The sequence below is a fragment of the Aquitalea sp. ASV15 genome (genome assembly GCF_016429115.1).
Classification (GTDB): Bacteria; Pseudomonadota; Gammaproteobacteria; order Burkholderiales; family Chromobacteriaceae; genus Aquitalea; species Aquitalea magnusonii.
Window position 1 is genome coordinate 1 of sequence record NZ_JAELTZ010000006.1, and the last position, 115,343, is coordinate 115,343.

At 61.2% G+C, this 115,343-nt stretch carries 105 protein-coding genes (1 of these 105 running past the window's edge); 41 read left to right on the forward strand and 64 right to left on the reverse strand.

Annotated features, from left to right (window positions below; translation table 11 throughout):
* Positions 1-75: 75 nt before the first annotated feature.
* Both nrdD and JHD64_RS03740 read right to left on the reverse strand, forming a co-directional pair.
* Positions 76-261, reverse strand: coding sequence for an anaerobic ribonucleoside-triphosphate reductase (nrdD, locus tag JHD64_RS22185; protein ID WP_059285362.1), 186 nt, complete (start codon positions 259-261; stop codon positions 76-78).
* A gap of 40 nt (positions 262-301) precedes the next feature.
* The gene (locus tag JHD64_RS03740; protein ID WP_199052302.1) at positions 302-2,017 is read right to left on the reverse strand and encodes a ribonucleoside triphosphate reductase; all 1,716 of its coding nucleotides are present in this window, start codon (positions 2,015-2,017) and stop codon (positions 302-304) included.
* 270 nt (positions 2,018-2,287) lie between these two features.
* On the opposite strand from JHD64_RS03740, the gene JHD64_RS03745 reads away from it, so the two are divergent.
* The 6 genes from JHD64_RS03745 to JHD64_RS03770 all read left to right on the forward strand — a co-directional run bounded on the left by JHD64_RS03745 (position 2,288) and on the right by JHD64_RS03770 (position 10,104).
* On the forward strand, positions 2,288-3,394 hold the full coding sequence (locus JHD64_RS03745; protein WP_110312915.1) for an ABC transporter ATP-binding protein: 1,107 nt from the start codon (positions 2,288-2,290) through the stop codon (positions 3,392-3,394).
* Positions 3,395-3,463: 69 nt separating this feature from the next.
* Complete coding sequence (locus JHD64_RS03750) at positions 3,464-4,489, forward strand: ABC transporter substrate-binding protein (RefSeq protein ID WP_233170317.1); 1,026 nt, start codon at positions 3,464-3,466, stop codon at positions 4,487-4,489.
* 114 nt (positions 4,490-4,603) lie between these two features.
* Positions 4,604-5,872 (forward strand): ABC transporter permease, encoded by a 1,269-nt coding sequence (locus tag JHD64_RS03755; RefSeq protein WP_059285359.1) that lies wholly within the window; start codon positions 4,604-4,606, stop codon positions 5,870-5,872.
* A 26-nt stretch (positions 5,873-5,898) separates the two neighbouring features.
* A complete protein-coding gene (locus JHD64_RS03760) occupies positions 5,899-6,717 on the forward strand; it encodes an ABC transporter permease (RefSeq protein WP_103524522.1) in 819 nt (272 codons plus the stop codon).
* A 192-nt stretch (positions 6,718-6,909) separates the two neighbouring features.
* Positions 6,910-8,460: a FecR domain-containing protein gene (locus JHD64_RS03765; protein WP_199052304.1), complete on the forward strand. Its 1,551-nt coding sequence runs from the start codon at positions 6,910-6,912 to the stop codon at positions 8,458-8,460.
* Positions 8,461-8,481: 21 nt separating this feature from the next.
* A complete protein-coding gene (locus JHD64_RS03770) occupies positions 8,482-10,104 on the forward strand; it encodes a CHASE2 domain-containing protein (RefSeq protein ID WP_110312917.1) in 1,623 nt (540 codons plus the stop codon).
* Positions 10,105-10,174: 70 nt separating this feature from the next.
* On the opposite strand, the gene JHD64_RS03775 is transcribed toward JHD64_RS03770, so the two are convergent.
* The 26 genes from JHD64_RS03775 to JHD64_RS03900 all read right to left on the reverse strand — a co-directional run bounded on the left by JHD64_RS03775 (position 10,175) and on the right by JHD64_RS03900 (position 32,940).
* A protein-coding gene (locus tag JHD64_RS03775) for an IS3 family transposase (protein WP_370540927.1) occupies positions 10,175-11,412 on the reverse strand; the annotation gives its coding sequence in 2 pieces (ribosomal slippage) (positions 10,175-11,061 and positions 11,061-11,412; 1,239 coding nt in all).
* 98 nt (positions 11,413-11,510) lie between these two features.
* On the reverse strand, positions 11,511-11,855 hold the full coding sequence (locus JHD64_RS03780) for a 2Fe-2S iron-sulfur cluster-binding protein (protein ID WP_199052306.1): 345 nt from the start codon (positions 11,853-11,855) through the stop codon (positions 11,511-11,513).
* A 2-nt stretch (positions 11,856-11,857) separates the two neighbouring features.
* Positions 11,858-13,060 carry a gephyrin-like molybdotransferase Glp gene (gene glp / locus JHD64_RS03785; RefSeq protein WP_059285460.1) on the reverse strand — a complete coding sequence of 401 codons (1,203 nt, stop codon included), beginning with the start codon at positions 13,058-13,060 and terminating at the stop codon, positions 11,858-11,860.
* Complete coding sequence (mobB, locus tag JHD64_RS03790; protein ID WP_199052307.1) at positions 13,047-13,556, reverse strand: molybdopterin-guanine dinucleotide biosynthesis protein B; 510 nt, start codon at positions 13,554-13,556, stop codon at positions 13,047-13,049. Before mobB ends, glp begins: the two co-directional genes overlap by 14 nt.
* Positions 13,557-13,646: 90 nt before the next feature.
* A complete protein-coding gene (locus JHD64_RS03795; RefSeq protein WP_059285461.1) occupies positions 13,647-13,865 on the reverse strand; it encodes a hypothetical protein in 219 nt (72 codons plus the stop codon).
* Positions 13,866-14,043: 178 nt separating this feature from the next.
* Entirely contained in the window at positions 14,044-15,168 is a 1,125-nt protein-coding gene (locus JHD64_RS03800; protein WP_199052308.1) for a succinylglutamate desuccinylase/aspartoacylase family protein, read from the reverse strand.
* A 34-nt stretch (positions 15,169-15,202) separates the two neighbouring features.
* The gene (locus JHD64_RS03805) at positions 15,203-15,970 is read right to left on the reverse strand and encodes an ABC transporter ATP-binding protein (RefSeq protein ID WP_059285462.1); all 768 of its coding nucleotides are present in this window, start codon (positions 15,968-15,970) and stop codon (positions 15,203-15,205) included.
* Positions 15,971-15,991: 21 nt separating this feature from the next.
* A complete protein-coding gene (locus JHD64_RS03810; protein WP_059285463.1) occupies positions 15,992-16,705 on the reverse strand; it encodes an ABC transporter permease in 714 nt (237 codons plus the stop codon).
* Positions 16,702-17,577: an ABC transporter permease gene (locus JHD64_RS03815; RefSeq protein WP_304506281.1), complete on the reverse strand. Its 876-nt coding sequence runs from the start codon at positions 17,575-17,577 to the stop codon at positions 16,702-16,704. The genes JHD64_RS03810 and JHD64_RS03815 overlap by 4 nt, the downstream gene beginning before the upstream one ends.
* A 283-nt stretch (positions 17,578-17,860) precedes the next feature.
* Positions 17,861-18,361: a DNA-deoxyinosine glycosylase gene (locus JHD64_RS03820; RefSeq protein ID WP_199052309.1), complete on the reverse strand. Its 501-nt coding sequence runs from the start codon at positions 18,359-18,361 to the stop codon at positions 17,861-17,863.
* A gap of 12 nt (positions 18,362-18,373) precedes the next feature.
* The gene (rnhB, locus tag JHD64_RS03825; protein WP_199052310.1) at positions 18,374-18,991 is read right to left on the reverse strand and encodes a ribonuclease HII; all 618 of its coding nucleotides are present in this window, start codon (positions 18,989-18,991) and stop codon (positions 18,374-18,376) included.
* Positions 18,976-20,154, reverse strand: coding sequence for a lipid-A-disaccharide synthase (gene lpxB / locus JHD64_RS03830; protein ID WP_199052311.1), 1,179 nt, complete (start codon positions 20,152-20,154; stop codon positions 18,976-18,978). Before lpxB ends, rnhB begins: the two co-directional genes overlap by 16 nt.
* Before the next feature lie 2 nt (positions 20,155-20,156).
* Positions 20,157-20,933, reverse strand: coding sequence for an acyl-ACP--UDP-N-acetylglucosamine O-acyltransferase (gene lpxA, locus JHD64_RS03835; RefSeq protein WP_199052312.1), 777 nt, complete (start codon positions 20,931-20,933; stop codon positions 20,157-20,159).
* 2 nt (positions 20,934-20,935) lie between these two features.
* The gene (fabZ, locus tag JHD64_RS03840; RefSeq protein WP_059285467.1) at positions 20,936-21,388 is read right to left on the reverse strand and encodes a 3-hydroxyacyl-ACP dehydratase FabZ; all 453 of its coding nucleotides are present in this window, start codon (positions 21,386-21,388) and stop codon (positions 20,936-20,938) included.
* Positions 21,381-22,430 (reverse strand): UDP-3-O-(3-hydroxymyristoyl)glucosamine N-acyltransferase, encoded by a 1,050-nt coding sequence (gene lpxD, locus JHD64_RS03845; protein ID WP_199052313.1) that lies wholly within the window; start codon positions 22,428-22,430, stop codon positions 21,381-21,383. Before lpxD ends, fabZ begins: the two co-directional genes overlap by 8 nt.
* Positions 22,431-22,482: 52 nt before the next feature.
* Positions 22,483-22,971, reverse strand: a complete 489-nt coding sequence (locus JHD64_RS03850; RefSeq protein ID WP_059285468.1) for an OmpH family outer membrane protein — start codon at positions 22,969-22,971, stop codon at positions 22,483-22,485.
* Positions 22,972-22,989: 18 nt separating this feature from the next.
* A complete protein-coding gene (gene bamA, locus JHD64_RS03855; RefSeq protein WP_199052314.1) occupies positions 22,990-25,278 on the reverse strand; it encodes an outer membrane protein assembly factor BamA in 2,289 nt (762 codons plus the stop codon).
* Between the two features lie 9 nt (positions 25,279-25,287).
* Positions 25,288-26,634: an RIP metalloprotease RseP gene (rseP, locus tag JHD64_RS03860; protein WP_199052315.1), complete on the reverse strand. Its 1,347-nt coding sequence runs from the start codon at positions 26,632-26,634 to the stop codon at positions 25,288-25,290.
* A complete protein-coding gene (ispC, locus tag JHD64_RS03865) occupies positions 26,628-27,809 on the reverse strand; it encodes a 1-deoxy-D-xylulose-5-phosphate reductoisomerase (protein WP_199052316.1) in 1,182 nt (393 codons plus the stop codon). The genes rseP and ispC overlap by 7 nt, the downstream gene beginning before the upstream one ends.
* Before the next feature lie 9 nt (positions 27,810-27,818).
* Entirely contained in the window at positions 27,819-28,625 is an 807-nt protein-coding gene (locus tag JHD64_RS03870) for a phosphatidate cytidylyltransferase (protein ID WP_199052317.1), read from the reverse strand.
* Between the two features lie 6 nt (positions 28,626-28,631).
* A complete protein-coding gene (locus JHD64_RS03875; protein ID WP_199052318.1) occupies positions 28,632-29,381 on the reverse strand; it encodes an isoprenyl transferase in 750 nt (249 codons plus the stop codon).
* Positions 29,382-29,392: 11 nt separating this feature from the next.
* Complete coding sequence (gene frr, locus JHD64_RS03880; protein ID WP_059285473.1) at positions 29,393-29,950, reverse strand: ribosome recycling factor; 558 nt, start codon at positions 29,948-29,950, stop codon at positions 29,393-29,395.
* 81 nt (positions 29,951-30,031) lie between these two features.
* Positions 30,032-30,751, reverse strand: a complete 720-nt coding sequence (gene pyrH / locus JHD64_RS03885; RefSeq protein WP_045844999.1) for a UMP kinase — start codon at positions 30,749-30,751, stop codon at positions 30,032-30,034.
* Positions 30,752-30,843: 92 nt separating this feature from the next.
* A complete protein-coding gene (gene tsf, locus JHD64_RS03890; protein WP_059285474.1) occupies positions 30,844-31,710 on the reverse strand; it encodes a translation elongation factor Ts in 867 nt (288 codons plus the stop codon).
* 73 nt (positions 31,711-31,783) lie between these two features.
* On the reverse strand, positions 31,784-32,512 hold the full coding sequence (gene rpsB, locus JHD64_RS03895) for a 30S ribosomal protein S2 (protein ID WP_059285475.1): 729 nt from the start codon (positions 32,510-32,512) through the stop codon (positions 31,784-31,786).
* 146 nt (positions 32,513-32,658) lie between these two features.
* The gene (locus tag JHD64_RS03900; RefSeq protein WP_233170318.1) at positions 32,659-32,940 is read right to left on the reverse strand and encodes a hypothetical protein; all 282 of its coding nucleotides are present in this window, start codon (positions 32,938-32,940) and stop codon (positions 32,659-32,661) included.
* Here JHD64_RS03900 and JHD64_RS03905 point away from each other — a divergent pair.
* The 5 genes from JHD64_RS03905 (at position 32,939) to nudC (ending at position 38,975) form a co-directional block, all read left to right on the forward strand.
* Positions 32,939-33,976: a nitronate monooxygenase family protein gene (locus tag JHD64_RS03905; protein WP_199052319.1), complete on the forward strand. Its 1,038-nt coding sequence runs from the start codon at positions 32,939-32,941 to the stop codon at positions 33,974-33,976. The two genes, JHD64_RS03900 and JHD64_RS03905, sit on opposite strands and share 2 nt — an antisense overlap.
* A 233-nt stretch (positions 33,977-34,209) precedes the next feature.
* Positions 34,210-35,535 (forward strand): MFS transporter, encoded by a 1,326-nt coding sequence (locus JHD64_RS03910; RefSeq protein ID WP_199052320.1) that lies wholly within the window; start codon positions 34,210-34,212, stop codon positions 35,533-35,535.
* Between the two features lie 236 nt (positions 35,536-35,771).
* Positions 35,772-36,971 (forward strand): cation:proton antiporter, encoded by a 1,200-nt coding sequence (locus JHD64_RS03915; protein WP_199052321.1) that lies wholly within the window; start codon positions 35,772-35,774, stop codon positions 36,969-36,971.
* 1 nt (position 36,972) lies between these two features.
* On the forward strand, positions 36,973-38,094 hold the full coding sequence (locus tag JHD64_RS03920) for a YbdK family carboxylate-amine ligase (RefSeq protein ID WP_199052322.1): 1,122 nt from the start codon (positions 36,973-36,975) through the stop codon (positions 38,092-38,094).
* A gap of 86 nt (positions 38,095-38,180) precedes the next feature.
* Positions 38,181-38,975: an NAD(+) diphosphatase gene (gene nudC, locus JHD64_RS03925; RefSeq protein WP_199052323.1), complete on the forward strand. Its 795-nt coding sequence runs from the start codon at positions 38,181-38,183 to the stop codon at positions 38,973-38,975.
* Between the two features lie 62 nt (positions 38,976-39,037).
* Here the strand turns inward: nudC and JHD64_RS03930 are convergent, their stop codons facing one another.
* The 3 genes from JHD64_RS03930 to orn all read right to left on the reverse strand — a co-directional run bounded on the left by JHD64_RS03930 (position 39,038) and on the right by orn (position 41,872).
* On the reverse strand, positions 39,038-39,541 hold the full coding sequence (locus tag JHD64_RS03930) for a CinA family protein (RefSeq protein WP_199052324.1): 504 nt from the start codon (positions 39,539-39,541) through the stop codon (positions 39,038-39,040).
* Positions 39,534-41,186, reverse strand: a complete 1,653-nt coding sequence (pgi, locus tag JHD64_RS03935; protein ID WP_199052325.1) for a glucose-6-phosphate isomerase — start codon at positions 41,184-41,186, stop codon at positions 39,534-39,536. Before pgi ends, JHD64_RS03930 begins: the two co-directional genes overlap by 8 nt.
* A 140-nt stretch (positions 41,187-41,326) precedes the next feature.
* Positions 41,327-41,872, reverse strand: coding sequence for an oligoribonuclease (gene orn / locus JHD64_RS03940; RefSeq protein ID WP_059286753.1), 546 nt, complete (start codon positions 41,870-41,872; stop codon positions 41,327-41,329).
* A gap of 73 nt (positions 41,873-41,945) precedes the next feature.
* Between orn and JHD64_RS03945 the strand changes: the two genes are divergently transcribed.
* The 5 genes from JHD64_RS03945 (at position 41,946) to JHD64_RS03965 (ending at position 45,860) form a co-directional block, all read left to right on the forward strand.
* Positions 41,946-43,193, forward strand: a complete 1,248-nt coding sequence (locus JHD64_RS03945) for a M48 family metallopeptidase (protein WP_199052326.1) — start codon at positions 41,946-41,948, stop codon at positions 43,191-43,193.
* A complete protein-coding gene (locus JHD64_RS03950; RefSeq protein ID WP_199052327.1) occupies positions 43,190-43,516 on the forward strand; it encodes a 4a-hydroxytetrahydrobiopterin dehydratase in 327 nt (108 codons plus the stop codon). Before JHD64_RS03945 ends, JHD64_RS03950 begins: the two co-directional genes overlap by 4 nt.
* The gene (gene rsgA / locus JHD64_RS03955) at positions 43,513-44,397 is read left to right on the forward strand and encodes a ribosome small subunit-dependent GTPase A (RefSeq protein ID WP_059286756.1); all 885 of its coding nucleotides are present in this window, start codon (positions 43,513-43,515) and stop codon (positions 44,395-44,397) included. The genes JHD64_RS03950 and rsgA overlap by 4 nt, the downstream gene beginning before the upstream one ends.
* Before the next feature lie 122 nt (positions 44,398-44,519).
* Positions 44,520-45,260 carry an acetoacetyl-CoA reductase gene (phbB, locus tag JHD64_RS03960; protein WP_059286757.1) on the forward strand — a complete coding sequence of 247 codons (741 nt, stop codon included), beginning with the start codon at positions 44,520-44,522 and terminating at the stop codon, positions 45,258-45,260.
* A gap of 117 nt (positions 45,261-45,377) precedes the next feature.
* Entirely contained in the window at positions 45,378-45,860 is a 483-nt protein-coding gene (locus JHD64_RS03965) for a GAF domain-containing protein (RefSeq protein ID WP_199052328.1), read from the forward strand.
* A 49-nt stretch (positions 45,861-45,909) separates the two neighbouring features.
* Here the strand turns inward: JHD64_RS03965 and JHD64_RS03970 are convergent, their stop codons facing one another.
* A complete protein-coding gene (locus JHD64_RS03970; RefSeq protein WP_199052329.1) occupies positions 45,910-46,974 on the reverse strand; it encodes a DNA-binding protein in 1,065 nt (354 codons plus the stop codon).
* Positions 46,975-47,252: 278 nt separating this feature from the next.
* Positions 47,253-48,392 (reverse strand): PleD family two-component system response regulator, encoded by a 1,140-nt coding sequence (locus JHD64_RS03975; RefSeq protein WP_199052330.1) that lies wholly within the window; start codon positions 48,390-48,392, stop codon positions 47,253-47,255.
* Between the two features lie 1,209 nt (positions 48,393-49,601).
* On the opposite strand from JHD64_RS03975, the gene JHD64_RS21935 reads away from it, so the two are divergent.
* On the forward strand, positions 49,602-51,077 hold the full coding sequence (locus tag JHD64_RS21935; protein ID WP_199052331.1) for a phosphoethanolamine transferase: 1,476 nt from the start codon (positions 49,602-49,604) through the stop codon (positions 51,075-51,077).
* Positions 51,078-51,243: 166 nt separating this feature from the next.
* Here JHD64_RS21935 and JHD64_RS03985 read toward each other — a convergent pair whose 3' ends face one another.
* The 5 genes from JHD64_RS03985 to JHD64_RS04005 all read right to left on the reverse strand — a co-directional run bounded on the left by JHD64_RS03985 (position 51,244) and on the right by JHD64_RS04005 (position 58,590).
* Positions 51,244-51,426 (reverse strand): hypothetical protein, encoded by a 183-nt coding sequence (locus JHD64_RS03985; RefSeq protein WP_199052332.1) that lies wholly within the window; start codon positions 51,424-51,426, stop codon positions 51,244-51,246.
* 17 nt (positions 51,427-51,443) lie between these two features.
* Positions 51,444-52,922, reverse strand: coding sequence for an efflux transporter outer membrane subunit (locus JHD64_RS03990; RefSeq protein WP_199052333.1), 1,479 nt, complete (start codon positions 52,920-52,922; stop codon positions 51,444-51,446).
* 12 nt (positions 52,923-52,934) lie between these two features.
* Positions 52,935-56,177: an efflux RND transporter permease subunit gene (locus JHD64_RS03995; protein WP_199052334.1), complete on the reverse strand. Its 3,243-nt coding sequence runs from the start codon at positions 56,175-56,177 to the stop codon at positions 52,935-52,937.
* Between the two features lie 20 nt (positions 56,178-56,197).
* The gene (locus JHD64_RS04000) at positions 56,198-57,400 is read right to left on the reverse strand and encodes an efflux RND transporter periplasmic adaptor subunit (protein ID WP_199052335.1); all 1,203 of its coding nucleotides are present in this window, start codon (positions 57,398-57,400) and stop codon (positions 56,198-56,200) included.
* Positions 57,401-57,693: 293 nt separating this feature from the next.
* Complete coding sequence (locus JHD64_RS04005; protein WP_199052336.1) at positions 57,694-58,590, reverse strand: LysR family transcriptional regulator; 897 nt, start codon at positions 58,588-58,590, stop codon at positions 57,694-57,696.
* 226 nt (positions 58,591-58,816) lie between these two features.
* On the opposite strand from JHD64_RS04005, the gene JHD64_RS04010 reads away from it, so the two are divergent.
* From JHD64_RS04010 to JHD64_RS04020, 3 genes are read left to right on the forward strand one after another with little or no spacing between them, the layout of a single operon-like run.
* Positions 58,817-59,386, forward strand: coding sequence for a TetR/AcrR family transcriptional regulator (locus tag JHD64_RS04010; protein WP_199052337.1), 570 nt, complete (start codon positions 58,817-58,819; stop codon positions 59,384-59,386).
* Between the two features lie 39 nt (positions 59,387-59,425).
* A complete protein-coding gene (locus JHD64_RS04015; protein WP_199052338.1) occupies positions 59,426-60,433 on the forward strand; it encodes an aldo/keto reductase in 1,008 nt (335 codons plus the stop codon).
* Positions 60,434-60,475: 42 nt separating this feature from the next.
* The gene (locus JHD64_RS04020) at positions 60,476-61,552 is read left to right on the forward strand and encodes an MBL fold metallo-hydrolase (RefSeq protein ID WP_199052339.1); all 1,077 of its coding nucleotides are present in this window, start codon (positions 60,476-60,478) and stop codon (positions 61,550-61,552) included.
* Between the two features lie 158 nt (positions 61,553-61,710).
* Here the strand turns inward: JHD64_RS04020 and JHD64_RS04025 are convergent, their stop codons facing one another.
* The gene (locus tag JHD64_RS04025; RefSeq protein WP_370540928.1) at positions 61,711-63,171 is read right to left on the reverse strand and encodes an efflux transporter outer membrane subunit; all 1,461 of its coding nucleotides are present in this window, start codon (positions 63,169-63,171) and stop codon (positions 61,711-61,713) included.
* 91 nt (positions 63,172-63,262) lie between these two features.
* Here JHD64_RS04025 and JHD64_RS04030 point away from each other — a divergent pair, with 91 nt between their 5' ends.
* From JHD64_RS04030 to JHD64_RS04050, 5 genes are all read left to right on the forward strand, one after another.
* Complete coding sequence (locus JHD64_RS04030; protein WP_199052341.1) at positions 63,263-63,880, forward strand: TetR/AcrR family transcriptional regulator; 618 nt, start codon at positions 63,263-63,265, stop codon at positions 63,878-63,880.
* A gap of 84 nt (positions 63,881-63,964) precedes the next feature.
* Positions 63,965-65,080: an efflux RND transporter periplasmic adaptor subunit gene (locus JHD64_RS04035; protein ID WP_199052342.1), complete on the forward strand. Its 1,116-nt coding sequence runs from the start codon at positions 63,965-63,967 to the stop codon at positions 65,078-65,080.
* The gene (locus JHD64_RS04040; RefSeq protein WP_199052343.1) at positions 65,077-68,154 is read left to right on the forward strand and encodes an efflux RND transporter permease subunit; all 3,078 of its coding nucleotides are present in this window, start codon (positions 65,077-65,079) and stop codon (positions 68,152-68,154) included. The genes JHD64_RS04035 and JHD64_RS04040 overlap by 4 nt, the downstream gene beginning before the upstream one ends.
* A gap of 82 nt (positions 68,155-68,236) precedes the next feature.
* Positions 68,237-69,043, forward strand: coding sequence for an oxidoreductase (locus tag JHD64_RS04045; RefSeq protein WP_199052344.1), 807 nt, complete (start codon positions 68,237-68,239; stop codon positions 69,041-69,043).
* A gap of 491 nt (positions 69,044-69,534) precedes the next feature.
* Positions 69,535-70,800, forward strand: a complete 1,266-nt coding sequence (locus JHD64_RS04050; protein ID WP_059286857.1) for an Hsp70 family protein — start codon at positions 69,535-69,537, stop codon at positions 70,798-70,800.
* A 58-nt stretch (positions 70,801-70,858) separates the two neighbouring features.
* Here the strand turns inward: JHD64_RS04050 and JHD64_RS04055 are convergent, their stop codons facing one another.
* The 8 genes from JHD64_RS04055 to JHD64_RS04090 all read right to left on the reverse strand — a co-directional run bounded on the left by JHD64_RS04055 (position 70,859) and on the right by JHD64_RS04090 (position 76,990).
* Positions 70,859-71,209, reverse strand: coding sequence for a hypothetical protein (locus JHD64_RS04055; protein WP_103524561.1), 351 nt, complete (start codon positions 71,207-71,209; stop codon positions 70,859-70,861).
* A 177-nt stretch (positions 71,210-71,386) separates the two neighbouring features.
* Positions 71,387-72,268 carry a neutral zinc metallopeptidase gene (locus JHD64_RS04060; RefSeq protein ID WP_059287650.1) on the reverse strand — a complete coding sequence of 294 codons (882 nt, stop codon included), beginning with the start codon at positions 72,266-72,268 and terminating at the stop codon, positions 71,387-71,389.
* Between the two features lie 21 nt (positions 72,269-72,289).
* Positions 72,290-72,805: a phosphatidylglycerophosphatase A gene (locus JHD64_RS04065; RefSeq protein ID WP_059287649.1), complete on the reverse strand. Its 516-nt coding sequence runs from the start codon at positions 72,803-72,805 to the stop codon at positions 72,290-72,292.
* Entirely contained in the window at positions 72,789-73,745 is a 957-nt protein-coding gene (thiL, locus tag JHD64_RS04070; RefSeq protein WP_199052345.1) for a thiamine-phosphate kinase, read from the reverse strand. The genes JHD64_RS04065 and thiL overlap by 17 nt, the downstream gene beginning before the upstream one ends.
* 260 nt (positions 73,746-74,005) lie before the next feature.
* Complete coding sequence (nusB, locus tag JHD64_RS04075; RefSeq protein WP_059287032.1) at positions 74,006-74,452, reverse strand: transcription antitermination factor NusB; 447 nt, start codon at positions 74,450-74,452, stop codon at positions 74,006-74,008.
* A gap of 49 nt (positions 74,453-74,501) precedes the next feature.
* The gene (gene ribH, locus JHD64_RS04080) at positions 74,502-74,969 is read right to left on the reverse strand and encodes a 6,7-dimethyl-8-ribityllumazine synthase (RefSeq protein WP_059287031.1); all 468 of its coding nucleotides are present in this window, start codon (positions 74,967-74,969) and stop codon (positions 74,502-74,504) included.
* 95 nt (positions 74,970-75,064) lie between these two features.
* A complete protein-coding gene (ribBA, locus tag JHD64_RS04085; protein ID WP_059287030.1) occupies positions 75,065-76,171 on the reverse strand; it encodes a bifunctional 3,4-dihydroxy-2-butanone-4-phosphate synthase/GTP cyclohydrolase II in 1,107 nt (368 codons plus the stop codon).
* Positions 76,172-76,375: 204 nt separating this feature from the next.
* The gene (locus tag JHD64_RS04090) at positions 76,376-76,990 is read right to left on the reverse strand and encodes a riboflavin synthase (protein WP_059287029.1); all 615 of its coding nucleotides are present in this window, start codon (positions 76,988-76,990) and stop codon (positions 76,376-76,378) included.
* Between JHD64_RS04090 and JHD64_RS04095 the strand changes: the two genes are divergently transcribed.
* The 4 genes from JHD64_RS04095 (at position 76,989) to JHD64_RS04110 (ending at position 80,427) form a co-directional block, all read left to right on the forward strand.
* Positions 76,989-77,207: a hypothetical protein gene (locus tag JHD64_RS04095; protein WP_199052346.1), complete on the forward strand. Its 219-nt coding sequence runs from the start codon at positions 76,989-76,991 to the stop codon at positions 77,205-77,207. The two genes, JHD64_RS04090 and JHD64_RS04095, sit on opposite strands and share 2 nt — an antisense overlap.
* A gap of 35 nt (positions 77,208-77,242) precedes the next feature.
* Positions 77,243-78,853: a peptide chain release factor 3 gene (locus tag JHD64_RS04100; RefSeq protein WP_059287027.1), complete on the forward strand. Its 1,611-nt coding sequence runs from the start codon at positions 77,243-77,245 to the stop codon at positions 78,851-78,853.
* A 16-nt stretch (positions 78,854-78,869) separates the two neighbouring features.
* Positions 78,870-79,718 carry a mechanosensitive ion channel domain-containing protein gene (locus JHD64_RS04105; protein ID WP_110312930.1) on the forward strand — a complete coding sequence of 283 codons (849 nt, stop codon included), beginning with the start codon at positions 78,870-78,872 and terminating at the stop codon, positions 79,716-79,718.
* A gap of 61 nt (positions 79,719-79,779) precedes the next feature.
* Entirely contained in the window at positions 79,780-80,427 is a 648-nt protein-coding gene (locus tag JHD64_RS04110; RefSeq protein WP_059287026.1) for a TetR/AcrR family transcriptional regulator, read from the forward strand.
* Positions 80,428-80,511: 84 nt separating this feature from the next.
* Here the strand turns inward: JHD64_RS04110 and JHD64_RS04115 are convergent, their stop codons facing one another.
* The 4 genes from JHD64_RS04115 to JHD64_RS04130 form a co-directional block, all read right to left on the reverse strand.
* On the reverse strand, positions 80,512-81,609 hold the full coding sequence (locus tag JHD64_RS04115; protein WP_199052347.1) for an NAD(P)-dependent alcohol dehydrogenase: 1,098 nt from the start codon (positions 81,607-81,609) through the stop codon (positions 80,512-80,514).
* A 292-nt stretch (positions 81,610-81,901) separates the two neighbouring features.
* Positions 81,902-83,509, reverse strand: a complete 1,608-nt coding sequence (locus JHD64_RS04120; RefSeq protein WP_110312931.1) for a GMC family oxidoreductase — start codon at positions 83,507-83,509, stop codon at positions 81,902-81,904.
* A complete protein-coding gene (locus tag JHD64_RS04125) occupies positions 83,506-84,021 on the reverse strand; it encodes a hypothetical protein (RefSeq protein ID WP_199052348.1) in 516 nt (171 codons plus the stop codon). The genes JHD64_RS04120 and JHD64_RS04125 overlap by 4 nt, the downstream gene beginning before the upstream one ends.
* 1 nt (position 84,022) lies before the next feature.
* Positions 84,023-85,453, reverse strand: a complete 1,431-nt coding sequence (locus JHD64_RS04130) for a coniferyl aldehyde dehydrogenase (RefSeq protein ID WP_199052349.1) — start codon at positions 85,451-85,453, stop codon at positions 84,023-84,025.
* A gap of 106 nt (positions 85,454-85,559) precedes the next feature.
* On the opposite strand from JHD64_RS04130, the gene JHD64_RS04135 reads away from it, so the two are divergent.
* The gene (locus tag JHD64_RS04135; protein ID WP_199052350.1) at positions 85,560-86,765 is read left to right on the forward strand and encodes a VWA domain-containing protein; all 1,206 of its coding nucleotides are present in this window, start codon (positions 85,560-85,562) and stop codon (positions 86,763-86,765) included.
* Here the strand turns inward: JHD64_RS04135 and JHD64_RS04140 are convergent.
* The gene (locus JHD64_RS04140) at positions 86,762-89,632 is read right to left on the reverse strand and encodes a PAS domain S-box protein (RefSeq protein WP_199052351.1); all 2,871 of its coding nucleotides are present in this window, start codon (positions 89,630-89,632) and stop codon (positions 86,762-86,764) included. The two genes, JHD64_RS04135 and JHD64_RS04140, sit on opposite strands and share 4 nt — an antisense overlap.
* 221 nt (positions 89,633-89,853) lie before the next feature.
* Between JHD64_RS04140 and JHD64_RS22190 the strand changes: the two genes are divergently transcribed.
* Positions 89,854-89,985 (forward strand): hypothetical protein, encoded by a 132-nt coding sequence (locus tag JHD64_RS22190; protein WP_255524301.1) that lies wholly within the window; start codon positions 89,854-89,856, stop codon positions 89,983-89,985.
* Positions 89,986-90,046: 61 nt separating this feature from the next.
* On the opposite strand, the gene JHD64_RS04145 is transcribed toward JHD64_RS22190, so the two are convergent.
* Together JHD64_RS04145 and acnB are read right to left on the reverse strand one after the other, a co-directional pair.
* Complete coding sequence (locus tag JHD64_RS04145) at positions 90,047-93,094, reverse strand: DNA translocase FtsK (RefSeq protein ID WP_199052352.1); 3,048 nt, start codon at positions 93,092-93,094, stop codon at positions 90,047-90,049.
* A gap of 255 nt (positions 93,095-93,349) precedes the next feature.
* On the reverse strand, positions 93,350-95,944 hold the full coding sequence (gene acnB / locus JHD64_RS04150) for a bifunctional aconitate hydratase 2/2-methylisocitrate dehydratase (RefSeq protein WP_059285491.1): 2,595 nt from the start codon (positions 95,942-95,944) through the stop codon (positions 93,350-93,352).
* A gap of 180 nt (positions 95,945-96,124) precedes the next feature.
* On the opposite strand from acnB, the gene gcvA reads away from it, so the two are divergent.
* Complete coding sequence (gene gcvA / locus JHD64_RS04155) at positions 96,125-97,069, forward strand: transcriptional regulator GcvA (protein ID WP_082693355.1); 945 nt, start codon at positions 96,125-96,127, stop codon at positions 97,067-97,069.
* Here the strand turns inward: gcvA and JHD64_RS04160 are convergent.
* Positions 97,066-97,833 carry an ABC transporter substrate-binding protein gene (locus tag JHD64_RS04160; protein WP_158527676.1) on the reverse strand — a complete coding sequence of 256 codons (768 nt, stop codon included), beginning with the start codon at positions 97,831-97,833 and terminating at the stop codon, positions 97,066-97,068. The two genes, gcvA and JHD64_RS04160, sit on opposite strands and share 4 nt — an antisense overlap.
* Before the next feature lie 144 nt (positions 97,834-97,977).
* On the opposite strand from JHD64_RS04160, the gene JHD64_RS04165 reads away from it, so the two are divergent.
* On the forward strand, positions 97,978-98,979 hold the full coding sequence (locus JHD64_RS04165; protein WP_059285489.1) for a class 1 fructose-bisphosphatase: 1,002 nt from the start codon (positions 97,978-97,980) through the stop codon (positions 98,977-98,979).
* A 105-nt stretch (positions 98,980-99,084) separates the two neighbouring features.
* Positions 99,085-99,882, forward strand: a complete 798-nt coding sequence (locus JHD64_RS04170; RefSeq protein WP_059285492.1) for a response regulator — start codon at positions 99,085-99,087, stop codon at positions 99,880-99,882.
* Here JHD64_RS04170 and JHD64_RS04175 read toward each other — a convergent pair whose 3' ends face one another.
* The 3 genes from JHD64_RS04175 to JHD64_RS04185 form a co-directional block, all read right to left on the reverse strand.
* On the reverse strand, positions 99,883-100,722 hold the full coding sequence (locus JHD64_RS04175) for a hypothetical protein (protein ID WP_199052353.1): 840 nt from the start codon (positions 100,720-100,722) through the stop codon (positions 99,883-99,885).
* A 152-nt stretch (positions 100,723-100,874) separates the two neighbouring features.
* Positions 100,875-102,464 (reverse strand): EAL domain-containing protein, encoded by a 1,590-nt coding sequence (locus tag JHD64_RS21940; protein WP_233170319.1) that lies wholly within the window; start codon positions 102,462-102,464, stop codon positions 100,875-100,877.
* Positions 102,465-102,884: 420 nt separating this feature from the next.
* Complete coding sequence (locus JHD64_RS04185) at positions 102,885-103,196, reverse strand: pyrimidine/purine nucleoside phosphorylase (protein ID WP_059285487.1); 312 nt, start codon at positions 103,194-103,196, stop codon at positions 102,885-102,887.
* Between the two features lie 168 nt (positions 103,197-103,364).
* On the opposite strand from JHD64_RS04185, the gene JHD64_RS04190 reads away from it, so the two are divergent.
* On the forward strand, positions 103,365-103,958 hold the full coding sequence (locus JHD64_RS04190) for a hypothetical protein (RefSeq protein WP_059285486.1): 594 nt from the start codon (positions 103,365-103,367) through the stop codon (positions 103,956-103,958).
* A gap of 9 nt (positions 103,959-103,967) precedes the next feature.
* Here the strand turns inward: JHD64_RS04190 and JHD64_RS04195 are convergent, their stop codons facing one another.
* Positions 103,968-105,116 (reverse strand): HD-GYP domain-containing protein, encoded by a 1,149-nt coding sequence (locus JHD64_RS04195; RefSeq protein WP_110312935.1) that lies wholly within the window; start codon positions 105,114-105,116, stop codon positions 103,968-103,970.
* Between the two features lie 165 nt (positions 105,117-105,281).
* Here JHD64_RS04195 and JHD64_RS04200 point away from each other — a divergent pair, with 165 nt between their 5' ends.
* Positions 105,282-106,142, forward strand: coding sequence for a dienelactone hydrolase family protein (locus JHD64_RS04200; RefSeq protein WP_199052354.1), 861 nt, complete (start codon positions 105,282-105,284; stop codon positions 106,140-106,142).
* Here the strand turns inward: JHD64_RS04200 and JHD64_RS04205 are convergent.
* Positions 106,139-107,239, reverse strand: a complete 1,101-nt coding sequence (locus tag JHD64_RS04205) for an HD domain-containing phosphohydrolase (RefSeq protein WP_199052355.1) — start codon at positions 107,237-107,239, stop codon at positions 106,139-106,141. The two genes, JHD64_RS04200 and JHD64_RS04205, sit on opposite strands and share 4 nt — an antisense overlap.
* 139 nt (positions 107,240-107,378) lie before the next feature.
* Here JHD64_RS04205 and JHD64_RS04210 point away from each other — a divergent pair, with 139 nt between their 5' ends.
* The 4 genes from JHD64_RS04210 (at position 107,379) to JHD64_RS04225 (ending at position 109,954) form a co-directional block, all read left to right on the forward strand.
* Positions 107,379-108,005 carry an HD family hydrolase gene (locus JHD64_RS04210; RefSeq protein ID WP_370540929.1) on the forward strand — a complete coding sequence of 209 codons (627 nt, stop codon included), beginning with the start codon at positions 107,379-107,381 and terminating at the stop codon, positions 108,003-108,005.
* Between the two features lie 217 nt (positions 108,006-108,222).
* On the forward strand, positions 108,223-108,426 hold the full coding sequence (locus tag JHD64_RS04215) for a cold-shock protein (RefSeq protein WP_045845074.1): 204 nt from the start codon (positions 108,223-108,225) through the stop codon (positions 108,424-108,426).
* 137 nt (positions 108,427-108,563) lie between these two features.
* Complete coding sequence (locus JHD64_RS04220) at positions 108,564-109,118, forward strand: DUF1415 domain-containing protein (protein ID WP_059284524.1); 555 nt, start codon at positions 108,564-108,566, stop codon at positions 109,116-109,118.
* A gap of 80 nt (positions 109,119-109,198) precedes the next feature.
* A complete protein-coding gene (locus JHD64_RS04225; RefSeq protein WP_199052356.1) occupies positions 109,199-109,954 on the forward strand; it encodes a hypothetical protein in 756 nt (251 codons plus the stop codon).
* Between the two features lie 70 nt (positions 109,955-110,024).
* On the opposite strand, the gene JHD64_RS04230 is transcribed toward JHD64_RS04225, so the two are convergent.
* The 4 genes from JHD64_RS04230 to pflB form a co-directional block, all read right to left on the reverse strand.
* Positions 110,025-110,612, reverse strand: a complete 588-nt coding sequence (locus tag JHD64_RS04230) for a lysophospholipid acyltransferase family protein (protein ID WP_233170320.1) — start codon at positions 110,610-110,612, stop codon at positions 110,025-110,027.
* A gap of 149 nt (positions 110,613-110,761) precedes the next feature.
* A complete protein-coding gene (locus JHD64_RS04235) occupies positions 110,762-111,031 on the reverse strand; it encodes a hypothetical protein (protein ID WP_059284525.1) in 270 nt (89 codons plus the stop codon).
* A 139-nt stretch (positions 111,032-111,170) separates the two neighbouring features.
* The gene (pflA, locus tag JHD64_RS04240; protein WP_199052357.1) at positions 111,171-111,941 is read right to left on the reverse strand and encodes a pyruvate formate-lyase-activating protein; all 771 of its coding nucleotides are present in this window, start codon (positions 111,939-111,941) and stop codon (positions 111,171-111,173) included.
* 80 nt (positions 111,942-112,021) lie between these two features.
* A complete protein-coding gene (gene pflB / locus JHD64_RS04245; RefSeq protein WP_199052358.1) occupies positions 112,022-114,280 on the reverse strand; it encodes a formate C-acetyltransferase in 2,259 nt (752 codons plus the stop codon).
* A 510-nt stretch (positions 114,281-114,790) separates the two neighbouring features.
* Here pflB and JHD64_RS04250 point away from each other — a divergent pair.
* Positions 114,791-115,343: the 5' portion of a hypothetical protein gene (locus JHD64_RS04250; protein ID WP_199052359.1), read on the forward strand. 86 nt of this gene lie beyond the right edge of the window; 553 of the gene's 639 nt are visible here — the first part of the coding sequence; its start codon is at positions 114,791-114,793; its stop codon lies beyond the right edge, outside the window.

The following is a 115,343-nucleotide window of genomic DNA, read 5'->3' on the forward strand; positions in this document are numbered from 1 at the left end:
AACACGGTGGCCACCAGCCGTCCCGGCCAGTCGCAGCTGGAAAACGGCTCGATGCCGGCCAATGGCAAGCCGGGCTCAGTGATGCAGATGCTGTTCATCAAAATGCAGGCGTTCGGCAAACTCGCCCTGCTTGCCCACATTGAAGGCCGAGACTGGACGGAAATAGCCCATCACGCGGGTCCACACTTCGCAGCGGGTACGCAGGGCCGGGTCGAGTTGTGCGGTGCTGATGACCTGGGGGTGTCGGGTTGGGGTTGTCATGGTGTTCTCCTGTTAAGGGACGGGTGAAAGCGTGTCAGCCTCAGCTGGCGGCAGTGGCTGCCATGGTGCGGACCAGCAGTTCGGCATCGCACTTGGGGCAGTATTCGTGGTGGCCGCTCAGATAGCCATGCTGCGGACACACCGAGAAGGTGGGGGTGACCGTGACATAGGGCAGCCGGAAGCGTTGCAGCGAGCGGCGCACCAGCTGCTTGCAGGCTGCGCTGCTGCTGATCGCCTCACGCATATACAGGTGCAGCACGGTGCCGCCGGTATAGCGGCGCTGCAGCGGCTCCTGGTGGCTGAGCGCGGCGAAGGGGTCGTCGGTATGGCCGGCGGGCAGCTGGCTGGAATTGGTGTAGTAAGGCTGGGCGTCCGTGCCGGCCTGCAGGATGCCGGGGTAGCGCTTGCGGTCTTCGCGGGCAAAGCGGTAGGTGGTGCCCTCGGCCGGGGTGGCTTCCAGGTTGTACAGATGGCCGGTGCTTTCCTGCATTTGCACCATGCGCGCACGGATGTGGTCGAGCAGCTCCAGCGCCAGCTGCTGGCCATGGGCGGTGGTGATGTCGTCGGCATCGCGGCTGTAATTGCGGATCAGCTCATTGATGCCGTTTACGCCGATGGTGGAGAAGTGATTGCGCAAAGTGCCGAGATAGCGCCTGGTGTAAGGATAGAGGCCATCGTCCATCCAGCCCTGTACCCGCCGGCGCTTGATTTCCAGGCTGTCGCAGGCCAGGGCCAGCAGGCGGTCGGTTTCGGCCAGCAGGCCGGCCCAGTCGCCGCGAAAGCGGTAGCCCAGCCGCGCGCAATTAAGGGTGACCACGCCTAGCGAGCCGGTCTGTTCGGCACTGCCAAACAGACCGTTGCCGCGCTTGAGCAGTTCGCGCAGGTCCAGCTGCAGCCGGCAGCACATGGAGCGCACCATTTGCGGCTCCAGATCGGAATTGAGGAAGTTCTGGAAATACGGCAGGCCGTAGCGGGCCGTCAGCTCGAACAGCAAATCGGCATTGGCGCTGTCCCAGTCGAAATCCGGGGTGATGTTGTAGGTGGGAATGGGAAAGGTAAAAGCCCGGCCATGCGCGTCGCCACTGGCCATCACCCGCAGAAAGGCGCGGTTGATGCGGTCCATTTCCGGCTGGCAGTCGCCATAGCAGAACGGCATTTCCTCGCCGGCAATCAGCGGGATCTGTTCCGCCAGGTCGGCCGGGCAGCGCCAATCGAAGGTGAGGTTGGTAAATGGTGTCTGCGTGCCCCAGCGCGAGGGCACGTTGAGGTTGTACACAAACTCCTGCATGGCTTGCTCCAGCTGGGCGTCACTCAGGCCATCGCGCTTGATGAAGGGGGCCAGGTAGGTGTCCACGCTGGAAAAAGCCTGTGCGCCGGCCCATTCGTTTTGCAGGGTGCCCAGAAAATTCACCATCTGCCCCAGCGCCGCGCTCAGGTGGCGCGGCGGGGCCGATTCCACCCGGCCCGGCACGCCATTGAAGCCTTCGTGCAGCAACTGGCGCAGCGACCAGCCGGCGCAGTAGCCGGCCAGCACATCCAGATCATGCAGGTGGAAATCGGCCTCGCGGTGGGCCTGGGCCACTGCCGCCGGGTAGATGCCATCCAGCCAGTAGTTGGCGGTGAGCTTGCCGGCGGCATTCAGAATCATCCCGCCCAGGCTGTAGCCCTGGTTGGCATTGGCAGAGACGCGCCAGTCGGCGCGGCTGAGGTATTCGTCCAGCGTGGCAAGCGGACTGACCATGACAGGTTTTTTCATAACAATATGTAGTGCCTTGAAATTTTCAGACACTATATATTGATTTTTAGCGCAGCAAAGTCACAGCTGGAAAAGGCTTGATGCGGATCAAGTGCCGCCCGCGCCGGCCGCTTGCACCAGGGTGGCGCCGGTTTTTCATGCTGCTGTCTTGTAGGGATTGCCCTACAGGACTACAGCATTTTTCCTGACAGTAAAATCCGCAGCCCCCCGATACCCCTGCTGTCATCCACTTTTTACAATTCAGTCATCACCATTTAAACAGGAGTGGTCATGGCTGAAACGAACGCAAGCGACATCCTGGTCCGCTTCAAGAACGTACAAAAGAGCTACGACGGCGAGACCCTGATCGTGAAGGATCTCAATCTGGATATCCGCAAGGGCGAATTCCTGACCCTGCTGGGTCCGTCCGGCTCCGGCAAGACCACCAGCCTGATGATGCTGGCCGGCTTTGAAACCCCGACCGCCGGCGAGATCATGCTGGGCGAGCGTTCGCTCAACCGCGTACCGCCGCACAAGCGCGATATCGGCATGGTGTTCCAGAACTACGCGCTGTTTCCGCACATGACCGTGGCCGAGAACCTGGCTTTCCCGCTGAAAGTGCGCGGCATGGACAAGACCGACGTCACCGAGCGCGTCAAGCGTGCCCTGTCCATGGTGCAGCTGGACAAGTTTGCCAACCGCTACCCCGGCCAGATGTCCGGTGGCCAGCAGCAGCGCGTGGCCCTGGCCCGTGCCCTGGTTTTCGAACCGCAACTGGTGCTGATGGACGAGCCGCTGGGTGCGCTGGACAAGCAGCTGCGCGAACACATGCAGATGGAAATCAAGCATCTGCACGAACGGCTGGGCGTGACCGTGGTGTATGTGACCCACGACCAGAGCGAAGCGCTGACCATGTCCGACCGCGTGGCCGTGTTCCATCAGGGTGAAATCCAGCAGATCGACAGCCCGCAAGGCCTGTACGAGCATCCGCGCAATACCTTTGTCGCCAACTTCATCGGTGAAAACAACCGCCTGCACGGCAAGCTGCTCAGCCGCGATGGCGAGCGCTGCACCGTGGGCCTGGAAAACGGCGAGCGCGTGGAAGCCATGGCCATTCACGATGCCGCCCCCGGCGCACCGGTATCGCTGTCCATCCGCCCGGAACGCATCAAGCTGAACGTGGCGCAGGAGCAAAACCGCTTCTCCGGCCGCGTGCGCGAATTCATCTATCTGGGCGACCACGTGCGCATCCGCATGGAAGCCTGTGGCAACTCCAGTTTCATCGTCAAACAGCCTATCGCCACGCTCGACCCCAAGCTGGCCGTGGGCGATGTGATTTCGCTGGGCTGGAATGTAGAACACGTAAGAGCGCTCGATCCCGTCGAACTGGCCGAGTGAGTGCGTGCGAGTGAGTAAGGTGTAGCTGTAGTCCTAAAACAATAGGAGATCTATCAAATGAAGAAATGCATGAAAGCTCTTTCGCTGGCCGTGGTTGCTGCTTGCTGTGCTCAGAGTGCCCTGGCCGGTGACCTGACCGTGATTTCCTTCGGCGGCGCCAACAAGGCTGCCCAGGAAAAGGCCTACTACGCCCCCTTCACCAAGGCTACCGGCATCAAGGTAGTGGGCGGCGAGTACAACGGCGAAATGGCCAAGGTGAAAGCCATGGTCGACACCAAGAGCGTGTCCTGGGACGTGCTGGAAGTGGAATCCCCGGAACTGGCCCGCGGTTGCGATGAAGGCATGTTCGAAAAGCTGGACTACAGCAAGATCGGCAACAAGGCTGATTTCGTACCGGGCGCTGCCCAGTCCTGCGGTGTGGGCATCTTCGTATGGTCGACCGTACTGGCCTACAACGCCGACAAGCTGAAGGTTGGCCCGACCAGCTGGAAGGATTTCTGGGATGTGAAGAAATTCCCGGGCAAGCGCGGCATGCGCAAGGGTGCCAAGTACACCCTGGAAGTAGCGCTGATGGCTGACGGCGTGGCACCGAAGGACGTGTACAAGGTACTGGCGACCCCGGCCGGCGTGGACCGCGCCTTCAAGAAGCTGGACCAGCTGAAGCCGAATATCCAGTGGTGGGAAGCCGGCGCACAACCGCCGCAGTACCTGGTATCCGGCGACGTGGTGATGAGCTCGGCCTACAACGGCCGTATCGCCAACACCCAGAAGGAAGGCAAGAACCTGAAGATCGTCTGGAACGGCGGCATGTATGACTTTGATTCGTGGGCCATCCCGAAGGGCTCGCCGAACAAGGACGCTGCGCTGAAGTTCATCGCTTTCGCCAGCAAGCCGGAAAACCAGAAGGTGTACTCGCAGAATATCGCCTACGGCCCGACCAACAAGAAAGCCGTGCCGCTGCTGGACTCGAAGCTGGTGGCTGACCTGCCGACCGCTCCGCAAAACATCAAGAGCGGTGTCGCCGTGGATGTGGCTTTCTGGGCTGACTTCGGCGAATCGCTGGAACAACGCTTCAACGCCTGGGCTGCCAAGTAAGCAGCTGCAACACGCATGACTGCTGCCGGCTCTTTTATATCCGGCAGCAGGTCCGCCCCCTCGGGGGTTCATCCCCAGGGGGTTTCACCCCTTACCTGATCCGGAGCCGGAAGAATGACCGCTTCCTCTGCACCCACCACCGCTGTCGCAGCCACCCTGCCGGAGGCCGGCCGTTCGCTGAAACAGAAGCTGGCCCGCGCCGAGCGCATGAACAAACTCAAGTCCCAGCTGCTGATCCTGCCGCTGGTGCTGTTTATCCTGCTGGTATTCGTGCTGCCCATTACCAGCCTGTTATTCAAGAGCGTCAACAACCCGGAAGTGGTGGACGCCATGCCGCACACGGTCAAGGCCATCTCCAGCTGGAGCGGCCGCGCCCTGCCGCCGGAAACCGTGTATGCCGCGGCAGCACAGGACATCCAGCAAGCACACGATGACCAGAAGCTGGGTGACCTGGGCAAACGCCTGAACATGGAAGTGGCCGGCTACCGCAGCCTGCTCAACAAGACCGCCCGTGCCCTGCCGATGGACCCGGCCCCGAAATCCTACAAGGACGCGCTGACCAATCTGGACGAGCGCTGGGGTGACCCGGCCTACTGGCAGGCCATCCGCCGCAACACCAGCAGCCAGACCCCGTTCTACCTGCTGGCCGCCATGGATCACCGCATCGATGATCTGGGCGAAATCAGCCGCTCCGCCCCGGACCAGGCCATTTACCTGGACATCTTTACCCGTACCTTCTGGATGAGCCTGGTGGTGACCGCCATTGCCCTGGCCCTGGCCTACCCGCTGGCCTACCTGCTGGTCAACCTGCCCACCCGCACCAGCAACCTGCTGATGATCCTGGTGCTGCTGCCGTTCTGGACTTCCGTGCTGGTACGGGTTGCCGCCTGGATCGTGCTGCTGCAATCCGGAGGCCTGATCAACTCCACCATGCAATGGCTGGGCCTGATCGATCATCCGCTGCAACTGGTATTCAACCGCACCGGCGTGTACATCTCCATGGTGCACATCCTGCTGCCCTTCATGATCCTGCCCATCTACAGCGTGATGAAAGGCATCTCCCCCAGCTATATGAAGGCTGCCATCTCGCTGGGCTGCCACCCGTTTGCCAGCTTCTGGCGCGTGTACTTCCCGCAGACCGTGGCCGGTATCAGTGCCGGTGCGCTGCTGGTGTTCATCCTGTCCATCGGCTACTACATCACCCCGGCCCTGCTGGGTAGCCCGAACGACCAGATGGTGAGCTACTTCGTCGCCTTCTATACCAATACCTCGATCAACTGGGGCATGGCTACCGCACTGGGCGGCCTGCTGCTGGCCGCCACCATGATCCTGTACATCGTTTACAACTGGCTGGTAGGCGCCAAGAGCCTGCGCCTGGGCTAACCCTCACCCTTCACGGAGACATAACCATGCTGAACCCGACCATGTCGCCCATCGAAAAGGTGTGGCACTACGTTCTGCGCATTACCAGCGGCCTGACCCTGCTGTTCCTGATCATGCCGGTGCTGGTGATCATTCCGCTGTCCTTTAACGAAGGCTCTTTCCTGGTGTACCCGCTGACCGGCTTCTCCTTCCGCTGGTATCAGGACCTGTTCAGCGCACCGGAGTGGATCCGCTCATTGCAGAACAGCATGATCGTGGCCCCGGCCGCCACCGTGCTGGCCATGGTATTGGGCACGCTGGCCTCCATCGGCCTCACCCGTGGCGAATTCCGTGGCAAGGGCATCATCATGTTCCTGCTGATTTCGCCGATGGTGGTGCCGGTGGTGATTGTCGGCGTGGCCAGCTATCTGTTCTTTGCCCCGCTGGGCATGGACAACAGCTATACCACGCTGATCCTGGAACATGCCGCGCTGGGCGTGCCGTTTGTCATCATCACCGTGACCGCCACCCTGCAGGGCTATAACCACAACCTGACCCGTGCCGCGGCCAACCTGGGGGCCTCGCCCATCACCACCTTCTTCCGCATCACCCTGCCGCTGATTGCGCCGGGGGTGATTTCCGGTGCGCTGTTTGCCTTTGCCACCTCGTTTGATGAAGTGGTGGTGACGCTGTTCCTGGCCGGCCCGGAACAAGCCACCCTGCCGCGTCAGATGTTCAGCGGCATTCGCGAAAACCTCAGTCCCACCATTGCGGCAGCGGCCACCTTGCTGATCGGCTTCTCCATCCTGCTGCTGCTGACACTGGAATGGCTGCGCGGCCGCAGCGAGCGTCTGCGTACCAGCTGATTGCAAACATTCCCTCATCTGCTCCATCCATTGCAGAGCATTGCAGGCCGGCCGTAACAGGTCGGCCTGATTTTTGTCAAGAAATCATTATTCAGTTTGCCGGCGGAACCGCTGTTGCTTGTAATCCGCGGCCAGCAGCTTAGTATTCAGGAAGTCTGCGCCCCGTGCGCCCATTCCTGTGCAAGTTTGTTTATGCGACTTATCCCGGCATTAAGCCTGTTCCTTGTTAGCTCCTCCCTGTTTGCCGCCCCGGGCAGCGACTCGGCCACCTGGGAATACCAGGTCAAGCCGGGGGATTCGCTGTGGTCGTTTGCCGACCAGCACCTGTCCTCTCCCGCCTATGTGCCGCGCCTGCAAAGCCTCAACCACATTGCCGATCCCTACCGCCTGACGCCGGGCAGCCGGATCAAGGTGCCCTATCCCTGGGTCAGGCAGCATCCCTCCAGCGCACAGATCGAAGAGTTTTCCGGCGAGGTCAGCGCACACGATGCCAAGGGCAAGCCGCTACCCATCAACAAGGACATGCGCTATCCCAAGGGCGTGCAGTTCCAGACCGGCAACGACGCCATGCTCAAGCTGCGCTTTGAAGACGGCTCCACCCTGCTGCTGAACGCCAATTCCAGCGCCCAGCTGCAAAACGAAATCTACTATCCCAGTACCGGCTCGGCCAAAACCGAAATCAAGCTGGACAAGGGCAATGCCGGCAGCTCGGTGATTCCCAACATCCTGATGCCCAACCGCTACCAGATACGCACGCCATCGGCGGTCACCACCGTGCGCGGCACCGAATTCCGCGTCAATACCGAGTCGGTCAGCGCCACCATGACCGAGGTGCTGCGTGGCAAGGTCAGCGTCAGCGGCAAGAGCAAGGCCCAGGTCGATGTCCCGGCCGGCTTTGGCACCCTGGCTTCAGGCTCCGGCAAACCCAGCGCCCCGGAGGCCCTGCCTGCCGCCCCGGATCTGGGCCCGCTGCCGGCAAGCAGCAGTTTCAACCCGCCCCTGCTGAAATGGGCGGCCGACCAGCAGGCCGTGGCCTACCGCATCAAGCTGCGCGGGCCGGGCGAACATGGCCACCTGCTGGCTGAACGCACGGTGGCCGCTCCGCAGCTGTTCCCGGCACTGCCCGCCAATGGCGAATACCTGCTGTCGGCACGCGCACGCAACCAGCACGGACTGGAAGGCTACGACAGCAGCAAGACCTTTACCCTGGCCGCCTTCCCGCCACCGCCGCTGCTGTTTGGCACCGCCGGCGTGCAGGAAATCCGCACACAGTCGCTGCCGCTCAAGCTGCTGGCCAGCCCGCAGCAGCCCGTGCAACTGCAGTTGTCGCGCAGCAGCGACTTTGCCAGCATCAGCCAGAGCCTGACGCTGCAGGACGGCGACATCACCCTGCAGCTGCCGGACAAGGGCCAGTGGTTCTGGCGCGTGGCGCGGCTGGATGAGCAGGGCCAGCCCGGCCCGTACAGCGATGCCCAGCAAGTCCTGGTCAAGGGCCTGTTCTCCAGCATCGGCAACAACACACCGGCCCTGCTGGGGCGGCGTTACCCGGTGAGCGGTGCCCGCTACACGCTCAAGCTGGCGGATAATCCGGCCATGCAAAACATCAGTTACCACGACACCCGGCCGCAGCCGGCCTGGCTGCTGGACACACTGCCGCGCGGCCAGTACTTTGCCCAACTCGAAATCAATGGCGATGATGGATATCACGCGGTGGAAGCGATTGAAAAAATCAACATCCAATGAGCAATCGCATAAAATACGCGCATGCCATCACCGATAAAACACCGGTCATATCAACTGCTGCCGCTGCTGGCGGGGCTGCTCGGCCTGCTGCTGGCGCTGACCGGTGCCGTGCAGCGGCTGGATTACTGGTTTTACGATGCGGCGCTCAGCCGGCACACCCTGCACAAGAGCGCCGATGATCCCATCCTGATCGAAGTGGACAACCGCAGCCTGGCCGAGATGGGCAGCTGGCCCTGGCCACGCGAGTTGCACGCCCGCCTGATCGATCAGCTGCAATACGCCAAGGCCGTCGGCCTCGACATCGCCCTGGCGGAAAGCACGCTCGCCAGCAACCAACCCGACCAGTCGCTGGCTGCGGCCATCCGCCGCAATGGCAAGGTGGTCAGCCCGGTATTTCCGGAAAGCGCCGGCGACACCCTCACCGAAACCCGGCCGATACCCTTACTGGCGGCGGCCTCCAACCGGTTGGGACACACCGACTTCGAGCGCGACAACGACGGCGTGATCCGCCGTACCTATCTGATGGCCGGTCTTGGCTCTGCTGACTTTCCCGGCTTTGCCAAGGCGGTGTACGAGGTGGCACAGGGCCTGCCCGCCCCGGCCCTGAAACTGCCCTTCCATGGCAGCGACGAATCCTGGGTGCGCGACGACGAAGTGCTGGTGCCGTTTGGCAATGGTGCCGAACCCTTCGAACGCATGTCGTATATCGATGCCCTGTCCAATGCCGAGCGCGAGACTTTTCGCAACCGCATCGTGCTGATCGGGGTGACCGCCGCCGGGCTGGGGGATATGCACACCACCCCGATTTCCGCCAATTCGGCCGGCATGCCCGGCGTGGTGATCAATGCCTATCTGCTGCGCGGCCTGCAGGATAACAGCCTGATCCGGCCACTGAACCTGCTGCGCCAGGGGCTGCTGACCCTGCTGCTGATCGTGGCACTGGACTACCTGCTGACCCCATGGAGCCGGCAACGAACGGTGCTGCTGGCTTATCCCGCCGCCACCCTGCTGGTGGCCGGCGCATCCATGCTGCTGCTAAACCTTGGCCATATCTGGTTTGCTCCGGCCAGCAGCATGCTGGTACTGGTGCTGGCCGGCCTGACCCGCTTCATCATCCGCCAGGCCAGCCTGCAGACGCTGGCCACCACCGACGGGCTGACCCAGCTGGCCAACCGCCGCCATTTTGACGAAGTGTTCATTCCGGCCATCGAACGCCAGCGCAATGCCCAGCAGCCGCTGGCCTTTGTCCTGCTGGATATTGACCACTTCAAGCTATACAACGACCAGTACGGTCACTATGCCGGCGACATGGTACTCAAGCGCGTGGCCCATGTGCTGCGCGAATCATTCCAGCGCAAGGGCGAATTGCCGGCACGCCTGGGCGGCGAAGAATTCGGCGTGCTGATGCCCGGCGCCACCATGCAGGATGCGGTCGATGCCGCCGAAACCTTCCGCCAGCGGCTGGAAGACCTCGACCTGCCGCATGATGGCAGCCCGCTGCACAAGGTGACTTGCAGCATCGGCGTGGCTGCCCGCATCCCCCAGCAAGACGACACGGCCCAACGCATCTACGAAGAAGCCGATGGCGCCCTGTATATCGCCAAGCGCTCCGGCCGCAATGTGGTCAGCCCGGCATCCAGCTAGCCGGCAATGTCCGAGAGATGTGTCCAGTCCTAACATAGGTTGACACCCACCAGCGCACCGCATGGGCTGGTCAAATGCTCGTTATCGACGCCCGATGCACCTCATCGGGCGTCTTGTATTTCAGGCTTTGGTGAGGCCGCTCGTGGTTGTAGATCCTCACCGACTGCGCCACCATCTTCCTTGCCTCCTGCAAGTCAGCGGGCCGATGCAACAGCAATTCGCCTTTCAGTATCCCGTTCACCCGCTCTGCCAGCGCATTCTGGTAGCAGTCGTAGCCATCCGTCATTGAGCACCTCAGCCCGTACCGGGCGTGAATCTGCTGATAGTAGGCCGAACAATACTGAATGCCGCGGTCTGAGTGGTGTATCAATCGCTGTCGTGAACGCCGCATCCGCAAGGCCATTTTGAGCGCACCACTGACCTCCTCCGTCTGCAAGCTGGCATGCACGTGATAGCCAACGATTTTCCTGGAGTAGGCATCGGTCACCAGACTCAGATAAGCAAACCGCTCTGCTGTCGGCAAGTAGGTAATATCCGCCACCCACACCTGCTCCGGCCCCGTCGGAATGACCTGCTGTGGTCCGGCCTTGAGCAAATTAGGGTGACGGTAAAACCGGTGATGGCTGTGGGTGGTCTTGTGGTACGCCCGCGGCGGGACCACCAGTAGACGGGCACTACGCAACAGATCGAACAAACCATCCCGCCCCAGCTTGATGCCCGCCTCAGCCATTCGCGACTGCAGCATATGGTGCAGCTTCCGCGTTCCCAGTCGGGGCTGGCGCAAACGCATATCCCGCACCCACGTCATCACTTTGCCATTCCGTTCGACACGATGGCTTTCGCTGCGGCAGCGCTTGTAATAAGCCTGGCGGCTCACTTGAACATAACGGCAGGCCCGGCTCACGCTCAACCCGTGGACTTTCCTTTGGGAAAGGACATGCCCGAAGGCTTTTTTACCACGCGTACTCCGTAGTCTTTCTTCAAGACCTCGAGCATCGCTTCGAATAGCTGCGCCTTCTCATTGGCCTCTTTGAGCTGGGTTCCCAGTTCCTTGATCCGCTGTTCCGGCGTCAGCGGTTTGTTACCTTGATTCTCCATCCGAATTCCCAAAGTGCGACGGGAGGACTTGGCACTCCAGTCCTGCAAGCCGTGCTTGCGTAACCATACCAGCACCGTCGAACGACCTTGAATGCCATAGCGGCTTTGTGCCTCTTTGTAAGTCAGTTCGCCTTTTTCTACCTGGTCTACGACCGACAGTTTAAAAGCGAGGCTGTAGTCTTGCTGGGTACGCTTGATCCTTGATTCCATATGACTCTCTTTCGTTACGGCGAAAAAGTGTCAACTTATTCCAGGACGGGACAATGTCCATAAAAAAGGCAGCCATCAGGCTGCCTTTTGCATGAGTGCTAATCTTGCGGACAGAGCACCAGCCAGTCCTCTTCCCCCACCGTCAGATGGCAGGCCAGCCGCCAGCCGGATGACACATCCGGCCAGCACTCGGCGCCAGCGGCGGCCTGGTCGATCAAGCCGGCCCGCAGCAGGACATTGCGCTCCTTGCGCCCCAAGCTCACCGGCAGCAGCGGGCCGCCATGACTGATACGCACCTTGCAGGTGCCACATGTCCCCTGCCCGCAGCGCCAGTGCAGCGGCACATCGGCCAGCCTCGCCACATCCAGCAACAGCTCACCGGGCTGGGCCTCCAGTTCGGCCAGCAGCCGCTGCTGCTGATCGACAAATCGCAGCTGCGGCATGGCTAGCAGCCGAAGCGCCCGATCGGCAACAGCTCAAGCAAATCGCCCGGCTGCACCTGCTGGCCGGCCGCCAGCCGCACCAGACCGTCGGCCCAGGCGCAGGAGGTCAGCACACCGGAGCCCTGGTTGGGGTAAGGCTGCAGCTGCCACTGGCCATCCTGCTGCACCAGCTTCACCCGCAGGAATTCCTCGCGCCGGCTGTCGGGGCGGTCCCAGACAAATCCGGCCGGATACTGCCGGGGTGCCTGGCCGATATCGGCCAACAGGCCGGCACAGCGCTGCAGATAGGGTTTGACCAGCACCTGATAAGTGACAAAGCCGGACACCGGATTGCCCGGCAGGCCGACAAAGCCCGCCTGGCCAACCCGGCCGCTGGCCAGCGGCTTGCCCGGCTTGATGGCGATTTTCCACAAGTCGAGCGCCCCTTCGGCCTCGACTGCCGCCTTGACGTGGTCTTCCTCGCCTACCGACACCCCGCCGCAAGTCATGATGACATCCGCCAGCGCGGCAGCGTCCTGCAGGATTTCGCGGGTGCGGCTGAGCGAATCGGGCACGATGCCCAGATCGGTCACCTCGCAGCCCAGCTGCATCAGCTCCGGCACCAGCCAGTAGCGGTTGGAGTTGTAGATCTGTCCGGCGGCCAGCGGCTGCCCCGGCTCCACCAGTTCGTCACCGGTAAAGAACACCGCCACCCGCAGCGGCCGGAACACGGTCAGCTCGGCCACACCGATGGAGGCTGCCAGGCCCAGATGCGCGGCAGTCAGTTGCTGCCCGGCGCTCAGTACTTGGCTGCCGCGGCGGATATCCTCGCCCGCACGGCGGATATTCTGTCCGGGACGGGGGCTCTGGCTGAACGCCACCCGGCCATCGGCTTGCAGCTCGGCCATTTCCTGCATCACCACGGCATCGGCACCGGCGGGAATGGGCGCACCGGTAAAGATACGCGCCGCGGTGGCCGCTTGCAGCGGCTGCGGCTGGCAACCGGCAGCAATGCGTTGCGACAGCGGCAGCGGCTGGCCGGCATCCGCGGTATTGAGGGCATAGCCGTCCATGGCGCTGTTGTCGTGCGGCGGCACATCCAGGCTGGCCAGCAGCGGCGTCGCCAGAATGCGGCCCAGCGCCTGCAGCAGCGGAACGGTTTCGGTAGCGGTAAGCGGCCTGGCGCGCTGTAGCAGCCAGTCGCGGGCTTGATCAACGGTGAGCATCTTGATGTTGTTCCAGCAAGGCAAGAATGAAACGGACAAGGCCGGCGGCATCGTTCCGGGTAAAAGCGGGTAGCGCAGTCGCCAGTGGCGCATCGGAAACCACCGCCAGCACCTGAGCATCGTCGAGGTAAAGCGGCGCATGGCCCAGCGCCGGATCATACACTTCCAGCTTGGGAATGGCTTCGTGCTTGAAGCCTTCGGCCAGCACCAGATCACAGGGACGCAGGGCTGCGACATGGGCGGCCAGCGGCGCATCATTGCCCTGTGGCAGGATTTCCACCAGCAGGCGGCGCTGCGCCCCTGCCAGCAAGACCTGCCGCGCGCCGGCCTGGCGATGCCGCCAGCTGTCCTTGCCCGGCTGGTCCCAGTCCACATCGTGGTGCGTGTGCTTGATCACGGCCACATCCACGCCAGCGGCCAGCAGTAGCGGAATGATTTTTTCCAGCAAGGTGGTCTTGCCGCTGCCGGAATAGCCGGCGACTCCCAGAACATACATGGCGGCGCTACTCGATAAAATGGGGCAGGAGCGCATCATAACATGTGCCCCTGCCCCATCATTCAGCCGGATGACCTAGTTATTCGGTACTCAGGCCACCGCCCGGGCAAAATGAGTCGTCTGCTCCTCGGGCTGTTCGAAACGCTTCCAGTCCACGATCATCACCTGGCTCAGCCCGCAATCCAGCGCCAGTTGCGCCTCGATTTCTTCCAGCACCTGATGACAATGGATACTGCCATTGATGGCGACTTCGGCACGCCGCATGACCGTGTCGTCGGGCGTGACAAACCAGATGCAATAGCGACTCATGCTGCCCCTCCTTCCTGTAGATGCACTTACCTTACCAATATCGGTGCAAGCGGCAGCAAACTGCAAGTTTTCGACCGCGGCAAAGCCATGGCAACCGTGACTAGGGATGGAAAACACCACAAACCACCCGCCCTGCACTTGCCCTTGCGCACCCGGCAGGCTAGTGCCGGGCCGCACGCTAGGCTCCCAGCAGATTGCCCTTGCCTAGCGGGCTGGCCCCGGCGATCTTGGCCACCGTGCCACCACGGGTGACATAGGGATGGCGGGCAAACACATAGAACACCCCGGCCGTGCCCGCGCGCAGGATGGTGCTGCTGCCGCTGACGGGGTCGATCACCTCGGCGATGGCATCGCCCGCCTGCACCACGCTGCCCAGCTCGGCCAGGCTGACAATCACCCCGGCATGCGGCGCGATCAGGGTTTCCGAGCCATCCAGCGGCGTGGCCGGATGCGGCAGTGCCGGGACCGGCTGCGCTGCGCCACGGATCACGCCGCAGCCGGTCAGGTAATGCAGAATGGCCTGACTGTCCTGATCGGCCAGCGCATGGCTGACATCACCCTCGCCGCGCAGCTCCACCGTCACCGCCACGCTGTCGAATGGCACGGGGAATTGCGGCAAGGCGGCGCGAATCTTGGCCCAGGGCAGGAAGATCGCTTCGTCGAAGGGCATCACGCCATAGGCATCGGCCAGCAGGGACGCCCCGCATTGCAGGTGGGCAGCCAGCGCCTCCACCAGCGGCCAGTGCTCGCTATGCGCGTAAATATGTACCGGGCCGGCAAAGTCGCAGTGCAGGTCCAGCACCAGATCGGCATCGATGGCCAGCAGATGCAGGGTCTGGCGCAGGCTTTGCAGCTCGGTGTTGACCGGCTCGGCCGCAATGGCGGTACGCAGCGCCTGGCGGATGATGTCGCGGTTGGCATGGGCATCCTGCGTCAGGCTATCGGCCAGCTGCGGCAGCACGCGGGCCGAAGGTTCGCTGTACAGGCGGTTGAAGTTTTCCCCGCTTTCCAGATCGAAACGGCCCTGTGGCTGGTAATGCAGCTGCTGGGCCAGGCCGATGGGATTGGCCACCGGCACCAGCACGATCTCGGCCTGCAACAGGCCCTGCTGCTCCAGCGCAGCAAACTGCTGGCGCAGCTTGTGCGCCACCAGCATGCCGGGAATCTCCCCCGCATGCAGGCTGGCCTGGATATACACCTTGCGCGGCCAGCCACCCGTTCCGGCTGCGCCGAAATGAAAGCTGGTGATGCTGCGCTGGGTGCCCAGGCTGGGCGACAGCAGCGGGTGAATTTCCGTTCGCATGAATGACTCCTGATAATGTGAGATGCCGGCAATATTACTTGAGGCTGCCGGACAAAAACTGCTGCAAGCGTTCGCTTTTGGGCTGGCTGAGCACCTGGGCCGGGTGGCCTTCTTCCTCGATCCGCCCCTGGTGCAGGAAGATGACATGATTGGACACATTGCGGGCAAAGCCCATCTCGTGCGTCACCACCACCATGGTGCGGCCCTCCTCGGCCAGTGCCTGCATCACCCGCAGCACTTCGCCCACCAGCTCCGGATCGAGCGCCGAGGTGGGTTCGTCAAACAGCATCACCTCCGGCTCCATCGCCAGGGCACGGGCAATGGCCACCCGCTGCTGCTGGCCACCGGACAGATGGGCCGGGTATTTGTTTTCCTGCTGCTCGGTCAGCCCCACCTTGGCCAGGTATTTGCGTGCGCGCTGCAGCGCTTCGGCACGGCTCAGGCCCAGCACATGCATGGGCGCTTCCATGATGTTTTCCAGCACGGTCATGTGTGACCACAGATTGAAATGCTGGAACACCATGGACAGCTCGGTGCGCATTTTCTGCAATTGTTTCGGATCACGCGGACGCTGGCTACCCTTTTTGTCCAGCACGGTCTGCAGCAGCTCGCCATTCAGGCTGATTTCGCCGGCGCAAGGCTGCTCCAGAAAGTTGATGCAGCGCAGAAAGGTGCTCTTGCCCGAGCCGGACGAGCCGATGATGCTGATCACATCGCCGGCCCTGGCCTTGAGCGAAACCCCCTTGAGCACTTCATGCTGGCCGTATTTCTTGTGCAGGCCGTTCACAGTCAATTTGTACATGGCAATCTTTCCGAATCCGTATCAATGGCCCATGGGGCGCAAAAAGGCCAGCCAGCGTTTTTCACACAGGCGGAACAGCCCGACCAGGGCAAAGGCGATGCAGGCATACAGCACGGCGGCGATGCCGAAGGCCTCGAAGGAGGCGTAAGTCGCGGCATTGACATCGCGCGCCACCTTGAGGATGTCCGGCACGGTGGCGGTAAAGGCCACGGTGGTGGCGTGCAGCATCAGGATGACTTCATTGCTGTAGTAAGGCAGTGCCCGGCGCAGCATGGCGGGAATGATGATGCGGGTGTACTTGACCCAGGGCGACATGCCCAGCGCGCGTGCCGCTTCGATTTCGCCATAGGGAATGGCGCGGATGGCGCCGGCAAAGATCTCGGTGGTATAGGCGCAGGTATTGAGGGCAAAGGCCAGGATGGTGCAGTTGAGACCCTCGCGGAAAAAGTGCTCCAGCAGGTCGACCGAGCGCACCACATGCAGGCTGTACACCCCCGAGTAAAAGATCAGCAGCTGGATATACAAGGGCGTGCCGCGAAACACATATGTATAGAACCATACCGGGCCGCTGATCCAGCGCCGCGACGACACCCGCGCCACCGCCAGCGGGATGGACAGGCAAAAGCCGCAGGCAACCGAGGCAATCAGCAGCCACAGGGTCATGGCCACGCCGGACAGGTGATAGCCGTCGTTCCACAGCCAGGCCTGCCAGTAATTCTGGATGATCTCGCTCATAGCACCGCCTTGCGCACACCGGCCGAGTAATGGTTTTCCAGCCAGATCAGCAGCAGATTGGACACGGTGGTGATCAGCAGGTACATCAGCGCGCCCACCACGGCAAACAGGAACATCTGCATGGTGGCCTTGCCGGCGTCCTGGGTGGCCTTGACGATGTCGGCCAGCCCGATGATGGACACCAGCGCGGTGGCCTTGATCAGCACCTGCCAGTTATTGGCAATGCCCGGCAGGGCAAAGCGCATCATCTGCGGAAACAACACCCGGCGAAAGCTCTGCCACGGCGTCATGCCATAGGCGATGGCCGCTTCGATCTGCCCTGCCGGCACCGACAGGAAGGCGCCGCGAAAGGTCTCGGTGAAATAGGCGCCATAGATGAAGGCCAGGGTCACCACGCCGGCCAGAAAGGGGTCGATGTCGATCTGCGCCATGCCCAGTGCCTCGGTGCACTGGTTCAGCCCCAGTTGCAGGCTGTAGAACAGCAGCAGCATCAGCACCAGGTCAGGCACGCTGCGAATCAGCGTGGTATAGGCGGTGGCCCAGCCACGCAGCAGACGGCCCTTGGCCAGCCGGGAACTGGCACCGGCCAGACCGATCAGCATGGCCAGGATCAGCGACAACAGCGACAGCTTCAGTGTCACCCAAGTACCCGCCAGAATGAGCGGGCCGAATCCGGACAGGAACATGGCTATCTCCTGACGGAAGGACACGGTGAATGATGGGAATGGCGTGCGGCAGCAGCTGACGCTGCCGGCCGGATCTGGCGGGCAGAAGGGTGTTTCATGACATTTCTCCTGGTAGAGGGTAAAGCGACCGGTCGGCCGTCCTTGCTGGACGATTCTCAGCCGGTCGCGCCCGGTGATGGCAGCCATTGCGGCAACACATCTGTCACGATCCTAATCAAGCCTTATTGTATATACAATGATTTTTTATTGTGCATGCGCAGCATGCCAGCAGCGGAGACACAGCCGCCTACCAGATAGACATGCGTATGAAACAAAGGGGGAAATAGCGGCAAATAACTGTTTTTATTGTGATATAAATCAGGCCACTCATGCAGACCGGTAGCAACGGAGCGGCCGGATCTGGCAGCAAGCGGCCATGATTTGTATATGCAATTATCGCAAAAGTGTTGCAGCCAGCACCAAAACCGGCTCAGGCCAGCACGGCGCGCAAGGCCAACCAGCGGCTCAGTTTGGCTGGATAGGACAGGGTATAGGCAGGACTGGAAGAAGGCAGATCAAACAGCAATGGCTGGCTGTCCATGCCCGCCAGCTGCTTGCGGCCGATGCTTGCCGCGGTGCCGCCATTGAAGGCAATGGCGCGCAAGGCCGGCAGGCTGGCACACAGCGCCGGCAGGTCATTGGGGCTGAGGTCGCGGATGGCTGCATCCAGGCTGCCCGGCCGCCGTGCTTGCGCCACCACATCCCACAGCCCGATACCGTGTTGTTGCAGTGCCGCCAGCCGGCTTGAGTAGTCCAGCCCCGGCAGATCACCATCCAGCAACTCGCCCAGCAAGCGCCAGAACTGGTTGCGCGGGTGGGCATAGTATTGCGCCGCCTGCAGCGAAGCATCGCCGGGCAAGGACCCCAGGATCAGCAAACGGGTTTGCGCATTCACCACCGGCGGGAAACAGGATTTGGCGCTATCACTCATGGGCAGCAGCAGCTAGAACAGCTGCCCCTGCTGCCGGGCCAGCCAGGCCTTGACCGGGCCAAAGGATTTGCGATGCGCCGCCAGCACACCATGCGCTTCCAGCGCAGCCAGGTGTTCGGCGGTGGGATAGCCCTTGTGGCGGGCAAAGCCGTATTGCGGATGCAGGGCATCCAGCGCCACCAGCTCGGCATCGCGCGCGGTCTTGGCCAGGATGGAGGCTGCGGAAATGGCCTGCACCTTGGCATCGCCCTTGACAATGGCTTCCGCCGGCAGGCTGATCTGCCTGGGTACGCGATTGCCATCGATCAGCACCCTGCCCGGCTGTGGCGTCAGCCCCTCCACCGCCCGGCTCATCGCCAGCATGGTGGCGTGCAGGATATTCAGCTGGTCGATTTCCTCGACGCTGGCACTGGCGATACACCAGGCCAGCGCATCGCGTTTGATGAGGACGGCCAGGGCATCGCGCCTGGCCTCGCTCAATACCTTGGAATCAGCCAGCCCGGCTATGGGCCGCGCCGGATCGAGAATCACCGCGGCGGCAAACACCGCCCCGGCCAGGGGGCCGCGCCCGGCCTCATCCACGCCGGCAATCAGCTCGTCAGCGGCCAGCAGATTCAGGCGCTGTGGCATCCGGCCTCCTGCAATACGGCGGTGGCAGCCAGTTCCGCCGTATCGGCCAACAGTGACTGATGCAGATCGGTAAAGGCCTGCACCATCTCCACCCTGGCATCCTGATCGACATAAAGGCGCTTGACCTCGGCCGCCAGTTTCACTGCCGTGGCATCCTTTTGCAGCAGTTCCGGCACCACAAAGCGGCCACACAGGATATTGGGCAGCCCCACATACGGCAGCTTGATCTTGCGCTTGACCAGCTGATAGGTGAGCCAGGACAGCTTGTAGCTGATTACCATCGGTCGCTTGGCCAGTGCCACTTCCAGTGTGGCGGTGCCACTGGTGACCAGCACCACATCGCTGGCAATCATCGCCATCTGCGCATGGCCGAACAGCTTGCGCAGCGGCAGATCCCAGGCTTTGTGGCGGGTCAGCAAGCGGTCGAACAGATCCATGGTGGCGCGGGTGGCCAGCGGCACCAGGAAAGTGGCATCCGGATAATCGCGCAGCAGGATGCGCGCCGCCTCGATATACAGCGGGGCCATGAATTCCAGCTCGCTCTTGCGGCTACCCGGCATCAGGGTGAATACCGGCGCCTGCCGTGGCAAACCCAGCTGTTCGCGCATGGCCAGCTGGTCCGGCACCATGGGGATGGCATGGGCCAGCGGATGGCCAACAAAGTCCGCCCGCACCTTGGCCTGCCGGTACAGCGCTGGCTCCATCGGAAACAGGCAGAGCACGCGATTGACTGCCTTGCCTATCTTGTAGATACGCTCCAGCCGCCATGCCCATACCGAGGGGCTGACATAGTGCACGGTGGCAATGCCGCTTTTCTTCAAGGCCGCTTCCAGCGCCAGATTGAAGTCCGGCGCATCCACCCCGATAAAGACATCGGGCTTTTCGGCCTGCAACTGTGCGCGCAGAGTGCGGCGGATACGCAGCAGCTCAGGCAGACAGCGCAGCACCTCGGCATAGCCGCGCACGGCCAGTTTTTCCTGCGGCACCATCGAGGTAAAACCTCGCGCTTCCATGCGCGGGCCGCCGATACCGGCAAATTCGATATCCGCATGGCGCGCTTGCAGCGCCTCCATCAGGTGGGCTGCCAGCAGATCGCCTGAGGCTTCGCCAGCCACCATGGCCACCTTGAGCGCGCCTTTACGCTTGAACAAGGGTTCGGACATGGTCAGCGGATGATGCCTCGCTCGGACTGGGCAAAGAAGCGGGTAAACGGCTCCAGCTCGGCATGGCCTTGCTGGGCTTCGGCCAGAATGGCTTCCTTGGCGGCATCGTATTGCAGACCCTGGCGGTACAGCGCCTTGTAGGCATTGCGCACGCGGCGGATCTGTTCCGGCGTGAAGCCACGGCGCTTCAGGCCCTCGGCATTGATGCCGGCCGGCACCGCACGGTTGCCATGCGCCATCACATACGGCGGCACGTCCTGTGCCACTGCACTGGCAAAGGCGGTCATGGCGTGATCGCCGATGATGGCAAACTGGTGCACGCTGGTGAAGCCACCCAGGATCACCCAGTCGCCGATATGCACATGGCCGCCCAGGGTGGCGTTATTGGCAAAAATGGTGTGATTGCCAATCTGGCAGTCATGGCCCAGATGCACATAGGCCATGATCCAGTTGTCGTTGCCCAGGCGGGTGACACCCACATCCTGCGCGGTACCGATATTGAAGGTGCAGAATTCGCGGATGGTGTTGTTGTCACCGATTTCCAGCCGGGTCGGCTCGCCGGCGTATTTCTTGTCCTGCGGGATGGCGCCCAGCGAGCTGAACTGGAAAATGCGGTTGTTCTTGCCGATGCTGGTATGGCCTTCGATCACCACGTGCGGCCCCACCCAGGTGCCGCTGTCTATGCTGACATCCGGCCCGATGATGGAGTAGGCACCGATTTCCACATCGGCGGCGATGTTGGCTTTGGGATCAACAATGGCTGTCGGGTGAATGGCCATGATCAGACCTCGCGCTTGGCACACATGATTTCGGCTTCACAAGCCACCTGGCCGTCCACCAGCGCACGGGCGGTGTACTTGCCGATACCACGCTTGGTGGTGATTTCTTCCACTTCAAAGATCAGCTGATCACCGGGCACGACCTGACGCTTGAAGCGCGCCTTGTCGATGCCGACAAAGAAATACAGCTCATTGTCAGCACGCGCACCCTGGCTCTTGATCGCCAGGATGCCGGCAGCCTGTGCCAGGGCTTCGATGATCAGCACACCCGGCATCACCGGGTATTGTTCGAAATGGCCACAGAAGAAGGGCTCGTTGATGGTGACGTTCTTCAGTGCCTTGATACGGGTATTCGGCACCAATTCGGTGACACGGTCGACCAGCAGGAAGGGGTAGCGGTGCGGCAGGCACTGCATGATTTCCCGTACATCAATCGTCACGGCGTGTTCAGTCATTGGCGTTGTCCTCAGGTTCTTTCAGTTTGCCGATCTCGCGTTCGAGTTGTTTTATGCGCTTGGCGAGATCGTCCAGATGTCTTACATGAACGGCGTTACCCAGCCATTCCTTCATGGTTTGCAGCGGATAGGACGAGGCATAGGTGTCCGGCTGGCGGATGGATTTGGACACCAGGGTGCCGCCACCGATATGCGTCTTGTCCGCCACCTCGATATGGCCGACGAACATGGCCGCCCCACCGACAGTACAGTGGGCGCCGATCCGGGTGCTGCCGGCAATGCCGACACAACCGGCAATCGCCGTGTGTTCGCCGATCTGCACATTGTGGGCAATCTGCACCAGGTTATCGATCTTGGCGCCACGGCGGATGATGGTGTCGGCCAGCGCGCCGCGGTCGATGGTGGTATTGGCCCCCACTTCGACATCATCCTCGATGATGACGCGACCGGTTTGCGGAATCTTGAACCAGTGGTCTTTGGCCCAGGCCAGGCCAAAGCCGTCGGCACCGATCACGCTGCCGGAATGCACGGCGACGCGGTTGCCCAGCAGGCAGCCGTGATAGACGCTGACATTGGGATAGAGCACCACATCGTCGCCCAGCACGGTGCCGTCGCCGATCACCACGCCAGGATGCAGGATGCAGCGCTCGCCGATGACCACGTCACGGCCGATGCTGACATGCTCGCGCACCTCGGTGCTGGCGGCGATGACACTGCCCTCGCCCACCACCGCAGTGGCGTGCAGGCCAGGCTGTGGCTGGGCCGGTGGATGGAACAGCGTGGCCACCTTGGCAAAGTACAGATAAGGGTCGTCCACCACGATCCAGGAGCGTGCCGGATCCAGCTCGGCCGCGAGCTTGGGGGAAACGATCACCGCACCGGCCGCACAGCTGTCCAGCTGCTTGCGGTACTTGGGATTGGACAGAAAAGTGATATCGGTCGGCCCCGCCACATCCAGCGGTGCCAGACGCTCGACCATGCGGTCAGCGCCCTCGAGTGCGCCGCCAAGGCGGGCCACGATATGAGAAAGCGTGTACGCCATCAAAAATGAAAGCCGACCACGGGTCGGCTTCTCCCGTAACTGTTAGGCAGGATTATTTCTCAAGTTCCTTCAACACCTTGCCGGTCAAATCGAACTTGGGATTGACATAAACCACATCCTGCAGGATCAGGTCGTACTGCTCGCGGTCGGCAATCTGCCGCAGCACGCGGTTGGCACGCTCCTGTACCGAGGCAAACTCTTCGTTGCGACGCTGATTGAAGTCTTCGGACAATTCACGCCCCTTGGCGCGATAGTCGCGATCCAGCGCTGCATATTCGCGCTCGTAGCGTTTGCGGTCGTCAATGGACAACGTGCTCTTGGCCAACAGGACTTCCAGCTCTTTGGCACGGTTTTCCATTTTTTTCAGCTCGGCCCTGCGGTCGGCAAACTCCTTGTCCAGTTTTTTCTGGATGGCGATGGCCGGCGCAGCTTCGCGGTATACCCGCTCGATATTGACAAAACCCAGCTTGAAATCAGCCGCAGTGGCCTGCAGGCTGAGCAGGGCCAGCCCCGCCAGCCACCATTTGAAAGAAGATTTCATGTTCAGGCCTCTTTCCGTTTAGAAGACAGTGCCCAGCTGGAACTGGAAGCGCTGCTGCTTGTCGCCTTCCTTCTTGCGCAGCGGATCGGCGTAGCTGAACTTCATCGGACCCAGCGGCGACAGCCAGGTCACGGCAAAACCGGTGGAGTAACGCAGTTCGCTGCTGGGGGTGCTGCCAGTAATGGTGGTATCCCACACCGTACCGGCATCGAAGAACACACTGGCACGTACCGATTTGTTGTCCTTCATGCCCGGGAAGGGGAACAACACTTCGGCATTGGCCACCGCCTTGCGGGTACCGCCCATGTAGTCGCCATTGGTGTCTTTCGGACCCAGGCTGTTGGTGTCGTAGCCACGTACCGAACCGATGCCGCCCAGATAGAAGTTCTGGAAGAACGGCAGGGTGGAAGTCTTGCCATAACCATTGGCATAGCCCACCTCACCGTTCAGCATCAGGGTATAGGTCTTGGATAGCGGGAAGAACCACTGCTGGCTATGCGTCAGGCGGTAGTACTCGAGATCGCCACCCGGCAGACCGGCATCCGCCTGCACCTTGATCGAGGCGCCACGCGTCGGCCACAGCGAGCTGTCGCGGGTATCGCGGCCCCAGCTGACCGAACCCAGCAGGGTCTTGTTCGTTGAACCATGCTGGTTGACGAAGTCGATATAGCGCTGCGGACTGGTGTCGTAAGTGGTGATCTTGGTCTGTTCCACACCAAGGCTGAAATTGATGCGGTCAAATTCGGTCACCGGCACGCCAAAACGTACCGCGGCACCATCGGTCGAGGTCTTGTAGGCCGAGGTCGAGGTGGCATCCGGATTGTACACACGGTGGTACAGGTCGTAGCCGAGGCTGACGCCGTCCGGAGTGAAGTACGGATCGGTAAACGACAGCGAGATGTTCTTGTTCACCTTGCCGTTGGAAATACCGAAAGACATGTATTTGCCGGAGCCAAAGATATTGCTCTGCGAAATGCTGGCCGACAGCTGGATGCCCTCACCCTGCACAAAGCCCACGCCGGCGGAGATGCTGCCGGTAGCACGCTCTTTCAGGTTGATGTTCATGTCCACCTGATCGGCGGCATCAGCCACCGCCGGGGTTTCCACGGTGACATCTTCAAAGTAGCCCAGCAGCTCGATACGCTCCTTGCTGCGCTTGACGTTGGCCGCATTGTAGGGAGCACCTTCCAGCTGGCGCAGTTCGCGCCGCACCACTTCATCGCGCGTCTTGGTATTGCCGGCGATGTTGACACGGCGTACATAAGTCTTGCGGCCCGGATCGACGAAGAAGGTGAAGCCGACCTGCTTCTTGTCACGGTTGATTTCCGGCAGTGCGTTCACATTGGCAAAGGCATAGCCTTCATTGCCCAGGCGGTCGCTCAGCGCCTTGACGCTTTCGGTCACCTTCTCGTTATTGAACACTTCGCCGTTCTTGATGGTGATCAGCTTGCGCAGATCCGCCTCGGGCACTTTCAGATCGCCGGCCAGCTTGATGTCGGAAACGGTGAACTTGCCGCCTTCGCTGACATTGATGGTGAGGAACATGTGTTCCTTGTCGGCACTCATGGAAACCTGGGTGGATTCGATATTGAATTCCAGATAACCCTGGTTCTGGTAGAAGGCCTTGAGCTTTTCCAGGTCGCCGGTCAGCTTCTGCTTGGAGTACTGGTTATCCTTGGTCAGCCAGGACAGCCAGCCACCGGAAGTCAGCGTCATCTCGTCCAGCAACTGGTCCTGGGTAAAGGCCTTGTTGCCGACGATATGGATGTCCTTGATCTGGGCGGTAATGCCTTCGGTGATGTCCAGGGTGACCGCGACGCGATTGCGCTCCAGCTTGGTCACCTGCGGGGTGATTTCCACCGCATACTTGCCGCGGCTGTAGTACTGGCGCTTCAGTTCCTGTACCGCACCGTCCAGCAAGGCCTGGTCGAAAATGCGCGATTCGGCAAAGCCGTTGTCCTTCAGTGCCTTTTTCAGCTGATCCTTGCTGAATTCCTTGGCGCCATTGATGTTGAGCTGGGTAATCACCGGGCGCTCGGCCACGGCCACAATCACCACGCCGTCGCGCGACTCTACCCGCACATCGTCGAAAAAGCCGGTGGCAAACAGGCTCTTGATGGATTCACGCGCCTTTTGTTCGCTGAAGGTGTCGCCCACCTTGACCGGGAGATAGTTGAAGACGGTACCGGCTTCGGTACGCTGCAGGCCTTCAACCCGGATATCCTTGATCACGAACGGATCTGCAGCCCAAACAGCTGTTGCCGTAGTCATGCCCAGCACAGCGGCCGCAAGTAGTTTCAATTTCATAGGTTTGTTTTAACCCCCAAAAAGGCGGCTGATATCGTTCAGCACGGCAAACAGCATCAGCGACGCCAGCAGGATGAATCCGATCTTCTGTCCAAACAGTTGCGCACGCTCGCTCAACGGGCGGCCTTTGACCAGCTCCGCGACATAATACATTAAGTGCCCGCCATCCAGCACAGGTATTGGCAAGAGATTCAACACGCCGATACTGACACTGATCAGCGCCAGAAATTCAAGATACGGGCTCCAGCCCTCGCGCGCGGTCTGGCCGGCGATGCTGGCAATGGTCAGCGGCCCGGACAGATTGTCCAGCGAGGCCTGACCGATCACCATGCGCCCGAGGAATTTCAGGCTCATCCACGCCGTGCTGCCGGTCTTGTGCAAGGCCTCGACAGCGGCTTCGGCCACGCCAGGCTTGTGCATGAAGCTCAGCTGCTTCATCCAGGCGCCATCCACCAGCGGCGCCGCACCGATACGACCAATCATCACGTCGCCATCGGCCACGGTGGCCGGGCGCAGCTTGACATCCAGCGGCTTGCCGTCGCGCTCGATACGGATCAGCAATTCCTTGCCCGGACTTTCGTGAATCAGCTTGACCCAGGCATCCCAGCTGGCCAGCGGTTTGCCATCTGCCGACAACAGCTTGTCACCCGCCTTGAGACCGGCCTTGGCTGCCACGCCACCCTCTTCCACGCCACCAATGGCCGGCAGGTAGCGCAGCGGCATCAGGCCGGGATTGCCCTGTTCCAGCGCCTTGAGCGCCTCTTCATCCGCCTGCGCCGGGTCGATGCTGCGCAACTGCGTGGTGGCCTGTGGCGTTTTCACCTGCACGCGAATCGGCACATCACCACTGCCGGCAGCATCCACCAGCGCCAGTCGCAGCTGCTGCCAGTCTGCCACCGGCTGGCCGTTGACCGACAACACGCGGTCGCCCGGCTGAAAACCGGCAGTGGCCGCCAGGCTGGGGGTCAGCACCGTGCCCACCTGCGGCGACAGTTGCACCATGCCGCCGGCGATCACTGCCCAGTAAAACAAGACCGCCAGCAGCAGATTGGCCAGCGGACCGGCCACCACGATGGCCATGCGCTTGAGCACAGGCTGGTTATTGAAGGCCAGATGACGCTCCCCGGCCGGCACTTCCATTTCGCGTTCATCCAGCATGCGTACATAGCCGCCCAGCGGAATCGGGCTGATGGCCCACTCGGTGTCGCCGCGCTGAAAGGTGCAGAGCGGCTTGCCGAAACCGACGGAAAAGCGCAGCACCTTGACTCCACACAGCCGCGCCACCCAGAAGTGACCCAGTTCGTGAAAGGTGACCAGTACGCCGATGGCCACCAGGAATGCAATGAATGTCAGCATGAGCCCACCTTGTTTGCGGCAAAGCGTCGCGCCTCGCCATCCTTGTCCAGCAGTGCCGCCAGCGTATTGCTGGCCGACAGGCTGACACCGGCCAGCGTGGCTTCCACCACCCTGGCGATATCGACAAAGCGCAGGCGACCCTCCAGAAAGGCTGCCACCGCCACTTCATTGGCTGCATTGAGCACGGCCGGCGCATCGCCACCGCTTTGCAAGCTGGCAAAGGCCAGCCCCAGGCAGGGAAAGCGCTGCAAATCCGGCTGCTCGAAGGTGAGCGAGCCCATGCTGAAGAAGTCCAGCGAGGTCACCCCCGCCTCGATGCGCTCCGGCCAGGCCAGTGCGCAGGCGATCGGCGTACGCATGTCCGGGGAACCCAGCTGCGCCAGCACCGAGCCATCGCGGTATTGCACCATGGAATGGATGACACTTTGCGGATGGACCACCACATCGATGCGTTCCGGTGGTGCAGCAAACAGCCAGTGCGCCTCGATCACCTCCAGCCCCTTGTTCATCAGGCTGGCAGAATCAACGGAAATCTTGCGCCCCATCACCCAGTTGGGATGACGGCAGGCATCTTCCACGGTCACATTCAGCAAGGCGTCGGCACTGTGCCGGCGGAACGGACCACCCGAGGCGGTCAGGATGATCTTGCGAATGCCGGAGACGTCCAGATTGCCGGCATAGTCATGCGGCAAGGACTGGAAAATGGCATTGTGCTCGCTATCCACCGGCAGCAGCGTGGCACCATGCTCACGCACCGCCTCCATGAACAGCCGGCCAGCCACCACCAGCGCCTCCTTGTTGGCCAGCAGGATTTTCTTGCCGGCACGCGCCGCCGCCATGGCCGATGGCAAACCGGCAGCGCCGACAATGGCAGCCATCACCACATCGACTTCCGGCAAGGCAGCCACCCGCTCCAGCGCGGCTGCGCCGTGCAGCACCTCGGTGGCCAGGCCCTGCTCACGCAGCCTGCCTTGCAAGGCATTGGCGGCGACAGCATCTGCCACCACGACATAAAGGGGAAGAAAACGACAAGCCTGCTCGAACAGGCGATCCACCTGGCGGTGGCCACTCAGGGCGACCACACGGTAACGATCAGGATGACGGGCAACCACATCCAGCGTGTTGACGCCGATGCTGCCGGTTGCCCCAAGAACTGCAATGCCTTGAGGTTTCATGAGATGAGCTTACAGCCCGCCCAGCACGCGCAGCGCATTGCTGACTGCCAGAACGGCAATGAGACTATCGATTCGGTCGTAAACGCCGCCATGGCCAGGCAGCAGCTTGCTGCTGTCCTTCATGCCCGAGACGCGCTTGAACCAGGATTCCAGCAGATCACCACAGACGCTGACCGCGGTAAGCGGCAAGGCCAGCAGCACCAGCCCCCACAGAGGCAAGCCTACCGAGATCCAGCCCAGCTTGCTGACAATGACCACGTACACCGCCACGCCGACCAGTGCGCCGTACACGCCCTCCCAGCTCTTGCCAGGGCTGATGGAAGGCGCCAGCTTGTGCTTGCCGAAGGCTTTGCCAGAGAAATAGGCCGCCACATCCGCCACCCACACCAGGCCCATGACGGCCAGCAAGGTCAGGGCATGGGCGCTGTCGGGCTGTGGCCGCCATTCCAGAAAACCATACCAGGCCGGCAGCATCAGCAACCAGCCCAGTAGCATGGCCAGCGGCTGCGAAGTCAGCTTCCAGCGCCGCACCAGCCACAAGGGCATCACCAGCAACCAGAACGCCAGCGCCAGGCCATGAGCAGCCAGCGGCATATGCCAGCCCTGCCACCAGGACAGGCCAGCGAATGCGCTGCTCAGTACCAGATAGGCCCATTGCCGCGCACCGTGCAGACCGGCCATGCGGGAGAATTCCCACAGCGCCAGCAGGATGATCAGCCAGGAAAAGCCGGCCCAGACATTGGCCGGAAACAGGAACAGGGCTGCCAGCATCAGCGGCAGCAAGACCAGGGCAGTCAGAATGCGAGTCTTGAGCATGGAGGATCAGTTTCTGCGCTGCTGGACCGGCAGCTGTTCGCTGGTACGGCCAAAGCGGCGCTCGCGTTCGCGATAGGAATTGAGCGCGCCCTCCAGGGCCGTGCGATCAAAGTCCGGCCACAACAGATCGGTAAAGTACAGCTCGGAATAAGCCAGCTGCCACAACAGGAAGTTGCTGATGCGCTGCTCGCCACCCGTGCGGATGAACAGGTCGGGCTCCGGCGCCCAGTGCGTGGACAAGCGCGCGGCCAGATTCTCTTCGGTGATTTCACTGACACCATCGGCAATCAGGCCGTTGACGGCATGGAGCACATCCCAGCGGCCACCATAATCGGCAGCAATGCTCAGCACCAGGCCATCATTGCCGGCCGTCTTGTCTTCCGCCGCCTGGATACGCTCGGCCAGCGCCGGGCTGAAACGCTCGCGCGTACCCAGTACCCGCAGCCGGATATTGTTGGCATGCAGCTTGCTGACTTCGCTTTCCAGCGCACGCAGGAACAGCTCCATCAGAAAGGACACCTCATCCTGCGGCCGCCGCCAGTTTTCCGTGGAAAAGGCGAACAGCGTCAGGTACTCCACCCCCAGCTCCTTGCAGGCGGTCACCACTTCGCGCACGGTATCCAGCCCTTTTTTGTGGCCGGCTACCCGTGGCAGGAAACGCTTCTTGGCCCAGCGGCCATTGCCATCCATGATGATGGCGATATGCCGGGGTACGCAGCGCACCTCCGGCACGTCCTTGGTGGAGCTTCCAAACAAGGCTATTTCCTTTATACCGCCATCAGGTCTGCTTCTTTGGCCGCCAGTGCCTTGTCGATCTCGGCGATGAACTTGTCGGTCATCTTCTGGATATCGTCCTGACCGCGGCGCTCGTCATCTTCGGTGATGGACTTGTCCTTGATCAGGTTCTTGAATTCATTGTTGGCGTCGCGGCGGATGTTACGCACGGCAACACGCGCACCTTCAGCCTCGCTGCGCACCACCTTGATCAGGTCACGACGACGCTCTTCAGTCAGCATCGGCATCGGCACACGGATGATGTCACCCATGGATGCCGGGTTCAGGCCCAGATCGGAGTCACGGATGGCTTTTTCGATCTTGGCCACCATGTTTTTTTCCCAGGCTTGCACACCGATGGTGCGGGCATCGATCAGGCTGACATTGGCCACCTGATTCACCGGCACATCGCTACCGTAGTAATCGACCATGACATGATCAAGAATGCCGGTGTGGGCGCGACCCGTGCGCACTTTGGTCAGGTCGGTCTTGAACGCCTCCAGAGACTTGCTCATCTTCTGCTCGGCGGATTTCTTGACTTCATTAATCATGCTTGCTCCAAAAATCGGTACTTTGAAAAACAAGGCGGAAAGCGGCTACCAGCCGTTTCCGCCCCTTGGTATTCATCAAGCTCAGCAGTGTACCAGCGTGCCTTCATCTTCGCCAAGCACTACGCGCTTGAGTGCGCCCTGCTTGAAGATGCTGAACACCTTGATGTTCAGGTGCTGGTCGCGGCACAGCGCGAAGGCGGTGGCATCCATCACCTTCAGATTGCGGCCGATGGCCTCATCGAAGGTCAGGGTCTGGTAGCGCACGGCATCCGGATTTTTCTTCGGGTCGTCAGTGTACACGCCATCGACCTTGGTGGCCTTGAGCATGATGTCCACGTTCATTTCCATGCCGCGCAGGGCGGCTGCGGTATCGGTGGTAAAGAAGGGGTTGCCGGTGCCGGCACCGAAAATCACCACCTTGCCTTCTTCCAGATACTGCATGGCCTTACCGCGCACATAGGGCTCGGCGATCTGCTGCATGGTCAGCGCGGACTGCACGCGGGCCACCACGCCCACCTTGCCCATGGCATCCTTCAGCGCCAGGGCATTCATCACCGTCGCCATCATGCCCATGTAGTCGGCCGTGGCACGGTCCATGCCGCTGGCTGCACTGGACACGCCGCGGAAGATATTGCCACCACCAATCACGATGCCCACCTGCACGCCAAGCTCTACCACTTCCTTGATCTGGCCAACAATCTGCTCGATGGTCGAGCGGTTGATGCCATAGTTATCGTCACCCATCAGGGCTTCACCAGACAGCTTGAGCAGAATGCGTTTATAGGAAGGAGCTTGGCTCATGATAACCTCGAGTTGGGTGTTTTTAGGGCGTTCAGTTTGCAAAACGGCACCCTGCAGGCAGGGTGCCGTTCGATCATACAGTCTTGTCAGACTTACAGCTTGGCAGCGGCAGCCACTTCAGCAGCATAGTCTACAACCTTCTTCTCGATGCCTTCGCCAACAACGAACATGGCGAATGCATTTACGGAAGCAGATTTTTCAGCCAGCAGCTTTTCTACGGTCACGTCCGGGTTCTTGACGAAAGGCTGACCTACCAGGGTCACTTCAGCCAGGAACTTGTTGACGCGGCCTTCCACCATCTTGGCGACGATGTCGGCCGGCTTGCCGGATTCAGCAGCCTGCGCGGTGTAGATCTTGCGCTCTTGTTCCAGGGTTTCGGCCGGAACCTGCTCCTTGGATACACAGATCGGCTTGGAAGCAGCGATGTGCATGGCGATGTCACGACCCAGCGCTTCGTCACCCTTCAGGTCGACGATCACGCCGATCTTGGCACCGTGCAGGTAGGTGGCGATGGTGCCGTCGGTTTCGTAACGCACGAAACGGCGGATGGTCATGTTTTCGCCCAGCTTGGCGATGGCAGCCTTGCGGATGTCTTCAACGGACTGGCCGTCGATCACCACAGCGGACAGGGCTTCCACATCGGCCGGGTTGGCAGTGGCAGCAGCCTGGGCGGCAGCATTGGCCAGGGCAACGAAAGTCGGGTCCTTGGCTACAAAGTCGGTTTCACAGTTCACTTCAACCAGGGCGCCAACGCCGCCGGCAACGTAAGAACCGATGATACCTTCGGCAGCCAGACGGCCAGCCATCTTGGAAGCCTTGTTACCGGACTTGATGCGCAGAATTTCTTCGGCCTTGGCCGCGTCGCCTTCCGCTTCAACCAGGGCTTTTTTGCACTCCATCATGCCCAGGCCGGTAGCAGCGCGCAGATCCGAAACCATCTTTGCGGTAATTTCCGCCATTTGTAACTCCTGTATTCGATACGTAAGGTAATCAGGTCTAAAAAAAGGGGCTTGCGCCCCCTTTCGAGTCTGCTTACTCAGCCTGGGCCGTTTCAGCAGCGGCTACGACTTCTTGCAGCGACTGAGCGCGGCCTTCCAGCACGGCGTCGGCGATGCCGCGAGCGTACAGGCGGATAGCGCGACTGGAGTCGTCGTTACCCGGAACTACGTAGTCGATGCCGTCCGGGGAGTTGTTGGTATCAACAACGCCGATTACCGGGATGCCCAGTTTCTTGGCTTCAACGATGGTACCTTTCTGGTAGCCAGTGTCGATAACGAAGATGGCGTCCGGCAGGCCCTTCATATCTTTGATACCGCCCAGCGAGCGTTCCAGTTTGTCAACTTCGCGTTGCAGGTCCAACAGTTCTTTCTTGTTGTAGCCCATGTCAGCGCCTTCCAGGATGGCACGCTTTTCTTCAAGACGCTTGATGGACTGCTTCACGGTCTTGTAGTTGGTCAGCATGCCGCCGAGCCAGCGGTGATCAACAAACGGCATGCCAGCGCGAGCGGCTTCTTCACGGACGATCTCACGTGCCTGACGCTTGGTACCAACAAACATTACGGTACCCTTGTTGGCGGCCAGACGACGCACATATTCCTGGGCGCTGATGAACAGCGGCAGAGTCTTTTCCAGGTTGATGATGTGGATCTTGTTGCGGCTGCCAAAGATGTACTGAGCCATCTTCGGGTTCCAGAAACGGGTTTGGTGGCCGAAGTGAACACCGGCCTCAAGCATTTGACGCATGGTAACGTTGGTGGACATGCAAAAACTCCTTAAAGGGTTAAGCCTCCATCCGCGCAGACAACCGTCAGTATCAGAAAAATGACGGCACCCTTTGGCACGGATGTGCGTAGTTTATTCCCCTACCCAATGTAGAGGACGCAAGATTCTAGCACCACCGGGCAGGCTCACTCAAGCGTCTTGCCGGTGTTTGCCTGCTCGCGGGCCGATTCCTGCCTTTTTCGCAGCTTGCGCCGTGTCATTCTTGCAATAAACAGGGTGGGCAGGAAGCCGAGGAAAAACAGGATGGAGAACGTAGCCCACAGGCTGTTCTGCGCCACCGCCAGCATCAACACCACGTAGAGCCAGCCGATCAATACCATGTACATAATCAAACAACCGTTTGAATTTTTCGAAAAAAGCCTGAACAATAGCGGCACATTGTAAACCACCCGCCCGGCCACCATCATGCAAACCCGCTTTACCGAAACCTTTGGCGTGCGCCTGCCACTCGCCTGCCCCGGCATGAGCTATATCGCCACCCCCGAACTGGTAGCCGCCACCGCCAATGCCGGTGGGCTGGGCATTCTGGCCAGCGGGCCACTTAATCCGACACAAACCCGCGCCGCCATCCGCCGCATCCGCGAACTGACCGACAAGCCCTTTGGCATTGGCTGCACGCTGATGATGCCGGGCGCGCGCGAAAACTGCGAGGTGGCACTGGAAGAACAAGTGCCCGTCATCAACTTCTCGCTGGGCAAGGGCGACTGGATCGTCGAGCGCGCCCATGCCTATGGTGGCAAGGTGCTTGCCACCGTGGTCACCGAGAAGCATGCCATTTCGGCAGAAAAAGCCGGCGTGGACGGCCTGCTGGTCACCGGCCATGAAGCGGCAGCCCATGGTGGCGAGGTGACATCGCTGGTGCTGATTCCCGCCATTCGCAAGGTCAGCAGCCTGCCCATTATTGCCGCCGGTGGCTTTGGCAGTGGTGCTGGCCTGCTGGCCGCCCTGGCGCTGGGTGCCGATGCCGTGGCCATGGGTAGCCGCCTGGCCATGACCCGCGAAAGCCCGGTGCATGAGCGCAGCAAGGAGATGATTCGCCAGCGCAGCGTGGCTGATACTTTGTATTCGCGTAATTTCGACGGCCTGTGGTGCCGCATGATGGACACCCCCACCGCCCGTGCCGCCACCCGCAAGCCGATGAATCTGCTGGCTGCCGCCTGGAAGGCCAGCGCCATCGCCCGCAAGCTGGGCATGCCGGTATGGAAGGTAGCCGTGGGCGGCATGCTGCAAAAACCGCAGGAACTGCGCCAGCTGGCGCTGTTTGGCGCGGCGACCGAATCCATCCGCCTGGCCATTGAGGAGGGCGATCACCAGCATGGCGTGCAGTTGATCGGCCAGGTGCAGGGCTTGATTGATGATGTTCCCAGTGTGCAGCAGCTGTTCGAGCGCATCATGCAGGAGGCCGGGCATGGCCTGAGCCGGCTGCAGCAACTGCAAGCCTAGCGCAGCGCGCCGCCATTCATTCCATTCGACTGGCGGCGCATTTTTCACACTGCATCGCCGCAAACAGCGGGATTTACCTCGATTAAACCCGCCTTGCACGCAACAAGATGCTGAATCGCCGCATCTTGCCGCATTGCCCGTCCCCATCCCTTCCCGTATTCTCTCAGGCTGACCCACCCGCCCGGCCGCAGGCCGCCACAGAGCGACCAGCCCACACTGACAAGAGATTACCCATGATCCCGCATCACCACGAGACCGACCCCAACCCGCTACGCCCGCTCAATCGGCAGGACTACCGCACCCTGGCGCTGGCTGCCCTCGGCGGCGCGCTGGAGTTTTACGACTTCATCATTTTCGTGTTTTTTGCCCTGGTCATCGGCAAGCTGTTTTTCCCGCCGGACATGCCGGACTGGCTGCGCCAGTTCCAGACCTTCGGCATCTTTGCCGCCGGCTATCTGGCGCGTCCGCTGGGCGGCATTGTCATGGCGCACTTTGGTGACAAGCTGGGACGCAAGCGCATGTTCACCTTGTCCATCGTGCTGATGGCCGTTCCCACCTTGCTGATGGGCATGCTGCCCACTTACGCCAGCATCGGCATTGCCGCGCCGCTGGCTTTGCTGGCCTTGCGCATCCTGCAGGGAGCGGCGATTGGCGGTGAAGTGCCCGGTGCCTGGGTATTCGTGGCCGAACATGTGCCCACCCGCCACACCGGCTATGCCTGCGGCACGCTGACTGCCGGCCTCACCGCCGGCATCCTGCTGGGCTCGCTGCTGGCCACCCTGATCAACAGCAGCTTCAGCCCGGAACAAATCAGCAACTGGGCCTGGCGCCTGCCTTTCCTGGTGGGTGGCGTGTTTGGCTTGCTGGCGATGTATCTGCGCCAATGGCTGCAGGAAACACCGGTGTTTGCCGAAATGCAGGCGCGCAAAGCCCTGGCCGATGAATTGCCACTGAAAACCGTGCTGCGCCAGCACAAACGCGCGATCATCCTTTCCATGCTGCTGACCTGGCTGCTGTCGGCCGCCATCGTGGTGGTCATCCTGATGACACCCACCTATCTGCAAAAACAGTTCGGCATGGATGCCGCGACCACCCTCAAGGCCAACAGCCTGGCTACCATCGCCCTGAGCGCTGGCTGCATCCTGGCCGGGCGCATCATCGACCGCCTGGGCAGCGGCCTGACCTTCATCGGCGGCTGCCTGTTGCTGGGAGCGTGCAGCCATTACTTTTACAGCAGCGTGGCCAGCGATGGCAGCCAGCTGTATGCGCTATACGCCCTGACCGGTTTCTGCGTCGGTATTGTCGGGGCGGTGCCCTTCGTCATGGTGCGTGCCTTTCCGCCAGCAGTGCGCTTTAGCGGGCTGTCATTTTCCTACAATGTCGCCTACGCCATTTTCGGCGGCCTCACACCGATGGCGGTTTCGCTGTGGCTGCGGGCTGATCCGCTGGCCCCGGCCCATTACGTGGTCAGCCTGTGCGGCATGGGGGTCGTACTGGGCGTTTATCTGCTGCTGACCGAATCACCCCAGCGCGCAGGCAGCACATCGACACTGCACTGACTGCCCCGCAAATTGCTTTTTCCACGGCCCTTCGGGGCCGTATCCATACTTACCGCCCAGGATAATTCCGCAACGCAGCACGAATTAATTCATTCGATGACGGAACCCTCGCAGCAAATCAGCAGTCACTAATTTATTCACCCGGCACTTCACGCCATCTGCACAGCTGTTCCATACCACACTCCCGGCCTCATGCCCGCCCCGGCGGGCCTTACCAACAGACCACGGAGACGCTCATGAGCCACCTGCCCTGGCACAGTCTTTCCCTTAACCCGCTGGCGGCCTTTGGCATTCTGCTGACGCTGGGCGTCATCGGCGGCCAGATCGCCAACCGTGCCGGCCGCCTGCCGGCCATTACCGGCTATGTCCTGACCGGCCTGATCATCGGCCCGGCCAGCCTGCACCTGCTGAGCCAGCCATTGCTCAGCGCCGCCGACCTGTTCGTCAATCTGGCCCTGGGGCTGGCACTGTTTGAAAGCGGGCGCCGGGTCGACCTGCACTGGCTGCGCGTGGAGCGCACCTTGCTGCTGACCACCCTGTGCTATTGCCTGGCGGTGTTTGCCGCCCTGTGCGCCCTGCTGTTGCAAGGCGGACTGGGCTGGCAGGCCAGCTCCATGATGGCCGCACTGGGCATGGCCACCTCGCCCATCGTCATTCTGGAAATGCTGCGCGAGACCCGTGCCGAGGGCCAGGTCAGCGAAAGGCTGACCACGGCCACCGCGCTGTCCAGCTTGCTGTCGGTCATTGTCTTCGCCATCGCCCTCAGCTCGGTCCATCTGCAAAACCAGCACAGCACCGAGGATGCCATCCTGTCGCCAGCCTGGCTGATTCTTGGCTCCAGCCTGCTCGGCCTGCTGGCCGGCCTGCTGGCCATCGCCCTCAACCGCTGGCTGGGCAGCCAGCAACGGCAGCGGCAGACCGTCCTGCTGTTCGGCCTGATCGCCCTGCTGGTGGGGCTGTCCGTCATGCTGAACGCCCTGCCCTCGCTGGCCCTGCTGGTTTTCGGCCTGGCAACCCGCAATCTGCACGGGGGGCACACGGTGAGTGAACCGGGCCTGCTCAGCGGCAGCCATTTTTTCTTTGTCGCCTTTTTTGTTGCCGCCGGCGCCCAGCTGGCACCACAGGCGCTGGCCAGCCATTGGCCACTGGCCCTGGCCTACCTGCTGCTGCGCTCGGCCATCCCCATGCTGTGCTGGTGGCTGCTGGCCCCGCAAAACTGCCTGAGCCGCCAGCGCGGCCTGTGGCTGGGGCTGGCACTCAACCCGCTGTCCGGTGGCAGCGCCATGCTATTGGGCATGAGCACGCTGGCACTGGGCGCGGATGCCAGCGCCTTTAGCGGCACCATGATGGCGGTTTTTGTCATCAGTGAACTGACCGGCCCGCTACTGACCCGCCTGGCCTTGCACCGGGCGGGCGACATTCCATCGGAGGACTGACATGCTGCACTTCAATAACAGCACCCCGCTGACCCTGGGCGTGGAACTGGAACTGATGATCGTCAACCGCCGCGACTACAATCTGACGCGTGGTTCGGACGACTTGCTGCTGCTGATAGACCGCCAGCAGCACGGCTATGACATCAAGCCGGAAATCACCCAGGGCATGATTGAAATCGGCACCGCCATTCATCAGGGCAGCGATGCCATGCTGCAGGAGCTGCAGCGCATCCGCGCCCTGCTGGTCAGCAGCGCGCAAAAACTCAACCTTGGGCTGGCTGGCGGCGGCTCCCACCCTTTCCAGCACTGGAGCGAGCAGCAGATCTACCCCAAGGAACGCTATCAGCTGGTTTCCGAGCTATACGGCTATCTGGCCAAACAGTTCACCGTGTACGGCCAGCACATCCATATCGGCTGCCCCGATGGCGACAGCGCCATCCGCCTCAGTCATTATCTGGCACGCTACATTCCGCACTTTATCGCCCTGTCCGCCTCATCGCCCTTTTATCAGGGCATGGATACGCTGTTCCAGACCTCGCGCCTGACCAGCGTCAATGCCTTCCCCCTGTCCGGCTGCATGCCTTGCGTGGAAAACTGGGCGCAATTCAACGATTATTTTCAGCACATGGCCGAACTGGGCATTGTCGCCAGCATGAAGGACTTTTACTGGGACATCCGCCCCAAGCCGGAATATGGCACGGTGGAAATCCGCATCTGTGACACCCCGCTGGACATCGTCACCCCCACGCTGCTGGCAGCCTATGCCCAGATGCTGGCGCATCGCTGCCTGAGCGAGGAATGGCACGACATCCAGGCCGCGCACTATCACACTTACAATTACAACCGCTTCCAGGCCTGCCGCTTTGGCTTCGATGGCGTACTGGTGGATGGCGCGGCACGCCAGCAAACCGGCCTGCAGGAGGATCTGCTGGGCACGCTCAATGCCCTGCAGCCGCAAGCAAGGGCACTGAACTGCGAAAAGGAGCTGAGCCTGCTGCGCGAGCGCACGCTCAAACGCCAGTCGGATAGCCAGTGGCTGCGCGCCATCCACCACCGCAGCGGCTCGCTGTCCGAGGTGGTGCGTCGCCAGAGCGAGCACTGGATGTATGGCAGCGCGGCCTGAGGCCGCAACACAGCCGGCGGTGCAATGCAGCAGACATGGCCGCCCGCAGCAGCTAAACTGGCAGCTTAGCGTCCCAAAGCCCCATCATGCCGCTCGAACTGCCCGAACACCTGAATCCCGATCTTCCCACGCGCTGGTGCATTTTCGATGGCACGCGCCTGCTGCTGCAAAACCAGGCACTGCCTGGCGATGCCGCCCGCCACTGGCCGCTGGCCAACCGTCTGTTCATCGACCAGCAACAAGGCAGCAATCTGTATGCGGCCGACCTGATCGGCCCGCCACCGCCGGATTGCGAGTGGCTGCCGCTGCGGGCCGCGCTGATGGCACTGCCACCGGAGCAAACCGCCGGCATCGCCCGTGCTGCGCAGCTGCGCCAGTTTCAGCATACCCACCGTTTTTGCGGCCACTGCGCCAGCCCGCTGCAACAGCACGGCCACGATCAGGGCAAGCACTGCCCCGGCTGTGGCCAGCTCTACTACCCACGGCTGTCGCCCGCCATGATGGTGGCGGTGTATCGTGGCCAGGAGCTGCTGCTGGCACGCAGCCCGCATTTCCTGCCCGGCGTATACAGTGCCCTGGCCGGCTTTGTCGAACCCGGGGAAACCGTGGAGCAGTGCGTGCACCGCGAAACCCTGGAGGAAGTGGGCGTGCGGGTGAAAAACCTGCGCTATGTCTGCTCGCAATCCTGGCCGTTTCCGCACTCACTGATGCTGGCATTCACGGCCGAGTATGATGGCGGCGACATCCGCCCGCAGCCTGGCGAAATCGAGGATGCCGGCTGGTATCACATTGACGCCCTGCCCACCATCCCGGCCCAGCTGTCGGTGGCCTATCAGCTGATTCGCCACACCAGCGACTGGCTGCGCCAAACACAAGCCTGAGCAGTCGTCATGCCAAAGGGGAGCCCATGGCTCCCCTTTTTTGTTGACGGCACACCGCAGGCTCAGGCCGACAGCGCGCAGTCCTCGATCAACTGCAGCAAACGGCCCAGCGCGGTCAGCACGGTCTGCTGGCGCACCGCCGCCCGGTCACCGGCAAAGTGGCAGACAAAGGCCTGGCTCAGGCCATCCGGCCCGGCCAGGGCCAGCCATACCGTGCCCACCGGCTTGGCCGGCGAACCACCACCCGGCCCGGCAATGCCGGACACCGCCACCGCCCAGTCCGCAGCGGCACGCTCACGCGCACCGGCCGCCATCTGCCGTACCACGGCCTCACTCACGGCACCGTGTTCGGCCAGCGTGGCGGCCTGCACCCCCAGCAGATCCTGCTTGGCCTCATTGCTGTAGCTGACCAGGCCATAGCCGAACCAGGCCGAGCTGCCGGCAATATCGGTCAGCGCAGCGGCAATCATGCCGCCAGTGCAGGATTCTGCCGTCGCCACCGTTTCGCCCCGCGCCAGCAGCAGCTGGCCCAGTTGTGCCGCCAGCGCGGCTGCCTGCTTATCCATGCACACTCCTGAAATATTCGATCAAACCGCGGGTTGAACTATCGTGTGCCGCAGGCGCGGCCGCCGCCGCGTCCAGCTCGGGCAGTATGCGCCGGGCCAGCTGCTTGCCATACTCCACACCCCACTGATCAAAGGAATTGATGCCCCAGATGACGCCCTGCACAAACACCTTGTGCTCATACAGCGCCAGCAGCATGCCCAGGGTGCGCGGCGTGACCTTGTCCAGCGCAATGGTGTTGGACGGCTGATTACCCGGAAACAGCTTTTGCGGCAGCAGCATGTCCAGCTCTTCGCCAGGCATGTCCGGCAATTCGGCCATGACCTCGGCCTCGCTCTTGCCGCGCATCAGCGCCTCGGACTGGGCAAGGCAGTTGGCCACCAGCACGCGATGCTGCTGTTCCAGCCCGTAATGACTGTTCATCGGCACGATGAAATCGCAGGGCACCAAGCGGGTGCCCTGATGCAGCAGCTGGAAAAAGGCATGCTGACTATTGGCCCCTTCTTCACCCCAGATCACCGGCCCGGTATCAAAATCCAGCGGCGCACCAAAACGCCCTACCCGCTTGCCGTTCGATTCCATGTCCAGCTGCTGGATATGGGCAGGCAGGCGGCGCAGGCCATGGTCGTACGGCATGATGGCGTGGGTGTGCGCCTGATAAAAGGTGTTGTACCAGATGCCGATCAGCGCCAGCAGCACCGGCATGTTCTGTGCCAGCGGTGCATGGAAGAAGTGTTCATCCATGGCATGCGCGCCATCCAGAAACTGGCGGAAGCAGTCGTAGCCCACCGCCAGCATCACCGGCAGGCCAATGGCCGACCAGACCGAATAGCGACCACCCACCCAATCCCAGAAGCCGAACATGTGTTCGGTATCAATGCCAAAGGCCTGCACTGCCGGCGCATTGGTGGACACGGCAACAAAATGCCGGGCAATGTCGCCCTGGCTGGCTGCCTGCAAAAACCAGGCCTTGGCCGCCTCGGCATTAAGCAGGGTTTCCGGCGTGGTAAACGATTTGGAGGCCACCACGAACAAGGTGGTCGCCGGGTCCAGCTGCTCCAGCGTACGGGCGATATGCTGGCCATCGACATTGGAGACAAAATGTACTTTCAGCCCAGGATGGGCATAGGCCGCCAGCGCTTCCTTCACCACCAGCGGTCCCAGATCGGAGCCGCCAATCCCCAGGTTCACCACATCGCGTATCGGCTGGCCGGTATAGCCCAGCCACTGGCCGCTGCGCACTTTGTCGCTGAATACCCGCATGCGCTGCAGCACGGCATGCACCTCTGGCACCACATCCTGCCCGTCCACGACCAGGCTGGCCGATTGCGGCAGGCGCAAGGCAGTGTGCAGCACGGCGCGCCGTTCGCTGACATTGATGCGCTCACCGCAGCGCATGCGCTGCATCCAGTCTGGCAGTTCGGCCTCGTGTGCCAGATCGATCAACAGCTCCAGCGTACGTTCGGTAATGCGGTTTTTCGAGTAATCCAGCAGCAGGCCGTCCAGCCGCAAGGAAAAGCGCTGAAAGCGCTGGGCATCGGCCTGGAACAGTTCACGCATCTGCATGAAACGGGTGGCACGCTGGTGCTGGTGCAGCTTGGCCCAGACGGGGCTGTGATTGATGCCGGTTTTGCTGTCGTCAAACATGGTCGTGAAATGGCTGCATTCAAAAATGGAATTGGACTGTGCTTTACTCACCCCGCCAGCAGTGGCCGGGCTGGCAAGAATAAAGGGGACTGGCGTCCCCTTTGCAGAATGCATATTACCACCGTAGTGCCCGCACTACATCACACCTTGAGAAAGTGTTCGCGGTAGTATTTCAGCTCTTCGATGGATTCCTCGATATCCGCCAGCGCCTCGTGCTTGCCACGCTTGACCACGCCGCGCGCCACCTCCGGCCGCCAACGCTTGCACAGCTCTTTCAGCGTGGACACATCCAGATTGCGGTAGTGGAAATACTCCTCCAGCTGCGGCATCCAGCGCACCATGAAACGGCGATCCTGATGAATGGTGTTGCCACACATCGGCGTGGTACGCGCCGGCACATACTCGGCCATGAAGGCCAGCAGCGCAGCCTCGGCCTCGGCCACACTCAGCGTGGAAGCCTTGACCCTGGCAATCAGGCCGCTTTTGCCATGGGTATTCTTGTTCCAGTCATCCATGGCGTCCAGCACACTGTCCGGCTGATGAATCACCAGCACGGGAGACTGTCCCAGCACATTCAACTGGCTGTCGGTGGCAATCATCGCCACTTCGATAATGCGGTCGGTTTCAGGATTCAGCCCGGTCATTTCCATGTCGAGCCAGATGAGGTTGTTCTGATCTTGTGCCATACTGTCCAATCTTTGCGAAACCCGAGTATTTTCCTTCATTGCCGCCGTGGCGGCAAACCCACCTGCGTAAATCATGACCGAGGCATTCCGCTATCTCTTCCTGGCCGCTCTGGCGCTGACCCTGATTCTCAAATTGTGGCTGGGCTGGCGCCACATCCGCCATATTGCACGCCATCGTGCCCGCGTACCGGCCGAGTTTGCCGACGCCATCACGCTGCAGCAGCACCAGCATGCCGCCGACTACAGCATGGCCAAAACCCGGCTCGGCCTGTTGTCCAGCGTCATCGACACCACCCTGATCACCGTGCTGACGCTGGGCGGTGTACTCGACTGGCTGGCGCGGCAGATCAGCAGCCTGAACCTGGGCGACATCGGCAGCGGCCTGCTGCTGGTGACGGCCCTGGCCCTGCTCACCTCCGCCATCAGCCTGCCTATCACGCTGTATAGCACCTTCCGCATCGAGGCGCGTTTCGGCTTCAACAAAATGACGCTGGCCATGTTCGTGCTGGATGCCATCAAAGGCAGTGCCATTGGCGCGCTGATCGGCCTGCCACTGCTGGCACTGGTGCTGTGGCTGATGGCGCAGGCCGGGCCGCTGTGGTGGCTGTGGGTGTGGCTGGTCTGGTCAGCTTTCCAGCTCTTGATGGTGGCGTTGTATCCGACACTGATCGCCCCGCTGTTCAACCGTTTCCAGCCACTGGAAGACCTGGAACTGAAGCAGCGCATCGAAGCCCTGCTGGCGCGTACCGGCTTTACCAGCCAGGGCGTGTTCGTGATGGATGGCTCGCGTCGTTCCAGTCATGGCAATGCCTATTTCACCGGCTTTGGCAGCGCCAAGCGCATCGTCTTTTTTGATACCTTGCTCAAACAGCTGTCAGCAGAAGAAATCGAAGCCGTGCTGGCACACGAGCTGGGCCACTTCAAACGCAAGCACATCGTCAAGCGCATCGGCTTTGCCTTTGCCCTGTCGCTGGGCTTTCTGTTCATACTGGGTCAATTGCTGCATGCCGGCTGGTTCTACCAGGCGCTGGGCGTCAGCACCCCCAGCACCGCCATGGCACTGATTCTGTTCTTCCTTGCCGTGCCGGCCTTCACCTTTCCGCTGACGCCGCTGTCCAGCCTGCTGTCACGCCGTCACGAATACGAGGCGGATGCATTTGCCGCCAGCCAGTCCGAGGCGCACCATCTGGTCGCCGCGCTGGTCAAACTCTATCGTGACAACGCATCCACCCTGACACCAGACCCGCTGCACTCGGCGTTTTACGACTCCCACCCCCCGGCGAGCCTGCGCATCGCCCACCTGCAAGGAGACCATCCATGAATCTGCTCACCCTGCATTGCGAGGCCCAGCACGGCAAAAGCCCGCTGGACTCCAGCACCATCAATCAATTCCTGTCCACCCTGCCAGGCTGGGAAATCAAAGGCATCGAGCTGTGCAAGACCTTCCGCTTTGACGACTATTACCAGACCATGGCCTTTGTGAATGCCCTGGCCTGGATTGCCCATCAGGAAGACCACCACCCCGACCTGTCGGTGCACTACAACCGCGCTGTGGTGCACTTCAGCACCCACGATGCCGGCGGACTGACCCTCAACGACTTCATTTGCGCGGCAAAAACCGAAGCGCTGCAAGGCCGGACATGAGAGCAGCCATCGGACAGATCATCCGCAGCCATGGCCGCCGCTTCATCGTGGAAGCCGAAGGCCAGACCTACGGCTGCTCCACCCGCGGCAAACGGGTGGACTTCGCCTGCGGCGACCGCGTGGAAATCCTGATTCAGAACAAGGAACAGGCCGTCATCGAGGCAAGCCTGCCGCGCAGCAGCCTGCTCTACCGCCAGGACGACTGGAAAACCAAGGTCATTGCCGCCAATGTCAGCCGCATCCTGTTTGTGATTGCCGCCGTTCCCAGCCCCAGCGAAGAGCTGCTCAACCGCTGCCTGATCGCCGCCGAGGCCGCCGACATCGACCCGGTCATCCTGGTCAACAAGGCCGACCTGCCGGAAACCGCCGCGCTGATCGAAAAGCTGCAGCCCTATGCCGCACTCGGCTACAAGATGATTACCCTGTCCGCCAAACAGGACATGAGCCCGCTGCTGCCGCTACTGGATGGAGAAACCTGCGTTTTTGTCGGCCAGTCCGGCATGGGCAAATCCACCCTCACCAACGCCCTGCTGCCCGAGGCCAATGCCCGCATCGGCGACATTTCCGAGGCCCTGGATTCCGGCAAGCACACCACCACCCATGCCACGCTCTATCATCTGGACACCCTGTCGCCGGGCAGCGACCTGATCGATTCCCCCGGCCTGCAGGAATTCGGCCTCAAGCATTTGCAAGCCACCGACCTGCTGCACTACTTCCCGGAAATGCGCCCGCTAATCGGCCAGTGCCGCTTCCACAATTGCACCCACCGCAAGGAGCCGGATTGCGCGATCAAGCAGGCGGCAGCAGATGGCACGATATCCCGGCAAAGGCTGGATTTACTACAACGTTTAAGTAATGAATTGTTAAATCATACGGCATAAAACGTTTTGTCATCTGGCCTGTTTACAATTCGGTGCAGGACTCATATTCTGGTAAGAAAAAAGTCATATCAGACTTCGAGATCAGCGAGTTTTCGCCCCAACAAAGACAAGGAGCCAGCATCATGACAAAACGCATCGCACTCGTAACCGGAGGCATGGGCGGCATTGGCACCGCCATCTGCAAGGCTCTGGCCGAATCCGGCCATACCGTGATCACCACCTACAGCAAGCCGGGCAAGGAGCAAGCCTGGCTGGCCGACATGAAGGGCCTGGGCTTTACCGACATCCATGCCTACCAGTGTGACGTCACCGATACCGCAGCCTGCGCCGCCATGCTGGCCAAGGCACAAGCCGAGGTAGGGGCAGTGGACGTACTGGTAAACAATGCCGGCATTACCCGTGACGGCACTTTCAAGAAGCAGACCAAGGACGACTGGGACGCCGTCATCAAGACCAACCTGGATTCGCTGTTCAATATGGTGAAGCCGGTACTGGACGGCATGGTGGAGCGCGGTTTTGGCCGCATTATCAATATTTCCTCGATCAACGGCCAGAAAGGGCAGTTTGGCCAGACCAACTACTCTGCCGCCAAGGCCGGCATGCATGGCTTCACCATGGCGCTGGCGCAGGAAGTGGCGCGCAAGGGCGTGACCGTCAACACCATTTCCCCGGGCTATATCGCCACTGACATGGTGATGGCAGTACCGGAAGAAGTACGCAACAAGATCATCGCCAACATCCCGGTAGGCCGCCTGGGCAAGCCGGAAGAAATTGCCGGCCTGATCAACTACCTGGCCTCCGACCTTGCCGGCTTCATGACCGGCGCCAACCTGGCCATCAATGGCGGCCAGCACATGATGTAAGCCTCACACCACCAGGAATACCGCAAAAACCCGGCCTTGCGCCGGGTTTTTTATTGCCATCCTGATGACCGGCATTCTGCTATGCTGACGGCCTTGAATTTCACATCAGAGCAAGACATGGCTGAACATTTGACCATTCAGGGCGAAACCAAGGAAGAAAAATACCAGACCCTGCTGCCGCAGGCACAGGCACTGGTGCAATACGAGGATGACCAGATTGCCGCCCTGGCCAATCTGGCAGCCGCACTCCATGCCAGCTTTGACTGGCTATGGACCGGCTTTTATCTGGTCAAGGGCCAGCAGCTGGTACTAGGCCCTTTTCAGGGCCCGATTGCCTGCACCCGCATCCCGCATGGCAAGGGAGTGTGCGGCAGCGCCTGGGCACAAAACCGTACGCTGATCGTGCCGGATGTCGACGCCTTCCCCGGCCATATTGCTTGCTCATCCAGCGCCCGCTCGGAGATCGTCGTCCCCGTACGCAATGCTGCCGGCGCAGTGGTCGCAGTACTGGACGTGGACTCCACCCGGCTCGACCAGTTTGACACCACCGACGCACAATACCTGGAAACCATCTGCCAGGCACTGCAACACCTGTTTTAGCGCTCGCAAAAAAGCAGATGCATCACGCATCTGCTTTTTGACTGCCTGCTCAGGCGAGCGGCAATTGCAATTGCCGGCTGACCCACTCGCGTATTCCCGCCTCGTCCAGCACCGCCAGATCCTCGCGCGCATCATGCATGGCAGCAGCCAGACGCTGCCAGTGCCGCTCCAGCCCCGCCGCCATCTCCCCTGCCAGGCGCGCATTCTCCCCCGCCATATCCAGCAACCGGGCACTGGCCTGCTCCGCCAGCACTGACTGACGCTCGGCAGCCTGTTGCAACTCGATAGTGCGCTGTTCCAGCATTTCCAGACGCGCTGCCTGCTTGCCGGATTCGCGGTCACGCTCGGCCAGCCGCTCACGCCAGACCTGCTCCACCTGTAGCACCTGGCGCCGCGCCGCTTGCAATTCTTCCTGCAAGGCGGCCGATGCCAGCTTCATGGACTGGCGTTCCTCCTCAACCTGCTCATACAGGCGCAGCCGCAAGCCCTCCAGCCGCTCATAAGCCAGACTCTCCCGCCGCTCGGCCTCCTGCCGCGCCTCTTGCAGCCTTAGCTCATGCCGCGCCTCCAGCTCGGCCACCCGCTCGTCACTGTCGCGACGCACTTGCTGCGCCTCCAGCCTGCTGGCTTCCAGCTGCTCGCCCAGCCGCTGACTGTTGGACTCCAGCAGCAGATGGCGCTGCTCGGCAGACTGTAGCTTGCCATCCAGCTCCTGCAAACGCGCAGCGCGCAGCTCCAGCTCACGCAAGGCCGATTGCAAGGATGCCTGTGTTATTTCCAGCTGCGACTGAGCCGCCGCCTGCGCCTGAGTCGCCTCAGCCACTTGCTGCTCAGCCTCCTGCCGCACCGCTTCCCATTGCTGCTCGGCCGCCGTGCAAGACTGCTGCCAGATCAGGCTGAACGCCTCGGCCAGGCCAGGAGGCCAATCCGGATGGCGGGCGGAACTGGCCATGCGTGCCAGAAACTCCTGTCGCCACTCCTTGAGCGTGTTGTTGATGGTGGTATTGGAACCCGTGCCCAATCGGTTGCGCACTTCCACCACGGTAGGCCACACCCCTTCACCCACCAATTCAAAAGCCACCTGCCGAATACGCGAATAGATGTCAGTTGCCATGTCCGCCATGCCATTTCCGTTGAATGCAGTCATCTTAACACAGGAATAAAATATTATTTATTACGTATTACATTACTTTATTACACTCAGCACTTGTTTATTTCCGATTACTATACTTATCGGATTTTCTTACCCAAAAAATCCACAACGTCGAGAAAATTAACCACCCCTGACACCATCCCAAACCGTCAGCAAATCAGCACGACCGCCCCCCACCCAAACCGCCCAAAACAAAAGGCCCGGCATACAGGCCGGGCCTTACCAGACAACACCACACATCAGCTCGCATCACCCCCTACCACCCGGCGCAAATCTGTCAGCATTTGCGACAAGCGGTTCTGCAAGTCTGAAATATCCGCCTGCGAATTCAGCAGCTCCTCCACCCCCTCATCCAGCGCCCGGTTAAGCATGTTTTCCTGACTGGTCGTCAGCATCATCGACACATAAGCCACATCCACCCGCTGCCGCACATTTTCCAGCGCAATGCGGCTCGATACCAGATTATCCCGCTGCGCCCTGTCCACCTCCCCCAGCACCCCGGTCATGCACACAGCCAGCCGGACAATTTCCTCATCACGCTGCCGCGCCAGCGCCAGCGCCGCCAACGCCCGCGCATGCACATCCGCCGTTTCGACCAGCATGGTCAGATGATCGCGCAAGCGACCACAACGATCCTCATCCTTAAGCGGCATGTCGCGCACCAGCAAGGACACCACCGGGTAATTGATCACCATGCGCGTCTTGAACTGTTCCAGACGCCCCATGCCCACCAGGTGATCCATCACCGATACTTCCAGCGGGCTGGCCTCTCCACCGCGACAGCGCGTCAGCACACCCGTCGCTACCCGCAGCTGCACACAGGCCTCCAGCCCATACAGCGCCACACCAGCTACCATGGCATCCGCCAACTCCAGCACAGAAGATGCAGTACCCAGCTGCTTCACCACCTCCAGCAAGGCACCCATCTCGCCCATGCTCTGCATGGCAGCCATCGCCGCACAGCTGGCATCACGCGCCAGGCCATTCAGTCGCCCTCGTTCCGCGGTGGAATCAATCAACCGTTGCAGCTTGGCCACCAGTTCCGGCGCGGAAAACGGCTTGACCACATAATCCTCACCGCCGGCTTCATAGCCAGCCAGCCTATCCTCGATGGCTTCGCGCGCCGACACAAACACCACCGGCACCCGTGCAAACTCATCATGCAGCCGAATACGGCGACATGTTTCAAAACCATCGATGCCGGGCTGCATTTCCACATCCAGCAAAATGGCTGACGGACGCACCTCGCCCAGCATCGCCAGCGCCTCCTCGCCACTGGCCGCATCCACCACCTCGAAACTGCGTGACAAACCCATCTTGAGCAGCCGCCGCACCGTTTCCACATCATCCACCACCAATATTTTTGCTTTTTCGCTCATGCCCGCAACACCCTTCCCCCTTGATCAGCCCAGAACCCTGTCTCTCATCTATAGCTGTCAACACACACCCTGACAAACCCGAAACGACAACAGGACTTGTCCACAACCGCACGCCACCCTAGAATCGGCAAGCCCATGCCCAACCCCCAGCCTGACAGCCTCTACCCAGCCGGCCTGATCGCCGTCCAGACCGACCAGCAGGCAGCACTACTATGGCTGAGCGAATTCATCGAGCGCCCAGCTGTCTTGCGCCGACAGCCTCGCAAGCCAGCACCCTCCTCCGGGGTGCCGTCTGCATGACACTGCGTCCGCAGGTGCAGCGTACCGGCAAAGCCACCCTGCCAGTCACCGCGGCCGACACCGCAGGCTGCGGCGACACAGCCATGGACAGCTAGATGACCCACCTCCTGCAGCACCCTCAGGCCACACCACCGCAAACACTGCGCTTTGTCGCTGCAGCGGCGGCCTGCACCGCCAGACAGCATGGTGCGCATGCGCCCGCATTGGATGAAGCGGCACAGCTATTGGCTGGGCAGCACGCAAGTGGTATTGGCCACAGTCAATCAAAACGGCTGGCTTAACCCGGCCTTGCAGGCTGCTGACAAGGCAATTTGCTGCAACTTCACCAACCTCAGCACAGCCAGGCCTTTCGACTAAGTCGACTGATTTTTCGGCCTTCTCATTTATACCCCCAGACCTTGCCTTACCAATTGCAGAAGCCCCCCTTTTCTTACAGAAATAGAGAGATATATTTTGTCAATAATATTAAAGGCCGGGCTTAACCCGGCTTTTTTATTTCAGCAACTTCCCAGCTGACCACCTTGTAGAGCGCAAGGAAGCTATCAAAGAAGGCAATGACCACCAATCCATAAGCTCTTTCCTTTTTACCTATCAGTTTTATCTAAAATATTTAGGGCTTTTATACAGTCACGATCCGTCCCGCCACACCCCGCCACTCCCTTCCATGTTAGCCGATACCTTCATCTATTGATTTAACGAAGAGTATCTCTACCATCAGGCACCATCAACTTTAGCGGAGCGATATACATGCAACAAAGGCTCACTACAACTTCCGATCCTTCTCCCTGGATATTGAACTTAAACCTTGCAAAAGCCAGTAGCACTTGCAAGCGCCGCGCACCATCACCTACCTGAAATTATTTTCAAAAAAACACATCACACATAAATAAAATTGAAGAAAGATTCTCCGTGAGAATAGTTTTTAACAAAATAATTAACTATATATATACCAATAAAATTTGGCTTATCTCTGCAACAGCCTTTTCATTTCTTGTCCCATACAATACCGGATATGGCAACCTTGGCAATGCAAGCCTGACGTTCGCCATATTGGCCGTTGCAAGAAAAAGCAAAGCCGCACTGATTTTGGTATTTATATTATTTACACCCACAATCTTATACATGCCTGCCGGGCACGCCTACGGCAAAATAAACATAGGCCATGTTGCATCACTTTTGCAAACAAACACACCCGAAGCAATGGAGTTTATCAAACTAAATTTCATCGGCTTCATCTTATGCTTCCTGGCAATAATCTTTCTCTTGGTTTATATTATTAAATCATGGAATTCGAATCCAGAAAAAAGCCAATATTTATTTCTTGTTGCATTTATCTTATTAAATGTAAATTCATATCCCAAACGATTTGCCATTGCAGCGCACATGCGGTTCACAGAGGCAAAGACTGAAGTGGAAATTTTGAAGAACGGCATCTCAATCAAAGATCAATTCACCATACTAAAAAAAGATATACAATATGAAAATATATTAGTAATTATTGGTGAAAGTGTTACGCGTGAATATATGTCTGTTTATGGCTATCCGCTAAATACGACGCCGTGGCTAAAAAATACCAATGGCGACTTTTACACCAACGCAATTTCACCAGCACCAAATACTTTTCTGTCATTACCAAGAACACTTGCAAAGTTTGATGAAAATAAAAAAGAAGCCGCAAATAATATCGTAAACTTGTCAAACAAGGCGGGCCTGGATACATACTGGGTGTCAAACCAAGGGCGCATTGGAGAGTTCGACACTCCTGCAACAATTATTGCATACCATGCCAAGCACAAGTTTTTTTTAAATAACGGCGATTATGAGAGCGCAAAAAATTCCGATGATTTTCAGATGCTTCCCTATATAAACAACATAATTCGCAGCAAAGAAAAGAAAGTTATATTTGCACACATGATTGGCTCACATCCAAATCCATGCGACAGACTTCAGTCTTATCCATTAAATTTCAACACCGGGAATAAAATTATAGATTGCTACCTTTCATCAATTAAAAAGCTCGACTCATTCATAAAGAAAGCCACCGAAATGCTAGAGCAAAATGGCAAGCCATACGTGATTTTTTATTTTTCAGATCACGGGCTAACCATTGACAATTCAAGCAATCCAGTTCGACACGGCAATGCTTATAGAGAAAATTACGACATTCCATTTTTTATCATTGACAATAAGTCTCAAAAGCACAGATTAATAGATGGTCAATTTAGTAATTCTGCATTTTTATCGAAATTCTCCGAGAGGATTGGCATTGAGTACAAGACTCCTTCGGATGGAATGCGCAGCTTGGATAATGTGGTTTACAATGGCAGCGCCTTCATTGATTATAAAACCTTACCGAATTTAAAAATAATTGACGGCAAAATGTAAGGACTGATGGCGCTATTAAATCGGCAGAAATTTACCAGCCCGAATGGTAGGCATGCACCCACAGCGCTGAAGTAGCGCAGCTGTTGGCTAAGCACTCTGGCTGAGTGCCGCAATCAATAAAAAAGGCCATGCAGTGCATGGCCTTTTTTGTTTCTCAAACAAACTCTCAGTGATGCTCGCCCGCACGCTGGCGGTTTACCTCGCATGGGGTGCCGGCAGTGCAGAAGGCATCATTGGCATTGTGCTGGGCATGCTGTGCCGACGCCTGACTGGCGACTGGGCTGTCTGCCGCAAAAACCTGGCTGCTGCATGCCAGTAGCAACAGGATGGGGGCGATGAATTTGTTCATGCTGTTTCCTTTGAATTTTAAATCGGTTTCGGATTGGGTGATGTTGGCTGGCTGGTGCTGTCATCCCAGCTGCCTCCCAGTGCACGGATCAGGCTGAGCGAGGCCAGGTAACGGTCCTGACGGATGCTCAGCGCCTGGCGCCGGATGGCCAGCTCGCTGCGCTGGGCGTCCAGCAGTTCCAGCTGGCCGGTCTGGCCGTTGCGATAGCGCGAGTCGGCCAGCGCACTGGCGCGGGCTGCGCTGTTCACTGCTTGCTGCTGGGCCTCTTCCTGCTGCGCCAGCAGGCGGATGTCGCTGAGCGAATCCTCTACCTCGGCCAGTGATTGCAAAATGCTGTGGCGATAATCGGCCATGGCCACGTCCATGTCGGCACGGGCCGAACCCAGCAGCGCCTGACGATGGCCACCATCAAACAGTGGCAAGGACAGCAGGCCTTCCACCGACCAGGCGCGGGCCGACCAGCGGAAGATGTCGCGCAGCTGCGAGCTGGCATAGCCGCCGGCCGAGGTGAGCGTCAGGTCGGGAAACCAGGCGGCTTGCGCCACACCGACGCGGGTCTGGGCGGCCAGCAGCTTGCGCTGGGCGGCTGCCACATCGGGACGACGCGCCAGCATGGCTGCGGGCAAGCCGGCGGGAATCTGCGGCAGGCTGGCATTCCAGCTGCTTTCTTCCAGATGGAAGCCGGACGCCGGCTGGCCGGTCAGCACTGCCAGTGCGTTTTCCAGCTGGGCGCGCTGGCGGTCCAGCGCAATGGCCTGGGCGCGGGTGGCTTCGCTGTCGGCTTCGATGCGCGCCAGCGACAGGCCGGACTCCTCCCCGGCCTGATAGCGCTGGCGGGTCAGCTGTGCGGTGCGGGCATAGGACTGCACGGTGTCTTGCAGCAGCTGGCGTTGCTGGTCGAGCAGGCGCAGGCTGAAGTAAGTCTGTGCCACCTGACTGGCAATCAGCAGACGGCTGCCTTGCAGCAGCGCGGCACTGGCTTCGGCATCCAGCGCAGCGGCGCGGCTGGCACCGGACAGGCGACCGGCCAGGTCGATTTCATAGCTGAAGTTGGCCCCGACGCTGGTCAGCTTCACCGGCGTGGTGTTGCTGCTGTTCAGCAAGCTGGTGCCGGACGGACCGGCCCCGGCTTGCGTGCCACGCGCGCTGCCGGCGGTGAGGCCCAGCTGCGGCATGCGGTCGGCATCAGCCATGCCCAGTGCGGCGCGGGCCTGTTGCAGACGGGCCGCCGCGGCGGCGAGGTCGGTATTGTGTTGCAGCGCGCTGTCGATCAGCCGGTTCAGCGTGCTGTCCTGATAGGCCAGCCACCAGTCGCCACGCGTGGCGGCATCGGCTGGTGCGGCCAGCGTCCAGCTGCCCTCCGCCAGCGTGGCCGCTGGCGGGTTCTTGAAGCTGGCCGGCGTGGCCGGCAGTTGGCTGCCATCGATGGCGGGCGGGGTGGCGCAGGCGCTTAGCGCAGCCGCCAGCAACAGGCCCAGGGTGATTTTGTTGATCATCAATCCGCTTCCTTATTCGACATGGTGGTGCTGGGCAGCCGGGTGCAGTGCATGGCCGTGCTCATGCCCCATGGGCGGCTGGGCAATCGGGTCCAGGTGCGGCACCTGGCCGTGCAGCTTCAGTGGCCGGTTGCCGGACAGGCGGCGCATCAGCACATAAAACACCGGGGTGAGGAACAGCCCGAATACCGTGACGCCAATCATGCCGCTGAACACCGCCACGCCCATGGCATTGCGCATTTCAGCCCCGGCGCCATGCGCCAGCACCAGTGGCAGCACACCCATGATGAAGGCCATCGAGGTCATCAGGATGGGGCGCAAGCGCAGGCGACTGGCTTCAATCGCCGCCTGTAGCGGGCTGCGACCAGCAAACTCCAGCTCGCGGGCAAACTCGACAATCAGGATGGCGTTCTTGGCACTCAGGCCCACCAGCACCACCAGGCCTATCTGGGTAAACACATTGTTGTCGCCGTGGCTCAGCCACACTCCGGCCATGGCCGCCAGCAAGGCCATGGGCACAATCAGGATGATGGCCAGCGGCAGCGCCAGGCTTTCGTACTGCGCCGCCAGCACCAGGAACACCAGCAGGATGGCTATGGGGAATACCCAGCTGCCGGAATTGCCCGCCAGGATTTCCTGATAGGTCAGCTCGGTCCACTCATAGCCAATGCCCGGCGGCAGGGTTTGCGCGGCGACACGTGCCACGGCCTCTTGTGCCTGTCCGCTGGAATAGCCGGGCGCGGCACCGCCGTTGATGTCAGCAGCCAGAAAGCCGTTGTAACGCATCGCCCGTTCCGGCCCGAAGCTGGGCTTGACCTTGAGCAGGGCCGACAGCGGCACCATGCTGCCGTTGGCCGAGCGCACCTGCAGCTGGCCCACGTCTTCCGGCCGCGCACGGAAGTTCGCATCCGCCTGCACCCGCACGGTGTAGGTGCGGCCAAACTTGTTGAAGTCGTTGACGTACAGGCTGCCCAGATAAATCTGCATGGTGTTGAACACGTCGGTCACTTTCACCCCCAGCTGCTGGGCCTTGCTGCGGTCCAGGTCAGCCAGCAGCTGCGGCACGTTCAGCTGGTAGCTGGTATACAGCCCGGCCAGTTCCGGCGCCTTGGCGGCACCGGCCATGAAGGCCTTCACTGCCTTGTCCATGGCCTCGTAACCCAGGCCGCCACGGTCTTCCAGTTGCAGCTTGAAACCACCGGTGGTACCCAGCCCCTGTACCGGCGGTGGCGGGAACATCACCACAAAGGCGTCCTGCAACTTGCCAAACTCGGCATTCATCGCCCCGGCAATGGCATTGGCGCTCATGGCCTTGCCGCGCCGCTCCTCGAAGGGTTTGAGGGTGACAAACACGATGCCGGAGTTGGCACTGTTGGTGAAACCGTTGATCGACAGGCCGGGGAAGGCAATGGCGTGCTCCACGCCCGGTATCTTTAGCGCAATGTCGCTCATGCGGTGAATCACCGCATCGGTGCGGTCCAGCGTGGCACCGTCCGGCAACTGGGCAAAGCCGATCAGGTACTGCTTGTCCTGCGCCGGCACAAAGCCACCCGGAATGCTGTGGAACAGCCCCGCCGTCAGTGCGGCCAGACCGGCATAGATGGCCAGCATGACAAACTTGCGGCCGATGGCCTGCTTCACGCCCTGGCTGTAACGGGTGGCACCGCGGTTGAACAGGCTGTTGAAGCGGTCGAAGAAACCACCCAGCCAGCGGTCCATCTGGCGGGTCAGCCAGTCTTGCGGCTCATCGTGGCGTTGCAGCAGCAAGGCCGCCAGTGCCGGTGACAGCGTCAGCGAGTTGATGGCGGAAATCACCGTGGAAATGGCAATGGTCAGCGCAAACTGCTTGTAGAACATGCCGCTCAGGCCGCCGATAAAGGCCAGCGGCACGAATACCGCCACCAACACCAGCGCAATGGCGATGATGGGGCCGGATACTTCACGCATGGCGCGGTAGGAGGCAGCACGCGGGTCCAGCCCGGCCTCGATGTTGCGCTCCACGTTTTCCACCACCACGATGGCGTCATCCACCACGATGCCGATGGCCAGCACCAGGCCAAACAGTGACAGGGTGTTGATGGTGAAGCCAAAGCCATGCATCACCGCGAAAGTACCGACGATGGACACCGGCACCGCCAGCAGCGGAATCAGCGAGGCACGCCAGGTTTGCAGGAACAGGATCACCACCAGCACCACCAGTGCAATGGCTTCCAGCAGGGTATGTACCACTGACTCAATCGACGCCCGCACAAACTGGGTGGGGTCGTAGTCGATGGCGTAGTCCACCCCTTCGGGCATGGATTTCTTCAGTTCGGCCATGGTGGCACGCACCTGGTCGGAAATCTGCAAGGCATTGGAGCCCGGGGCTTGCGATACCGGAATGGCCACTGCCGCCTTGTTGTCCAGCGTGGAGTGCAGTGCGTATTCCGACGCGCCCAGCTCGATGCGGCCCAGCTCACGCAGGCGCGTAACCGCACCGTCGGCACCGGTCTTGACGATGATGTCGCCGAATTCCTGCTCGGTTTGCAGGCTGCCCTGCGCGTTGATAGGGAATTGCAGCTGGATGCCCTTGGCACTGGGCGACGCACCAATGCTACCGGCCGCGGCCTGCACGTTCTGTTCGCGGATGGCCGTTACCACCTCGCTGGCCGACAAGCCATGCATGGCTACTTTTTGCGGGTCCAGCCAGATGCGCATGGAGTAATCGCCCGCGCCATACAAGCCCACCTGCCCTACCCCGCTGATACGCGCCAGCCGGTCGCGCACATTGAGAATGGCGTAGTTGCGCAGATAGGTCATGTCGTAGCGGCCATTGGGCGACAGCAGGTGCACCACCAGCGTCAGGTCCGGGCTGCTCTTGATTGTGGTCAGACCCAGGCGGCGCACGTCTTCCGGCAGGCGCGGTTCTGCCTGCGCCACACGGTTTTGTACCAGTTGCTGCGCCTTGTCCGGGTCGGTGCCGATCTGGAAAGTCACCGTCAGCGTCATCAGGCCATCGGTGGTAGCCTGGCTGCTCATGTACAGCATGCCTTCGGTACCGTTGATGGCTTCTTCCAGCGGCGTGGCCACCGATTCGGCAATCACCTTGGGGTTGGCTCCGGGAAACTGCGCCCGCACGATGATTTGCGGCGGCACCACTTCCGGGTATTCCGAAATCGGTAGCACCCGCAAGGACAGCAGGCCCGCGAGGAAAATCAGCAGCGACAGCACCCCGGCAAAAATCGGGCGGTCGATGAAGAATTTGGATAGGTTCATGAATATCTTTCGCGTGGAAATCAGCTATTGGCCGCCGCTGTAGCCGGGGGCTGCATCGGCACCATGTGCGGTGCTACCGCTGCGCCGGGCTGCACTTTCTGCAGGCCGTCCACAATCACCCGCTCACCGGCACGCAAGCCGGCGGTGACAATGCGCAGGCCATCAACACTGGCCCCCAGCTGCACCTGGCGGTAACGTGCCTTGCTGTCCTTGTCGACCACCATGACAAAGCGCTTGTCCTGATCGGTGCCGATGGCCTGCTCGTTCAGCAACAGCGCCGGATGACGCTTGGCCTGCCCCAGCCGGATGCGCACGAACTGGCCGGGAATCAGCACGCCGTCGCGGTTGTCCACCGTGGCGCGCAGCTTGACCGTGCCGCTCTTGCCATCCACCTGGTTGTCCACCAGTTGCAGCTTGGCGGGGAAGGTTTGCGCCGTGCTGGTAGCCACCTGCAGCGGAATGTCGCCCAGCCGCGCACGGGCAGCGCCGGCATCCGGCAGCTCGGCCAGTGCCTTGTTCACGGTTTCTTCGTCGGCATCAAAGCTGGCATACACCGGGCTTACCGACACCAGCGTGGTAAGCACCGGCGAATCCGGCCCGGCCGATACCAGGTTGCCGGTAGTCACCAGCAGCTTGCCCACCCGGCCGGATACCGGCGCGCGGATGGCGGTGTAGCCCAGGTTCAGCCGTGCGGTTTGCAAGGCGGCCTGCGCCGCTTTCAGGCTGGCATCGGCGGCGCGGGCGGCGTTGTTGCGCTCGTCAGCATCGCGCTGGGCAATGGCGTGGTCGGCCAGCATGCGGCTGGCGCGTTCCTGCTCGCTACGGGCAAATACCAGCTGGGACTGGGCGGCCGCCACCTGGGCGGCGGCGCGGTCCACCTCGGCCTGATACGGCGCGGGGTCGATAGTCACCAGCAGGTCGCCTGCCTTGACCAGCGCACCTTCACGAAAGTGCACGGACTGGATGGCACCGGCCACGCGCGAGCGCAGCTCCACTCGCTCCATCGCCTCCAGGCGGCCGGAAAAATCCTGCCAGCTGCTGACTTCCTGCTGTACCAGCAAGGCAGCAGAAACAGGAACAGCCTGGCTGGCGGCAGCCGGAGCATCCGCCTGCACCGTCTGGCTATGCAGGCCCAGCCAGGTGGCGGTGCCAAGTGCAGCCAGCACGGCAAAGGAAATGGCAGTCACGGCCAGCGGTCGCCGGCCCTTGAGCGGTGGGTTCATATATTTGGTTCCGTAAGGTCAGCACAGATGGTCAGCGCAGGGCGCGTGACCGGTCAGGTAAGGCGACGCAGTGCCTGTGCGGGCTGGCCGCTACGGCACTGTCTTGTTGTCGGGTGAACAAAGCACGACGGCCGGCACATGCCAGCCGGGTATTCACCGCTTGATCAGGGACGCAAATGTATCAGCTGGCATTTTGCTGAACTAGATGCAATTTGATGCATGCCATTGTGAGATAAATTCATCAATAGCTGCGCAAGCTGCATGAGGGTCATACGTGACGGGAAGATTTGTGCCTAGCTGGCTTGGTAGCGCAAGGCATCCACCAGCAGCATCAGCGCACGGGAGGACTGGCGACGGCTGGGGTAGTAGAGATGAAAACCGGGAAACATTGCACACCAGGGTTGCAACACTTCCTGCAGGCGGCCATCGGCCAGATAAGGCTGCACATAGTCGCGGGTGATGTAGGCTATTCCCATGCCGGCCAGCGCGGCATTCAGCATCTGCGGCAGGGTGTTGATGATGAGCTGGCCATCGACACGAATGGAAAACTTGTGCTCGCCCTGGGCAAACTCCCAGGCATACAGCCCGCCATAGGTGGGCAGGCGCAAGCTGATGCAGTTGTGCTCGGTGAGGTCACGCGGGTGCGCTGGCACACCATGGCGGGCAAAGTAGGCTGGCGTGGCCACCACGGTGGTCTGGATATCCGGGCTGATGCGCACGGCAATCATGTCGCGCGCCACCTGGTCGCCAAAACGGATACCGGCATCAAAGCGCTGCGCCACGATATCAGTCAGCCCGTAGTCGATGGACAGCTCCACCTGCACATCCGGGTAGTCAGGCAAGAGCTGCGCCAGCTTGGGCAGCAGGTATTGCTCGGCGGCAAAGTCCGTTGCGGTAATGCGGATGGTGCCGGCCGGTTTGTCACGCTGCTCGCGCAGCACCGACAGCTCGGCTTCGATTTCGTCCAGCCGGGGGGCAAAAATGGCCAGCACCTGCTCGCCAGCGGCGGTCAGCGCCACACTGCGCGTGGTGCGGGTCACCAGGCGCATGCCCATGCTTTCCTCCAGCGCGCGCATGGTATGGCTGACTGCTGAGGGCGACACGCCCAGCTTGGCCGCGGCACGGGTAAAGCTGCCTTCGCGGGCTACCAGGACAAAGGTGCGCAGATCATTCAGGTTTTCGCGGGCCATTATTGAAATAATCTCATTTGGACTGGCGCATTATTTTGCAAGATGGCGCAATGCGCCAGCACAATCTGCCAGCGATAGCGGCGACAGGCCTGCTTTGCCCGGCAAGCAGCAACAGCAGCCAGCCAGACCATTGCCGCAACACATCTCCCGCCAGCCGCGCAGCGCACTTGCCTGTGACAGATGCGCACCGCTAGAATGAGTAATTACTCACTTACTTTCCCCGCCCATGGCTCTCCCCCGCAGTGAAGAAAAACGCATCGCCTTGCTGGAATCTGCCGCCGCCATCATGGCTGCGCAGGGGCTGGGTGCGTCCACTGCGTCGATCGCCCGTGGTGCTGGCGTGGCCGAAGGCACGCTGTTCCGCTATTTCGCCACCAAGGACGTGCTGTACAACGCGCTTTACACCCACCTGAAGCTGGACCTGGCTGCCGCGCTGCGCCAGCACATGGCCGTGCACGACAGTCTGGACGAACAAGTACGTGCACTGTGGGATGCCTACATCGACTGGGGCGTGAGCAATCTGTCCTTTTTCAAGACGCTGAACCAGCTGGTGGTATCGGACAAGGTAACGGCAGAAACCCGCAGCACGGTGGCAAGCCAGCTGTCCGACATCAAATGTGTCGCCCAGGCCTGCTCCGACAACAACGGCCTCTCCGCCCTGCCCGGCGGCTTTGCCGATGCCGTGTTCATGGCGCTGGCGGAAACCACCATCCAGTTTGTGGTGCGCGACCCTGCCAATGGCCAGGCTTACAAGAGCGCCGGATTCCGGGTGTTCTGGTCCGGCTCGGTGCGCTAATCATTGCGCCGATTTTTTTGCTCATTTTTTGCTCAATAAATGAGTGAGTACTCACAACAGGATTTTGCCATGCACTATGCGCGACTGGGCCTTGGCGGCCCCACCCTCTCCCGGCTGGCCTGTGCAGTACCGCGGCCAGACCCGGCCTGCCCGGATGCAGCACAACAGACAGCCCGCAGCATAGCCCAGGCACTGGATGCCGGCATCAATCTGTTTGATGCCGCCAGCTGCATGGACGGTATGGCGGAATCGCTGCTGGCCAAGGCACTGGGCAAACGCCGTGCCGAAGTACTGGTCAGCAGCCGGCTTGGCGCGCGGCGCAACGGCACCCACAGCCACCCCGGCCTGTCGCGCAGCGATATTGCATGGTCCATCGAGCAAAGCCTGAAACGGCTGGGCAGCGACTGGCTGGACCTGTGCGTGGTACCGCATGAAGACCCGTACACGCCGCTGGAAGAAACCCTGCAAACGCTGGACGACATGGTGCGCACCGGGAAAGTGCGTTATCTGGGCTTTGCCAACTGGCCCGCCTGGAAGGCGGCCAAAGCACTGGAATTGCAACAGCGTCACGGCTGGGCGCCCTTCTGTTTTGGCGAGCTGCACTACGCCCTGAATACCCGCAGCCCGGAACGGGAAGCCATCCCCATGCTGCAAAGCTATGGCCTGGGCCTGATTGCCAAGGCCCAGCCGACCGGTCTGCAGGCAAGTCAAGGCCACACCAGCTGCCCCACGCTGACAGACAGCCCGCGCAGCAATCACCGGCTGGCCGAACTGTTACGTGACATTGCCGATGGTCATCAGGCCAGCACCAAGCAGATTGCCCTCTCATGGCTGCTGGCGCGCGATACGGTTTCCAGCATCGTGCCGGTATTCAACAGCGCCATGCAGCAACAAGACGCACTGCACGCCATGACGCTAACGCTCTCGCCTGGCGAATTGCTGCTGCTGGATGCCGCCAGCGCCCCCACTCCGCTGTTGCCGGACTGGTTTGTCCAGCAGGAACACATGCAGACACCGCAGTCCGAACCGGAAAAAAGCTGCGCGTGAAGCCGCCGCGCTCCCAATCACTTTGCCCTGCAAGGAAGCCTCATGCCCACCCTGACAACAGAAGACGGCAGCCTGCTGCGCGACGGCCGCTATCGCAACGCCCAGCCACGCCGCGCAGGCGGGCTGCGCGACACCCTGCGCATCATGCTGCGCTTTTTTACCGACAAATCACCCCATGCGCTACCAGCCCGGCCCATCCAGCCGCTACCCTTGCACCCGGCCGACCTGGCATCCGCGCCAGACAAAAGCTTGTGGCGGCTGGGGCACTCCACCGTACTCTTCAAGCTGGATGGTGTTTTTCTGCTGACCGACCCGGTGTTCGGCCAACGCGCCTCGCCCTTTTCCTTTATCGGCCCCAAGCGCTTCCATGCGCCGCCCATCGCGCTGGATGAGTTGCCGCAACTGGACGTGGTGATCATCTCCCACGATCACTACGACCATCTGGACCGCGCCAGCGTGCTGGCCTTGCAGCACAAAACCCGCCGCTTCGTTACCCCGCTGGGCGTGGGCCAGCGCCTGCAAGCCTGGGGTATTCCAGCGGAGAAAATCCAGCAGCTGGACTGGTGGCAAGGCGTGGATGCCGGGCCGCTGCACATCACCGCCACCCCGGCCCAGCACTTTTCCGGGCGCGGCCTGCGGGATGGCAACCGCACCTTGTGGGCATCCTGGGTGATACGCAGCAGCCAGAGCCGGGTATTTTTCAGTGGCGACAGCGGTTATTTCGATGGCTTCCGTGACATTGGCCTGCGCCACGGTCCTTTCGATCTCACCCTGCTGGAAAACGGTGCCTACAACGAAGACTGGGCCGATGTGCACATGCACCCCGAGCAAACCCTGCAAGCCCATCTCGACCTGCGTGGCAAAGTGCTGGTACCCATCCACAACGGCACCTTCGATCTGGCCTTGCATGGCTGGACCGAGCCGCTGGAACGCATCAGCACCCTGGCCGCCCAGCACGATGTCTGCCTGCGCACACCACGCTTTGGCGAGCGGCTGGATATCCTGCACCCGGCACAGACGCAGGCCTGGTGGCCATCGCCGACAAAAATGATCTACACCCCGACCAAATGCCGCGGGCTAGCAAAGATGGACTGTCGGCTGCTGCCAAAGCCAAAGTAGCTGGTTGATATCCAGAGGATATCCAGAGACCGAGGGCGGACCTGTCCCCTGCCCCGTAGACACTAACTATCAAGGTGGCTTACAGCCAGCCAGCAGCAGTGCCCTTGGACACCAGCAGAGGTACTTTCCCGGATTCCCTCAAACGAGAGGCGGCTGAACTAGCTGCTTGCTTGTACTGCGGACTTGCCGGGCTGCCAGCCACCGCCCAGCGCCCTGAAAGCAGCGACCGCTGCCCGTGCCGCTTCTGTTTTTGCCTGCGCCTGTGCATCGGCAGCGCGCAGCAGGCTTTCGTCGGCCTGCAGTACCTCGATGAGACTGACCACCCCTTTTTGATAAGCGGCAAACGAAGCCGTCCTGGCACGACGCAGTGAATCCACGCCGCGAGCGAGCGCAGCCGACTGTTCTTCACGTTTGACCAGGGCGGAGAAAGCATTTTCGACATCCTCGCTGGCATGCAGCACGGCAAGTCGATAGGCGGCCAACATTTCAGCCTCCTGGCCCCTGGCCTGGTCAATCTGCGCATTGATGCGACCAAAATCGAAGAGACGCCAGCGCAGCCCCAGCACGCCTGCGGCCTGGCTGGCACCACTGCCGAACAGATTGCCGGAGGACACCGCGGTGGCGCTCCCCATCAGTCCACTTAACGAGAGCTTGGGGTAATACTCGGCCATGGCCACGCCAATACGGGCATTGGATGCCGCCAGGTGCCGCTCGGCCACGATCAGGTCTGGCCGGCGCCGCAGCAATTCGCCCGGTGATCCGGTGGCGCCAATGCGCGGGATGGCCGGAATGGCGGCAACGGTGGCCAGCTCGGCGCGATGGCTGCCAGGGGGAGAGGCCAGCATCACATCCAGGGCATTCATGGCGGCATCCAGCCCTGTTTCGAGAAGCGGTATGGATGACTGGACCTGGGCCAATGCCCCTTCGGCCTGATCCACCTGCAGCTCAGCCACCAAACCTTGGCCATACAGCAGCTGGATGGTGTCAAGCAGTGCTTGCTGTTTCTCAAGCTGTTGCCGGGCAATATCCAGGCGGGTTTGCAATCCGCGAATACTGATGTAGATGTCGGCGGTCTGGGCTGCCACGGCCAGGCGAGTCGCCATGGCACCTGCTGCCGAAGCCTGGTACTCGGCCAGTGCCGCTTCTCGCCCACGGCGCAAGCCGCCAAACAAGTCCAGTTCCCAGCTGGCGCCGAGATCCGCGCCGTAGGCATTGCCATAACGGTTGAATCCGGGTTTTGCATTCAAGACCTGCCCCAAGGGCGTTTCCACCGACTGGTAGGCTCTGCTCGCTTGACCGCTGATATTGCCGGCGGGCAGCAGCGCAGCATTGGCGGCTCCCAAGCCTGCCCGGACCTGCAGGACACGTGCCGATGCTTGTGCAAGGTCTAGATTCTGCTCCAGCGCCAACATGATGTACCGACTCAGTTGCGCATCGCCGAACCCTGTCCACCATGCTGCCAGGTCGGCATCGCTGTCTGCATGGTGCTGCTCCACTGCGGCAGCACCCAGATACCGGGCTGGCAGCGGCATTGTGGGCCGGGAATAATCGGGACCGACGGCACAGCCGGTCAACACGCTGGCAGCGGCAAGCAAGGCGAGAGGGTGTTTGGCTAGCACGGGCGACTCCGGATCAAAATGAATAATTGTGACCATAATACATATTGGTCACTGATTGTCAATTTTTCAACGCCTCTGTAAGCTACTAGCCATGAAAACCACACCCCACTCCCCAGCAGCAGCACGCGGTCCGGCCGATCATGAAGTACGCGACCAAATCGTTGCCGCCGCCACCGAGCACTTCAGCCGCTATGGCTACGAGAAGACCACCGTGTCCGACCTCGCCAAAGCCATCGGCTTTTCCAAGGCTTATATCTACAAGTTCTTCGAATCCAAGCAGGCGATTGGCGAGATGATCTGCAGTCATTGCCTGCGCGAAATCGAAGACGATGTCAAAGCGGCGATTGATGCGGTGGAAGGCCCGCCGGAGAAGTTGCGACGCATGTTCAAAACCATTGTGGAATCAAGCCTCAGGCTGTTTTTCCAGGATCGCAAGCTATTCGAAATTGCTGCATCGGCTGCCGGTGAGCGCTGGCAGGCCACCCTTGACTACGAGGAACGCATCCGCAACTTGCTGCAAGAGATCGTGCAACAGGGGCGGCTGAGTGGCGACTTTGAACGCAAAACGCCACTGGACGAAACGACCCGCGCCATCTTCCTGGTGATGCGGCCCTTTCTGCACCCCTTGATCTTGCAATACAACTTTGATTACACCGAGGAAGCCCCGGCTCAGCTTTCCAGCCTGGTGCTGCGCAGCCTGTCGCCATGAAGCCACAGCTGCATTGTGACCATTGACTAAATTAGTCACAAGAATAATACTGAAAGTCCCGATCACTTCGTCAAAGGGACTTTCATGCTTCGGCGTCGCCTTACCCTCTCCTCAGTCATCTGTGCCTTGCCGTTTGCCCTGGTCGCTTGCGGCGAAAAAACTCAGCCAGACCCCCGCACCAGCACCCCGCTGGTACGTGCTGCCATTGTTCAGGCAGGCGCGTCTGAATCACGCGCTTTCACGGGCACCATCGCCGCCCGCATTCAAAGCGATCTTGGCTTCCGGGTTTCCGGCAAGGTGCTGCAGCGCCTGGTCGACACAGGCCAAACCGTCAGGCGCGGCCAACTGCTGATGCGGCTTGACCCGGCCGATCTGCGACTGGCCGCCCATGCCCAGCAAGAGGCAGTCAGCGCAGCACGGGCGCGGGCGCAGCAGGCCGCACAGGATGAAGCCCGCTACCGCGAGCTGCGTGGCACCGGTGCCATCTCTGCCTCTGCTTACGACCAGATCAAGGCAGCTGCGGATGCCGCCAAAGCCCAGCTCAGTGCGGCGGAAGCGCAGGCTGAAGTGGCCGGCAATGCCAGCCGTTATGCCGAGCTGGTGGCGGATGGCGATGGTGTGGTGATGGAAACGCTGGCGGAACCGGGCCAGGTGGTGAGTGCCGGGCAGCCCGTCGTGCGCCTCGCCCATGCCGGGCAACGCGAGGCGGTGATCCAGCTGCCGGAAACCCTGCGCCCCAGGGTCGGCTCCACCGGACAGGCCTCACTCTTCGGAGCGGACACCCTGCAGGTCCCTGCCAGACTGCGCCAGCTGTCACAAACTGCCGATCGCCTGACCCGTACCTTCGAAGCACGCTACGTGCTGGATGGTGACCTGGCCAATGCGCCTTTGGGGGCCACGGTGACCATCCGGATTCCAGAGAGCCAGGCGGCTGACAATGCCGGCATGCAGCTCCCCATCGGCGCCTTGTTCGACGCGGGCAAAGGGCCTGGCGTGTGGGTGATTCATGGCAGCCCCGCCAAGGTTTCCTGGCGACCGGTCACCGTACTGCATCTGGCCGACGATAGCGCGCGCGTCCTTGGTCCGCTCAAGCAAGGCGAGCGGATCGTGGCGCTGGGCGCGCACCTGCTGCGTGAAGGCGAGCAAGTCCGGCTGGCCGAGCCAGCCGTCGCCCCTGCTGCGAAAGGGGTCCAGTCGTGAGCGAAGGCCGCTTCAATTTGTCGGCCCTCGCCGTGCGCGAGCGTGCCGTGACCTTGTTCCTGATTTTGCTGATTTCGCTGGCCGGGGCGGTTTCCTTTTTCAAGCTGGGACGTGCCGAGGACCCCTCCTTCACCATCAAGGTGATGACCATTGTCACCGCCTGGCCTGGCGCCACCGCGCAGGAAATGCAGGATCAGGTGGCAGAGAAGATCGAAAAGCGGCTGCAGGAGCTGCGCTGGTATGAGCGGAGCGAGACTTACACCCGCCCGGGGCTGGCCTTCACCACGCTGACCTTGCTGGATAGCACGCCGCCATCGGAAGTAAAAGAAGAGTTCTATCAGGCACGAAAGAAAATTGGCGATGAAGTGCCAAACCTGCCCGCAGGCGTGCTGGGTCCCTTTGTTAATGATGAATATTCCGATGTGACTTTCGCCCTGTACGCACTGAAGGCCAAGGGCGAGCCACAGCGTGTTCTCGTGCGCGATGCGGAAAGCTTGCGCCAGCGCCTGCTGCATGTGCCAGGCGTGAAGAAGGTCAATATTGTTGGCGAACAAGCAGAACGGATTTTCATCGAATTTTCGCATGACAGGCTGGCTACGCTGGGCATCAGTCCGCAGGACGTATTTGCCGCCCTCCATGGTCAGAATGCACTGACGCCAGCCGGCTCGGTGGAAACCAAGGGGCCGGAAGTGTTCATTCGCCTGGACGGTGCCTTCGACCAATTGCAGAAAATCCGCGACACACCGCTGGTGGTGCAAGGCCGCACGCTGAAGTTGTCGGATATCGCCACCGTCAAGCGCGGCTACGAAGATCCGGCAAGCTTCATGATCCGTAACGGTGGCGAGCCGGCGCTATTGCTGGGTGTCGTCATGCGTGAAGGCTGGAACGGGCTGGACCTGGGCAAGGCGCTGGATAGCGAAGTGGCCGCGATCAACGCAGAGCAAGCGCTGGGAATGAGCCTGAGCAAAGTGACCGACCAGGCCGTCAACATCAGCGCGGCGGTGGATGAGTTCATGGTCAAGTTCTTCGCCGCGGTGCTGGTCGTCATGCTGGTGAGCTTTGTCAGCATGGGCTGGCGCGTGGGCATCGTGGTTGCCGCGGCGGTGCCGTTAACACTGGCCGTCGTCTTTGCCGTGATGCTGGCCAGCGGCAAGAACTTCGACCGCATCACGCTGGGTTCGCTGATCCTGGCACTGGGCCTGCTGGTCGACGACGCCATCATCGCCATCGAAATGATGGTGGTGAAAATGGAAGAAGGTTACAACCGCATCGCCGCCTCTGCCTATGCCTGGAGCCATACCGCCGCGCCCATGCTGTCCGGAACGCTGGTGACGGCGGTGGGCTTCATGCCCAATGGTTTTGCCCGATCCTCGGCGGGTGAATACACCAGCAATATGTTCTGGATTGTCGGCATCGCCCTGATCGCCTCCTGGGTGGTTGCCGTGGTGTTCACCCCCTATCTGGGCGTGAAGCTGCTGCCCGACTTCAAGAAGGTTGCAGGGGGGCACGCCGGCATCTACGACACACCGCGCTACAACCGTTTCCGTACCCTGCTTGGGCGCATTATTGCGCGCAAATGGCTGGTCGCGGGCTCGGTCATCGGCCTGTTTGTACTGGCGGTGCTGGGCATGGCAGTGGTCAAGAAACAGTTTTTCCCGATTTCCGACCGACCGGAAGTCTTGGTCGAAGTGCAAATGCCCTACGGCAGCTCGATCACGCAGACCAGTGCCGCCAGCGCCAAGGTGGAAGCGTGGCTGGCCAAACAGAAGGAAGCGCGGATTGTCACCGCCTATATCGGCCAGGGGGCGCCACGTTTTTTCTTCTCGGTAGGGCCGGAGCTGCCTGACCCCTCGTTTGCCAAGATCGTGGTACGTACCGACAACCAGGACGAGCGCGAAGCGCTGAAACTCAGGCTGCGCCAGGCCATTGCCGATGGTTTGGCCCCGGAGGCCCGGCTGCGCGTCACCCAACTGGTCTTTGGCCCTTACTCACCCTTCCCGGTGGCGTATCGGGTATCGGGTCCAGACCCTGAGGTATTGCGTAAAGTTGCCGCCTCGGTACAACAGGTCATGGATGCCAGCCCGCTGATGCGAACAGTCAACACCGACTGGGGAAGCCGCGCACCCACCTTGCATTTCACCTTGTTGCAAGACCGCTTGCAGGCGGTGGGGCTAAGCTCCAGCACAGTGGCGCAGCAGCTGCAATTCCTGCTGAACGGCGTGCCGGTCACGACAGTGCGCGAGGATATCCGTACGGTACAGGTTGTCGCCCGCTCTGCCGGCAATGCAAGGCTGGACCCGGCCAGGATGGCTGATTTCACATTGGCTGGCGCACATGGAGAGCGCATCCCGCTTGCGCAGGTGGGCAAGATCGAAGTGCGCATGGAAGAGCCGATCATGCGCCGGCGCGACCGCATGCCGACCATCACGGTACGCGGCGATATTGCCGAAGGCTTGCAGCCACCGGACGTGTCAACCGCCATCAGCAAACAGCTGCAGCCCATCATCGCCAGGCTGCCCAATGGCTATCACATCGTCGAAGCAGGCTCCATCGAGGAGTCGGGCAAGGCCACGGTGGCGATGTTGCCGATCTTCCCGATCATGCTGGCCATCACCTTGCTCATCATCATCCTCCAGGTGCGTTCAATGGCCGGCATGGTGATGGTCTTCCTCACCAGCCCGCTGGGGCTGATCGGCGTGGTGCCGACCTTGCTGCTGTTCAGGCAGCCCTTCGGTATCAATGCACTGGTGGGCCTGATTGCACTGTCCGGCATCCTGATGCGTAACACGCTGATCCTGATCGGACAGATTCGTGAAAACGAAAAGGCCGGGCTGGACCCGTTCCGCGCGCTAGTTGAAGCCACGGTGCAGCGTGCACGGCCGGTGATCCTGACTGCACTGGCCGCCATCCTGGCCTTCATCCCGCTCACCCATTCGGTGTTCTGGGGAACGCTGGCCTACACCCTGATTGGCGGCACCTTGGCCGGGACAATCCTGACCCTGGTATTCCTGCCGGCCATGTATTCGATCTGGTTCAGGATCCGGCCGGCCAGTGTCAGCGCATCCCGGGCATAAGCAAGGGCATCTCCATGGGCCGCCAAGGCGGTCCGTCCGGATTAGTACAGCCACAGTCTATTGATATCGAAAAGGAAGTCCCATGAAAAATTCGACGGTTGTTGTCATCACCGGGGTATCGTCTGGCATTGGACGTGCCGCTGCAGAGCAGTTTGCCCAGCGCGGCTGCCGTGTATTCGGCACCGTGCGCAATACGGCAACCGCACAAGCCATACCGGGTGTGACACTGATTGAGATGGATGTCCGTGACGATGCCTCCGTGCAAGCTGGCATCCACACCGTCATCGATCAAGCCAGACGCATCGACGTGCTGGTCAACAGTGCTGGCGTGACCCTGCTGGGTGCGATGGAAGAAACCTCGCTTGCCGAAGCCCGGAGCTTGTTCGACACCAACCTCTTCGGCCTCCTGCGCGTCATCAAGACCACGCTGCCACATATGCGCGCACAGCGCTCCGGCCGTATCGTCAACGTCAGTTCGGTGCTGGGTTTTCTGCCTGCGCCATACATGGCGCTCTATTCAGCCTCCAAGCATGCCGTCGAAGGGCTGTCCGAGACCCTGGATCACGAGGTACGCCAATTCGGCATTCGGGTCGCGCTGGTCGAACCCTCGTTTACCAAAACCAATCTGGACATCAATGCACCACAGACAGCAGCCAGAATCTCCGACTATGACGTTGAGCTCGGCATCGTTTCCCAGGCCATTCAAAACAATGTGCAGAAGGCACCCAATCCCGATGGCGTGGCCGCCACGATTGTGGAGGCGGCACTGGGGCGCTGGAAGATGCGCCACACCCCCAAAGGCGAGGCATCCCTGCTGGCCAAGTTACGCCGCTTCATGCCTGCCGGCCCGGTTGAGAAGGGGCTGCGCAAGACGTTTGGGCTGGTCTGATCGATCACAAGCTGCGAACAGCCGGAGGCCAGCACGGTAACATTCGCCAATGGCATACACGCCATGCGACGGGTGCAGGGCTATCCACCGCATGCCGAATTGGCTTGTGCCTTGTTTCCACCATGGCGCCACCGTGGTAAGGCATCATATTGCCCCCGTCCTGCGGGGGCATTTTTCGCCATGATCCGTTTGAGACATTGAAGTTGAGACATTGAAGCTGCCGCGCGGTGAGTGGCTCTACAATTCAAGACCAATAAAGACAGCAATCAGCAGCACGTGGTCCTGGCCAGCAATAAATGCTGGGTAGCGATGATTTACTGGTGGCCATGCCAGTGCAGGGACAGCAAGTAGCAAGGCTGCGACCTCCGCCGCACGGCAAAAGTCAACAGCTATCCGGCCAGCCGTCCGACATGCCACAAGCGCCCTGCGCGGCCCTTCACAAAAAGCGCCATTACGCGTACCATCCCGCCTCGCTTTTCGGGATGGCATCAATGACTACTAGCAGCGCTGCGCAAGCATGCGGCATCGACTTCGGCACCTCCAATTCCACGGTTGGCTGGCTGCGCCCTGGCGCAGATACCCTGATTCCGCTGGAAGACGGCAAGATCACCCTGCCCTCGGTTGTCTTTTTCAATTACGAAGAGGACCACTCGGTCTTTGGCCGCCGCGCCCTGCTGGAATACACCGAAGGCTATGAAGGCCGGCTGATGCGCTCGCTGAAAAGCCTGCTGGGCAGCAGCCTGATCGACAGCCAGACCGAGGTACAAGGCCGCGCCCTGCCATTTCGCCACCTGCTTACCCTGTTCATCCAGGAGGTGAAGCAGCGCGCCGACCGTGCCGCTGGCCGTCCCTTCGAACAAGTGGTGCTGGGCCGCCCGGTATTCTTTGTCGACGACAACCCCAAGGCCGATGCGCTGGCGGAAGAAACCCTGGCGCAGATTGCCCGCCAGGTAGGCTTCAAGGATATTTCCTTCCAGTTTGAGCCGCTGGCTGCCGCCTTTGATTACGAGTCTTCCATCACCCGTGAAGAACTGGTGCTGATCGTGGATATCGGCGGCGGCACCTCGGACTTTTCCCTGGTACGCCTGTCACCTGAACGCCGCCTGCTGGACGACCGCCGTGCCGACATCCTGGCCACCGGCGGCGTACATATCGGCGGCACCGACTTTGACAAGCAACTGAGCCTGCACGGCGTGATGCCGCTGTTCGGCTTCAAGAGCCGCTTGCGCAACAATGCCGAAATGCCCTCGGCACAGTACTTCAACCTGGCCACCTGGCACACCATCAACTTTGCCTACACCCGCAAGGCATGGATGGATCTGCAGGACATTCATCGTGACGTGGAAGACCCGCGCGCTTTCGACCGCCTGTTCAAGCTGATCCAGGAACGTGCCGGCCACTGGCTGGCCATGCAGGTGGAAGAGGCCAAGATCGCCCTGTCCGGCAGCGACAGCCATCGCCTGGAGCTGGACCTGATCGAAGACGGACTGTATGCCGAACTGCTGCGCGAGCAGTTCAACCAGACCATCGACGGCATGCTGGGGCAGATCGGCAAGACCATCGGCAGCCTGCTGGCCGATGCCGGCATCAGCGCCAGCCAGATCGACACCGTCTTCTTTACCGGCGGCTCCAGCGGCGTTCCCGCGCTGCGCCAGTGCGTGCAGCAACTGCTGCCCAATGCCCACCATGTCGAGGGCAATCTGTTTGGCAGCATCGGCAGCGGTCTCGCCATCGAGGCGAAAAAACGCTACGGCTGATGCCGAAACAAAAAGGCTGCCCCAGTGGAGCAGCCTTTTTGAATTATCCGGAACCGTATCAGCCCTGCCGTTTGCGCGGGGCTTTTTTTGTGGCCGCCGGCGGCAGGTCGAGGTCAAACAGCATGCCGGTGCGCCCGGTCTGCGACTGGCAGGCAATCTGCAGGGCGCGGTTGATCGCTTCCTTCTTGCTTACCCCCCACCACTCGATCATCTTGTCCAGCGACTTCTGCGCGTCACGACTCAACTCCACCGTTACCGACAGCTCCTGCAGGCGGTTGCGGCGCTGCTCGCGGCTGCGGCGCTTGCGCTCGGCCACCGTCATGGCGCGCTCGCCCAGCGGCTTGCGTCCGGGCTTTTTCTGCACGCCGCCAATCAGGTCGAAAGTGTAGTGATCGCAGGGATCTTTCATGGATGGGTGACGGGTCACAATCAAGAGGGGCGCAAGAATACCACAAAGCCGCGTCAGGTGGGGCATACCGCCCCCACCGCCCTTGCAATTAGTCGCTTCGCATAGCCAGACATCCGCACCCCAGGGAGCGCCGGCTCGGGCCAGATCACCCATGCATCACGGGTTGGATAGAGCGCCCTAGAGTGGGTTGGCGGCAAAGGTATCGCACTGAGCGATATCACCACTGTCGAAGCCGCGCTTGAACCAGCGCACCCGCTGCGCGCTGCTGCCATGGGTAAAGCTATCCGGCACCACGGCGCGGCCGGCAGAGCGCTGCAAGGTATCGTCACCGATTTTCGAAGCTGCATTCAGCGCCGATTCCAGATCACCCCCCTCGAGGATATGCCGCGCCTTGTCGGCATGATTGCCCCACACCCCGGCAAAGCAGTCAGCCTGCAATTCCAGCCGTACCGACAAGGCATTGGCCTTGCGTTCGCTGGACTGGCGCCGCAGGGCATCGACCTTGGCGGAAATGCCCAGCAGGTTTTGCACATGGTGGCCTACCTCATGCGCAATCACATAGGCCTCGGCAAACTCGCCCGGTGCGCCCAGTTGCTGATTCAGCGTGCGATAGAAAGCCAGGTCGATATACACCTTGCGGTCGGCCGGGCAATAAAACGGCCCCATGGCCGACTCGCCCTGACCACAGGCAGTGGGCGTGCTATTGCTGAACAACACCAGCTTGGGCTGCTGGTAGCTGGCGCCACGCTGCTGGAAAATCTGCCCCCACACATCCTCGGTATCCGCCAGCACCACGCGCACCAGCCTGGCCTCGCGTTCTTCTTCAGCAGAATGCACCCTGGGCTGCTGCGGCCGGGTTTGGACTTGCTGATGCCCACCACCGGTCAGCGCAGAAATCACCTGCAAGGGATTGGCCCCGAACACCAGCCAGGCCACCAGGCCAATGGCAATCGTCCCCAGACCGATACTGCCGCCACCCAGACTGAAACCGGGGGAGGCGCCAGCCTCATCGCGACGGTCTTCCACATTATCGCTTTCCCGATTGCCATCCCAACGCATGCCAGCTCTCCTTGTGTCGAATCAGGCCGGCAGGTAGCCCGCCAGCAGCGCCTGCACCAGCAGGGCAAACAGTGCGGCGATGATGTCATCCAGCATCACGCCAAAACCGCCATGTACCCGGCGATCAAACCAGGCAATCGGCCATGGCTTGAGAATATCAAACAGCCGGAACAGCACAAAGGCCAGCAGCCAGCCAGCCCAACTGGCCGGGGCATACGCCAGCACCAGCAGCATGGCCACCACCTCGTCCCAGACGATGCCGCCGTAGTCGTGCACCCCCAGTGCATCACCGGTTACCTGACACACCCACACCCCCAGCACAAACAAGGGCAGACACAACAAGGTCAGCCCCAGGCTGCCCACTCCCAGCGCGTGTAGCAGAAAAAACAGCGGATAAGCCACCAGCGTGCCCCAGGTGCCCGGCGCCTTGCGCGCCAGACCGCTACCAAAGCCGAAAGCCAGCAGATACGCCGGATGCCGGCGCAGAAAAGCCCAGTCCGGGCGAAAGGCCGGTGCCTGTTTATGCGAAGTGGTCATAACCCGCCCTGTCCAATGCAATTGTCTGGCCGGTGGCATCCAGCAGGCGTGCGCCACTGCCCGCCACGATACGGCCGATACGTGTCACCCGGCAGCCCGCCTGCGTCGCTGCGGCCAGCACCGCCTCGCGTGCCGCCTGCGGCGCAGTGAAGCACAATTCGTAATCATCGCCACCGGCTGCCAGAAACTCCAGCCAGCGTGCTCGCTCCGCCTCCAGCGGCGACAAGGATGGCAGGCTGTCCGCCCAGATTTCCGCGGCCACGCCCGAGGCGGCCAGTATATGCCCCAGATCGGCCAGCAGCCCGTCCGACACATCGGCCGCAGCATGCGCCACGCCCAGCAGGGCCTGGCCCAGTTCCAGCCGTGGCACCGGAAAATCCAGCCGGCACTGGCAGGCCGCCAGCACATCATCCGACACGGCAGCAGCCGGCAAGCGCCCCAGCCGTTGTGCCACGGCAATGGCACCCAGGCCCAATTCGCCACTGACCCAGACATCGTCCCCCAGGCGGGCTGCATCGCGCCGCAGTGCCTGTCCCTGCGGCGTTTCGCCCATGATGGTGATGGACAGGGTCAGCGGCCCGCGCGTGGTGTCGCCACCGGCCAAGTCCACACCGTACTGCTCGGCCAGGGCGAACAGCCCACGGCTGAAACCCTGTGCCCAGGCTTCATCCACCTCGGGCAGGGCCAGCGCCAGAAAAGCCCAGCGCGGGCGGGCGCCCATTGCCGCCATATCGGACAGATTCACCGCCAGCGTCTTGTGTCCCAGTGCCTGCGGGCTGACATCGGCAAAAAAATGCCGCCCTTCCACCAGCATGTCTACCGACACATGCAGGTCCTGGCCCGGCGTGGGGCGCAGGATGGCAGCATCATCGCCCACCCCCAGCACGACAGATGGTGCGGCGCGGGTGAAATAGTGGCGGATCAGTTCAAATTCATTCATCGCGTCAACTCCGGGCCCTCATGCAAAAACACCCGCCGTAGCGGGTGTCAGGCTGCTGACAAAGTTATTTGGTGCGATTGCACTGGACCCGGCAAAGCCGGGCCTTTCGATTAACTTATTGCTTTCGCAGCCCTCTCATCTAATCCCAATCCCCCCGCCCTTGCCCTGCAAGGGAGCCTCGCTTTCCTTTCGGAAAGCGAGAGGGGCGTCAACAAACTGACACCCGCCGTGGCGGGTGTCAGTTTCATGCAGCAAGATTATCAGCCTTGGCGACGCGAACGCTGCGAGGCAACCTCGTCGGCGCGTACATCGGCAGCCAGCTTGTCCAGCACGCCGTTGACGAATTTGTGGCCGTCGGTACCACCGAAAGTCTTGGTGATCTCGATGGCTTCATTGATGATCACCGGGTACGGCGTTTCCGGGTGCTGGGTCAGTTCCAGCGCCGCCATCAGCAGCACGGCGCGCTCCACCGGGCTGACTTCTTCTTCGTTGCGTTCGTAATAGGGACGAATGCGACCGGACAGCACGGCAACATCTTTCAGCACACCGTACAGCACGGCGCGAAACAGGGTTTCGTCCGCCTTGGCGAAGTATTCGTTTTCGCGCAGGTGTTTTTCAATCAGCGAAGCCGGGCGATCCGGATTCAGTTCCCATTCATAAATGCCCTGAACGGCAAATTCGCGGGCACGGCGACGGGCGGTTTTCATGTCGGTTTCCTAAAAAGAACAAGTGAGCGGCATCATCCCCAAGGGATGATCAACCGCGCAGCGTTTTATGCAGATTGGCCATTTCCACCGCAACGCGTGCTGCGTCGCGGCCTTTTTCCAGCATGCGCACTTCGGCCTGTTCGTCGTTTTCGGTGGTGAGAATGGCGTTGGCAATGGGGATGTCGAAATCCAGACCCACGCGGGTGACGCCGGCGCCGGACTCATTGGAAACCAGTTCGAAGTGGTAGGTTTCGCCACGGATGATGGCACCCAGCGCCACCAGCGCATCGAACTTGCCGCTCTTGGCCATGGTTTGCAGCACCAGCGGCACTTCCAGCGCCCCCGGCACCGTGGCCAGCACCACGTCTTCCGCGGCCACCCCCAGCACCTTCAGCTCGGCCAGGCAGGCGTCGCGCAGGCCATGGCACACTTCCTCGGTAAAACGCGCCTGGACGATGCCGACCTTGAGGCCGCGACCGTTAAAATCGGAAGAAATGCGCTGGATAGCTTCAAGCATGGGAGTCCTCGCTGCTGAAATTCGGATCAGATAAGCCCCCTGCACGACCGGCAACTACCGGCCCCAGGGGGAGTCATGACGGAAAACCGGTTATTTTAACCGATTTCGATATGAAAGTGTTCCGGCTGGCAAAAGCCGGTGACTTCAAGATTAAAACCAGCCATCGACGGTACATTCAAGGGCGGCGACATCAGCTTCATCTTGCCCACGCCCAGCGCCTTGAGCATTTGCGCACCGACACCGAAGGTCTTGCCGTCCCAGGGCGAGCGTTTCACATTCTGCCCCAGCGCCCGCTGCAGCAAATCATCGCCGGTTTCATCGCGATACAGCAGGATGACCACACCCTTGCCGGCTTCATCGATGGCTTCCAGCGCGCCCGGCACCGTCCAGGAGTGCGGGCGCGAGGTCGGGTCCAGCACATCCATGATGGACAGCGGCTCGTGTACACGCACCAGCGTTTCCTTTGCCTCGTCCAGCTGGCCCTTGACCAGCGCCAGATGGGTTTCGCGGGTGGTGACATCGCGGAAGACATGCAAGTCGAAAGCGCCAAACGGCGTTTCCACCGGACGCTGGCCCACTTCTTCCACCAGCGATTCGGTACGGCTGCGGTAGTGGATCAGGTCGGCAATGGTGCCCACCTTGAGGCCGTGGGTCTTGGCGAACTCCAGCAATTCCGGCATGCGCGCCATGGTGCCGTCGTCGTTCATGATTTCGCAGATCACCCCGGCCGGCTCCAGCCCGGCCAGCATCGGCAGATCGCAAGCCGCCTCGGTATGGCCGGCACGGATCAGCACGCCGCCATTTTGTGCCTTGAGCGGGAAGATATGCCCCGGCTGCACCAGGTCGCTGGCCTTGGCATTGCGCGCCACCGCTGCCTGCACGGTACGCGCCCGATCCGCCGCGGAAATGCCGGTGGTCACGCCTTCTGCCGCTTCGATGGACACGGTGAAATTGGTGCCGAAGGAGGTGCCGTTATTGGCGGCCATCATCGGCAGCTCCAGCAGCTTGCAGCGCTGCTCGGTAAGGGTCAGGCAGATCAGGCCACGCGCATGCTTGGCCATGAAATTGATGGCTTCCGGCGTGACGAACTCGGCCGCCATCACGATATCACCTTCGTTTTCGCGATCTTCCGCATCAGCCAGCACCACCATTTTGCCGGCCTTGATGTCGGCAATGATGTCCTGCACCGGAGAAATAACCATTTGCTACATCCTTTATATAGAGGCGCTGCACGGCCGGGCCGGGCAGACTGCGAATTCTGACGGCTGGCGGCCGCAGGGCCTGGTATTGACTGGCCGCTGCCGCTGCTACAGACCGTGTACGGGGCATGCGCCCCGCGCTGTATTTTCACAACATGGAGGCAATCGGCACCCTATCAAGCCGATTCACCATTTTTTTCAGACTGCTCACACACCCTGGCGCTGTGCCAGTACCCGCTCCACGGTATCGACAATGGCCTGGGTTTGCGGATCGACCTCGATATTGATGGCGTCGCCCACCTGGCGGAACTGGATGATGGTGCGCTCCAGCGTTTCCGGAATCAGGTGCACGCAAAAACGGCTGCCTTCGACGCTGCCTATGGTCAGACTGCAGCCATCAATACCGATATAGCCCTTGGCAAACAAGTACTTGGCAAACTCTGGCGGCAGCGTGAACCACACCGTGCAGTTGTTGGGCGTGCGGATGATCTCATCCACCCGCGCCAGGCAGATGATATGGCCGGACATGGCATGGCCGCCGATTTCGTCACCAAACCTTGCAGCCCGCTCGACATTGACCCTGTCGCCCACCTGCAGCGCGCCCAGATTGGTCAGGCGCAGCGTTTCGGCCATCAGGTCAAAGGCCACCAGGTCGTCACTGACCTCGGTCACGGTCAGGCAGCAGCCGTTATGGGCAATTGACGCCCCCAGCTCGATGCCGCCCAGCATGGACGGCGGCAGCCGCAGCACATGGCGACGGAAATCCTGTTTTTCCTCGATGGCCACCACCTCGGCCATCCCCTGCACGATACCGGTAAACATGCTTGCTCCTGTTCTGGCCCGCCCGGCTGGCGATGCAGCCGGCAAAACACCCATGATAACCAAATCGCCGCCCAGTGCCGACCCGCTTGCAAGCCCCGACAGCCAGCCCGCTTACCACGGCCAAGCTATCTTGCTGATGTCAAAAGAAAAGCTTTTGTCAAAACACTGGCAGAAATTTGCAGCCTGCGAGGTTTTGTTGCGCGCCGCTATCCTGTAAAATCACCGCCTTCTTATCAAGCCTGTTCCTACTCCATGTCCGCAGAATTGTCCCGCATTGCCGAGGAAGTGGCGCGCCGCCGCACCTTCGCCATCATTTCCCACCCTGACGCAGGTAAAACCACGCTGACCGAAAAGCTGCTGCTGTTTTCGGGCGCCATCCAGATGGCCGGCACGGTAAAGGGCAAGAAGGGCGGCAAGTTTGCCACCTCGGACTGGATGGAAATCGAAAAGCAGCGCGGCATCTCCGTGGCCTCGTCGGTGATGCAGTTCGATTACCGCGACCACACGGTCAACCTGCTGGACACCCCGGGCCACCAGGACTTCTCCGAAGACACCTACCGCGTGCTCACCGCCGTGGACAGCGCCCTGATGGTGATCGATGCCGCCAAGGGCGTGGAAGAGCAGACCATCAAGCTGCTGAATGTCTGCCGCCTGCGCAACACCCCCATCGTCACCTTCATGAACAAGTACGACCGTGAAGTGCGCGATTCGCTGGAATTGCTGGACGAAGTGGAAAACGTGCTGAAGATCCGCTGCGCACCGATCACCTGGCCTATCGGCATGGGCAAAACCTTCCGCGGCGTATACAGCCTGCTGAGCGATGAGGTCATCCTGTTCGAAGCCGGCAGCGAAAAGCTGATCACCGACATCGAAGTGATCAAGGGCATCGACAACCCGCGCCTGGACGAACTGTTCCCGCTGGAAATGGAAGGCCTGCGCATGGAGATCGAACTGGTCAAGGGCGCTTCCAATGAATGGAATCTGGAAGAATTCCTGGCCGGTGAGCTGACCCCGGTATTCTTCGGCTCGGCCATCAACAACTTTGGCGTGCGCGAGATTCTGGATGCCCTGATCAACTGGGCCCCGGCTCCGCAGCAGCGTGATGCCACCCTGCGTGACGTGGCCCCGACCGAAGGCAAGTTCTCCGGCTTCGTGTTCAAGATCCAGGCCAATATGGACCCCAAGCACCGCGACCGCATTGCCTTCCTGCGCGTATGCTCCGGCCAGTTTGAACGGGGCATGAAGATGAAGCATCTGCGACTGAACCGGGAAATCTCGGCCTCCAGCGTGGTGACCTTCATGTCGCACGACCGTGAAATCGTCGAAGAAGCCTTTGCCGGCGACATCATCGGCATTCCCAACCACGGCAATATCCAGATCGGCGACAGTTTTTCCGAAGGCGAAGAACTGGCCTTTACCGGCATCCCCTTCTTTGCGCCGGAGCTGTTCCGTTCGGTACGCATCAAGAACCCGCTCAAGCTCAAGCAGCTGCAAAAGGGCCTGCAACAGCTGGGTGAAGAAGGCGCGGTACAGGTGTTCAAGCCGCACAGCGGCGGCGACCTGATCCTGGGCGCGGTCGGCGTGCTGCAGTACGAAGTGGTGGCCAGCCGCCTGGCGGCAGAATACAGCGTGGATGCGGTATTCGAATCGGCCAGCATCTGGTCGGCACGCTGGTTTACCTGCGACGACCGCAAAAAGCTGGACGAATTCATCAAGACCCTGCAGATGAATATCGCCACCGATGCCGGCGGCAATCTGGCTTACCTGGCACCCAACCGCGTCAACCTGCAACTGACGCAAGAGCGCTGGCCGGACATCGTGTTCCACGAAACCCGTGAACACGCCGTCAAGCTGAACGACTAGAAAGGCCCGCGCCGCCATGCAAGATCTGCTCCAGCTGATCCATCAGCTGCGTACCGATTACTCTCACGAGATCGTGCGCTCGCTGATGCTGATCGCCGTGTTGCTGCTGATCCGGCTGGCGGTAGGCCATATCCTGTCCAGCAATGTCAGCGTGCCGGTGGAGGAAAGACGGCGCTGGTCGGTCTCCACCCGCAATGTGCTGTTCATTTCCGGCCTGGCCGGCATCGGCATGATCTGGGCCGAAGAACTGCAAACCATCGCCGTGTCGATGCTGGCCTTTGCCGCCGCGCTGATCCTGGCCACCAAGGAGCTGATCCTGTGCGTGTCCGGCTTTGTGGTGCGCCATGCCTCCAACAGCTATAGCCTGGGGGACCATATCGAGGTGGGAACGATACGTGGCCGGGTGGTGGACATCGGCCTGCTGTCCACCACGGTGATGGAGATCGGCCCGCAGCACAATGCCCACCAGATGACCGGACGCGCCCTGACCTTTCCCAACAGCCTGCTGCTGTCCAATGCGGTGATCCGGGAAAACTACATGGGCGATTATGTGATGCACATCATCAACATCCCCATGGGCTACCACATCCCGCCCACCCGCGCCCAGCGCCTGCTGCTGGAGGCTGCCGAGCAGCACTGCCAGCAGCATGTAGAGGCGGCGCGCGAGCACATGGAGCGCATGGCCGAGCGCTATCTGGTGGACACGCCATCGGTGGAACCGCGCATCGGCATGCAGGCGGTGGATGAAAAACGCTATCAGCTGATCTTGCGCATCGCCATTCCGGCCAAGGAACGGCAACGTATCGAGCAGGCCATCATTCACCAGTTCATGGAACAGTGCTATCCGGACAGTCCGGCCAAATAATTTAGAGCTGGAACTCCAAACAGCAGTTATAATCCCGACTTGCCCCATTGTCCGGTGTCCCATGAGCAAACCCCGCATCAAAACCTACGACCGCATCATTCTGGAAAGTCTGAAACTGTTCAACGAACAGGGCGAGCGCAATATCACCACCAACCATATCGCTGCCCATCTGGGTATCAGTCCGGGCAATCTGTACTACCACTTCCGCAACAAGGAAGAGATCGTCTACCAGATTTTCCTGATGTACCGCGACTTCATCAATGAACGGCTGGCGGTACCGGAAGCGCGCGACATGACGGTGGCCGACCTGGTCAATTACCTGGATACCGCCTTTCTGGCGATGTGGCAGTTCCGTTTCATGTTCTACGACCTGCCCGGCATGCTGGCGCGCAGCCCGCAGCTGCAGTCGGAGTATCACCAGTTCGTCAATACCGAACTCAAGGGCATTCTGGGCGAGCACTTCCGCGAATTCATCCGTCTGGGCCTGCTCAAGATGGACGAAGAAGACATCGAGGCGGTCAGCATCAATATCTGGCTGGTGGTGAAATTCTGGTTTGCCTTCGAGCAGACCTCGCGCCCCAAATCGCCCATTACCGAAGCCTCCGGTCATCGCGGCGTGCGCCAGGTGATGGCCTTGCTCAAGCCCTATGTGCAGCCGGATTTCATGGCAGCTTTCCAGCAGCTGAGCGAACGCCACGCTGCCCGCTGACAGCCGCCAGCACAAGAAAAAGGCCGCCGCCCCACGGGACGACGGCCTTTGTTGTTTCAGCCAGCCGGTCTGGCCGGCCCATACTCAGGGACGAATGGCAATCTTCAGCACCCCATCGCGCTGGTGGGCAAACAGATCGTAAGCCGCTTCGATATCATCCAGCGCATACTGATGGGTCACCAGCGGCCCCAGATCCACCCGGCCCGAGGCAATCACCCCCATCAGCCGGCGCATGCGCTCCTTGCCGCCCGGACACAGCGCGGTATTGATCTTGTGGTCGCCGAGGCCAGCCGCAAACGCCCCCAGCGGAATGGTCAGGTCGCTGGAGTACACCCCCAGGCTGGACAAGGTGCCGCCGGGCTTGAGCACCCGCAAGGCCGAGGCAAAGGTTTGCTGCGTCCCCAGGGCCTCGATGGCCGAATCCGCCCCGCGCCCGCCGGTCAGTTTCATCACTTCGTCCACCACATCGCACTGGGTGAAATTGAGGGTGATATCCGCCCCCATCAGCCGCGAGATCCCCAGGCGGTGATCATTGCCATCCACCGCGATGATGGTGGTGGCCCCCAACAGGCGCGCGCCGGCCGTGGCACACAGGCCGATCGGCCCCTGGGCAAACACCACCACGGTGTCGCCGATGCGGATATTGGCGTTTTCCGCGCCCTTGAAACCGGTGGACATGATGTCCGGACACATCAGCACCTGCTCGTCGGTCAGCCCATCCGGAATTGGCGACAGATTGGCCTGGGCATCTGGCACCAGCACGTACTCGGCCTGGGTGCCGTCGATGAGGTTGCCAAAGCGCCAGCCCGCCGTGGCCTTGTAGCCGTGGCAGCCACACTTGCCGGAGGCAATCAGATAGCTGCCATCCTGTGACGCCACGCCATCCTGCGCGGCATAGGAATTGAAATTGGGGCAGATGGCGCCGGCGATGACGCGCTGGCCTTCCTGATAACCACTGACCGCGCTGCCCAGCTTTTCGATGATGCCCACCGGCTCGTGGCCGATGGTCAGCCCCGGTGCCACCGGGTATTCCCCCTTGAGGATGTGCACATCGGTGCCGCAGATGGTGGTGGTGGTGATGCGGATCAGCGCATCGTTGGGTCCTACGTCCGGAATCGGCTTTTCGGCGATTTCAATCCGCCCTGCTGCCACAAAAACCGCTGCCTTCATCATGCTGCTCATACTGACCTCCTGTCTGGAAACCGGCTGGCGCGTGATGGCCTGCAAGGGCAGCACACCAAGCCCTCGCCGGCCCATGCCACAGGCACCAGCAGATCATGCGATGCAGTACACTCGGCACGCAGCCCTGCCCAGCGGCTGCGCACGACCCGCCATCACCGGAATCGGCCATGGCCTTGTCTGGGGCAGCCAGAAACGCTGCAAGTTTCAGCAAGGCGCAAAAACCTTTTCTTCCAGATGGGCATTCCATCATAGGGGGCAGACTGGCCGCCAGCCAAGGTGCCCGGCGCGGCGATCAGCCGCGGTTTAGCGCATCCCGCAAATGGTGGGCCGCACGCAGGGCAAAGGCATAAATCGACAGCTGTGGATTGGCGCCGATGCTGGTGGGAAATACCGAACCATCGATAATGCTGAGATTACGCAGCTGCCAGTGGCGGCCGTATTCATCCACCACCCCCTCCTCCGGCTGGCTGCTCATGGCAGCACCACCCATGACATGGGCGCTGACCACGCGCGCCAGCAAGGGCTTGAGCGGCAGCTGCAGGATCTGTGCGCGCGTCGCCTTCCAGCTGCTTTGCAAATCGGCCTGCTCGTGCAGCACCTGCACCTGGCGCGCCCCGGCGGCAAACTGCAGTTCGGCCATGGTCAGCCAGCTGCGGCGCACGCCATCCCACAGCACATCATTCAACGGGTAGTCCAGCTCCGGCGAACCATCCTGGCGCAAGCGCACCTGACCACCCTGGCTGTCCGGGTGAAAGCCATCGCGCAACAAGGCCAGCACCACTTGCAGATGGGGCAGCTGCTGCATCAGCCCCGCGCTGGCTGCACCGAAACCGGACAGGGTGACTCCCATCAGCAAGGGATGCACCGGCGGCACTTCCAGCTTGTAGCCCAGCGGGCCATCCAGCGGCTGGGTGTGCATGAAGTGGTCGGAATACACGGTCTGCGGCGCGCCGTTATAGGCCTCGATGCGTTGCGGCATCACCGCCCCGGAAACCACTACCGGATGCAGAAAGGTGCGCCGGCCCACCTGCGCCCCACCCAACTGGCTGCGCAACAGGATGGCCGGGCTGCCGATGGCACCGGCCGCCAGCACCACATGGCGCGCCCGCACCGCAAACTTGCGACCGGTCAGCCCATGGCCATCAGCCGCCAGCAGGCTACCCTCAGCCCCCTGCAGCGTCTTGCCATCCGCCGCCGGCAACAGGCGATCCACCCTGGCCCGCGCCAACAAGCCGGCCCGGTGCTGCAAGGCGCCGGGGATGGTGGTCACCAGCATAGACTGCTTGGCATTGGTGGCGCAGCCCATGCCGCAATAGCCCAGATTCCAGCAACCGCGCACATTGCGGCGGATACGGCCGTGCTTCAGCCCCAGCGCCTGACAGCCACGCTCCAGCACGCTGTTATTGGGATTAGGGTCGGTCTGCCAGTCGGCAATGCCCAGCCTGGCCTCGGCCAGGTCAAACCACGGTGCCATGGCTTGCGGGTTCAGGCCCTGCAGGCCATAGCGCTCACCCCACCAGGCCAGGGTTTCTGGCGGGGTGCGAAAGGCGCTGGTCCAGTTGACCGTGGTACTGCCGCCCACCGTACGCCCCTGCAGGATATTGATGGCCTTGTCGGCGGTCTTGCGGCTGGCAGACTCCTGATACAGCTCGGGATAGGCCTTGGCTTCCAGCAGACGAAAATCACGCGAAGTGCGCAGCGCCCCCTCTTCCACCATCAGCACATCCAGCCCGGCCTGGGCCAGCACCTCCGCCGTCATGCCACCTCCGGCACCCGTGCCGATGATCAGCACATCGCAGCTCAGTTGCAGGTCCTGTGTTTGTGCTGCACCGTCCAGCACCCGCCAGCCACTGGCCACACCGTCGGCCACCGGATCGGGCAAGCTCATCTTGCTGCTCATGGCAATAACCCCATCACCTGTTGCGGTTGCTGATAGCCCAGCGCGCTCCAGCTGGCCGGATTGCCAAACCAGGCGGCATTGATCAAAGCATGCAATGCCTGGAAGCCCGAGCGCAGCAGCAGCAAGGGGCTTTGCTGCCAGCGCTGCAGGAAGGCGGCCAGCTCGTCCGGCGTGGCCTGCGCCCACGGGCTGTGCACGCCGGCCAGCCAGCGCCGCGCCCAGCGATTGCCCAGCAGGTCGAACAGCTGGCGCAACTCCTGCTGTACCGCAGGCAGCAGATGCGCGATGGCCACATCCACCCCGCGCACGATGTCGTCCAGCGCCAGCCCGGCCATGCCCAGCATCACCGGGGCCAGGCTGCGGATGATCTGTGCATCAGCGGCCTGCAAAAACACCAGATGGCCCTGACTCGCGGCCGGCAGATCCGGCTGCGGGCTGGCCAGGAAGCCGGCCGCCAGCAACACCACGCTGCCGGCCATGCCGGTCTTGATCAATTGACGACGCGTAATCATCTCAGCCTCGCATCATCAGTCGCAGCAGCCATTGCACGGTGCGGCCATAAGGGGGCCGGGTCATCCAGCTGCCCGACCAGCGGCTTTGCTCGAATACCGGCTTGAGCTTGGAGAAGGTGAGAAAGCCTTCATAGCCATGGTAATGCCCCATGCCGGAGGCACCGACGCCACCAAAAGGCAGATCGTGCTGGATGACATGCAACACGGATTCATTGATGCACACCCCGCCGGAAATGGTCTGGTGCAGGGTTTTTTCGATACGCAGCGGATCGTTGTCGAACAGATACAGCGCCAGCGGCCGGGGCCGCGCATTGATGTAAGCGAGGGCCTGGTCGAAATGGTCGTAGCAGACCACCGGCAGGATGGGGCCGAAAATTTCCTCGCGCAGCAGCGCGCAGTCGGCCGGGCAGTTCAGCACCAGGGTCAATGGCAGCTTGCGGGTGCCGGACAGATCCTCGGCGGCCGGGTTGATCTGGCGGATTTCGGCCCCGGCGGCGCGCGCCTCGGCCAGCCAGTCCTGCAGCCGCTGGTAATGGCGCTGGTTGATGATATTGCTGTAGTCCGGATTATTGGCCAGCGTGGGATAGGCCCGCGTCGCGGCCGCGTCCAGCATGGCCAGCAGCCGGTCGCGGTCCTTGGCATTCACCAGCACATAGTCCGGGGCCACGCAGGTCTGCCCGGCATTGAACAGCTTGCCGGCAACAATCGACTCTGCCGCCCGGGCAAAATCGGCATCGCGCGCCACCAGTGCCGGCGATTTGCCACCCAGCTCCAGTGTGACCGGTGTGAGATGGTCGGCAGCGGCACGCATCACATGGTGGCCCACCGCGGTGGAGCCGGTGAACAGCAGATGATCGAAGGGCAAGCGGGTAAAGGCTTGCGCCAGCTCCGGCCCGCCGTTGATCACGCAAACCAGATCCGGCTCGAAGTAACGCGCCACCAGCTCGGCCAGCAACTGCCCGGTGGCCGGGGTGAATTCCGACATCTTGATCATCACCCGGTTACCGGCCGCCAGTGCGCCGATCAAGGGCCCCAATGCCAGAAACAACGGGTAATTCCACGGCACCACAATGCCCACCACCCCCAAGGGCTGTGGCAGCACGCGATTGCGTGCCGGACGAAACCAGATGGAGACCCCGCGTCGCTGCGGCTTCATCCAGCGCCGCAGCTGACGGCGGGCACTGCGCAATTCTTCCAGGCTGGGAAACAGCTCGCCCAGGCGGGTTTCCACGCTGCTGCGCTGGCCAAAATCGCTATTGATGGCGGCAATCAGCGCAGCGTGGTTTTGCTGGATCAGCTGCTCCAGCGCATTCAGCCAGCCCAGCCGGCGGGCCAGCACCGGAAAACGCTCGGCGGCAGCGGCGCGGCACAGGGCGGCATGGGCATCCGGCAAGCTGAGCGCGTTTTCCTGCTGCATTGGCATGACATTCATTGTGCTATCCTCGTGTTGTTCCATCCGGCAAACGGTCGTTTAGAGCCACGACTCTAAAGCCAGAATAGCACCGGGAAATTTCCTTGTCACTCTACGTGGACTACCCATGCTGATCGATTTCTTTACCGCCCTGCGCGAGGCCGGCCTGCCGGTATCGCTCAAGGAATTCCTGACCCTGCTGCAAGCCCTGCAACAGCAGGTGGCCTTTGGCAGCCTGGACGCCTTTTATTATCTGGCACGCACCACGCTGATCAAGGACGAAAAACATTACGACCGTTTCGACCAGGTATTCGGCCATTACTTTCAGGGCAAGGCGCTGGTACTGGATGATCTGCAAACCGAGATTCCGGAAGACTGGCTGCGCCAGCAGGTAGAGAAATTTCTCAGCGAAGAGGAAAAGCAGCAGCTGCAGGCACTGGGCTGGGACAAGCTGATGGAAACCCTGCGCCAGCGCCTGGAAGAACAGAAAGAGCGCCACCAGGGCGGTAACAAATGGATAGGCACCGGCGGCACCAGCCCGTTTGGTGCTTATGGTTACCACCCGGAAGGCATACGCATCGGCCAGGATGGCTCGCGCCACCGCCGGGCGGTAAAGGTGTGGGATAAACGCGAATTCCGCAATTTCGACAATGCGGCCGAACTGGGCAGCCGCAATATCAAGCTGGCCTTGCGCCGCCTGCGCGAATTCGCCCGCGAGGGCGCGGAAGAAGTGCTGGACCTGGACGGCACCATCGTTGCCACCGCCCGCAATGCCGGCCTGCTCGAGCTGAAAATGCTGCGCGAACTGCGCAATACGGTGAAGGTACTGGTGCTGTTTGATGTGGGCGGCTCGATGGACGACCACATCAAGGCGGTGGAAGAGCTGTTTTCCGCGGTGAAAAGCGAATTCAAGCACCTGGAGTATTACTACTTCCACAACTGCGTCTATGAAACGGTGTGGAAAGACAATCGCCGCCGCCAGGGCAGCAGTCTGTCCACCCACGACTTGATCCACACCTTTGGCAGCGACTACAAACTGATCTTTGTCGGTGACGCCACCATGAGCCCGTATGAAATCAGCTACCCCGGCGGCAGCGTCGAACACATGAACCCGGAAGCCGGTGAAGTGTGGATGCGCCGCCTGCTGCAGCAGTTTCGCCATGCGGTATGGCTCAACCCGGTGGCCGAGCAGTACTGGGACTACACCCAGTCGCTGCAAATGATGCGCCGCCTGCTGCAGGAGCGCATGTATCCGCTCACCCTGGAAGGGGTGGACCAGGCCATGCGGGCGCTGAAGAAAAGCGCGCCGGCCAGCGCCCTACCCCCGGTTTAGGCGGCAGTAAAGCGCTGACCGTTGCCGTCGAAGGCCCGTACCTGATCGCGACCGGCCAGCTTGGCCTCGTACAATGCCTGGTCGGCCAGAGCCAGCGCCACACTGGCCTCCTGCTGGTCGCGGGCAAAACAACTGACGCCGATGCTCACCCGCACCTGCAGTTCGCCGGCATCCAGCGCAACCCGGTGCGCGCGCACCGCCTGGCGCAAGCGCTCTGCCAAGGCCAGCGCCCCGGCCATGCCACAGCCGGGCAGCAGCACGGCAAATTCCTCGCCGCCCAGCCGGCCCAGTACGTCGACCTTGCGCACCACCTGCTGGCAGATGTGGGCAAAGTCGCGCAGCACACGGTCGCCCACGGCATGACCCCAGCTGTCGTTCACCTGTTTGAAGTGATCGATGTCCAGCATCAGCACCGCCACCGGATTGCTGAAACGCTGGAAGCGGACAAATTCATCCTCCAGCTTTTCCATGAAACTGCGCCGGTTGGCAATGCCGGTCAGCGCATCGGTGGTGGCCAGCAACCGCAGTGATTCCTCCTGCAGCTTGCGACTGCTGATATCACGGTATACCCACAGCACACTGCGCAAACGCCCCTCGATAAAGATGGGCACATGGTCGCGCTCCAGGATGCGGCCATCGACCAGCGGCCATTCTTCGCCCAGCACCACCTCGCGCGAACGCTGCAATTCTTCCAGCCTTTGCAGCAGCCGTTGCGGGTCGGCAAACTGTCGCGCCGCCATGGCCGCCACCTGCACCCGGCCCAGATACTGGAGCTGCTCCGGGGTATAGCCGGGCAAGAACAGCTGACAGTACTGCTGGTTTACCAGCACCACCTCGCCGTTGTGGTCCTCCAGCAGCATGGCGCCATGGAAGTTTTCGATGATGGTCAGCAATTGCCGCTGCAGGGTGGACAGCGCCTCTTCGGCCTGCCGGCGCGCGGTGATGTCATGAATGATGGAAAACAACAAGGTGCGCCCGCCAGACTCCACCGGCGAGGAATGCACATCGACCGTGCGCAGCTGGCCATTGGCCAGCCGGTGAGTGAAGGTGAAATGATTGTGTGCCTGCTGCAGCGCCACGCCCATGGTGCCGCGTATTCTGGCCTCTTCCATCTGGTTGATATTGCTCATCGGCATGCCAACCAGCTCGCCCCGGCGATAACCATAAAAGCGCTCGGCCGAGGGATTGGCATCCACGATCACCCCGCTGGCCGGATCAACCAGTATCATCACCGCACCGTGATTCTGGAACAGCATGCGGAAATGCGCCTCGCTGTTTTCCAGCAGCTTTTGCGCCTGCTTGTGGGTGGTGATGTCCTGCACGGTGCCGACGATGCGACAGACATTGCCATTGCCGTCCACCTCGGTGGCCTGGCCCTTGTCCAGTATCCACAGCACTTCACCGCTACGCCGCAGCAAGCGGTACTGGATCTGGTACTGACTGGCCTCACGCTTGAGCAGGGCGCGGATATTGTGGCGCACGGTGGCCAGGTCATCCGGATGGACCAGCGCCTGCCATTGCCCGGGATTGTCATGCAGCTCGTGGTAGTCGTAGCCGACCATATTGACCAGCTGCTGGTTGAAATCCAGCCGTCCCAGCGCCACATGCCAGTCCCACAGCCCGATATTGGCCGCGCGCATGGCCATGTCCAGCCGCTCCTGACTTTCACGCAGGGCTTCTTCGGTCCGCTTGCGCTGGGTGATTTCCGAAATCAAACCATGCCAGCGCACCGACTGGTCATCCTGCAACTCCGGCGTAGCGCGGGCCTCCACCCAGATCAGCCGCCCATCCGGCAACAGCACGCGAAACTCGCTGATCCACGGCAGCTGGTAGCGCAGTGCCGATTCGCTCTCTTCGCACACCCGCTGCTGGTCATCCGCAAATACGCGCCGCCACACCAGATCGGCATCCTGCTTGACCTGGGCCGGGGTGACACCAAAAATGGTCAGCACGCCGTCGCTGACATAGGAAAACCTGCCCTGTCCCTGCGGGGCGGACCAGAACTGATAAATCATGCCGGGAGTATTGGCGGCGATCTTGGCCAGCCTGTCCTCGCCCTCCACCTGGTTGCTGACATCCATCCAGTAACCCTGCACCACATCGCCGGCAACCTGCTGCACCTGCTCTTCCAACCAGCACCAGTGACCTGCACCATGCCAGAAACGATAGCGGCGGCAGGTAAAACCGCGCTCCTGGCCCAGCCGCCAGCCACCGTCGGCCAGCCCGGCCAGCTCGTCCGGGTGCAGGTGCTGCAGCCACCAGTCAGGCTCCAGCAGAATGTCTTCCGGGAAATAGCCGAGTATGGAGGCCACATTGGGGCTGACTTCCACCACCACCCGCGGCTGCTGTACATGGCAGGCGAACGCCACCATCGGGCCATTGGCAAACAGGGCATGCTGGCGCGTCATCAGCTGCTGCAGACGCTTGAACTCGGTCACATCCTGCATCACCACCATATAGCCGCCGGCAGCGCCTGGCTCGACCATGGCGGTGATGGACAGATTGACGGTATGCAAGCGGCCATCCTTGCCACGCAGCGGCCACTCCCGCGTCAGGCTGCGTCCGGGCTGCACTTCGGCAGTGAATACCTCGACAGCGTCCACCGCACGACCCAGCCGGGCAGCCAGCTGCGCACGCTCCTGCTCCAGCAAGTCCGGCTCCAGCAGCACGCTGGGCAGTGCCTGCCCGCACAATTCATCAGCCCGGTAGGCCAGCAGCTTTTCTGCCGCATGATTGAACAGGATGATCAGGCCGTCCGCATCCAGTGCCATCAGCGCGGTGTCCGCCGCATTGAGCATCGACAGCAACAGGCCAGCCGTCGGCGGCTGGCCCTGTTGTGGCGTGCCCGAGAATGATGACAAGCTCAAGACGGTCTCCCGGCATCGGTATGCAGATTCATGCTTTACTTTATAGATGATGTTTGGAGTGCTCGGCAAAGTGCTATGAAATTAGCCTGCTTTGCTTGAAAAAAATAACAATAACCACATATTTAACTTGAGCAATCAGCCAGTTGCGCCAACAATGAAGACAGAGGTCAGCCAAACAAGACCTCAGCTAGCCGAGGGAAGCCGCCATGGAAACCGTACTGATGATCCTTATGATCGCTGCCTTTGCCATCGTGCTGGGCATGCTGACCGCCCCGCTGGAGAAAAAGCGCGAGCTGATCCCCATCCGTATCCGCAAGGAAGACCAGCAACCACGGCGCAGATCTGGGCGCTAAGCGGATGCAGGTGCAAGCAAAAAGGCAGCCACGGCTGCCTTTTTGCATGGCGCGGCCTGTCTCAGAAATCGCGCTGCGGCACCAGTACCGTGCGGTTGCCATTGCTTTCCATGGCACTGACAATGCCGGCCGCCTCCATCTGCTCGATCAGCCGCGCCGCGCGGTTATAGCCTATGCGCAAATGGCGCTGCACGGCAGAAATCGACGGCTTGCGCGTTTTCAACACGATTTCCACTGCTTCATCGTATAAGGGATCGCTCTCGGTTGCCGCCTGAGTCTTGGCAGTGGCCGCAGCCGACTCCTCGTCCGCCTCGGTTTCACCAGTCAGCAAGCCTTCCACATAATCCGGCTCGCCCCACTGCTTGAGAAAATCCACCACGGCATGCACTTCGTCATCGGTGACAAAAGCGCCATGTACCCGTTGCGGATAGCCGCTGCCCGGCGGCAGGAACAACATGTCACCCTGGCCCAGCAGGCTTTCCGCGCCCATCTGGTCGAGAATGGTGCGGCTGTCGATCTTGCTGCTCACCTGGAAGGCAATCCGCGTGGGAATATTGGCCTTGATCAGGCCGGTAATCACATCCACCGACGGCCGCTGGGTCGCCAGTATCAAATGGATGCCCGCAGCGCGGGCTTTCTGTGCCAGACGGGCAATCAGTTCTTCGATCTTCTTGCCGGCCACCATCATCAGATCGGCAAATTCATCCACCACCACCACGATGAAGGGCAGATTGTTCAGCGGCTCCGGCGTTTCCGGGGTCAGGCTGAAGGGATTGGTCAGCCGGCGGCCGGCCGCCTCGGCTTCGCGCACCTTGTCGTTGTAACCGGCCAGATTACGCACACCCAAGGCGCTCATCAGCCGGTAACGACGCTCCATTTCGCCCACGCACCAGTTGAGCGCATTGGCGGCCAGTTTCATGTCGGTCACCACCGGGGCCAGCAGATGCGGAATATCGTTGTATACCGACAATTCCAGCATCTTGGGGTCGATCATGATGAAGCGCACTTCGTCCGGCGTGGCCTTGTACAGCATGGACAGAATCATCGCATTGACGCCCACCGACTTGCCGGAACCGGTGGTACCGGCCACCAGCAAGTGCGGTGCCTTGGCCAGGTCGATGGCCACCGGCTGCCCGGTAATGTCCTTGCCCAGCGCCATGGTCAGCCGCGAGGCCGGTTGCTGGAATACATCGGCGGAGAAGATTTCCGACAAGCGGATCATCTGGCGCTTGGCATTGGGCAGCTCCAGCCCCATGCAGGTTTTGCCGGGAATGGTTTCCACCACCCGGATGGATGCCAGCCCCAGCGCCCGCGACAGGTCTTTCATCAGGTTGACCACCTGGTTGCCACGCACGCCAACGGCCGGTTCCACCTCGTAACGGGTAATCACCGGTCCGGCATAGGCATCCACCACACTGACCTTGACCTTGAACTCGGCCAGTTTTTCCTCGATCAGGATGCCGCGCTCCAGCAATTCGTCTTCCGACACCACGGTGGTGGCTTCTTCGGCCGGACGCAGCAGGTCCAGCCCCGGCAGGCAGTCTTCACCATAAATCACCGGCAGGCTGGAACGATGGGCGGCGGCGGGCGGCAGGCTCCATGGCAGCGCAGCGTCCGCCACGCTTGCCACTGCCGGCTGCTGCGGCACAGCCAGCGACTCGGCCACTACGGCGGTCACTTCGCTGCTGGTGGTAGCCGCGGCAGCGGGTGGCAAATCAGTCTCATCCAGCAGGTGCCACACCAGATTACTCGACGGCTTGCTGGCGGGGGCCACCGCGGGCGGGTTCTCGCGGATCATCGACCACGGCAAGACCGGCTCGGCAGCAGGCGGGGGTGGCGGTGCGGCCGGGTGGACCTCACAGTCCTGCGGCGGTAGCTGCGGCCTCTGCTCGGGCCAACGCCACGGCTGACGCTCCGGTTCCGCCTGCGGCACGGCCATGCTGGCCGGAGGCGAGACAGGCATGCGCGGCGCTGCCAGCGGCTCCGCCGGCAGCGGGCTCACACTGCTGGCTTCCGCCACGACAGCGGGCGGCGGCTCACTGATGGTGACCGCGGCAACAGGCTCAGCCTGGCTTGCCGGCGCGCCCTGCTCCGCCGGCGGTAAAACCGCGGACGGGTCAGCTGGCTCGCCATTGGCAAACAGCTGCTCGGCAGGCATTTCTGCCACCTGCACATTCTCCAGCGCTGGCTGCGGTGAAGACGACAGTGGCTGCGCAAGCGGTGCAGGTGCAGCAGATTCAGCCGCACTGTGTGGCAAAGGCGCGTCGGGAATATCGGCCAGCGACAGGCCGGACAGCTGCGCGGCCGGCTCAAGCACCGGGGCGGGCTTGGCCGCTGGCGGACGCTGCGCTGGCGGACGGATCCAGCCGGCATAAGCATTGCTTCTGGGCTGTTGCTCGTGCCGTACGATGGCCGGCTCGGAGGGTGGTGGGCTGACCCGCGGCGGAATCGGCTGGGTGATGATCTTGCGCGGAGCCGGATGCACCGGCTGCAACACCACGGCCGGCTTGGCCACCGGGGTTTCATTGCTACGGCGCTTGCTGTGCAGGGCATTGACCTGGGCACGCACTTCATGCGGATCGATCACCGGCAGCGGGCGCGGCTCGGGATGGCCAGACAGCGACTGGCGCTGTGCCTGACGACGGCGCGAGCCGTGATGCAGATTGTTTTGCAGCTCGTCCAGCCCGATGACCGGCAGATTTTCGCCACGCGGCTGGCTGGGGGCAGTGGCTGATGGCTTGGGCTTGCGATAGCTGCGTACCAGTTCGACATGTGGCAGATCAGGCGCTGGCGTGGCGGGCTTGCCCTGCACGCGCGGGGCGGGGCTGGCCGGCGGCGGCGTGGGCACGGCGGCAGCGACAGCCGGCCTGGGCTGGGGCTGGGCACGGGCCGGCTCGCTGCCTGATGGCGGCGGCAGGCCGGGCTCCTCATCCGCCACGGTGCTGTCAAAGCGGATGGCCACCGGTTCGCGGCGGCGTTCACGAAATGCCGCCGGCGTGATGTCCAGCTCTTCATCATGACCGGCACCCAGCACACGATCCAGCTTCTTCAGCAGGCGCTCACGCTGCAGCGACACCCGCGCACGCCAGGGGTGCCCTGCTCCCAGCATCCGCCAGGTCACACCTGCTGCCACACCCAACATCATCAGCCCAAGCACAAACCACACGATCAGCAACCTCTTTCCTCATTCTGCCGTAGTCGCGCAAACCAGCCCAAGGCCAATTCCGCAGCACACGACAGGGGCAATCCAAAGCGCCGATTGTACCCGTTTTTGACCGCGCTTCGCATGGCCGCACCGCCCAAACGGCGGCATAAACAAAAAAACCCCGCACAGGGCGGGGTTCTTGTCGATCAGCGCTCGGGATCAGTTCACGGCCACGGTAGCGGCGATGTCCTGGTAGTCCTTGATCTGGTCGAAGTTCAGGTACTGGTAAACCTCGGCACCTTTCTCGTTGATGATGCCGATATTGGCCTTGTACTCTTCCACGGTCGGAATCTTGCCCAGCTTGGAGCAGATGGCGGCCAGTTCGGCCGAACCCAGGAACACATTGGTGTTCTTGCCCAGACGGTTGGGGAAGTTACGGGTGGAAGTGGACATCACGGTGGCGCCTTCGCGTACCTGTGCCTGGTTACCCATGCACAGCGAGCAACCCGGCATTTCGGTGCGGGCACCGGCCATGCCGAACACGCCGTAGTGACCTTCGTCGGTCAGCTGCTGCGCGTCCATCTTGGTCGGCGGAGCCAGCCACAGCTTGACCGGCAGGTCGCGCTTGCCTTCCAGCAGCTTGGAAGCGGCACGGAAGTGACCGATATTGGTCATGCAGGAACCGATGAACACTTCGTCGATCTTGGTGCCGGCCACTTCGGACATGAACTTCACATCGTCCGGGTCGTTCGGGCAGGCCACGATCGGCTCTTTCACGTCGGCCAGATCGATTTCGATCACGGCAGCGTATTCGGCGTCGGCATCCGCCTTGAGCAGTTCGCCCTTGGCAATCCACTCTTCCATCTTCTTGATGCGGCGTTCCAGCGTGCGCGGGTCGGCATAACCGTCGGCAATCATGGTCTTCATCAGGGTGATGTTGGAGCGCATGTATTCGACGATGGGTTCCTTGTTCAGATGCACGGTGCAACCGGCAGCGGAACGTTCGGCAGAAGCGTCGGACAGCTCGAATGCCTGTTCAACCTTCAGGTTGGGCAGACCTTCGATTTCCAGTACACGACCGGAGAAAATGTTCTTCTTGCCAGCCTTGGCCACGGTCAGCAGACCTTGCTTGATGGCGTACAGCGGGATGGCATTCACCAGGTCACGCAGGGTGACGCCCGGTTGCAGTTCGCCCTTGAAGCGCACCAGAACGGATTCCGGCATGTCCAGCGGCATCACGCCGGTAGCCGCGGCAAAAGCCACCAGGCCAGAACCGGCCGGGAAGGAAATGCCGATCGGGAAACGGGTGTGGGAGTCACCACCGGTACCCACGGTATCCGGCAGCAGCAGGCGGTTCAGCCAGCTGTGGATCACGCCATCGCCCGGACGCAGCGCAACACCGCCACGGGTGGAGATGAAGGCCGGCAGTTCCTTGTGCATCTTCACATCCACCGGCTTCGGATAAGCGGCGGTGTGGCAGAAGGACTGCATCACCAGGTCGGCGGAGAAGCCCAGGCAGGCCAGGTCTTTCAGCTCGTCGCGGGTCATCGGGCCGGTGGTGTCTTGCGAACCCACGGTGGTCATCTTCGGTTCGCAGTAGGTACCCGGACGCACGCCCTGGCCTTCCGGCAGACCACAGGCGCGGCCAACCATCTTTTGTGCCAGCGAGAAGCCCTTGCCGGAATTGACCGGGTCTTTCGGCAGACGGAAGGTGGTGGACGGGGCCAGACCCAGTGCTTCGCGTGCCTTGGCGGTCAGGCCACGGCCGATGATCAGGTTGATACGACCGCCAGCGCGTACTTCGTCCAGCAGCACGTCGGACTTCAGCTGGAAGTTGGCCACGGTGGCGCCGTTCTTTTCAATCTTGCCGTCGTACGGGTAGATGTCGATCACATCGCCCATTTCCAGCGCGGACACATCCACTTCGATCGGCAGCGAGCCGGAGTCTTCCTGGGTGTTGAAGAAGATCGGCGCGATCTTGCCACCCAGGGTGACGCCGCCAAAGCGCTTGTTCGGCACAAACGGGATGTCCTGGCCGGTTGCCCATACCACCGAGTTGGTAGCGGACTTGCGGGAAGAACCGGTACCCACCACGTCGCCCACATAGGCAACCAGATGGCCTTTTTTCTTCAGGTCTTCGATGAACTGCATCGGACCGCGCTTGCCGTCTTCTTCCGGCACGAAGGCAGCACCCGGACGGGTGTTCTTCAGCATGGCCAGGTAGTGCAGCGGGATGTCCGGGCGGCTCCAGGCGTCCGGTGCCGGCGACAGGTCGTCGGTATTGGTTTCACCCGGTACCTTGAATACGGTGACGGTGATTTTCTTTTCCACTTCCGGACGGCTGGTGAACCATTCGGCATCGGCCCAGCTTTGCAGCACGCTCTTGGCGTTGGCATTGCCGCCTTCGGCCAGCACTTGCACGTCGTGGAAGAAGTCGAATACCAGCAGGGTTTTCTTCAGGCCCTCAGCGGCAATGGCGCCCACTTCGGCATCGGCCAGCAGGTCGATCAGCGGCTTGACATTGTAACCACCCAGCATGGTGCCCAAGAGTTCGGTGGCCTTGGCACGGGAAACCAGCGGCGAAGCCACGCTGCCTTCGGCCACGGCGGCCAGGAAGGATGCCTTGACCTTGGCGGCATCATCCACGCCCGGCGGTACGCGGAAGGTGATCAGCTCGACCAGCAGATCTTCCTCGCCCTTGGGCGGGTTTTTCAGGAGTTCGACCAGTTGTTCGGTTTGCTTGGCGTTCAGCGGCAGGGGCGGAATGCCCAGTGCAGCGCGCTCTGCAACATGCTGACGGTAGGCTTCGAGCATAGCTTGGGACCTTTTTGCTTGGGTTGTTTGCAATGAGTCAGCCGCCAGCGCGGGATCAACTGGCGGCAACCGTCCGGGGAGATTTCCTTCTACCCCGTTTTGATTGCTGGAAGATTACGCCGTCTGACCGCCAGTGACAAACGAGTAATCGAAACATCGTCTGTGAGTTATACTCACACCATGAGCACTTACCCCCCTCTCAACGCGCTGCGGATATTCGAGGCTGCAGCAAGGCTGGAAAGCTTTTCCTCGGCAGCCGACGAGCTGTTCGTTACCCACGGTGCTGTGAGCAAGCAGATCAAGCAGCTGGAGGAATGGCTGGGCGTGCGCCTGTTTGACCGTGCCGGCGGCCGGGTCAAACTGACCGATACCGGCTGGCGCTACCTGATCCAGGTGCAGGACGGACTGGACCTGATCGCCAATGCCACCTCGCAGTTGCTGCAACCGGACAACCAGCGCCGGCTGACCATCAACTCCACCCCCACCATGGCCATGCACTGGCTGATGCCGCGCCTGCATGTATTCCGCGAAAGCTACCCGGATGTAGAACTGCACCTGGTGACATCCGACCGAGACATCAGCCGGCTGGACAGCCCGTTCGACATTGCCATCCGTCGCGGACCCGGTGACTGGCCAGGCCATATCGCCAAGCCTTTCCTGGAAGAATGCGAGCTGCCGCTCTGTTCGCCTGCGCTGCTGAAACGCTTTCCCATCGACAGCCCGGCCGACCTGGCGCAGCACACCCTGCTGTATGCCGACACCCGCCCCACCGCCTGGCAACGCTGGCTAACCCTGGCCGGCGTACCCGAGCTGAAACCGGCCTGCGGCTTGCATTTCGACCGTTTCTCGCTAGCCTTGCAAGCGGCGCTGGATGGGCTGGGCGTGGCACTGGGCCCGCTGCCAATGGCGCAGTCGCTGGTGGATTCCGGCCAGCTGGTGGCGCCCCTGTCCAGCCCGGTGGTGCCGGTGCGTGATTACTGCTGGATCGTGCCACGCACGGCATCGGGCGACTCCACCGTGGCCTCCTTTTGCCGCTGGCTGGAGCAGGAATCCGGACAGATGCGTCCCTTTCCGGCCGCCGGACTCAACGACAACATGATTGCCCACGCCTTTCCGGAAGACTAGGGCTGCTGCGGCGTCAGGCCCAGCTGGCGCATCTCCGGCGGCGCGGTATCGCGCGGCAGCCATTTATTGTAGATACGGCGGAAACTCCCGTCCTTCTTCATGGCGGCCAGCGCGTCATACCAGCGCCTGACGGTGCGCGCCGAGGTGCCACGCGAAAACGCCAGATACAGCTCCAGCGACTCCAGCACCCTGACCACCTCCACCGCATCCGGCGGCTGGTGAATATCCTTCAAAACCGAGGCCACCACAAAGCCGCCCTCCACCCACAGGTCGTAGCGCCCCCCCAGCAGCTTCTGTGCCGATACTTGCGGCGTGGGAGCCAGATCGACCTCGACAAAGCCGGCCGATGCCGCGGCATCGGCAAAAATGCTGCCGCGATACGCCCCCACTGGCCGACTGTAAAGTGCCGTACCCAAGGCCAGCAGATTGCCGGCTTCGCCCTTGCGCGACAGCAGCACGGTCTGCGATACCGCCACCGGCCCGATCAGCGTCATCAGCTTTTCCCGCGCATCACTGCGCCCTACGGTAAACAGCAGCACATTGGGCGTGCTTTCCAGTTCGCGATAGCCACGCGCCCACGGTACGACCTCGATGGCCGTATTGTCATGAATGCGTGCTTGAATCTCCCTCACCACTTCCACGGCCATGCCATCCGCCACACCATTGCGCTGAAAGGTGATGGGCGGCCACTCTTCGGTGAAGATGGACAGGGCTGCAGCCGGCAGGGCAAGGGATAACAGAATCAGTAGCAGGAGAATCCGCATGGCAGTCATCTCGCTCGGGTCATCGTTTATTGATAGCTGTTAGCGCATGACGCTGCAGGCATATTCGTTATAATGTGCGCCTGAGATCGAGCTGCTGTGCCTGAACCCAGCCAGTACCGCCCCCCACCGAACGCAAGGAACGCCATGAGCCGCATCACCCTTTCCCGCTTTCTGATCGAACAACAGCGCAAGGCCGGCACCCTGCCGCCCGAACTGCGTTTGCTGATCGAAACCGTTGGCCGCGCCTGCAAGGCCATCAGCTACTCTGTCAACAAGGGTGCGCTGGCCGGCATTCTGGGTGAGGCCGGCACCGGCAACATCCAGGGCGAAGCACAAAAGAAACTGGACGTGATCGCCAACGACTTCCTGCTGGATGCCAATGAATGGGGCGGCAGCCTGGCCGCCATGGCGTCGGAAGAAATGGAACTGCCCTATCACATTCCGGGTGAATACCCGAAGGGCGAATACCTGCTGATGTTCGACCCGCTGGATGGCTCATCCAATATCGATGTCAATATCTCGGTCGGCACCATTTTCTCCATCCTGCGCTGCCCGGAAGGCATTGATCACCCCACGCAGGAAGCCTTCCTGCAACCGGGCACCAAGCAGGTTGCCGCCGGTTACACCGTGTACGGCCCGCAGACCATGCTGGTACTGACTTTCGGCAGCGGCGTGCACGGCTTCACGCTGGACCGCGAACACGGCTCCTTCGTGCTGACCCACTCCGACATGCAAGTCCCGGAAACCACCCAGGAATTTGCCATCAACATGTCCAATATGCGCCACTGGGAAGCCCCGGTTAAGCGCTATGTGGATGAAATGCTGGCCGGCAAGACCGGCCCGCTGGGCAAGGACTACAATATGCGCTGGGTGGCCTCGATGGTGGCTGAAGTACACCGCATCATCACCCGCGGCGGCATCTTCATGTATCCGAAAGACGCACGCGATCCGGACAAGGCCGGCAAGCTGCGCATCATGTACGAAGGCAACCCGATGGCCTTCATCATCGAGCAGGCCGGCGGTGCCGCCACCAACGGCTATCAGCGCATCATGGAAATCCAGCCCAAGGGGCTGCATGAGCGTGTGGCGGTTTTCCTCGGCTCGAAAGAAGAAGTCGAACGCATCACCGCTTATCATCAGCAATAAACCAGTCGACCCTGCCGCCACGGCAGGGTTTTTTCATTGGCGGCCATGACAGCGCCGCCAAAGCGCCTATAGTGGTAAATGGCTACACAAAAAACGGAAAAGCGCATGCTGTCCATTCAACACTTGATCGTTGCCCTGGCAGAAAGCTCGTCGGTTCAGGCACAAATCATCCGCAATGCCCTGTCCGAACTCGGCATTACGCGCATGGAAGTATTCGAAACCGGGGAAGCCCTGCTGGAATACATCGGCAAATACAAGCCGGACGTGGTGATGAGCGCCTTCCACCTGCCCGACATGACGGGCGGGGAAATGATTTTCCGCATGCGCGGCCACACCGAACTGCGCGACCTGCCCTTTATCCTGGTGTCCAGCGAAACCAATCCCGATCTGATCGACCCGATGCGCCAGGCCGGCCTGATGGGCATACTGCCCAAACCCTTCGATCTGCCCCAGCTGCGCAAGGTCATCAACGACACCCTGGATTTTCTGGCGGTCAACCAGAACGATACCGACAGCGACCTCGACTACGCCGACCTCAACATCCTGGTGGTGGACGACAGCGTGATGGCGCGTCGCCATATCCGCACTGTGCTGGAGCGACTGGGCTTCGAGAAAATCACCGAATCCTGGAGTGGCAAGGACGCCCTGCCGCTGATCGACAGCACCCTGTTTGATCTGGTGCTGACCGACTACAACATGCCGATGATGGACGGTTGCGAGCTGGCCAGCTATATCCGCACCCGCAGCATGCAAAGCTCGGTCCCCATCATCATGATTTCCAGCGAAGAAAACATGGAAAGGCTGGCCGCCGCCGAGGCCGCCGGCGTATCCGCCATCATGGGCAAACCCTTCGAGACCTCGGCGGTGCGCCAGGTGCTGCGCACGCAACTGGCGCAGCGCTGATCAGCGCGGCATCACCCACACCAGGCGCGCGCCGCCCTCTGCATCGCTGACCGCCTGGCGCCGCCAGTAGCCGGGAGTGGCGTAATCGCCTGGCAGGGTGGCCACGCCGTCCAGACGGCAATAACTCACTTCCTGATAGCCGGCTTGCAAGAGCTGGCTGCGTCCTTTCTGCCGGCTTTTGGCACAGGCCGGATGCATGGCCAGCGCCACGCTGTCCGAGGGGGCCGCCCCCTCCCAGCCCCGCACCAGCAGCAGTCGCGGCTGCGTCATCAAGGCCAGGCCATTCAATACCGCCGTCAGCAAGCCACGCCACGGCGCGGCAACCGCCGCCAACGGTGCTGCCAGCTCGCCCGGATAGGCCAGCTGCAAGGCCAGGCTATCTTCCACATCGGCCAGCCAGTCGGCACCTGCCAGCGAAAAATCCGCCCGCAGCAGCAGCAAGGCCACTTCCTGCCGGCCTGGCATCTGCATGACAAAAGCACCCCCTTCTGCGCCATCGACGTGCAGATAAAATGCCGCCGCCGGCAGTTGCAAACGGTCGGGCAAATGACCGGGGGCACGGGTATGCCGCAGCGCCTGCATCAAGCCATCTTCCAGATGTGCCATGAGCTTGCCATGACGGCAGAACTGTCCGTAGGCATCGGCCAGCCGCTGCTCGCTGGCGGTACGCGCCGCGACCGCCGGATAAACCTGGGCGGCACGCGTCAGCTCGCGGCCTACCAGCTCCTGTACCTGCTGCTGTGCCGCCGTCTGCTGCACTTCCCGTGCATACAGCTGCCCCACTCGCTTGGCCCAAGGCCGTGTTGCCGCATAACGCTGCACTGCGTAAATCATCTTCATCAAGCACCCCGGACGAGAAAAAAGGGCCGCATTGTAAGCGCAAGCAGCATGTCGCCACCAGCCCGCCCCCCTTAGGCAGCGTGGCTGCCGGCTGGCCAGAAAGCAAAAGGGCCAGACAATTAGCCTGGCCCTGCACGGTCATCCGGTTTGTGTTAGCGATCTGTCGCCTCGGCCCTGCCAAGGCCGACGGCTGCGGGCACCCGGTCCTGGGTAATACCGGAGTACAACCACTGCCGGAAGTGGTTCAGCGTCATCGGTTTGCCAAAATAAAAGCCCTGCAGGAATTCGAAGCCTTTGACCGACAGATAGTTTTGCTGCCCCTGGGTTTCCACGCCTTTCACAATCACCTGCACACCAAGCTGGTGCGAGGTTTGCAACAGGCCATCCAGGATATTGGTCTTGAAGCTGTCCTTGCCCAGGGCCGATACATAGCCCTTTTCCACCTTCAGGTAGTCAAAACCCCAGCGCCGGAGATAATTGCGGTCGGCGTGGCCGATACCGAAATCATCCAGCGCCAGCTTGACGCCCATCTGGCGCAAATCCTGCACCACGCGGTGGGTGACCTGATGCTCGGGCAGCGGATAGCGTTCGGAGACTTCCAGCACCAGCACGGCTTTTTTCTCACGCAATACCGCCAGCAGAATCTTGCAGTCCTCCACCAGGTCCGGCATGCCCAGATGTTCGGCGGCGATATTGATGCCGACAAAAAAACCGGGCGGCAAGGCAACCTGTTTCAGCTCCTTGGTCACGCGGCGGATCAGGTAGCGGGTAAGCGGCACGATCAGCCCGGCATCTTCAGCTGCCGGAATAAACAGATCCGAGCGGATGGCCCCCTGCACCGGATGGCGCCAGCGCGCCAGCACCTCCACCCCGACACACTCGCCATGCTCTGCCGTCACGATGGGCTGATAGTGGGTAAAGAATTCGCGGTTGCGGATACCCTGGGCGATTTCCCAGCCGGTGGAGTTGCGCGCCACCTCGCGCCGCAGCAAGGACCAGGCCAGTACCAGACCAGCCAGCACCGCCAGCAGCAGGGTATCCGGCCGGCGCAGCAGCGAACCTTCCAGCACGGACAGCCAGGATTCCTGCATCACGATGCTGAACTGGCCGCTGGGTGCGGGCAGGCTGTAACTCAGCCCCTGGCCGATGCTGTCATCCATGGGGTGCACCTTGCCATCCGCCGCCAGGTATTGCTCGCCCAGCACCATATAAGCCTGCATGTCGCCGGAAGCGGCTTGCTGCAGCAGATTGACGAAGGCATCGCCGCCCAGTTCGATCATGCTGACACCATAGCCATGGCGCTGCAGCCGCAGCACGGCCTTGCCATCGCGGCTGCCACTGAGCAACAACACCCGGCCATCACCCGGCAAGGCCGGTACATCCTGCCGCGACAAGTCGGAAGTACACGCCGTGCCATCCGCGCCCACACGCAGGGCGTAACGGGCATGCGGGGTGGACTGCACCACCGAGGCCAGCATCTGCCTTGGCAGATCACAGGCCGCACTGACCGGCACCCCGTCGATACGGCCCAGCGCTCCATTGGCCAATCCGATTTGCTGATCCAGCTGTTGCGTCAGCAGGCTTACCCGTTCATGCAGTTCGGTGCGATCCTGCTGCCAGGTCACCAGCAGCGACAGCAGCCAGCCAGTCAGCAGGCACGACGCCAGCGCAGCGGAATATACAACCGCCGGTTTGGGTGACAATGCATAACGCGACCATAGCGTCCTGACTTTTTTAAGCATCCACTTGTTCCAGTCACCATGCCCATGGCTGGTTGATCACGGCAGGTCGCCCGCTGACAGCGCCTGGCCTGGTTATTGTCATCATAGCTCTTATTACCCTTAACCCAAGCGGGATAAGGCTTGCAAGGATATCCTTTCGGATAAGGCAGGAAAAGCGTAGTTTTGCTTAAAACAGCTTGCGCAAGCGCTGCCATCGCCTGTCACCGCCCGGCCAAACCGCGCTGCAAAACGGCGGCGCTCAGTTTAACTGTGAAATGTGACGGCTATTATCACGCCCTCGCTTATAAGCGCAGCTAACAGAATGGGCCGGTTCGCGCCAAAAGGCCCGCCCCCGCCACAATAAAAATGCCGACAGTCGGAGACTGCCGGCATGGTCACATCATTTCCAGCGAGGCCGCTGCCTCGTGCCGCCTTGACGGCTCAGCCGAAATGACACACGTAGTGCAGGGTTTCCAGCACTTCAATCTGGAAGGAGCTATCGCCCGGCACAGTGAAACTCTGGCCACCCTGATAGCTTACCGCTTCATTGCTGCCGGCCAGGGTGATGCGGCACCGGCCTTCCAGCAACTCCATGATTTCCGGCGCACCGGTATTGAACAGCAGCTTGGACGGCAGGATCACGCCGACCGACTTGCGCGTGCCATCGGCCAGGGTAATGCTGTGGCTGACACATTTGCCGTCAAAATACACATTGGCCCGCTTGGCCACGCTGACATTATCGAACTGTTCCATGGGTATCCTTTGCTGGTGTTTTTGTTATCAACAATAAAATGATCGGCTAGCATACCCGAATCCGCTCGGACGGCAAGATGCATGAATGGGTCGCCACCCGTCGCCACTCAGCGCATGCCGCATGACATACTGAGCGCTTCTCCCACCCATACCAAGGAGCCCGGACCCATGGCCATCCTCCAGCGCAGTTGCCTGCTGCTTGGTGTCAGCCTGCTCTCGGCCTGCACCACCATGGCAGACAGACTGCAGGGCAGCATCACCCCTCCCCCCGGCTATGGCTATGCCATCGTATCGCTCACCGCACGCGCATTTGACCAGGATTCGGCCAATACCGGCATGCACATCGTCGATAGCCAGGGCCAGACCGTGGCGCATGGCCGCGCCAGCATGAATACCGATACGGTATTCGGCGAGGAAGGCATGAGTCCGGTCGATGGCCGGCTGCAGTTGTTTGCCTTGCCACCCGGTCATTACCAGGTGGCGGATGCCTGGGGCAACTGGATAGAGGAATCCGGCTGGGGCAGCCAGTGGCGTTCGGTCAGCATGCCTATCCATGCCGGTTTCGACATCAGTGCCGGTAGCAGTGTCTATCTGGGAGAGGTGTTTCTGGACTTGTCGATGCGTCCGGAACTGAAGCTGAGCAATCAGCAGAAGCGTGACTTCGGCCATATGCGCCGGGTATGGAAGGTGCAGGATCTGAGCCATGTGGAAATCCGGCCCTTGCAACTGCCCGCTGCCAGTTCCGGCAGCAGCGCGCCCTGAGCTCGCCGATCAGCCCAGTCGCGAGGTCCACAAGCGGGTCAGGTAGGCCGGCTTGACGGCCGCACTGGCGGCAGCCACGGCCTCGACCACCCGATAAGCCGGCTGGCGGGTGTCACGCAACAGCACATCGGCGTAGGGCGGGCCATCCAGCTTGCGCAAGGCAGCCACCCGCGGCTGGTTCGCCTTGTCGCCACTATGGGTGACCACGGCAATTTCATTATTGGCCAGCCGCACGAAGCTGCCTGGCGGATAAATACCCATTTCCTTGATCAGCAAGGACACCAGCGCAGGCGCAAACGGCCCCAGCTCGCCGCGAAACAGGCTGGCCATCACCTGCGAGGGCAGTACGCCATCCTGCTGCAAGTGCTCGCACAGACTGTCCACCAAGGCCAGCAAGCGGGCATCCGGATGGATCTCCTCGCCGCGCAAGCCAGCCGGATAGCCCTGGCCATCATCCTGTTCGTGATGGGTCTGCACCAGCAGGTGCCAGTGCTCATCCACCACCCCGGCTTCGCGCAGAATCGCCGAACTCATCACCGGGTGGGCATACATTTCATCCTGCTGGTTCAGCGTCATGGCCTGCCTTTGCACCCCCAGCTGGTTTAACAGCTGGCTGATGGCCACATTCATCGACAAGCCGGCACAGACCAGGCTGTGCAGCCGCGATGGTTCCAGCCCCTGTCGCCGCCCTAGGAGTGCCAGCAGCGTGGCCACCTTCAGGCTATGCGAGCGGACCGGCACCAGAAACAGCGAGGCCAGCATGCCATCGCGAAAGCGCTGGGTCAGCAACAGCAGCTCTTCGGCCATTTCCTCCAGCCGTCCGGCCAGTCCCGGCACGGCCAGGCCATGCAGGAGCAAGGCTTCCAGCCGGCCCGCCATGAAGCCGACTTCCACCAGCGGATTCTTGGGAACCGTGCTGGCCGCTTCACGTTCCCGCTGTGCCGCGCGGTCCAGCCGTTCGCGCTCCAGCCTGACCGCTACCTCTTCCGCATCACCGTGCGCCACATCCATCAGCCGTTCGCGCTGCTCGGGCGTTAGGACATAATGACCTTTTTTCAGCAGCAGAAAGCCGTTTTTGGCGTATACATCTACGGTAAGCTGCTCTCCCACGCGCAGAAAACGGCCGGGAAGCTTGATCTTGGATGGCGGCTGGGACATGGCAGAGAGTGGGAACCGGATCTAGATTGCAGTTTAATCAAACAACGCCCTTGATGCCGACAAACCATGACACAGGCGGACACTGGAGCGGCATTGTCGCCAAGCCCGCAGCAAACCACAAGTCCTGACTGCCGCAGTGGGCAGGACACACCGGAGCAAACCCGCATGGATACATTCAACCCGCCGCGCCGCGCTTTCATTCAGTGCGCACTGGCCACCGGTTTCGCCCTGGCCGTGCAACCCGTGACGGCCGGCAGCATCGCCACCGACAGCCGGGCCCTGGACAGCGGCCTCGCCGGCATTCCGCTGGACGATGGCATTCTCCCCGTTTATTTCGCCCGCCCCACTGCCCGCAGCAGCCTGCCGATCGTGCTGGTGGTGCAGGAAATTTTCGGTGTGCACGAACACATTCGTGATATCTGTCGCCGCCTGGCCAAGCTGGGTTATCTGGCGGTGGCACCCGAACTGTATTTCCGCCAGGGCAACCCTGCCGCCAGCCCCGACATTGCCAGCATCATCAAGGACATCGTCAGCAAGGTGCCGGATGCGCAGGTGATGCAGGATCTCGACGCCACCCTGGGCTGGGCTGCCGCCCATGGCGGCGATGCCAGCCGTGCTGCCATCACCGGTTTTTGCTGGGGCGGGCGCATCTGCTGGCTGTATGCCAGTCACCATCCGCAGCTGAAAGCCGGCATCGCCTGGTATGGCAAGCTGGAAGGCGCTCACGACGCACTGACGCCAACCCAGCCGGTCGATGTGGCAGCCAGCCTGAGCGTACCCATACTGGGCCTGTACGGCGGCCAGGACAGCAGCATTCCCCAGGACAGCGTTGAGCGCATGCGGCAAGCCTTGCAGCAAGGGCAGAGCGGCTCGCAAATCGTGGTCTATCCCACCGCTGGCCATGCCTTCAACGCCGATTACCGCCCCTCCTACCAGGCGGCCGCGGCACAGGATGGCTGGCAGCGCTTGCAGGCGTGGCTGGACAGCCATGGCATGCAGGCCAGCAAGGCCGCCGATACCGACTAGGCGGGAGACTGCTCCAGCATGCGGCGAATGACCTGATTGAACGGATCAAGCCAGGCGCGCTCGAACTGGTCGTCCGCCGCATTCAGCTCCGCTGCCGCCCGCAGCATGGAGCGACGCTGCCCGCGATGGGCATGCTTGAGCATCACCGCCTCGAAGGCATCCACCAGGGCCAGAATGCGCGCACCCTGGCTGATTTCACCACTGGCCAGGCCGTAAGGATACCCTTCGCCATCCGGTGTTTCGTGGTGTTGCAACACCATCAGCGCCGCCTCTTCCCAACCCGGCATGCGCCCCAGCAAACCGGCCACCCAGGCCGGGTGCAAGGCCATCAGCCGGCGCTCGTTGTCATTGATTTGCCCCAGCTTCAACCAGACGGACTCCGGCAGGAACATCATGCCGATATCGTGCATATACACTGCGGCCTCCAGTTGCTCGGCGTCCACCCAGCCACCGGCCTGCCGATTCAGCTCCAGTGCCAGCTTGAGATTGCGCTCGGTGCGGCCGAGAAATTCCGGCATGCGCTGCTCCAGCTGCAAGGCCAGGGTGCGAAACAGCAGCATGTCCTGCTGACGCGACTGCACCACCGACTTGGCGCCTGTGGCCACCGCCGGTGCTTCACTCTTGCCCTGCACGCCCACCATGGCCGCCACCAGCCGCGAACAGGTCGCCAGCACCGAAGGCAGTGGCAGGCTTTCCAGCGAGCGCAGTGCATCCAGCAGGGTATGCATCTGCACCTCATCCACCGGGCGCGCTCCGGCGATCTGCGCCATGACCAGCTCGATGCGGTCCAGCACCAGCATCAGCACGTCGCCCATCACCTCCTGATATAACAGCTCGCCGCTGCGCAGCCGGGCCAGCAAGCCTTCCAGCGCATGGGCAAAAGGCACCACGAACATCACCCGGCACAGCCCGGCATCGCCCTTGATGGTATGGATCAGACGGAACAGATCGCCCACCAGCTCGGGCGAGGACGGGTTCTGCCCCAGCTGTGAAGCCAGTTTCTCGATTTGCGGTGCATAGTCGGACAGCACGTCGCGAAAGTCCTGAAAGCCTTCCGCGTCTTCCCGCACAAACTGCAGTTGCACTTCATCGCTCATGACATGCTCACATGGTGGCCTGATGTCATTGCACTATAAATCATCAGACAGCCGCCAGCGGACACAATCCGTCCCCGCAAGCCAAAACCACAGGCGTATGATGAGCGCCCCCAGCTCATTCTTTGCCGGAGTCGCCACCGTGAACCCCTCTTTTGCCGTATTGCAAAAACAGATCGACTTCATCCTGGAAGTCGACAAACTCAAATCCGTGCTGCGCAAGACCAAGCCGCTTGGGCTGGAACGCTATGAGAATTCGGCCGAACACAGCTGGCAGGCCGCGCTGCTGGCACTGAGCATGGCGCAGCATGCGCCGGTGCCACTGGATATCGACAAGGTGATACGCATGCTGCTGATTCACGATCTTGGCGAAATCGACACCGGTGATGTCATCGTCTACGCCGAAACCGACAGCGCGGCACGCGAAGCAGAAGAACTGGCGGCCATCCGCCGCATCTGCGGCCTGCTGCCGCCAGAGCAGGCTGACGGACTGGTGGCGCTGTGGCAGGAATTTGAAGCCCGCCAGAGCGCCGAGGCCCGCTTCGCCCGTGCGATGGACCGGCTGATGCCCATTTTGCTCAACCTCAGTCGCCAGGGCCAAAGCTGGCGTGAAAACGGCATCAGCAAGCAGCAGGTGCTGGCCATGGCCGTCAGCAAGGTAAGCGATGGCTGCCCGCTGGCCGGACAATGGTTGTTACACGCACTGGATGCAGCGGAACAGCAGGGTTTCTTTGCCGCGGCCGCGACTACCGACCAGCAGAAACCATAATCAATACAATGTTTTTTGCCAGGTATGATCACAAACCGCCGGCATTGCCCGCAGAAAATACTTGCCAACATTCGCAACAATGGGCAGTATGCCTGCCTGCAGGATGCTCAAGTTGTGGATGTGTAGTTGTCGTAGTGGCATTTAGTCCGTACCTCAGTCGCCATTTCCCTTGAACTTCATGCGTTTTATCAACTTGCTCGTTTTGAGGATAAACAAAATGGCAACCGGTACCGTTAAGTGGTTCAACGACTCCAAAGGTTTTGGCTTCATCACTCCGGATGAAGGTGGCGATGACGTATTCGCTCACTTCTCCCAAATCAATGCTAAAGGCTTCCGCACCCTGGCTGAAAACCAGCGCGTAAGCTTCGACATCGTTGATGGCCCGAAGGGCAAACAGGCCTCCAACATCCAGCCGCTGTAATCTTCTTAAAGATTACTCGCTGATGAAAACCCGGACTTGTCCGGGTTTTTTTGTTTTAGTGCGCCAGACATGGCGTGCACTGCCGTGTCGCATGCCTTAACATTCACTCCCATCCCGTCATTCCAGAGTCAGTCCCCATGCAAACGCCCACCCACGACGAAGCCATCGCCAGCACGCGCGAATGGCTGGAAAAAGCCGTCATCGGCCTCAACCTCTGCCCTTTTGCCAAATCGGTTTATGTCAAGAACCAGGTCCGCTTCGTGGTCAGCGATGCCACCGAGCCGGCCCAGCTGGCCGAAGAGCTGGCCAAGGAACTGCGTCTGCTGGCTGACAGCAGCCCGGAAGAAATCGACACCACGCTGCTGATTCATCCCTATGTGCTGCAGCGTTTTCTGGATTTCAACGAATTCCAGGACATCGCCGACGCCATCGTGGAAGAGCTGGAATTGGACGGCGTACTGCAGGTGGCCAGCTTCCACCCCAAATTCCAGTTTGGCGGCACCGGCGTCAATGACATCGGCAATTACACCAACCGCTCACCCTGGCCCACCCAGCACCTGATCCGTGAAGCCAGCATCGACCGCGCCGTAGAGGCATTCCCCGAAGCGGAAGCCATTTTCGAGCGCAATATCGACACCGTCACCAAGCTGGGCGTCGAAGGCTGGCAGGCCCTGTTCGCCCCCAAGCACTGACGCCCGGCCACCAGGCCTTGTTGCTCAAGCGCCAGCCACAGGGTACAACACAAGCCATCCCCCCTCTTTGCGAGGTCACCATGAAGATGTTGCGTTGTGCCCTGTCACTGCTGGCCTGCCTGCTGCTGACACATTGCAGCAGTACGCCGGTGCGCAAACCGGTACAGGGCGACAGCTTCAGCTCTGCCGAGCTGGGACAAAGCGCCGCCAACCGCATTGCCAATCTGGCGATGCGTGACAACCTGCTCAGCCTGCAAACCCTGCTGGACAAGCTCTATCGCCGCAATCCAGCCCAATGGCAAAAAAGCGGTGCCACCAGCCGTGATGCCGCCATTGCCCAGGTCATGGCGGCCATCCGCAACAACGGCAAGCTAGCCGCGCTGGGTCAGGTTCGCTCGACAGCAGCGCTGACCACGGCCTTCGACCCGCAATTCAGCGGGGATCGCGCCGGCACGCTGATTTATGGCCTGGGCAGCATGCTGGTTGACGTCTACGGTGGCCGCACCGAACTCTACCTGGTACACGGGCTGGACGCGCAACAGCTGGCCAATGCCGCCTACAATGTCGAAGTTGCCTCCTGGCTGCTGGGGCACCGCCAGAATGCCGACGGCAGCCCCCTGCTGCTGGCCAATGAAATCAACAGCCAGCAACGCAATCTTTCCTTCGAACGTGAAATGGGCAAAATCATGGCGCGACTGGAACTCCTGGCCGAACTGTCCGATGAGAAGCTACGGCGCAGCGCCATCGATTTTGGTCAGTCGCTGGTCGCCGGCCCCTTCCTGCAATTCCTGCCGGTATCGGCCGTCAGCAGCGCCATTCCGGCAGCCACGCACTGAGCCGGCTGAGCCCGCTCCATGAAAAAACCGCCGGACAAGGCCGGCGGGTGTGATGGCGACGCGGTGGCGATCAGTGCTGATCGGGGTACTTGCCTACCTTGTCGCGATAAAAATCCTGAATGAGCGGCATATCCGCAGCGATATCCCCGGTGGGGTGAAATACCGGACCAAAGCCGCACACCTTGCGCGCATAATCCATATACGCCAGCACAATCGGCAGCTGCGCACCCCAGGCAATATGATAAAAGCCGGTTTTCCATTCCTTCACCCGCTGACGGGTACCTTCCGGCGGAATGGCCACCACCAGCCGCTCCGACTGCTGATAAACCGTAACCATCTGCTGCACCAGCGAGTTGCTGCGGCTACGCATGACCGGGATGCCACCCAGCCAGCGCATCACCGGGCCCAGCGGCCCCCAGAACAAGGTGTGCTTGCCCATCCAGTACAGTTTGGCGCGCAAGGCAAAACACACGCCCAGCGTCAGCGGGAAATCCCAGTTACTGGTATGTGGTGCCGCGATCAATACGTATTTGGGCAGATCGGGGAAATTGCCTTCAATGCGCCAGCCGCGCAGGCGCAATAGCATGATGGACAGAGCGCGCATGAAGTCGCGCAGCAGCGGAGTATCGAAAATGGTGTAGTGCATGGAGTCCGGCATGAGGGCAGGATCCGCGCGACGGACGGCGGACAGCCCTCCGGTCAGAGGCCTGCCTTGACGATGGAAAAGGCGGACTGTACCGGATATGGCCATGCGGGTAAATCACAATCATGCCGCCGGCCGGCATGCTGGCCGCCAGCGGCTGTCGACTAGGCGCGCTGCAAGATTTCTTTCAGGTCTTTTTGCACGTCCCAGAAGGTGACATCAGCATCGTAAACGCCCAGGCAAGTGGGCTTGGCCAGATAGCGCTGGGCATTACGGCTATCCATGGAGCAGAACAGCAGACGCTCCTTTTCCCAGATCACGATGCACTGACCCTTTTTGGACAGACGGTCGATCAGGGTGCTGATCTGCTCGCTGATAACCCGGGCCGAGAGGTTTGCGCCATATTTGCCGGCTTTGGAAAATTCATTTTTCATCACTTCGGACAATCTTTTCTGGGTTGGTCAATGACTCACCCGTCGTATTATCCGCAGTGGTAAAACAATACCTATCAGACGTTTCGGAAAGATAGCCTGCGACTTTAAAACCTCGCCCTGGCTACGTCTGCCGGCGATTTCAGCACACGGTCAGTCCGCGGGCGGCAAACAAGGCCCGCGCCGCGGCGACTGCCGCCGCATCCGGCGTGGGCGTATCTGCCAGCGGATAAGCCATGCCCAGTGCCGCCCACTTTGCCGCGCCCATCTGGTGAAAAGGCAGCACTTCCACCCGCTGCACAATACTGCCCAGCCCTGCCACATAATCAGCCAGACGGCTGATGTCGTCGGCGCCATCCGTCAGCCCCGGCACCAGCACATAGCGTAGCCAGACGGGCTTGCCAAGGCGCTGCAAACGCTGGGCAAAGTCCAGTGTCGGCTGCAGCGGCTGGCCGGTAATCAACTGGTAGCGCGCCGGATCGCTGTGCTTGATGTCCAGCAACACCAGGTCCACCGCTGCAAGCCAGTCGTCACTGATGCCCGCATGCAGAAAGCCCTGGGTGTCCAGCGCAGTATGCAGGCCATAACGCTGCTTGATGGCCCGCAACAGCGCACCGACAAACTCCGGCTGCATCAGGGGTTCGCCACCGGAGATGGTGACGCCGCCGGCAAACTTGAGAAAGCCGGCATAGGGGGCCAGCTCGGCCAGCGCCTCATCCAGCGTCAACTGACGCCCGGCGTGCAGCTTCCAGGTGTCCGGGTTGTGGCAGTACTGGCAGCGGAACTGGCAGCCGGACATGAAAAAGACAAAACGCATGCCTGGGCCGTCGACACCGGCACCGCTCTCGGTGGAATGCAGGTAGCCGGTGGGCTGCCCTGCGGCAAGCGGCATCTGCACGCTGTGCTGCAACATGAATCACTCCTGACGAAAAACCCGCCCACCAGCCAGGGCTGGTGAGCGGGCCATACCTCCACGGGTGGCCTGATAGCCGATTACAGGCTGGCGTGGAAGGTACGATTAATCACATCCAGCTGCTGTTCGCGGGTGAGTTTGACGAAGTTGACCGCATAACCCGACACGCGGATCGTCAGCTGCGGATACAGCTCGGGGTGTTCCATGGCATCCAGCAAGGTCTCGCGCCGGAACACATTGACATTGACATGGAAGCCACCGGCGGCGGCAAAGCCATCCAGGCAATGCGACAGATTGGCGATGCGATCCTGCGCAGTATGCCCCAGCGCATCCGGGGTAGCCGATGCCGTCCAGCTGATGCCATCCAGCGCAGCGGAGTACGGCAGCTTGGCCACCGAAGCGCCGGCCGCAACAAAACCATGCACATCACGGCCATTCATCGGATTGGCACCCGGCGCAAACGGCTCGCCAGTACGGCGACCGCATGGGGTGTTGCCGGTTTTCTTGCCATACACCACATTGGAGGTGATGGTGAGCACCGACTGGGTGGGTGTGGCATTACGGTAGAAATACGGCTGGGCCTTGATCTTGTTCATGAAGGTTTCGGTCAGCCACACCGCCATGCTGTCGACGCGATCATCGTTATTGCCATAGGCGGGGTAGTCGCCCTCGATGCGGTAATCCACTGCCAGGCCGGCTTCGTTGCGGATGACATGTACGCGCGCATGCTTGATGGCCGACAGCGAATCCGCTGCCACCGACAGGCCGGCAATGCCGCAGGCCATGGTACGCAGGATGTCGCGGTCGTGCAGCGCCATTTCGATGCGCTCGTAAGCGTACTTGTCATGCATGTAGTGAATGCAGTTGAGGGCTTTCACATAGGTGGCGGCCAGCCAGTCCATCATCTTGTCGAAGCGGGCCATCACCGTGTCAAAGTCCAGCACATCGTCGGTGATCGGGGCGAAACCGTGGGCCACCACCGCCCCGCTCTTTTCGTCCACGCCACCATTGATGGCATACAGCATGGCCTTGGCCAGATTGGCACGCGCACCAAAGAACTGCATCTGCTTGCCGATTCGCATGGCCGATACGCAGCAGGCGATGCCGTAATCGTCGCCCCACAATGGGCGCATCAGATCATCGTTTTCGTACTGGATCGAGCTGGTATCGATGGAAACCCTGGCGCAGAAGTCCTTGAAGCCCTGCGGCAGGCTGGTCGACCACAGCACGGTCAGGTTCGGCTCGGGCGCCGGCCCCAGGTTGTACAGGGTATTGAGGAAACGGAAGCTGTTTTTCGACACCAGGGTGCGGCCATCCTCGCCCATGCCGCCGATGGATTCGGTGACCCAAGTCGGATCGCCGGAGAACAGCTGATCGTATTCCGGGGTGCGCAGGAAACGCACGATGCGCAGCTTGATCACCAGATCGTCAATCAGCTCCTGCGCCTGCTCCTCGCTCAGCACACCGGCGGCCAGGTCGCGCTCGATATAGATGTCGAGGAAGGTGGCGATGCGGCCCAGTGACATGGCCGCACCATTTTGCTCTTTCACGGCAGCCAGATAGGCAAAGTAGGTCCACTGCACCGCCTCGCGGGCATTCACCGCCGGGCGGCTGATGTCAAAGCCGTACTTGGCCGCCATCTGGCGCAATTCGTCCAGCGCACGGAACTGTTCGGACAACTCTTCACGCTGGCGCAGCACGTCTTCGGTGAATACGGCATCATCCAGCTCGTGGAACAGCTGCTGACGCTCCTTGCGCAGGAAATCCGTGCCATAGAGTGCGACACGGCGGTAATCGCCAATGATGCGGCCACGGCCATAGGCATCCGGCAGGCCGGTGATGATGCCGGATTTGCGTGCAGCCAGGATTTCCGGGGTATAGGTATCGAACACCCCCTGATTATGGCTCTTGCGGTATTTGCTCCAGACTTCCTTGATCACCGGGTCCAGCGTAAAGCCATAGGCAGCCAGTCCGGCTTCCACCATGCGCAAGCCACCATTGGGCATGATGGCGCGCTTGAGCGGCGCATCGGTTTGCAGGCCGACAATCAGTTCCAGTGACTGGTCGATATAACCGGCGTCATGCGCGGTGATGGAGGTGGCACGATCAGCCGATACATCCAGCACACCCTTTTCCCGCTCCTGCCGCAGCAGTTCGCCCAGCACATCCCACAGCTTGCGGGTGCGTTCGCTGGCACCAGCCAGGAAAGAGGCATCGCCGGTAAAGGGGCGATAATTCAGCTGAATGAATTGACGTACATCGACATGGTTTTGCCAGTTGCCGGCAGTAAAGCCCCGCCACGGGTCAGCCTGTACGGCATTGTGAGCAATCGCTTCCATGACCACCTCCTGAGTTGAAGTCCAAAACTTGCCCCTACAGAAACAATACTACATTCACTATCGAAAGCAGCTTATTGATGTACATCAAGCTCCACCATGGCAGTTCATCACAGCCGGACATTCTGCCAGTACCCACCCCCTACCCCTTGCCCAAACATGGCGCCAAAAGTCATTTTTATTGTTACTTTTCAATAAATTACAGAAAATTAAAATACACACACGCAGTACCAGTGCAGCATGCGCGGCAGCAACAGCGTGATCCCCCACCAGCCAAACCCTGCGGCAAATGCTCAGGCACCAGCGAAGCATAGCAATAATTGCAAAACAAAAATGTTCGTTTTCGAATATTGCATTGAGACCAATACGCACAACCGACAACATCACTCTGCGCGATAAGTAGTTTTACTACAATGCTTGTCAACAAATATCCACGCTGCGGGTGCAAAGCGCCATACGGGAACCAAGCGGCAAGCCGACACTCTGTACTTCAGTCCAGTATCAGGAATAACCATGAACAAATCGCACCTTGCCACCCTGCTCGCCAGCCTGTTTGCGGTCACCGCCTGTACCCAGCAGCAAAGTGACGTGGCGCAGCAGGCAGCTTCGGCCGCCATCAGCACCGCACATGCCACACTGGGCGATGCCAGCGCACCGCTGGCAACACTGCGCCAACAGGCCAGCGCAGCCGCCGGTGAAGCCCGGCAGCAAGCCGCCAAACTGGTGGCGGACAATCCGGCTCTGGGGCTTGCGGTATCGGCGGTGCAACAGGGAATGGGGAAAGCGACGAATGCGCTGCAATGGCAGCAGCTGGAAGCAAAAGTGGGCAGCTATCCGGCGGATATCGGCCTCTATCAACAAGGTGCGGTAGCCGAAGCACTGCGTCAGCTACTGGGCAAGAAGATGCCGGTCTTCCTGCAGAACATGCAGGTCAGCAGTCCACTGGGCAAGGACCAGCTTTTGTTTGTCAGCGGCAACAAAGCGCATCAGGGCGGCGAGGAGATGGCCTATCTGCTGCTGGACCCAGCCAGCAAGCAGCTGGAAGTGGGTCTGGTCGAACAGGGCA

Coding starts and splice junctions, on each gene's coding strand:
- JHD64_RS03990 (WP_199052333.1), bottom strand. CDS start 52,922: ATGATCAACAAAATCACCCTGGGCCTGTTGCTGGCGGCTGCGCTAAGC.
- JHD64_RS04095 (WP_199052346.1), top strand. CDS start 76,989: ATGCTTGCTCCTGTTCTGGCCCGCCCGGCTGGCGATGCAGCCGGCAAA.
- JHD64_RS04175 (WP_199052353.1), bottom strand. CDS start 100,722: ATGAAGATGATTTACGCAGTGCAGCGTTATGCGGCAACACGGCCTTGG.
- JHD64_RS03755 (WP_059285359.1), top strand. CDS start 4,604: ATGACCGCTTCCTCTGCACCCACCACCGCTGTCGCAGCCACCCTGCCG.
- JHD64_RS04165 (WP_059285489.1), top strand. CDS start 97,978: ATGAGCCGCATCACCCTTTCCCGCTTTCTGATCGAACAACAGCGCAAG.
- JHD64_RS04230 (WP_233170320.1), bottom strand. CDS start 110,612: ATGCCGGACTCCATGCACTACACCATTTTCGATACTCCGCTGCTGCGC.
- JHD64_RS04000 (WP_199052335.1), bottom strand. CDS start 57,400: ATGAACCCACCGCTCAAGGGCCGGCGACCGCTGGCCGTGACTGCCATT.
- JHD64_RS04225 (WP_199052356.1), top strand. CDS start 109,199: ATGAAGATGTTGCGTTGTGCCCTGTCACTGCTGGCCTGCCTGCTGCTG.
- JHD64_RS21940 (WP_233170319.1), bottom strand. CDS start 102,464: ATGCTTAAAAAAGTCAGGACGCTATGGTCGCGTTATGCATTGTCACCC.
- JHD64_RS04200 (WP_199052354.1), top strand. CDS start 105,282: ATGGATACATTCAACCCGCCGCGCCGCGCTTTCATTCAGTGCGCACTG.
- JHD64_RS04010 (WP_199052337.1), top strand. CDS start 58,817: ATGGCTCTCCCCCGCAGTGAAGAAAAACGCATCGCCTTGCTGGAATCT.
- nusB (WP_059287032.1), bottom strand. CDS start 74,452: ATGAAAACCGCCCGTCGCCGTGCCCGCGAATTTGCCGTTCAGGGCATT.
- JHD64_RS04055 (WP_103524561.1), bottom strand. CDS start 71,209: ATGAAAGATCCCTGCGATCACTACACTTTCGACCTGATTGGCGGCGTG.
- pgi (WP_199052325.1), bottom strand. CDS start 41,186: ATGTTTGACGACAGCAAAACCGGCATCAATCACAGCCCCGTCTGGGCC.
- ribH (WP_059287031.1), bottom strand. CDS start 74,969: ATGCTTGAAGCTATCCAGCGCATTTCTTCCGATTTTAACGGTCGCGGC.
- acnB (WP_059285491.1), bottom strand. CDS start 95,944: ATGCTCGAAGCCTACCGTCAGCATGTTGCAGAGCGCGCTGCACTGGGC.
- rnhB (WP_199052310.1), bottom strand. CDS start 18,991: ATGCCACAGCGCCTGAATCTGCTGGCCGCTGACGAGCTGATTGCCGGC.
- nudC (WP_199052323.1), top strand. CDS start 38,181: ATGCCGCTCGAACTGCCCGAACACCTGAATCCCGATCTTCCCACGCGC.
- JHD64_RS03745 (WP_110312915.1), top strand. CDS start 2,288: ATGGCTGAAACGAACGCAAGCGACATCCTGGTCCGCTTCAAGAACGTA.
- phbB (WP_059286757.1), top strand. CDS start 44,520: ATGACAAAACGCATCGCACTCGTAACCGGAGGCATGGGCGGCATTGGC.
- JHD64_RS04030 (WP_199052341.1), top strand. CDS start 63,263: ATGAAAACCACACCCCACTCCCCAGCAGCAGCACGCGGTCCGGCCGAT.
- JHD64_RS04020 (WP_199052339.1), top strand. CDS start 60,476: ATGCCCACCCTGACAACAGAAGACGGCAGCCTGCTGCGCGACGGCCGC.
- JHD64_RS04105 (WP_110312930.1), top strand. CDS start 78,870: ATGCAAGATCTGCTCCAGCTGATCCATCAGCTGCGTACCGATTACTCT.
- fabZ (WP_059285467.1), bottom strand. CDS start 21,388: ATGACTGAACACGCCGTGACGATTGATGTACGGGAAATCATGCAGTGC.
- JHD64_RS03770 (WP_110312917.1), top strand. CDS start 8,482: ATGCCATCACCGATAAAACACCGGTCATATCAACTGCTGCCGCTGCTG.
- JHD64_RS04090 (WP_059287029.1), bottom strand. CDS start 76,990: ATGTTTACCGGTATCGTGCAGGGGATGGCCGAGGTGGTGGCCATCGAG.
- JHD64_RS03870 (WP_199052317.1), bottom strand. CDS start 28,625: ATGCTCAAGACTCGCATTCTGACTGCCCTGGTCTTGCTGCCGCTGATG.
- pflA (WP_199052357.1), bottom strand. CDS start 111,941: ATGTTGCAGCACAGCGTGCAGATGCCGCTTGCCGCAGGGCAGCCCACC.
- JHD64_RS04035 (WP_199052342.1), top strand. CDS start 63,965: ATGCTTCGGCGTCGCCTTACCCTCTCCTCAGTCATCTGTGCCTTGCCG.
- mobB (WP_199052307.1), bottom strand. CDS start 13,556: ATGTATGTTCTGGGAGTCGCCGGCTATTCCGGCAGCGGCAAGACCACC.
- pflB (WP_199052358.1), bottom strand. CDS start 114,280: ATGGAAGCGATTGCTCACAATGCCGTACAGGCTGACCCGTGGCGGGGC.
- orn (WP_059286753.1), bottom strand. CDS start 41,872: ATGGCACAAGATCAGAACAACCTCATCTGGCTCGACATGGAAATGACC.
- lpxD (WP_199052313.1), bottom strand. CDS start 22,430: ATGGCGTACACGCTTTCTCATATCGTGGCCCGCCTTGGCGGCGCACTC.
- JHD64_RS04185 (WP_059285487.1), bottom strand. CDS start 103,196: ATGGAACAGTTCGATAATGTCAGCGTGGCCAAGCGGGCCAATGTGTAT.
- JHD64_RS03740 (WP_199052302.1), bottom strand. CDS start 2,017: ATGAAAAAACCTGTCATGGTCAGTCCGCTTGCCACGCTGGACGAATAC.
- JHD64_RS03995 (WP_199052334.1), bottom strand. CDS start 56,177: ATGAACCTATCCAAATTCTTCATCGACCGCCCGATTTTTGCCGGGGTG.
- JHD64_RS04050 (WP_059286857.1), top strand. CDS start 69,535: ATGACTACTAGCAGCGCTGCGCAAGCATGCGGCATCGACTTCGGCACC.
- tsf (WP_059285474.1), bottom strand. CDS start 31,710: ATGGCGGAAATTACCGCAAAGATGGTTTCGGATCTGCGCGCTGCTACC.
- JHD64_RS04005 (WP_199052336.1), bottom strand. CDS start 58,590: ATGGCCCGCGAAAACCTGAATGATCTGCGCACCTTTGTCCTGGTAGCC.
- JHD64_RS03920 (WP_199052322.1), top strand. CDS start 36,973: ATGCTGCACTTCAATAACAGCACCCCGCTGACCCTGGGCGTGGAACTG.
- nrdD (WP_059285362.1), bottom strand. CDS start 261: ATGACAACCCCAACCCGACACCCCCAGGTCATCAGCACCGCACAACTC.
- JHD64_RS04235 (WP_059284525.1), bottom strand. CDS start 111,031: ATGAAAAATGAATTTTCCAAAGCCGGCAAATATGGCGCAAACCTCTCG.
- JHD64_RS03760 (WP_103524522.1), top strand. CDS start 5,899: ATGCTGAACCCGACCATGTCGCCCATCGAAAAGGTGTGGCACTACGTT.
- ribBA (WP_059287030.1), bottom strand. CDS start 76,171: ATGGTTATTTCTCCGGTGCAGGACATCATTGCCGACATCAAGGCCGGC.
- lpxA (WP_199052312.1), bottom strand. CDS start 20,933: ATGGCCATTCACCCGACAGCCATTGTTGATCCCAAAGCCAACATCGCC.
- rpsB (WP_059285475.1), bottom strand. CDS start 32,512: ATGTCCACCAACGTTACCATGCGTCAAATGCTTGAGGCCGGTGTTCAC.
- JHD64_RS04060 (WP_059287650.1), bottom strand. CDS start 72,268: ATGCGTTGGGATGGCAATCGGGAAAGCGATAATGTGGAAGACCGTCGC.
- ispC (WP_199052316.1), bottom strand. CDS start 27,809: ATGAAACCTCAAGGCATTGCAGTTCTTGGGGCAACCGGCAGCATCGGC.
- JHD64_RS03805 (WP_059285462.1), bottom strand. CDS start 15,970: ATGTACAAATTGACTGTGAACGGCCTGCACAAGAAATACGGCCAGCAT.
- bamA (WP_199052314.1), bottom strand. CDS start 25,278: ATGAAATTGAAACTACTTGCGGCCGCTGTGCTGGGCATGACTACGGCA.
- frr (WP_059285473.1), bottom strand. CDS start 29,950: ATGATTAATGAAGTCAAGAAATCCGCCGAGCAGAAGATGAGCAAGTCT.
- JHD64_RS03795 (WP_059285461.1), bottom strand. CDS start 13,865: ATGAGTCGCTATTGCATCTGGTTTGTCACGCCCGACGACACGGTCATG.
- rsgA (WP_059286756.1), top strand. CDS start 43,513: ATGAGAGCAGCCATCGGACAGATCATCCGCAGCCATGGCCGCCGCTTC.
- thiL (WP_199052345.1), bottom strand. CDS start 73,745: ATGAATGAATTTGAACTGATCCGCCACTATTTCACCCGCGCCGCACCA.
- JHD64_RS04170 (WP_059285492.1), top strand. CDS start 99,085: ATGCTGTCCATTCAACACTTGATCGTTGCCCTGGCAGAAAGCTCGTCG.
- JHD64_RS04045 (WP_199052344.1), top strand. CDS start 68,237: ATGAAAAATTCGACGGTTGTTGTCATCACCGGGGTATCGTCTGGCATT.
- JHD64_RS03915 (WP_199052321.1), top strand. CDS start 35,772: ATGAGCCACCTGCCCTGGCACAGTCTTTCCCTTAACCCGCTGGCGGCC.
- JHD64_RS03930 (WP_199052324.1), bottom strand. CDS start 39,541: ATGGATAAGCAGGCAGCCGCGCTGGCGGCACAACTGGGCCAGCTGCTG.
- JHD64_RS03910 (WP_199052320.1), top strand. CDS start 34,210: ATGATCCCGCATCACCACGAGACCGACCCCAACCCGCTACGCCCGCTC.
- JHD64_RS04125 (WP_199052348.1), bottom strand. CDS start 84,021: ATGATTACGCGTCGTCAATTGATCAAGACCGGCATGGCCGGCAGCGTG.
- JHD64_RS03965 (WP_199052328.1), top strand. CDS start 45,378: ATGGCTGAACATTTGACCATTCAGGGCGAAACCAAGGAAGAAAAATAC.
- JHD64_RS03800 (WP_199052308.1), bottom strand. CDS start 15,168: ATGCGAACGGAAATTCACCCGCTGCTGTCGCCCAGCCTGGGCACCCAG.
- JHD64_RS04065 (WP_059287649.1), bottom strand. CDS start 72,805: ATGACCACTTCGCATAAACAGGCACCGGCCTTTCGCCCGGACTGGGCT.
- JHD64_RS04120 (WP_110312931.1), bottom strand. CDS start 83,509: ATGAGCAGCAAGATGAGCTTGCCCGATCCGGTGGCCGACGGTGTGGCC.
- JHD64_RS03945 (WP_199052326.1), top strand. CDS start 41,946: ATGACCGAGGCATTCCGCTATCTCTTCCTGGCCGCTCTGGCGCTGACC.
- pyrH (WP_045844999.1), bottom strand. CDS start 30,751: ATGAGCCAAGCTCCTTCCTATAAACGCATTCTGCTCAAGCTGTCTGGT.
- JHD64_RS03900 (WP_233170318.1), bottom strand. CDS start 32,940: ATGATGGTGGCCGGGCGGGTGGTTTACAATGTGCCGCTATTGTTCAGG.
- JHD64_RS03810 (WP_059285463.1), bottom strand. CDS start 16,705: ATGAGCGAGATCATCCAGAATTACTGGCAGGCCTGGCTGTGGAACGAC.
- JHD64_RS04220 (WP_059284524.1), top strand. CDS start 108,564: ATGCAAACGCCCACCCACGACGAAGCCATCGCCAGCACGCGCGAATGG.
- JHD64_RS04135 (WP_199052350.1), top strand. CDS start 85,560: ATGCTGATCGATTTCTTTACCGCCCTGCGCGAGGCCGGCCTGCCGGTA.
- gcvA (WP_082693355.1), top strand. CDS start 96,125: ATGAGCACTTACCCCCCTCTCAACGCGCTGCGGATATTCGAGGCTGCA.
- JHD64_RS03780 (WP_199052306.1), bottom strand. CDS start 11,855: ATGCCGCAGCTGCGATTTGTCGATCAGCAGCAGCGGCTGCTGGCCGAA.
- JHD64_RS03975 (WP_199052330.1), bottom strand. CDS start 48,392: ATGAGCGAAAAAGCAAAAATATTGGTGGTGGATGATGTGGAAACGGTG.
- JHD64_RS03950 (WP_199052327.1), top strand. CDS start 43,190: ATGAATCTGCTCACCCTGCATTGCGAGGCCCAGCACGGCAAAAGCCCG.
- JHD64_RS03765 (WP_199052304.1), top strand. CDS start 6,910: ATGCGACTTATCCCGGCATTAAGCCTGTTCCTTGTTAGCTCCTCCCTG.
- JHD64_RS03905 (WP_199052319.1), top strand. CDS start 32,939: ATGCAAACCCGCTTTACCGAAACCTTTGGCGTGCGCCTGCCACTCGCC.
- JHD64_RS04205 (WP_199052355.1), bottom strand. CDS start 107,239: ATGAGCGATGAAGTGCAACTGCAGTTTGTGCGGGAAGACGCGGAAGGC.
- JHD64_RS04110 (WP_059287026.1), top strand. CDS start 79,780: ATGAGCAAACCCCGCATCAAAACCTACGACCGCATCATTCTGGAAAGT.
- glp (WP_059285460.1), bottom strand. CDS start 13,060: ATGCTCACCGTTGATCAAGCCCGCGACTGGCTGCTACAGCGCGCCAGG.
- JHD64_RS22190 (WP_255524301.1), top strand. CDS start 89,854: ATGATCCTTATGATCGCTGCCTTTGCCATCGTGCTGGGCATGCTGACC.
- JHD64_RS04130 (WP_199052349.1), bottom strand. CDS start 85,453: ATGAATGTCATGCCAATGCAGCAGGAAAACGCGCTCAGCTTGCCGGAT.
- JHD64_RS03815 (WP_304506281.1), bottom strand. CDS start 17,577: ATGGCTGCCATCACCGGGCGCGACCGGCTGAGAATCGTCCAGCAAGGA.
- JHD64_RS04015 (WP_199052338.1), top strand. CDS start 59,426: ATGAGTGAGTACTCACAACAGGATTTTGCCATGCACTATGCGCGACTG.
- JHD64_RS04100 (WP_059287027.1), top strand. CDS start 77,243: ATGTCCGCAGAATTGTCCCGCATTGCCGAGGAAGTGGCGCGCCGCCGC.
- JHD64_RS04145 (WP_199052352.1), bottom strand. CDS start 93,094: ATGCTGGGAGCAGGGCACCCCTGGCGTGCGCGGGTGTCGCTGCAGCGT.
- JHD64_RS03820 (WP_199052309.1), bottom strand. CDS start 18,361: ATGAGTGATAGCGCCAAATCCTGTTTCCCGCCGGTGGTGAATGCGCAA.
- JHD64_RS03970 (WP_199052329.1), bottom strand. CDS start 46,974: ATGGCAACTGACATCTATTCGCGTATTCGGCAGGTGGCTTTTGAATTG.
- JHD64_RS04195 (WP_110312935.1), bottom strand. CDS start 105,116: ATGTCCCAGCCGCCATCCAAGATCAAGCTTCCCGGCCGTTTTCTGCGC.
- rseP (WP_199052315.1), bottom strand. CDS start 26,634: ATGCTGACATTCATTGCATTCCTGGTGGCCATCGGCGTACTGGTCACC.
- JHD64_RS04190 (WP_059285486.1), top strand. CDS start 103,365: ATGGCCATCCTCCAGCGCAGTTGCCTGCTGCTTGGTGTCAGCCTGCTC.
- JHD64_RS04215 (WP_045845074.1), top strand. CDS start 108,223: ATGGCAACCGGTACCGTTAAGTGGTTCAACGACTCCAAAGGTTTTGGC.
- JHD64_RS03985 (WP_199052332.1), bottom strand. CDS start 51,426: ATGAACAAATTCATCGCCCCCATCCTGTTGCTACTGGCATGCAGCAGC.
- JHD64_RS03750 (WP_233170317.1), top strand. CDS start 3,464: ATGAAAGCTCTTTCGCTGGCCGTGGTTGCTGCTTGCTGTGCTCAGAGT.
- JHD64_RS04160 (WP_158527676.1), bottom strand. CDS start 97,833: ATGCGGATTCTCCTGCTACTGATTCTGTTATCCCTTGCCCTGCCGGCT.
- JHD64_RS04115 (WP_199052347.1), bottom strand. CDS start 81,609: ATGAGCAGCATGATGAAGGCAGCGGTTTTTGTGGCAGCAGGGCGGATT.
- lpxB (WP_199052311.1), bottom strand. CDS start 20,154: ATGTCCGAACCCTTGTTCAAGCGTAAAGGCGCGCTCAAGGTGGCCATG.
- JHD64_RS03850 (WP_059285468.1), bottom strand. CDS start 22,971: ATGAAATCTTCTTTCAAATGGTGGCTGGCGGGGCTGGCCCTGCTCAGC.